Raw genomic sequence first — 115,343 nt, 5'->3', positions numbered from 1 at the left:
AACTTTTAAGAGTTTAGTTACTGATGCTATTTTTGGTAGTTGTCAGTTCCCTGATGATATGATTGATATATACCTTGCTTTTGTTGCTCCAGACGGTGTATGCGATGTTGCAGATGCTCTAAATGATATAGATATAGATGAATATCTTGAAAACTTCGATATGAAAGAATTCGCTAAAAACAATGTATATCCAGATATTTGGGAGTATGAAGATGAGGAAGAATTTATAAAAGCTGATTTAAAAGCTGCTTTTGAAACTCTTAAAGAATTCTATATTGAAACTGCAAATAATGGAAATTGTGTATTGGTATTTATAGGATAATAAATTTATTAAATAGAAAGCATAGAACAGAAAAGGGGCTGTTACATTAACTAGCGTTAAATGCGACAACCCCTTAATTAATTTTTTGACTGTTTATCTTATAAAATTAGTAGCAACTTTTGCTTCTTTTTCAGGTAATCCATATTTTTCTTTACCTAAAGCTATACTTTTCACTAAGAATGCCATATTTTTTCCTAAAGTTCTCATAACCTGAAGCCCTTCTTCATCTTTTAATACTTCTTCTGGTGTATTTCCATGCACGCTATTCCAATACTGGCTTGAAACTACTGGCATTCCTGCTATTGTAAAGTATTTATTTAATTCATCAAATGTAGCTGAACATCCACCTCTTCTTGCAGATACTACTGCTGCTCCTACCTTCATAGTCTTATCACAACTGCTACTATAGAATAGTCTATCTAAGAATGATATTAAATTCCCATTAGCAGATGCATAATATACAGGAGAACCAACAACTATTCCATCACATTCGGCAAATTTAGGAGCTACTTCATTTACCATGTCGTCAAACACACATCTTCCAACCTGTCTACAAGTCCCACAAGCGACACATCCTCTTATGTCCTTGTTTCCAACGTGGATTATTTCTGTTTCTATGTCATTTTTGTTTAGTTCTTTTTCCACTTCACAAAGAGCAGTGTATGTGCATCCATTTGCGTGTGGGCTACCGTTGATTAATAATACTTTCATATTAACACCCCTTTTATAAGTTTCTAACTATATTATAATTATAAGTCTATATACCTTTTTTATATAGTTTATTTATTGTTTTTATTTATATTATTACTAATTTTACTTATTTTCATTATTTACTTTTATATTTATTTTTTTCAAATCTATGTATATACATTCTAGAAGGTTTTTCTTCTCCATCTCCATAAGCTTCACAGAAGTATTCCCATCCATATCTTTCATAAAATGAGTCATGATCTGTAAGAAGATACAATGTATCTACCCCTCTTTTTTTCATATCTTCGCATACATAATTTAATAATTCACCTGCAATTCCATTGCAACGTTTATCTTCCTCAACAAATACAGCACATACATTTGGAGCAAGGTCTTTTCTATTGTGGAAGTCATTTTCTATAACTCCCAATCCACCAATTATCCTTCCTTCTTCAATTGCAACATACCACTGAGGAACTGAATTTTCTCCTTTAAAACACTCTTCCATACTTTCTAAATAGGCCTCTTTTGGAACACTCCACTTAGAGCTAAACCAATTCGCCGCCTCTTCTTTTAAATCTTGTCTATCTATTAGATTTATTATTTCGTATTTTATCGAACTCATAATTATTCACCTTTTATTTTGTAAAACTCATAGCTACTTCATTATTTTAAACTATTACAGTTTGTTCCTTTTGCAGTATTCTAGGAATGCACTACATCCTTCCATTACATCGTCGTAAGTAACATCAAAGTTTCCTGTGTACCAAGGATCTGCTATATCCCTTTCGCTTCCTGCAAAATGAAGTAGTTTGTACACTTTGTTGTCGACATCCTCTCCAACTACTCTTTTTAAATTTCTTCTGTTCATATCATCCATTATCAGTATGTAGTCAAATTCTTTGTAGTCTTTTTTAGTTATCTGTCTTGCGTATTTTCCAGCAGTTGATATTACAACTTCTACTAGTTTTTTTCTTGTTCCATGGTGTACTGGGTTTCCGATTTCTTCTCTGCTTGTCGCTGAAGATTCTATGTGGAATTTGTCTGCCAACCCTTCTTTTTCTACCATGTCCTTTAAAACGAATTCTGCCATAGTTGAACGACATATATTCCCATGGCAAACCATCATTACATTTATCATTTAACTTCTCCATTCAAATTATTTCATCTTCTTTAAATCAATATAAATATCTAGCTGCGGAATAAATAAAAAGTTTTCATCCTTTATATGTGTATTTCCAAACTCTTTCAGCTCTTTCCCAGCCTCATCAGCAGTCACCTTATACTTCACTATCTCGCTGTTTTCATCTATAGTAGCATGGAAAAATTTTCCTTCATACTGTTTAAACTTATAATCAAAAGTATCTCTTGTCAGTTTTATTACTATCTCTTTCAAAATAATCCTCCTTCTCTATCAGCTAAATATGCTAATAGCTCATATATAACTACTATTTCCTTAACTTCGGATGTTTACTAGATTTTATATTTATTCTAATTATAAACTTTATAAAATAAAATCATATTAAATACATCCTATATTTTTATTATATCAATAAATTCTTTCATTTAATAGTTTTTAAGATTCAATTCAATAAAAAATAAGGGCTTAACTGAATGCTATGAAAACTCTCTAGCCTTAAGGAGGTCTGTTAGCCCTTATTTTTAGTGAAAACTATGTTAAAATTTTATCTTTTGAAGATATAGTTATTTTCTATTTTGATTCTTTTCTAGCTTTTAATTCTTTGAAGTTATGCCATAACATGAATAATATCAATACTGCACCAACATATCCATTTAAAACATAAATCACATTTACTAAAACACGGAAAGGAAGGAATAATCCTACTAAAAGTCCTACTACACCTAAAACAACTGTTAATATTTTAAATCTAGGTGTACCTTCTTCAGCAAATCTTGATACTGGGTTATATAATAGAGGTACTGCTGTTGTGTAAATACCAGCAAATACAACTATTGCAAATATTGCTGAGAAAGGCTTCCATATTCTAGTTGCTAATATTAAGTTAGGTATATCTGCATTCCATACAAATGTTTTTCCATCGCCTAGTCCTGTATTTATATTTGCTATCTGAGCAAATGCAATAAGTACTATTGCTATACAAACTGCTAATGTTCCGCCTATTATACCATAGTTAAGATCTTTTTTATTATTTTTAGCTCCAAGTGCTGATGTAAAACTAGCAAACCACAATAATACAAATCCTGCATAAGAAAGACCTGATATTAACCAGTTTGCACCAGCATTTTTAATTGGTTCATCTGTCATTCCTGCAAATGCTTGTGTTCTTATAACTTCTAATCCTTCAGAAATATTTCCTCCATCTCTAACACAAGTTATAAGTCCAATTGCTATACAAAGAATAACTATTATTGGTCCAACTATACCTATAGCATCAACCAATGAGTTTAATCCTCCTACAACTGTTATGATTGCAAGAATTGTAAGGATTACAGCACCTATCCAAGGAGCTATTCCATACTCTTGACTTAATGTTGATGCTGCTCCACCAACCATAACAAAGAAAGACATGTAGCAGAATAATGTTGAATAGTAATCACAGAATGTACCTACATATTTTCCACAGAAATATTTATATACATCATTACCTTTTTCAAATTTTTGTTCTGCTCCAGCTTTTGCAAAATTAAAATTATAGTATAAGAAAGCTATTGCAAATACTAAAACTACAAGTATAGATTTCATTCCGTATGCTGTGTAGTATTGGATTATTTCTTGTCCAGTTGCAAATCCAGATCCTATAGTAAAAGCAATAACTGCTCCTGCAAGTATTAAAACTCGTTTCCAGTTTACTTTTTCGTTGCCCATATAAAACACTTCCATTCTATAATAAATTTATGTTTTGGCTATTATTTTGGCTCCCTACAAATTTACTTGTAAGGAGCCAAATTTTGAATCTTATTTAGCTTTCTATTATTTTAATTACTTTTATTGCACAAGCTTTTATTCAGTTTTATATTATATATTTACTTATATTGTATATTTAAAAATCATCAGTTTCGAATACAGTCTGTCCATCAACTGGAGTCTGAAGAACTTTAAGAGCTCTCTTAACCATATTCATTCTTATTTTCTTAGAATCAACTTCTCCCTGAGTTGGATCTCCTAAAGGATATGGTATACCAACACCTGGTATTATTCTATTTGCACCTATTGTTAATGAAATAGGAACAACTGTAGCCATATGTACTACTGGGATTCCGTATTTTTCTATACCTTTAACCATTGTTGCACCGCAACGAGTACAAGTACCTCAAGTAGAAACTAGTATAACAGCGTCTACACCATCAGCTATAAGTTTTTTACCTATTTCATCACCGAATTTAGCAGCACTTCCTGTTGCTGTACCAGTACCAGTAGTTGTAAAGAATGAATCGTATAATTTTCCGAATGCACCCTCTTTTTCTAATTCTCTTAAAACATCAAGAGGAACAACTAGGTTAGGATTTTCCATAACAAACTGTCTGTCATATCCACCATGTATAGTAGTGAAATCGTCTTTGCTCATAGATTCCATTCCTGCTATACTATATTCACCGTATTTAGTTGCATTTGAAGATTCTATGTGGTCTGGATTTCCTGTTGGAACTACACCACCTGATGTAACTATTGCTATTGTAGCATTTTTTATATCTTTAACTGGTTCCGCTGGGTCTACTCTATCGAATACTGGCATTTCATATTCTGTTACATATTCTTCACCATTTATCTTTTTAAGTAGCATATCTATCGCTCTGTCAGATCCTCTCTTTTCAGCGAAGTAGTTTACTCTTATTCCTCTTTCTATATATCCTTCTTCTTTAGGTCCTAAAACTTCTTCACCTTCAACAACTTTTTTAACTAAATTAGCTATCTTAGGAAGAACTTTTCTCATACCTGCTGCTGAGTTTGGAGTTTCAACTATTAATAAATCTTTTCTAAACATATCTACACCAGGGTTTTCTACATACATTCCTGTAACTGTAGGTATATTTAATTCTTCTTCTATTGCTTTACAAGCTGTACCACATGCAACACCGTATCTACCTGCATTGAATGCTGGTCCTGCAACTACTGCATCAGCTTCACATTTTTTAACCATGTCTAAAACAATTCCAGTTGCTTCATCAAGATTTTCACCGAAATAGTTATCACCACATATTATAGTACCAACTATTTCATAATCATCTCCAAGTAAATCATTTAATTTAAGTCCTGGTCCTATTGCTCCTTCTCTAAGCTCTGGCTTATAATCTGCCATATCTTCTCCACCTACATTGGCAAAGAACTGATTTATATAATGAACTATTTTATATTTTGCCATCTTGATATATCCCCTTTCCGGTAAATTTAATATCTCAACATTTCTCGATTACTATTAAAAAATAATCTTCTTTAAAATAAGTTTAATTTCTTCTATTATTAATATCCTTTTGCCGCAAGTTTGTTGAATCCATTTGCTATTGTAGATGCTATTATTATCTGAAGTTCTGCATCAAAGCTTCCGTCTTCATTCATACATCCAGACCATCCACCTATCTGATTTTCTATGTAGTCAGTCATTCCTATTATTCTATCCATTGCTGGGAAGTGAAGTACTGCATTACCCTGTCCGCAAGATACCATCGCATCTGCTTCTTTACAAGTATCTGCTAATGACTGAGATTTTCCGTCTTTTCCTGGGAATTCATCTGTTATTATTGCTACTTTTATACCTTTGTTTGCTACTTTTCTGCAGTTCATCATTAAGTCTGTATCAGGGTTACCATAACCTTCTTCAGTTATTAATAATCCATCAAGTCCCATCCAATCTGCTAATTTAGCAACCATATCTGAATGTCTTTCTTTATCTGCTAAGAATACATTTTCATTTGTTAATATAACACCCATGAAGTTTAATTCTTTTCCGTGGCGTTTAAATAAATCTTCTATTACCGGATTGTGGAAATGATGATATGTTGTAACCTTATCACAAGGTGCAACACAGTTTCCAGATACTATAGCTCCATCCATTATTTCTTCTGGATACATAAATGTTGGAACTATCTGTTTAGCATCTACTCCATAGTAATATGTATCATGAAGTAATCCCTGTGACTGAAGCATGTGTACATATCCTATCTTTGGTAAATCTGGATATTCTGCAGCCTGTTCAAATAAAGGTTTTGTTTCAAAAGTTTCTATACTATCTGGTTCTATATCTTTTCCTGCTTTTCCTATATGTGCAGCTACTTTAAGTCCAGCTAATCTAGCTGCTCTTTCATATACATGAGTTTCTAAACCTTCTTGTGGTTCAACTACTACACATATATTGTTAGTTTTAGAGAATGGGCAATAGTCTGCAGCTGGTCCACTCATGTCTATTACACCTTCCTGGAAACCAACTATCTTACCTACTGTTATAACACAAGCACCATCAAGTGCATGAGTTCTACCATTTCCAACTGTTGGATTAACTTTTCCTATAACACCTGGGAAAATTTCTCCTCCACCACTTACTTTAACTCTAGGTTCGATTACGTCTTTTACAGGAGTTATTCTTGTAGATTCTCCTGGTTTAGCTAGTTCGATTTTACATTCTTTTATCTTATCGTCTTCTAAGACAAGGTCGATAATTTCCTGCTTATTAATGAAAAGTGTGTGATTTTTTACACAAATTTCTTCACCGAACTGAATGTCATCGATACGTATTTTGCCTAATTCTAGTTTCATGTAGCTACCTCCTTTAATTCTGTTACCGTGATAACATAAAGTTTTAAAAAATGATTGGTTTATAATTTTTATTAAAAACCAACCTTAGACAAGTTTTATTTGTTTTGTCTTTTGTTTGGGTATAGATTTTTTCTATACCTAAATATTACCATATAGGAAAATGTTTGTCTATATTTTATCATTAAATTTTCAGAATTATTTTTATAAATAAAATTTTTACTCTTCTTATATCCAAATTTTATTTTCTACTTATTTTTTTCTATATTCTAAAAAAATTATTTATTAGAATATAGAATTCTTGTCTTTTTTCATTTAAACGAATATATAAATGGTTTTTTATATATTTTATTTTTGTTAATTAAAGCAAAAAAATATACTATTGCAATTTAATTTACAATAGTATATTTTTATTTTATTTATTTTTACTAGATTTACTTTTATATTATATTACTGTATTTTGGGCATTACATTATCTATCATAGATAAATCAATAGTTTTATAATCATTAGCTATCTTTTCTTCATATTTTGGAGTTTCTTTTATTTCTTTAAATTTATTAAATGTCTCAATAGCTTTTTCTATCATCATAACATCATCCAGATTGCTATTATTATCTGCTGGATATACAATTATAGATCTATATGGAGTCTGATTTGGTTTTAAGCTGCCAGCTTGTGGATGAGTTAAAAGTCTATGTCTATCATAAACTAAGTCTCTAGCCTTTATAAGAACATCCTCATATGAATCTAACAACTCTATCTTCATAACATCCTTATATTTCTCTGCAACTCTATCATTATTAGTTACTATTATACATTTTTCTTTTTCAAACATTGTTATTCCTCCAATCAGCTCTATACCCAATTTCATAATAACATAAAATATTTATTAAATAAAGTCTCCTGTATATTCAAATTTATCTGCATAAAAATTAGCTATATCTCTAACTTCTCTAACAAAATTTTTAACCCTATTCTCTATCTGACTTTCTTCAATCCCATTATTTAAAATATCCTTTAAATATCCCATATAAAGAGTACATACCATGTGATTCATCTTTTTTGCATTTTCCAAGCTTATTTGCCCCTCATTTACACATTGCATACACATTTCAAAGTCTCTATCATAAAAACCAGGAGTTTCAAGCATCTTCTTTAAATGATCCTTAAATCCACTTAAATTTTCTGGAAACATATTATAATACTCTACAACTGCTGTATCTAATTTCTTACTATTTTCATGTAAAAATATCATATCAAAAGCTTCTGGGTATCTAAATGCAGCTCTTGTATAACATTCCCAAACACCTAGGTGCTGATCCCATACAGTTTTCCATTTTTTCTCAGATTTTTCTAAATCTTCTAGGTAACAATTTAAAAATCCCATCTGTGCATAAAAAAGCAACTCATCTAAATTTTTAAAATATCTATATAAACAAGTAGAGCTACATCCCATTTCTCTAGCAATTCTTCTTATGGAAATAGCCTTTATACCTTCTTTTCTTATTATTTCATATGCCTTTTCTATATAATCTTTTCTATTTAAATCTTTAAAATAATTTTTATCAACATTATTTTTCATACTTAAATCACTTCCCTTCTCACAATATTATCTTACCATATTAATTGCTTTATATGTTCATTCTTTTTTTATGCCATATATAATAATTATAGTTAAAATATATTTTAAATTTTATTGTTATAGAAACTTTCAATAATAGTGTTTACATGGTAAAATATATTTTGGAATAATTAAAGATGAGGGAAAAAGATGAAATATAAAACATTTAGTAGGAAAAATTTTTTTGAAACTACAATTCTCTTTGGATTAATAACAGTATTAGCTGCACAGTTTAATATGAATTTATTTTTAAATAATTTCAAAATATCAATAGGTATAATAACCTTCCCTGTGTTCTTATTTTTAATTGAAGATTTTCCGATTTTATCGGTAAGTATCTTCTCATCATTAGGAGTTTTTATAACTAGATTTGGAGCAATCTGGCTTCAACAGGGATTCCAAGAACAAGCTGCAATAAACTGTCTTCCAGAGTCGTTTTTCTACATCGCTTATGGATTTCTTATTTATATATATTCAAGAAAAAAAAGCGGAGTTTTAGAAAACGATTCCGACATAATTTGGTTTATAATAATGGACTATTTAGCAAATCTAGTAGAACTTATACTTAGATTTAGCTTAGATACATTTGAAATTAAAACTCAACTTTGCATAATATTTGTTGCAATATCTAGATCTTTTATAATTTGGGCATTAATTACTTTCCTTAAAAAGTATCATCTTACTTTTATGAGAGAGGAACATGCAACTAGATATAAAAAACTTATGTTGCTTATATCAAAGTTAAATGGCGAAGTTATTTGGATGAAGAAGAATACATCTTTAATCGAGGAAACAATGAATTCTTCTTATAAATTATTTAATGATATGAAAAAACAGGGAGTAGATGAAGAAATTTCAAAGGCTGCCCTTAATGTTGCTAAGGATATACACGAAATAAAGAAGGAATATATCCTAATACTTAGAGGAATTTCCGAGGCTATGGATTTAAATCTTGAAAATAACGGTATGTATATATCTGATATAGTAAATCTTTTAGAAACATCAGCCTCTGATGAGGCCACTGAAAACGGTAAAACAGTTATTTTTAATAATAGTTTTGATAGAAATTTATACACAGATAAAGAGTATTTCTTTATGTCTATATTTAGAAACTTATTTACTAACTCTATTGAAGCAGCTGCAGATGATACGATTGTAATAGATTTTAAAGTAGAATTAAAATCTAAGCAGGATGACTCTTCTTGTAAAGATTATTACTCTATTTTGATTAGAGATAACGGACCTGGTATAGATTATGAAGATATTTTAGAAATATTTGAACCAGGCTTTTCTACAAAGATAAATTTTGAAACTGGAGAAATAAACAGAGGTTTAGGGCTTAATTTAGTTAAAGATATAGTAGAAAATCAGTTTAATGGAAATATAAGTGTTACATCTGAACCTGGAAACACTTCCTTTGTGATAGACATTCCAAAAAATGAATTGAAGGTGATTTAAAAGAATGAAATTTTATTTAGTTGATGATGATAGGAATATAAGAAAAATATTAAAGTTAATTATAGAAGAAAGAGGAATTGGTGAAGTTGTCGGTTCTTACGGAAATCCCGACGATGCAATAGAGGATTTAAGTGTTAGTAGCGTTGATATCGTGATTGTAGATTTATTGATGCCTAACATGGACGGAATTACATTTATAAAAAAAGCTTCTGAAATAAACCCTTCACTTACATTTGTAATGATTTCTCAAGTTTCTTCAAAGGATATGATTTCTGAGGCTTATGAAAACGGTATTGAATTCTATATTCAAAAGCCTATTAACAGTATCGAAGTTGAGTCAGTTCTAAAAAAGGTAACTGATTCTTTAAATCTTAAAAGAACTGTAGCAAAAGTTCAGAATCTGTTCAACAATAGTTTAGGTAGCAAGGATACTTCTGTTCCTGCAGAAAAAACTTGGCTTCCAAAATTAAAAACTGTACTACAAAAGTTAGGTATAATCGGTGAAATAGGAAGCAAGGATATTATAACTTTAATAGAATATATAATAGAAAAAAATCGGAATATAGAAAATGTTACTTTAAATGAACTTTGTTCTAAGTTTACAGATAACCCTAAGTCTATGGAGCAAAGAATTAGACGTGCTGCAAATACTGGTATGATAAATTTAGCAAACTTAGGAATTGAAGATTATTCAAATGATATATTCCTTGAATTTGCTACAAACCTTTATAACTTTGAACAGGTAAGAAAAGAAATGGACTATATAAGAGGCAAAAGTTCTAAACATGGCAATGTAAAAATAAGAAACTTTTTAAATTCTCTAGTCCTTTATGTACAAAATTAAGTTTTTCAAAAAAATATATGGATTATAAGGCATGATTCTCTTCAAGCAAAAATCATGCCTTTTTTCATGCCAATTTTTAGTATATATTGCTAATAACTATAAACTTCTTAATATTTTTATAATTTTTTCAAGAAATTTTTTATTTCCATTCCTAAAATTAAGATTTTTTATCCAATTTAAGGCTCCTTTTTTATAATTACTTGTTAAAAATATTAACAAGTTTAATATCATTTCAATCTTATTTTTTTGCTGTAATTTAATTTTATTAGTTTTGAAAATGTTTACCATAAAATTTTATTTTGTTTTTTTACTTTAAAAATTATTTTTTAAAGTGCTATATAATTTTTTTATCTCACAAAATAATTTTTTTTATTAATTTTTAAATTTTTTGAATTTTTTTGTTAATTTTTTTTCATCTTTTCTGTAACTTCTTGAAACTTTTTAAAACTCATATATTATATTGATTTTAACGATAAGAAAACCCTTTCTTATAAATACAATCTATTAATATTATGAGGTGAAAGCTTATGATGACAATTTTATCTGGACTTGGTCTATTATTACTTGTACTTGCTGGGTTCTCATTCTTTAGCTTCAAGATGCCAAAAGGATCTGTAGCTATGGGTGGTATGGCCGATGCAGCAGTTGCTACTTTCCTAGTAGAAGCAATACACAAATACATCTCTGGGGATTTATTTGGAATTAGCTTCCTAGCTGATGTTGGTAGTATTTCAGGAGGAATGGGTGGAGTTGCTTCTGCAATCGCTGTTCCTATAGCAATGGGTGCTAACCCAGTTCTTGCAATCGTTGCCGGTGTTGCTTGTGGCGGTTGTGGTATACTTCCTGGATTTATAGCAGGTTATATAGTTGGTTTCATAATACCGATAATAGAAAAGAAATTACCAGAAGGATTAAACTTAATAGTTGGTACTTTACTAATAGCTCCTTTAGCTAGATTTATAGCATTAGGTGCAACTCCATTAGTAGATGCTACTCTAGTACAGATAGGTGGAACAATATCTGCAGCAGCAGAACAGTCACCACTTGTAATGGGATTCCTTTTAGGTGGAATAATGAAAATGATATGTACATCTCCTCTAAGTTCAATGGCTTTAACTGCTATGCTTGGACTTAAAGGTTTAGCAATGGGTATCGCAGCAATAGCTTGCTTCGGTGGATCATTCACTAACGGATTTATATTCCATGGATTAAAATTAGGAGATAAGAGTAACGTAATCGCAGTTATGCTTGAACCTCTTACTCAGGCACCACTTGTTACTTCAAACCCAATACCAATATTCTGCTCTAACTTCTTTGGTGGAGGTTTCGCAGGAATGGGTGCAGCAGCATTAGGTATAATAAATAACGCACCTGGTACAGCTTCTCCAATACCTGGATTATTAGCTCCATTCGCATTCAACGATCCTATGAAAGTTGTAATGGCTCTTGTTATAGCAGCAATCGGTGGTTCTATAGCAGGATTTGTAGGTGCTAAAATATTCAAAAATTATAAAGTTGTAACAAAAGCTGATCTTGAAAGAAGAGCTGGCGTTATAGCTGAATAAAAAATCGCAAGTTTTTTTAACTTAAATTTACTTTATACACAACTCACAGAAAAGGGGCTATCACATTAACATTAGATGTGATAGCCCCTTCTTCATTAAAAAAATAGATACAATAAAAAGGTGCCGTAACAGAATATTTAAAAACATTCTTGCAACAACACCTTTTTAGATATCTATATTATACTGTTGCTACTTTAAGTTCTTTTTTGTGTTCCATGTTTGGACTTTTTAATACTAAGCTTATGCTTGATAGTATTACCTGTATTGCTGGGTATGCCATCCATACACCAGATAATCCGAATAATTCTGTGAATATCCAAAGCATAGCAGGTGCTATAACTATTGGCTCTATGTATATTAATAAGTTACTAAATTTCGTATGATTAGTTGCATAGAAGTAAGCACTTGTTACTCTTGTCACTCCAAAGAATGCATAAGCAAATGCTGTTGTTTTTAATGCTAGTGCTGTTTCATTCATAAGTTCTGGTGATATGTTGAAGTATTTAGCTAACTGTACGCTGAATACCATTGTAAGAACCATTAAAAATACAGAGAACACTGAGCATAAGAAAAATGCTTTATTGTACACATAGTGTAATTCTCTTTCTTTATTTGCTCCAAAGTAGTAGCTGAATAATGGCTGAACACCATCGCCTATTCCCTGTATTAAAAGCTGTGCACATGCAAGTACATAACTTATTACTGAATATATTGCAACTGCTCCATCTCCACCGTATTCGATACATTTCCAGTTTGTAAGTATTATTATTATTGAAGGAACTATTGTCTGTCCAAATGGAGATATTGCTATTTTCATTATCTTTTTAATCTTAGCTATGTTTGGTAGTATGTAGTCTAGCTTGAAGTTTTTATGATTTAATTTTATAACATATATAACGTTCATTGTAGCAACTACACCCTGTGCAGTTATTGTAGCTAATGCCGCACCAAACATCCCTAAATTCATTTTGTATATAAATACATAGTCAAGCACGATATTAGTAACAAGACCTGCTACCATGTTCTGAGTAGCTATAATTGGTTTACCCTGATTTCTAACTATTGGATTTAATCCGTTTCCTAAAACAGGAAGCATCCCACCTATTAATATAGTTGTTATATAATCGTCCGCTCCCTTATATATTGCACCTTCTGCTCCTAAGAAATTAAGTATGATTCCTTTTGTACCTAAGAAGAAAACAGGAAGTATTGCTCCAAATATTAGAAGAAGTATTATTGTCTGCATGGCACTGTGCTCCATATCTCTGTCCTTACCTTCTCCTCTGTATATAGAAACAAGAACAGATCCTCCTATACCAACACCTGTAGCCGTTGCATTAAGTACAACCTGTATTGGATAAACTAGGTTTATCGCAGCAAGCCCCACGTTTCCTATACTGTTTCCTACAAATAATCCATCGACTATTGAATAAAATCCACTAAATAGCATTGCTATCATTGATGGAATTACATAATGCATAAACTGTCTATTAATTCTTTTTTTATCTATTGTTAAGTCTTTATTCATAATTTAAACACCTTCCTTTCACCAAAGAAGAGTTTAAACTATGGTCTAAGACCAAGGTCAACACTTTTTCAAAAGAATTTTTTACTTTTTTCAAAAATCAACTTACAACTTCTTTATTATCCTCTGAATTTTAATGTTTCTTGCTTGCATTCAGAATATAATTATTTCTTTATCTTTGCTTTATTTTTATGTATATTTCCTTGTATTCATGCTGCTTATCTGCATAAGCTGTTGTATTTATCTCATGAGTTAGTATATAATTTTCTAACTCTATTTGATTTTCCTCAGCATAATCTTTTATTTTTTCTATATATTTTTTATTTAGCTTACTTCCCTCAGATGGCACAACCATACTCAAAGCATCAAATCCGTTTATTATTTTGTCATTCTTTTTATTTTCCTCGTAAATACTTTCCTTACTCAAGCTACTCTCTTTTCTATTTATGTCATTTTCAAAAAGATCTTCTACTATCTGTCTTTCAATCGTATAATATGTAGCCTTTTCAGTTAAATCAGAATTGTACTCCTTTATTACCGCACCTAGTACAAATTCCTCATTACTTATACTCGGAATATTTTTAAGGACTAATTTCTGTGCACTACTCTCTTCTTCTGTCTCTTCAAAGAGAATATATGAAGTTTCAAAATGTTTCTTTTTAATACTCATATTTCCAGAGATTGCAGGTCCCATTGTAGAGCATAGATAATCTAATTTCTTTAAAAGCTGCTGTTCATATCTTATCCTATTTCTGCAGTCTATTCTCTTTTTTTCAAATAGCTCAAGTGCCTTTTTCTCGTCATTTTCGTTCATTATTGAGTACATATCAGATACAGATATATCTAAATTTCTGTAAAAAATTATATCTAGTATCTCTAAAATATTGTACATATCGTACATTCTGTACTTGTTATTTGGGTTTATTTTTGGATGAATCATATCCTTTTTTTCGTAAAATCTCAGTGTATCTACTGTTATGTTGAGAAGTTTTGAAACTTCAGATATGCTGTATGTCTTTTTCAAAATGTATCTTCCTTTCTGTTTTTATAATTATATTCTTTTTTTATAATTATATTCTTTATTTTATTAATTATAAATTACTGTATTTTAAATATATAATTATATTTAATAAATAATTTTATATATTATTTATTATATCAGTAGGAGACATCTTTTTCATCTTATTGCATACATATTTCGTTCCTATCTTTACACTCAAAACAGCTGTTATTATTATAAATAAGTATAATATCCATGGTGTAGATATATTCAACTTAATTGTAGAGACCTCTATCAAGACTTTCGACATTAAAAATACGAATATACTTCCTAGAACTACTCCTAATATAGCTGGAAGAGCCACTCTATCTTCTATTTTCTTTGAAATAATCTCTTCTAATTGTTTATCACTTATTCCTATTGCCATAAGCACACCAAAATCAGCACTTTGAGACATAATTTCGTATATGGATCCGTTAATTGAGTTGAATATAGTTAGAATAATTGCAAATCCAGCTATTATGCTAAATATTATATTTATAGCACTTATATATGCCTCATTTTTATCTAATTCTTCTACACAATCCACAAATTCTACATTCCCACTCTTTGACTCTAACATTCTTTCAATTTCAATATTAATGCTTTTTTTCTTATCCTCGCTGCATTTTATATTTATAGAGTTTATATTTTTTGCAAGTCCTTTATCAAAAGCTGATTGGTAAATAAACGCAAAATCTGGAGTTATTTGGGATATATTTATAACTTCAAAAGTATTTTTCTTTTGAATTCCATTTTCTAAAACCTCTAGTTCAATCTTATCTCCTACATCTATTCCCATTTCTTTTGCATACATACTATGTACACAAATTGAATTTCCACTTTTAAATTTTTCCACATCAAAATTATCGTATCTTGCAGATTTGATTAGATTATCTAATTCCTCATCATCTATTCCATATAATCCGTATATATATGCAGAGCTATTATTTTCATAATATTTTACAGGAGTAGTGTAATTTTTTTCAATATATGTTACTCCCGATATTTTAGAAATATTTTCTTCCATACCCTCTGTAATAGCTACATTAGAGAAAATTTTTTCTAGAGGTAGATTACTTTTATTTTCGCTGTACATATCTATATTTCTAACTATGTAATCTACATCATTTTTATATAAAGATTCACTTCCAGAATCTATACTTTTTACAATAGATGCAGTAAATGCAAGGATTACAAAGATTATTACTATAGATGCCTTACCAGTATTATTATATTTTTTATCATACTTGTTTTTATACTTACCTTTATTTTTATATTTTCTACTTATCTTTGCTTTACAAGTACCTTTTCCTTTATCCCTTTTAACTTCACTATAAACTTTATTTTCCATATAAACTGCATACGGATTGTTTATTGACGATGGAATATCCATATTAAGCATAGTTTTCACTGTTTTTCTTGAAGATAAAATATATGATAAAAATACAAGCAATTCTATAAAAATAAATATAAAGAATATATCTAAAAATCGTATATTTTCACTAGTTGCCTCCATTAAAGAAAATAACCCACTTGTATTAGATAAATTCGCTTTGTTTAAACATATTATCTTTAAAATTAATATAAATAATAAATTTATTCCTACTCCAATAGATACAGAAAGGATAGATAAAATAAATGCTTGAATATTAACTATATTTTTTATCTGTGCTGATGATGCTCCTATCGCCTCTAAAATTGCCATGTCTTTAATATTTCTATGAAGCCTAGCTCTATTTATATTTTTTAAAATTATGTGTGATACAAGTAGTATAGCCAATGATAAAGATACAGTAACACAAAAATTATCTAAAAATATAAATTTAATATAATCTATTCTAGACACTAATTTTATTCCAGATTGATCAAATCCTACATCAGAAGCTAATTTTTTTAAGCTATTCTGTATTTTTATTACGTTGCATCTACCTACATCTTTAAATTTTATAATTTCCGATTTTTTATATCCTACATTATCCGCATAACTTTTTGAAACGTAGATATTTTTCTCCCAGTTTTCATTATAATACCTTTCATTTATAGCTCCTGTAACAACAAATACCTTATCTTTTTTATTTCCGTTTTTATCTATTACAGGAATTTTTATAGAATATGGATCAGCATTTTTAACATCTTTTGAGCTATCTTCTGATTCAGAATAATTTCTTATTAAATTCTCTGACTTCTTTTCAACAGCTATTTCATTTTCTTTAATAGGATATTTTCCAGCAGCAAGCTCTAACCCAAGCATATTTGATGAGTTTTTATCGTAATTTTTTAAATATCCTAATTCAGAAAAAATATCCGTAGTTTCTTCAGTATCTAGTACTTCCCCTGTTTTACCTACAGATATATGATTTTTTACATTTTCAATCTGATCTTCATCTAACTTTGAAATCTCCGCATCATAATCTCCAAAGTATATTTTTTCGTATTTTAAGTTGTATCTAAGAGAACTCACAGATATTATCAAAATCAACGAAACAATAAAAGATATTGTTGCAGTTATTATAAATGGAAGTATATATGATTTTTTATTATTTTTAATATTTTTTATGATAAATTGAGATTTCTTCAACTAAATCACCCCATTCATAATTTTCCCGTCCCTTATATATATCACTCTATCTGCAAGCTGGGCTATACTCTCATCATGTGTAACGACAATCAAAGTTTGAGAATACTTCTCAGAAATAACCTTAAGCATATTCATAAATACTGTTAATCCGTCTAATAGCATGAAATCCTGGAATACAAACCCTAATTTTTCATTTCTTACAATTGCTAATTCATCTTCTGTAAGTTTTTCCATATTTTCTCCGTTTAATATTACCTCTCCACTTTCATAAGGTATGAAGTTTGAGATACAGTTTAGAAGTGTTGTCTTTCCACTTCCTGAAGGGCCCATAACAGATACAAATTCTCCTTTTTGTATGTTTACATCTACTCCCTGTAATACGGGATAATTCTTGCTTCCTACTTTGTATGATTTATAAAGATTTTTAACTTCTAGCATTTTTATTCCCCCTTTATATTGCTGACTTTCGATAAACTATTTTTCTATACTTTTATAATAAATGGGGAAACTTACAACTAACTTTAAGTATTCTTACAAAAATGTAAGAAAAAGCTGTTGCAAATTTTTGCAACAGCTTTTTCTTAGTGTCCGCTTGGTTTTTTATGAAGTTTATCTTTTTCTATTGTTAAGTCAGCGTGTAATAAGTCAAAGAATATTATACTAAGAGGTATTACTGCTGCCCAGATTGCTCTACCTGTAAAGAAGTTCACTAGTATTGTGGCAACTGTACCTCCAAGTACAAACATTACTATCATCGCAATGTGAGAATTCATTCTTTTTACATACTTCTGTTCTCCATGATTTCTTATCGCTTTTGTAAGTGCAACCCCAATCTGTCTAACGTGGTTTGTGCAGAATGTTGTTGCCATTGGTATTTTGTAAGCCTGTCTAAATGTATTGTACTGCATTGAGCATAGGAAGTTTATCGAAATCTGAGCAATTTGGTATGGAGCACTATCTGGTACAAATCCAAGTATTATAACAACTATAATTTCTATTAATATCAACATCGTATCCCATCTTATGAAGTGGAATTTTTTTATTGAAAGTGCCCATGCTTCAGAAAGCATAGTTCCTGCAAGATATGCAGTAAGTGGTACTAAATAGTATGCTGCTTTTCCAAAGTTTTTGCTTCCTATAGCCATACCCATCATTACAAGGTTGGCCGTCTGTGCATTACAGAAGATTCCTCCCCTTGCTGTGTATGTATACGCACCATAAAATCCACCTACAAACATTAGAACTGCAAAGATCCACCATTTTTCACACTCTAAAAATTCTTCCTGTTCTTCTTTTAAATCCGTCGCTATACGTACGGCATTTTTACATTCCAAAATATATAACCTCCCTTCGATTTATAGGAAATGATTCTAATTATAAGTCCTGTTATATTTATAATTTTATTCATTTAATATTGTATATAAATTTATAGCAATATAGCCGACAAGATTTTTCTGCTGTCGGCTATTTACTAATATAAATCCAAGGATTATTATACTCTCATTTATTTTATTTTTCAAATTTTGTTAAATTATGCTTACTTTTAAATATTTAAATTGTGTTTTATACTTATTTCATATTTTTTTAATTTAATATTTATATTTATTTTGATATTTTATTTTTAATTTATATTTTTTCTATATTTACAACTCAATAGTTTCTAAATCATTAGGAATAACTAAATTTCCACTAAAGAATTCTTTTCCTTCATTATAGTACATATTTTTTCTATTTTTTATGTTTTTATCCTCAGTGTGATATAGAAGCAAGTTCTTTACTTCAAGTTCTGTTGCAAGCTCACAAGCATCTTTAACTGTTGAATGATGTTTTTCATAAGGTTTAAATCTATCTGCTTCTGAGTATAGACAAAATGCTTCATGAAGTAACCAATAGCTGTTTTTCGCATATTTTTCTTCTTTTTCATTGTATGGCTCATCACCACAGCAAGTAAGTTTTTTGTTTTCATCATAAATCATACTAAATCCAAACTGTTTTGCTTTAGTTGAATGTATATCGAAAAATACAGTTTTGTTTCCTATTATTTCTCTCTCTTCCCCATCTTCAACAGGTATTATATGTACTCTTTCTCCTATAAAATCTGTTTCTTTTTTATTAAGAAGCATGTGTGATATGCTGCGTATTATCTCGCAAAGTTCATTATGTGCGTATATATTCACCTCTCCTACATACTCACCTTTTTTCATTGACCGGCAAATTTTTCTAATCATCCATATTACGCCGATAACATGGTCTACGTGCTTATGAGTTACAAATATTTCTTTGATATTTTTCCAGTCTATTCCTGCATCTTCCAACTGGTTGAATATTTTATTTCCACCACCACCATCTACCAGTAGTTGTTTTTCTCCATTTGTTAGCACAAAAGTTGTGTTGTAACATTTAGTTACCATTGCATTTCCTGTTCCTAGCATTGTTATTTTCATAAAATTTCTCCTTTTTATCAATAGTTTTTTATTAATAGCTTTTTAATTTTTATTATTATATTTATTTTTTATCCATTTTTTATCCTTATATTTCTTTTTTCTTTTTATCTCCTTTTATTATAATACCCAAAAGTATTTTTGTATTAACTTATTTTTTTATTAATAACTTTTAAAAACCTTTTCATTTCTTTATTTAAGTTTAATCTAATTGTTTTAAAGCATCTTGTATTGATTTTATCCATCCTTAAAATTATAGCTATTTCAACGAATTGATGATAAAATTATTGTATATAAAGTATTTTTTGAGGAAATTTTTGTGAGGTGAGGTATTTGAGTTTTAAAAATATTTTTACGCAGGTTTCGGTTTTATTCATTATAATTTTGGTGGGATATTTTGTCAGAAAGAAAGGGCTTTTAGACGAGTCTTCAACTTCTAAGCTTTCTTCTTTAGTTATGAATATTTTTCTTCCTGCCATGATAATTACTGCTATGCAGATTCAATTTGATAAAGAGATGATTCCAAAGATTCTTTCTCTTCTTTTTGTGTCTATGGTGATGTTTGGGGTATCTACTATAGTCGCATTTTGTTTAAAGATTTTTATCAAGTCAGATTCAAAGTTAGGAATTTTTCAATATGCGTTAGTTTTTTCTAATTCTGGATTCATGGGATATCCTGTTGTAGAGGCTGTTTTAGGGAAGGGTGCAATATTTTATGCAGCTATTTTCAATCTTCCTTTTAACTTCCTTTGCTTTACACTTGGAGTGTATTTCTTGTCAAAAGGAAATAGCAATGCTAAATTTTCAATAAAATCTATGATAAATCCTTCAATGATTGCAGTATTTATAGGGCTTGCTCTATTCGTTACAGGTACTGAGCTTCCTGTATTTATCAATCAACCATTGGAGCTTTTAGGAGATGTTACTACTCCTATTTCAATGATTGTTATAGGCTCTATGCTTGCAGGATCTTCTGCAATGGAGTGTTTTAAAAGATTTGATATGTATATGTTAGCAGTTTTAAGACTTGTGGCTATTCCTGTGCTTGTGTTCTTGGTTCTTAAACCATTTAGTTTTGATTCGGTTGTTATGGCAATTCCGGTTGTTATCGCTGCTATGCCATCAGCTGCAAATACCGCAATTATGGCAAATGAGTATGGAGCGGATGTGGCGTTGGCTTCCCAGGCGGTGTTCTTTACGACACTGTTCTCGGTGGTGTCGATTCCGTTGATTAGTGTGTTGCTATTAGGATAAAATATTTCTAGGGGATTGAAGTCATAGACAAACTCCTCTCCAGGCAATCAAGTTGCATTGTCGAGTTCGTTTTGTCTATTAACTTCAATCCACCAAGTTAGTTATTATCCCTATAAATTTTGATTTATCCAACTAATTTATTTGTCTTTTTAAGATATTTCGCAGGAATCCTTTTATCCAGCTTCCATATAATATTCATTGGTTTTGATCCAGTATGGTTTACATACTCTGCAGTTCCCAAGAATGTATATGGCATAGTTTTTCCGTATTTATCATTTTTAAATTCACGAACAAATAGTACAACTTTACTTCCTTCCTTGACGTGATTTCTGTATCTCCTACCTGTTTTACTATCCTCACCGGTTGTACTCTGACTCTGCCAATGGAATAATTCGTCGTTTATAGAATAGTCTTCGTACATAGTTGTAGGTGAATAATCTTTATCTGATTTGTTAAGAGTTATTAATAATATATCTGTATTTTTTTCTTCAATCCACTTAACGCCTTCTCTCATACTAGAAAATTTATCATAATCAAATCCTAGTAATAGCTGATCTCTTGTATATGTACAATGAAGGTCTAATGGACACTCAAAACCTAAATTAACTTTTTCATCTAGGAAATCTATTTTGCTATAATTATATTCAAGTAACGATATGAGTTCTTTTCTCATATATTTACTATTTTTTAATAACATTAGATTATTTACTACTTCCTCATCGTTCCAATTATTTACATATTTTTTCCACAATGTAGCATAAAACATCTTAAGCATTCTTTCCTCAGTTTTAGAAAGCTTATCAAAATTTATACTATCTATATCTTTTAAAAATCCTATTAAAAATTCTATCCATCTCCTTGAATCAGCAGATGTAAACGAATACAATGCATTACTCATCTCTTTTTCTAATTCATCTTCAAAATCATATATAACACCTGCAGCTACACATAGTCTGCTAAATGATAAATCTTTATATTTATAAATTATTTTAGGATCTAAATGATAATATTCTAAGAAATTCGCTAAATTTAACTCTAAACCTGTATCCTCTTCAAAGGTAGCCACTTTATTTACTAATGCTGCTCTATTTCCATAAGATGCTTTTATATTAGCTAGTATATGCTCTTTTGCTTTTTTCTCAAGCTGAATATAGCATCCCTTAGGAACACCTACAAATCCTCTCTTTATCTCACTTTCAACACTCTTATTAGTATTTGAAAGAAGTGCTGCAAATTTATCTTCAAAATTATATCTTTTGTTGGCCTGTCCTATAAAATCAAGTACAGTTAAACAATCTTTTCCCTCAGACAATCTAAGCCCTCTACCTAACTGCTGTAAAAATACAGTTAAAGATTCTGTTGGACGCAAGAATAATACTGTATTTATTTCAGGAATATCTACCCCTTCCATTAGGATAGCAATATTGATACAATCCCACGATACTATCTTAATGGGGTTCATTTGAACCCTACTTTTTACGTAGATAGGGTTCACTAATAAACCGATTTATGCTTATACAGTAACTCAAAATGCATCTTGCCGTCAATCTATTTACAGTAAAAAAAGAAAGACGAAAATATCGCCTTTCATCATCCGATTTATAAAATACCATTATTAGATCGTTACTTCTGTTCCATCCATAAATTTGAATATAGTCGTCTCTTTACTTTTCACTATAATTTCTTCAACAAGAATCCCGAACACTCCTTCATCAAAGTCTTCGATAGGGCCTTCTAGACTTTTGATTTCTTTTATGAAACTATCGAAAAGAGCTTGTCTTGCATTTATATTTTGTATTTCCTCTTCTATCGAATCATACTTAGCTTTTAATCTCTCATAAACTGATACTTCTTTGTCGTACTTAGCTTGGTATACTTCCTGGTTTTGTACTCTTCTTGCATTCTCCGCTACAAGTTCCTGAACAATTTCCACTTGAAGCGTCAATTCGGACACTATATTTTCTTGCCGCTTTTTTAATTCATCTGTCTTACAAAACTCTGCTAAGCAATTTTCTATATTTTCAATAATCTCATCCTTCTCTTCTAATAGAAGATTGATTGCTTTAACAGACATTTGTTTTAACTCATCTTCTGAATAATGTGGTGTCGTACATTTATGCCCATCTTGGTATTTATGATTACATCTAAATACTACTTTGCGGTATTTATCATTAGAATGCCACACCTTAGGTCCATACCAGTTTCCACAATCTCCGCATCTTACTTTTGACGAGAAGATACTTACTCCTGAAAACTTATTTTCAGATTTCGATCTCCTTACAATTTCGATCTGAACCCTATCAAATACTTCTGGACTAATAATTGCTTCGTGATCATCCTCTATATAATATTGTGGGACCTCTCCATTATTAACCTTAAGTTTTTTAGTTAAATAATCCGAAGTGTATTTTTTCTGTAACAGAGCATCTCCTTTGTACTTCTCATTTGAAAGGATACTTCTTACGGTATTCCAGTGCCACTTATCACCGCCGCCTGGAGCCTTGATTCCTTTTTCCATTAGTTTCTTTGCGATTGCAACAGTTGATAATCCAGAAAGATACGATTTGTAAATAAATCTCACAACCTTAGCTTGCTCTTCATTAACGACAATCCCTCCATCTGGTCCTTTATCATAACCAAGAAATCTGCTGTAATTCATGTGGTATCTGCCATCAGAAAACATTTTTCTTTTTCCCCATGTTGTGTTCTCTGAAATATTTCTTGCTTCCTCCTGAGCTAATGAACTCATTATGGTAAGAAGTAATTCGCCTTTTGCATCTAAAGTCCAAATATTCTCTTTTTCAAAATATACTTCAATACCTTTTTCTTTTAGCTTTCGTATTGTTGTAAGACTATCAACCGTATTTCTTGCAAAACGACTAACTGACTTTGTAATAATTAGGTCAATTTTACCAGCAAGTGCATCTTTTATCATTCTATTAAATCCTTCACGCTTCTTTGTGTTTGTAGCACTAATTCCTTCATCAGTGTAAATATCTACATATTCCCAATCATCACGCCCTTTGATGTAGGAAGTGTAATAGTCTACTTGAGCAGCGTAACTTGAAGCCTGATCCTCATGATCCGTAGACACCCTAGCATATCCTGCAACACGTCTTTTCTTAATCGTATTAATGGGCGCTGCTGTAAATTTACTAATTGTTGCCGGTATTGCTGTAACTTTTTTAGCCATGTTTCTTTCCCTCCGCTCTTAACTTTCTTCTTCTAGGATAGTAATGTATAAATTCTTGCCCATCCTTAAGATAAAAATGTAAATAATCCTGATCATTTACCGTTATTTTTTCTACTTTACTTTCAAAAGCTTCCTCTGTGAATTCATCAAGATTTAATAGGTCTACACATATCTGTTTTAGATCTTCTTCCAATACAGTTACCACAGCGCATTTTCCCGTATCCTTTGCTCGCTTTTTACATTCCCACGCAGGATGTTTTATCCCTTTAGCCATCTTCAGAGAGCAACGCCCAAAGAACTTACCACAACATTCGCAGACAATCTTTTTTGAAAAACAATTCCTTGTACCGCTTCTATACGCACCGTATTCTGAGTTATATTTAAACTTTTCTTTTACCTTATTGAAAGTATCCATATCTATAATTGCTTCATGATTTTCTTCAGAATAGTACATAGGACGTTCCCCTCTGTTTTTTGTGTGCTTTTGCGTTAATGGTCCATCGCTATAAAATTTTCCAAACAACATATTTCCTGTATAATTAATGTTTTCAAGAATTCTTTTTACAGTATTGGGAAGCCAATTTGTACCTCTTGGTGATGGAATTCCGGCTTCATTAAGCTTCTTTGCAATTTGATAAACGCTCATATCATTTATATAATCCGAATAAATCTCTTTAACTATCATAGCTTCATTTTCTTCTATGATTGGTGATCGCGTTTCAGGATTATATCTATATCCATAAGGAACAACTGTATTACTCATGATTCCTTTTTCATATTGTTTTCTCTTAGCCCAAATAATATTCTGGCTCATTGACACACTTTCCTCTTGCGCAAACGAAGCTAAGATTGTAAGCATCAATTCTCCATCACCACTCAGTGTACTGATATTCTGTTCCTCAAAATAGATCTCGATTCCAAGTTCTTTCAAATGTCGTACTATTTCCAAAAGATCTACAGTGTTTCTAGCAAATCTACTAACAGACTTTGTAAGAATTAAATCAATTTTACCTACTTCACAGTCTTCCAACATTTTCTGAAACTCATCACGTTTTTCCATGCTGGTTCCAGTAATTCCTTCGTCCGCATAAACACCTACATACTCCCAGTTTGGATTCTTCTGAATCAAGTTATTGTAATAGCTAATCTGTGCTGAAACAGAGTGCATTAATTTTTCAGTATCTCTTGATACTCTAGCATATGCCGCTACTTTTTTTCGGCATTCAAATGGCTGGTATTTGTTCGGTTCAATTCGTATTATTTTCGCCATTCTATCCCTCCTTCCACGTCACATATTCGCTCTACATCCCACTTATATCAAGTCATTTTGTGATAATAATGTACCAAATATCGGTTTATATTTTTCATTCATTTTCACATCTATTTCTTGATATTCCTCTATAGAAATTATTCCATTTTTAAGCATTTTTTTAGCAACGAGCATAGTAGCTTGATAAAGTTTTTCTCTTTTAAATTCATTCTTATCCACGACCACTACCTCCAAATCTATCTTCTATATAACATTCATGACTACAATATTTACGTTCTTTATTTCCATATGAAATGAATTGTTTGCCACAATTAGCACAGACACAATCATAGTTCGCTTTTCTTTTTACTAATTCCATATGTGAATTCCACCATTCATTTCTACATTTATCGGAACAGAAACGCTTTTTCTTTCGTCCTGGATTTTGTTTTACAGGTATCCCACAGTTCTCACATATGCAAACCTCTATTTTATCTGTGACTTTATAAGCTCTGACACCACCAAGTCCATGTCTCTTACAATATGTCTTTACGGTATTGATAGAAAGATTCATCTTCTTTGAAATCACCGCATAACTTAAACCTTGCTCTCTATAAACTTCTATTTGCTTTTTTTCTTTATCCGTCATAATGATATCCCTCCTTATCGTTTGAAAGTTCTGCCTTCTAACTTCCTAAGGGAATTTCTCATCGACAATTCCGGGTTCACTAAAAAAAGGTAAAAAAAATATGCCTACTAAGGATTTAACCCTAGTAGGCACTTTATTTTTACAACATCTCATTTACTTTTTTCTGTACGGCAGAATAGTTATATCCTGCCGCAGTAAGACGATTCTTTCTATCCTGACCATTCCCCCAATCGCCACGAATGACCTCTCTTGCGATTACATCAATGGATTTTGATGGAGCTGAAGTATGACTTCCTCCAAGAATTGCATTCACTCTTTCTTGAACTGCACTATAGCTATATCCTGCTTTTTCTAATCTTGCTTTTCTATCAGCACCATTACCCCAGTCACCACGGAGCACTTCTCTTGCAATCGCATCAACTGACTTTGAAGGAGAAGGTGATGGAGCATTACTTCCATACAAAAGTTCATTAACCCTTTCCTGAACTGCACTATAGTTATATCCTGCTGACTCTAGTCTTGCTTTTCTATCAGCACCGTTTCCCCAGTTGCCACGAATGACTTCTCTTGCAATCGCATCAATGGATTTTGATGGAGAAGGTGATGGTTTAACAGGAACTCCCTGTAAATTCGCTGTGACCTTATTTGCTAAATCACCTAGACGAGCATAAAGCCAGTTTCCTGGGCAGCTTTTATTGGCAAACCATCTATGTACAGTAAGCACCATTTCATTCGATTTTGGAGAATAGTTAAGGGTTCTATTCTTATCTCCAAGCCATAAAAGTTTGTTCTTCCCATTTCTTCTGCAGATATCTGTGCAAAGATTTACAAGCGAGTTATATACCTTGGAGTTCATGACATAAGGCTCGTATGTATCACTTGCACATTCAATGGTAACAGCTCGCTGGTCATTAGCATTGGATGAAGAACACCAACTACGGTTCTTTTCTTCTACATACATTCCAATTCTCCCATCAACACCAATCCCATAGTTACAACTTGCTTCTCTTGATGCAGGAGCAAAGATATTACCTAAGGTTTCAACACTGCACTGGCCGACCACACAGTGTGGTGTAATACGATCAATGGCATGAGTTCTATGTCCTGAATGATTAGGACTAAGCTTTGTATAAGATACTAATTTACTGTTTGACATGTTACTTTTCCTCCGTTTCTTCTGATCGTTCATGTAACTGCTGTAAGACATCCTTTATTTTTTCCGGCACCGGAAGTCCTAAGTGGGTTGCATTTTCAAGAAATGATACTCCTTCATTGGAGATATAAAAGAAAATGACCGCTGTTCGAAGAACACTTCCTGTTCCAATCACATTCACATCAAGGATCTGTGCGATTCCTACAAGCATGAAAATAAGGACTTTTCTACAGATTCCTTTAAAGCCAACTGCACTGGATAGCGTCTTATCATTGATGGCGCACATGACTCCTGTCACATAATCAACAACTACAAACGCTACAAGTGCATATAAAAGACCATCCCAACCACCTAAAAAGTAGCCAAGCCATCCTCCAATGCCTGTAAAAATAAGCTGAATTGTGTTCCAAAATTCTTTCATATTGAATTCCTCCTTTTTGATTTTGAGTATAAAAAAAGCAACTGCCATATTAAGCAATCGCTGATCTATTAAGATATTCTTTTCCATATATATACTGCCACGTAGGGTGGCATATTGTTGTGAGCCTTACTGCCACCTGTATAAGCTGTGGGATATTTATATCCATCGTTATATCCGGTCTTACTGTTCACTCCTTGATGACAATAATCCATAGTTCCATTCCCTTGATTTGACATCGACATGCTATGTCTGTGTTTTGGCATTTCATCAATAGTAAGCTTATGCGTTTTTTCACCACCAGAACTGTTTACAGGATATGCTCCACCAGCACCAAGTAAGAACTTATCCGTTATTGCTCTCCAATCACCACCAAATAATAGGTTAGGACTTGTGGCATTTACACTCATATAGATACTACCGACAGGGTAAATCAAGTCAATCAATTTTTTCCCATAAACTTCAAGATCCCAACTTTGATCTATTTCTACTGTTTTATCTTTTTCCGATACCTTCCCAATGGCTATACCTTTACCACCGGCTTTAAAGTCCATCAAAACTGCAGCGGTAGAAACTGTATCCATAATTGTTATTTCAGAAAAAGTATCGGCAATAACATATTTCACATCATAAGAAGATTCAGTGGATATTTGCCCGTTACCGAAAGTAAAGGTAATACTGGATGCAAAGCTTTTATTAGCATTTGTCCACTGTGTATCTACTGATCTTTTGTAATAAGTGCTACATGTTACACTATTGTTCCCATTACATGATGAATAGGAAAAGATTACGAAGCCTTTAATATATGTTCCATCATCATTTAAAGTTCCATCACTTAGTGACCTTTGTGCCATATATCCTGTATGTGATGGAGCTTCATATGGTACTATCGTAATTGATACAGTTTTTGCATCAGATGTTCTACCACGAGAATCTGTTATTTTTGCAGTAAAAGTTACTGTTCCTGATTCGTTCAAAAAGCCTGTAGTAAAACTGGATTCTGTGCTTGAATAGCCACCACCGGTAATAGAATAGGACGATATGGTTGAGCCATAGGTACCTGCAGGAGAATTAATCGTTAATTTAGCTTTTGATTTTGTCTGAATATAACTATTCCAAGAAGAGGGTACATCTCCATCAATTCTTGTGGCAATTAAACTTCCAATAGTCGGTTTCACAGAAGCAGGAACTGTCAGTTTCAAGGTACAGCTTTTTGTTCCTATCTTTGATGATCCGCTATATGTATCACACGTAATTCTACAAGTACCAGATATAGCGTTTGGAATTTGTGATGCTAGGGATAATGGCGGTTTCCAAGACACAGACGTTGAGGTGGTTTTACTTATAATTGTTCCACTTGTATTCCCAAACGAATATGTCAATGTATGGGTAAATGATGATGACGCTCTGCTAATAGATATGGTTGAAGTACCATTCATCTCTGCATTTGTAGCAGATACTCCGGAGGCACGAGGAATCGTATTTAATGTATGTGTTCCATTTGCTCTTACAGAAACGGCATATGTATATACACCTGCTTCACAACTTAAACTAAAAGATTTTGTACCGTCTGAATTATGAGTAATTGTTGTGGTCCCTGATGAAATAACCTGATCTTTCTTTAACTGAATACGAGTATCGCTAGAATAAACGGTTTTTCCATTAATCACTGCCTTAAAAGCACCTGCCATGACCCAGCTACTCCCACCAGAAGATCCAGAGCCTTTTAGCGTCCATTTAATTGTTGATGTATTATTAGCCACACTTTGACTTGATAACGTCCATGATAATGTTATGGAACGACCCTCTTTTTCATTTGTTGTAATACTTCCACTTGAAGCCATATTTTTTCACCTCTTTACTTTACCGGATTTCTCCATTTGATAGAAAGATTACCGTTGGTTCTTGGTATAAAGTCAAACCAACCTCTTGATTCATTTCCAAGAGATAGCTTATTCCTTATTTCTGCATTTGTAATAACCAAACTGTTATTTGATATATAAGCTATCTTTTGGCCATTTTCTTTGAAGGCCAGTTCTTCATTGGAAAGCTCGGCAGTAAAAGCATTCCCTAACTTACCGAGCTCAATCAACGCACCTTTAAAGCGAATATATTCTTTAAACAGCTCTTGATTATGTGCAACATTTCCTTTGATTTCATCAGTGATTGCTGTAAAATCCATACGAATTTCACTGCTATTTTGCGTAATGCTAGTTTGAAAGTCTTTCTGTATCGTAGCAAGCTGAGATTTTTCAATATAGGTGTCATGAACAGTACTCGTGATCTTATCAGCAGTTTTTGCAATCTCCGAATAACATTCATGGATTTGTGTCTTTACAAGTTCTAAGTCTTCTAAAGCATCTTCATATCCTGCTACGTTTTGGAAAGTATGCTGACATACCGTCAAAAGCGCCATTCACGTCACCTCCCACTAATTTGAAACATCACACTGTAATGTAAGTAGACTCACAATATCTTCAGCAGAAAGATAAATAACTTTACCTGTTTTAGAAAAACTGACAGCTTTACCATCCTTATCCTGCGCATACCAAGTATATGTAAGTTTTTGCTTTTCTGTAGCATTTACCCAAGTTGTACCGTTATACTTCATCAGAGTGACGACTTTAGCTGAATGGTCGACCTTATACCAGAAATCATTGCTTTTTGGTGAAGATGGAGCTGTTTCACTGATACTTCCGAGTAGAGGATCTACTTCCTTTTGATTGGTTCTAACAATCACATAAGGAACAAGGCCACCAATATTGTTTTTAACCGTAAACCCACCGATGGAAAGCATCTCCGATACATAGGGGTCTGATTTATCTTCTATAGTAATTACATCAACATAGGATTTTCCAAGATAAGTCATTGTGCAACGATAAGATTGAATGTTGATAATATCTGTTCCCGCTACTGATAATGTAGACGATGTTGCGTTCGTTATATTTTTCCAAGAGCCACCAGTAAATTTTGCCCATTGGTAAGTCCCATTTGTTATAGGAGTTGTTCCAATATACGCAGAAGTTGCAAGTGTTAATGAACCAGACTGGTTATGTACAATGGTTCCATTTGGCGCATAAACAGAAAATACCACTGCAGATTGTCCGTTATTTCCTGCCTTTGATTTTGTCCATGTGAATATTTTTGTTACGTTCTTTCCTGAAATAGTAAAGGTTAAAATAATATTTCCTGTAAGTACACCCACACCACCAAGATCAGAAGCGGCGGCAACAGAAAACTCAATTTTTCCAGATGAAGACGTTGTAGCTGCTGTATTTGTTTTGAGCGTAATTCCAGTAGGTAGGGAACCCACACTACATGTGGTAGCAGTTTGTGTAATACCAACATAACCAGTAAATGGAATTAAAATTGTTGTAGCTGATGCTGTTTTTCCTTCCGGTGTACAAACAATCGCTTGTGTTTCATTTCCAAGTACAACAGAGATACCACCAGTACCAGATGCTCCAGGTTTTCCTGCTTCACCTTTTGCGCCATCATAAATTTTGCTAATAGTAATCGTATCATAGACATCCGAATCGGAAGTAGTTACCCTAATCTGTGCTACATTATTATTAAAAATAGCATGTGTTGGTTTTACAACAAGCGTTCCGCCAGTAATTGTTGCATTATCCTGTGTGTTAGGATAATCGGCCCAAGTACCTCCACTATTTTTATATTCCCATTTAGAGATTGTCACTCCTTGCACCTGCGCATTTAAAGTTGCCTGCGCACTACCCACAAGTGCAGATGAAGTATCATACTTAAAAACATAGGTATCACTTGTTACATAGCAAAGTTTTGCATTGGCAGCATTCTTTACTAATGTAAAAGTGATATCCGATGTAATATTGATCGTATTTTTTGTTTCGGTGTCGTAATAGCTGATATAGCAAATATATGTAATCATCCCTGAAGTTGATTTTTCCAGTTTATTCGCAGACACACTCAGAACACCATTTTTTACAGTTTCTCCTGTAACTAACGCTGTTTCTGAAGCAACGCCATCTTTTCTTTTCCATGAAATTGTCACTCCACTTGCAGTAACAGATACACTCGTTTGGTCTAGAAATAAGACCGGTGTTAAAACAAGATTGTTACTTGTCCAGTCTGGTGCATATTTATGTGGCAGAACATTTGGATCTTCACTTTGTGTCTTTGGAAGGTTGGATGTGATATACGCAGACAGCTTTCTTTGGTCTGTAATATCTACAAATGTCTGCTGACTTGAAGTTAAAATTGTAGCCATTAAAATTCCTCCTATAAATTTACTTCACAATAAAAGGACGCATTGTCATATACGTCCGCTGTTGTGATCGTTATTTGTTTCATTCCTTTGTGAGAACTATCCCACAATTTATCAGCCTCCTCATCAGAGGACTTGCGATGCCATAGAAAGCTATCTGCAGAAAGTGTATTGGTAATATCCTTATCCCAAGAATAGACCTTACATTGCATAATACTTCTCTGACCTTTGTTTCTGAAAATACTAACTCCATCAACCACAAGTTCTGTTCTATACATTTTCTGTGAGTTGATGGTATTTAGTTCTCCAGTAATAGAATCTATCTTATTTGTCTGACCTAGAATATCGTCTTCTAGAGCTGATATATTTTTATCTTGATTAACGGTCGCTTGTGATAGAGAAACGCCACTCGCACCAATGGTGATGGTATTACCGGCCGGATTGAGATAATCCCTTGTTCTACTCACACAAAGGTATGTGCCATTGATACCATGTGGATTTGAGATACATTCTACATACATTCTGGCATGAATATCACCAATATCAGCACCAGTATCGGATTCATCAACAATCGTAAGCTGAATACTAGTAACACCTTTGACTAAGTCGCCAAGTCTACTTTTTGCTTTTTTAAGTAGATTTCCTGGTATTGTTACATCATCCCATACTTCTGTTGTCCAGATCCAACCGATATTTTTAACTTCCTTCTCATCATGAACATAATTAAGTCCATTATTTACAGAGGAAATATCCACTCGTTCTTCCGACTGAACTTCATTTCCGTCTTCATCTTGAATTGTTTTCCTTGCTCCTAATGGGATAAGTGCCGTTACTCGCTCCGTATGATCTTTGGTGATTTTAACATCTGTGATATTCTTTCCAAACTCCACCTTTTGAAGTGACCTTAGTTTAAAATCTTCAAGATAATCAAGATACTTTTCATCTTTTTCATAGCGTACTTGTAGGTAGCCGCCATGTGTATTGATGAGCTTATTTTTTATAGCATCTATGGTTTTTGTATATTCTGAACTACTGTAAGAAATATAGTCATTGTTGTCTGTAACCGTAATATTTCCAAGTTTGAATTGTTTCTGCTTTTCCACCTTAGAGTTATGAACAGAAATAAACTGTTCTAGCAATCCTTTCAGCGGACCTTTATATGAAAATGGTGGTTGCACAGTATCCTTTAAATAGGCAAGAGCTGACTCACATGTCCAAGAGTGGGTGTTATAAAAGTCACTTCCATCATCTAAAGCTCTACCTTCAAAGACTACTTCTTCTCCTTTTTTACATACAATCACAGATGCCATTGGTTTAATCGAATCAATGTACGGGTGAGAGAAGGGCGCTGATAAATTTAAACTATCTATGTTTACAGCATCTTCACTGATTTTTGCTTCTGTGATTACAAGTTTTGAAAGGTTGGGATGATAAAATAGTGCTCCATCCACATAAACTCTAAAAAGGCTCATAGACAACCCTCCCTGTACTTGAAGATAGTCGTACCTGTACTGGTAATACTTATGCTGTTTTCACCATGCGATAGTTGCAGTTCTGGAATTTCCCATGTACCGCTACTGAGTGTTTTCTTAAAAGAATCTGTACCAACCTTCCAAGAAAGCAGAGTTTCTGCGGTTGTAACAACTGTAGGTACTACAGGCATATAATCATTTAAAAGGGTAATGGTACCATTTCCTGATATCATCACTTCTGTCACATCTACATGATACCTATAGGAATCCGCATCCACGCATTCAATTACAAGTTCTCCTCGTCCAGTAAGGGGATCATAGGATGGCTTTAACTCTAATGTTCCAACACAGTAAAGGGAAGGCTCTTCAGAGCAAATCACTTTTGCAAGCCTTCCACTAAACTGATTACTACATTCTTTTACAAGTTCATTATATTTTGCTCTTGTACCAAGCATGGAAAGAAGAATCGTAAAGGTTCTGGGCTCATAGGATACTAAACCAAGAGCCTCCGTAAAACGAATCGGAGAATTGCGCCCCGGTATAATGACGGTTTCCGATTGGGATTTTGGTGTTGGAAAATCAATATTTTCTCGAATCCATCCCATCTTTAACATGGATATATCATTGATGAAAATATCAGGTATCATAACGCAAGCCTCCTTGTTAATTTCTGTTTATTTCCTAGTCCTTCATCAATTGCAGGAAGCAAATGTCCTACAAGCGTACCATCTTCAAGATAGATTCCTTTACTGCTGTTATCTGCAATAATCGACAAGTATTTTTCCATACTTCTCATATTTAATTTGCTATCAAGCATTGCTTCAAGCTGTTTATAAAAAGAAGAAAGAGGTAAGATTGCTTCTGCACCTGCTTCTCCACCAGCCATCAAAGAACTTCCATTCATACCAAAAGCTGTCGGTCTTGTCATGATACCACCTTCCTTGTACCAGTCGATAGATAGTTTTGGTACAGATGGTGGCATAATTGATAGTTTTCCTGAAACTCTAAAATGCGGTAGTTTAATATGAGGAAGAGACAGTTTCATACCAGAGAAAAATCCCTTGATCGCATCAACAACAGCCTTTACCTTATTTTTAGCAGCTTCAATTGGTGTGACGATGGCGTTTTTAATTCCATTCCATACAGAAGTTGCCGTACTTTTTATGCTATTAAATATGGATGATACAGTACTTTTTACAGAATTAAATACTGTAGAAACTGTAGATTTAATCGCACTAACTGGAACCGTAACTGCTGTTTTGATGGCATTCCATACTGCCACAGTTGTATTTTTTATGGCATTAAATACTGTTGTAATTACAGTCTTTATGGAATTAACAACTGTTGTTACTGTCGTTTTGATACTGTTCCAAATTGTAGAAAATACCGTTTTTATACTATTTAGTACTGTTGAAATGACAGAGGATACTGCATTAATTACAGTAGTAACCTTACTCTTAATAGAATCCCATACAGAGATAATAATTTCTTTGCAGTTTTCCCAGATAAACTGAAATGGCAAAGTAATAAGATCAAAGGCTGTACTAAGGAAGGATGCAATAAACATCACTGCTGTCGTTACCACATTTTTTATACCTTCCCAAATACCGGTAAAGAATGTAGAAATACCGGTCCACATATTTACAAAGAAATCTTTAATAGAAGTCCAAACTTCTGTCCAGCTTGTACCAAACCATCCAAGAACTACATTAGCAATATTCTGGATAGCCATAATGCACGTTGTAAAAGTATTCTTTATAAACTCCCATACAGAAGTGAAAGTGCCTTTGACACCTTCCCAGACTTGCGACCAGTTTCCTGTAAAAATACCGATAAAGATATCAAGAAATCCAGTAATAGCACTAAGTGCTCCTTCTAAAACATTGACAATTTGCGTAAATACGCCTTCAAACACAGGCGCTAGAAAATTACAAAATCCATTCCACACTGTTTTTATTACTTCTGTAATACTACTGAAATTGAAACCTAGTGCGTTTAACCTTTCTACAATTCCTTGTGCAAAGCCATCAAATACAGCTTTCACTCGATTCCAAATAGCAATCACATTATTCTTAAACTCTTCATTTGTTTTCCAAAGATGAGTAAATGCACCAACAAGTACACCAATTGCAGCAACAACAGCTATTACAATTGGATTGATTCCCATAATAGCAGCACCCATTTTAGAAAAGACCGCAGACATACCTCCTGCCTTTGTGATTGCTGCGGATATTTTAAGTCCTAGCTTAGAGAAAGACTGAATTGCAATTCCTACTTTAGATATAACAGTTCCAAGTATGACAAGCAAGGGTCCTAAAGCAGCTACAAATAATCCTACCTTGACAATAACTTGTCTTGTTCCTTCATCAAGATTATTTAGCCAGTCTACAAAAGACTGTAGTTTAGCCACAATATTTTTAATCATTGGCATAAGGGCTTCACCTATAGAAATGGCAAAACCTTCTACCGCTGATTTTAAAATCGTAAGCTGACCATTTAGATTATCAAGCTGTGTATCTGCCATCTTTTGTGCTGCACCACCGCTGCTTTCAATGGCACTTTGAAGTCCGTCCCATGTTTCACCGGTATTGGCAAGCAGAGCATTTACAGAAGATAAATCTGTCTTATTAAAAATCTTACTGATAATATTTGATTTTTCTTCAGATGTCATCCCATCCATACTTTTATTTAAGTCACCCAGTATATCATTAAGGCTTCGCATATTTCCTTCCGAGTCAAATACAGATACACCTAGTTTCTTTAGTGACTTTGCCGCCACATCCGTAGGGCTCTGCAAAGAAAGAATGACGTTTCGTAAATGGGTACCGCCTTCAGCACCTTTGATACCATTGTTTGCTAAGATACCAAGTGCTGTATTTAATTCGGCAGTTCCACCTTTGACGGTTTTAGCAGTTGCACCAATAGTTAAAATACCTTCACCAAGCTGTCCAACAGATGTATTTGTAGTAGAAGCAGTCTTTGCCATCTGGTCTACCATCTTATCTGCATCGGCTGTTTCCATTCCTAGAGCAGACATTGCATCGGTAACCATATCCGATGCCGATGCAAGATCAATGTTACCAGCTGCAGCTAGGTTTAAAACTGTAGGAAGTGTATCTGCCATTTCCTGCGTGTTATATCCTGCAAGTGCTAGGTAATTTAAAGCTTCAGCACACTCACTTGCAGAAAAGGCAGTTTTTGATCCCATCTCTTTAGCCAAATCCGATAATGCATCCATTGTATTAACAGATTTACCATTTAGATTGGACATAGAATCAGAAGTGATTCCCATTGTAGCCTGTACCTGACTCATGGAACTTTCAAAATCAGCTGCTGTTTTTACAGCTACTCCTCCCATAGCCGTTACAGCTGCAGATGCTACAGATGTCTTTTTCCCAACATCTGTGATTTTATTTCCTGCGCTTTCAAACTTAGAACCAACCTCTGATGCTTTTCCTAGTACCTGATTTACTTTAGATGCCTGTGACTCTAACTTCTTTAATTGTTCTTCCGTTTCTATGATTTCTCTTTGAAGGGCATCATACTGCTCTTTAGAAATTTCTCCATTTTGCAATTGTTCATTTGCTTGCTGTGCCGCAAGCTTTAATGTTTCCAGCTTTTCTTTTGTTTCACCAATTGCCTGTGTTAATAGTTTCTGCTTTTGAGCAAGCAGAGTTGTATTGGATGGATCTAGTTTTAAAAGTCTTTCTACATCCTTTAATGCAGATTGCGTATTTTTAATTTGACCATTAACGCCTTTTAAGGCTGTTTGTAGTTTCGTGGTATCTCCGCCAATTTCAACGGTTATACCTTTAATTCGATTTGCCATTGGCTGATACCTCCTTCAACAAAAAAGGACCTCTACCATAAAAGTAAAAGTCCTCATTTTTTAAAATTTATCAAAATCCTCCTGCGTTGCAAGATTATCATAAGTCACGCTGTCATTTCCTTTTTCAGTCCAGATATCCATCACCATTCCGATGGTAAGATCATCTAAGTCTTTAATCGAAAGGCCGATTTCTAAACATCGAAGAAGGAAAAGCGGCGTTGTCATTTCGCGGCTACTTCGTTTAAGTTTTTTTTAGATTCAATATCTGTTATAAGATTTGTTCCCCAAAGAGCAAGAATTTCTGGTAGCACTTCATAAATCGAGAACATCTCAAACTGATCAAGCCAGTCATCAATATTATCTGGAATCGTATGGTCTGCATGATAGGCCATAATGTATGCCACATTTTCAAAAATCTCTAAGTCATCAATAGCAAATCCATCACCATCTTCTTTGTTTCCTTTATATGAACTTTCAAGTTTTGCTAAGTCTTTAAAAATATCACGCTTAAACTTTGCTCGATATAGTCTTGGTACAGTGGCAGAGGAGCGAAATGCTACCTCTTTACCACCAACATTGATTACTTTCTTTAACATAGATGTTCCTCCTTAGGCCAATACTTCTTTAGGGGTAGGTACATAAACATTTTTATACCAGTCTTTATAAGTAGTTTCCGTTGTTGTATCTCCAGTTCTACTTTTTACAAGACCATCTTCTCTAGGGTCTGCAGTAAGAGAAAGCTTCTCTGTTCCTGGTTCAATCGTATCTTCCTTTGTTTCTGATTCAATAGAAGGACGAGATGCACTGCAGTTATATAAAACATGACGGATTGCATTGGCATCTCCATCAAATTCAAATAAAAGTGCAAATTTCTCTGTTTCTGCAATTGCAGCATTTTCTACAAGAACACCATTCTTATCAAGTTCTTCTTTTAAAATATCTGTCCTAAACCATTCTGGAATTAAAGCAATTTCAAGATCACCTGAATATCCGTTATTAGATGTTGAACGAAAATACACAATCCCATCAGCATAGAACGGACTAGAATCACCTTCCGCATCAAGGCTGATACTTACTGCTCCTGGAATGGCCTTTGGCACTTCATATTTGTATGCACCATCAGGACCTTTCGTCAGTTTTGCAGCGTGTACATTCTTAAGATTGTACTTAATTTTATTTGCCATTTTGTTATACCTCCATTTCAAATGAATATAGGACTTCATACAGTTTTTCACTTTCAATCCAAGTTTCCAGCTTGTCATAAAAAATGCCATGCTTATCAAGCACAGCCTCCACTTTCTGTTCTACCGATAAGTCCTTACAATCGGTATACAGTTCCAAATGAATGATATTTATCTTGTGATATACCTTTCCATCTGCAGCAAAGTTATCACTGCCTGGAGTAAGATAACAGATAAATGGTGGGTTAGGACTTTCTCCTTCTGCAAAATGATCATAAGCAAAAGGAAGTCCTATTTCCTTTATTATATTTACGATTTTTAACATCACATACCTCCCAGAGCCTTTAAGATTTCTTGTTCAAGTGTATCGATTGCATTTTCTTCCGCTTTGGCAATATGTGGTCTAGCAGCAACACGGCCACCACCACGTTTTGCATGACCATGCTCTAGTAGATGTGCAAGCTGATATCTATTTTTTGAATGAACCGTTACTTCTAACGAGTTTGATGTTTCTTTTGTCTTTTTGACTGACCAGCTTTTTGCATAAGCACCGGTATCTTTTGGTGCAGATTGAGATATTTCTTTTCTTACAGAATTTCCAGATTTACGAACTGCCTTTTTCATATCATCTGTAGCCAAGTCTGCATACTCTTTCAAACCTTTTGTGATTTCATCAGCAAGCTTATCAATTTTTACATTTGCCATATCTAATTCCTTACCTTTTCACCTTTTAATTTGATACACTTTTTCTTAAAGTTCATGTGATCGATAGCTACGATGTTATACAGTTCTCCCATAAATAAAATTCTATGCTTTGTTGTATCGAGCTTTTCTACTGCTTTGCAATAGCGAATCGTAAAAGAAATATCGGAATCTTCCACGATAAGACCCGCTACACTCTTTTCAGAACCACCTTCACCACTTACTGTAGCAAAGCAGGAATAATATTCTTTCCATGTATTTTTATGATTTCCAATCTCATCTACTACAATTTCATTTTGCTGAATCTGAATTTTTACATTTAATAGCGAAACCTCCATCAGAACACGCTCCTTCTTACACCTTCTAAAAGGGAACGAAGAGAAATAGAAAGCTGATGATGGTCTGCATCTTCTCTATGTTCATATAGGTACGCTACGGCATACATCACTGCAATTTTTGATGTCGGCATCATGCTAAGTTCAGACACAGAAAGTCTTGCAATATCTGCACATAGATTTTCAGATGCTGCTATAAGATGCTTAATCAGCTGGTCATCATCATTAAAGTCAACACGAAGGTATCCTTTCATTTCATCAAGACTTAAAATCATTGTCATATCACCCCAAATGCAAATGGTGACAGGCTACAAACTCATAGCCCACCACCATCTTGAATTAAATCTTATTCTGCTTTAAGTTTTAAAATCTTAACAGCCTCTGGAAGAATCAGCTTTCCATCGACTCTTTCCTTTGCAACAAATCCAACCATTCCATTTCCTGCAAAAAGTTCACGAAGATCTGCAAAGGAACGAGAACCACGATCACCGATGTTGTAATAACTGTAGTCACCGAAAGCAATCGCATTCTTAGGTGCAAAGGCAGAAGTATGTACCGGATAACCAAGTACTCTATCTGGTTCTCCTTCTTTATAGGAAGGCTGCCAGATATATGCACCATTGTTGTCTTTCAGTTTTCTAAGAGTTGCAAGTGTAGCGTCATTCATGATGAAAGATGCCTTTTTACGATATGGTCTTTTCAATCCATATACAAGGTCGATCATATCATCAGACTTAATTGCAGCCGTTAGTGTGTTTGCTACTTCACCGCCACCAGTTGCAGCAAAGATACCTGTAGGTTTACTTTTACCATCACCATTTAGAAAAGCATCTTCTTCTGCATTAGCAAGTGCCTTACCAAACTGTGTGATGATGTAGTTTTCAAGTCCGAATGCATTATCATATAAAAGTTCTTCCGTTACTTTAATTGCAACATGAAGCTTATATGCATCAAGGTAAATCTGACTGAACTTTGCATCACCAAAAGTTAATGCAGCACCTTCTTCAATCCATGCTGCCGCAGGTTTTGTAGCTGCGATATTAATCTTATGCTGACCAGCAGTTGTAATAGTTGTGGCAAGAGAACGCATAATATTTTCTTCTTCTAACACATCAATTAATCTGCTGTCATATTCATCCGGTACTAAATAACCACCATCGGCATCTACCTTTTCCTGCAGGATGTTACTTACATTACGGAAGTTAGAACGCATAGCAGAAAGCATCGCATTCTTATACTCATTTGATGCAGTACCTGTCTTTTCTTTTCCATCTTCCATATCACCATTTGATGGTTTTACAACAATTGGAGAATTTACAGGTTTAGAAAGCTCTGCCTCTCTTCTTTCTGCTCTATGCTGACGGTCGATTACATTCGTCAAATCTTCAATTTCTTTTTCCATTTTGTTATAGGTTTCTGTATCTTCCTTAGAAAGCACTCCATTTTCATCCTGGTGTGTTTCTACAAAGCTTTTTGCTGTATCCCACAACTTCGCTCTTTTTTCAATTAATTCTTTCATAGTCATATTCGTATCCTCCTAAACTAATCTCTTTATGACTTCAAGGCGCTCCATGATTGCTTTTGCTGGAGTGCCTTCATTAACAGGCTCTTTGATTTCCACCTGTTTTGTTGCTGTTACCTTTGGCTTTTCATAATGCTTTTCCAGCTTATTAAAAAGCGCATTATTTACTGCCTTGCGTGAAAAAAGCATCGAATCAGAAAGAATATCCTTCTTATCGGTGCTTTTCTCGTCTTCTATATTTTCTGTTTTTTGAATCACATCATCTGCAAATCCAAGTTCCACTGCTTTATTTGCATCCATCCATGTTTCTGAATCCATCAAATGCGATAACTTTGCTCTCGATAAACCCGTCTTTATTACATATGCATTGATGATAGATTCTTTTACTTCCATAAGCATATCCATTACTTTTTGAAGTTCCACATGATCTCCAAAAGCATAGGTTGCTGGATTATGAATCATCAGCATGGATACAGGTGACATTAAAATCCTATCTCCTGCCATTGCAATAACTGATGCCGCAGAAGCTGCAATGCCATCAATCTTTACTGTCACGTTTCCTTTATATTCGGTAAGCATGTTATAGATTTGCGCTGCTGCAATACAGTCACCACCAGGTGAATTAATCCATACAGTGATATTGCCACTTCCGGCATTTAATTCATCTTTAAAAAGCTGCGGTGTGATATCATCATCAAACCAACTATCTTCCGCAATGGTTCCGTATAACTCAAGAATTCGTTCTGTTACTTCTTCGATTTCTTGATTTACTGTTTTGTGATTCTTCCAGTTCCAGAACTTCTTGTTCTTCATCATCTTCCTCCTCTCCCTTTGATGTATTTGAACTAGCTGCAAAGATTCCCGCATCTTCAAGCTTTGTCATATTACCATTGATTAGATATAAATCTCCACCAAGTTCAGCTGGAATCCTATCTAGGTTTTCAAGCTCCCTAATGTCATTAGCAGACATCCAGCCGTTTTGTCTTGCTGTAGCATATCCATTCATACGACTTTGGTAATCTCCTCGTAGTAGTCCATCTACATTAAACTTAATAAAGTATTTCTTTTTCTCCTCCTCAGAAAGAAGCGAACGCATCATATTCTGCTCCCATCTTGAAACCCAAGGATCAAGTGTATATTTCACAAACTCTAAGGACTGCTGCTCAATATTAGAAAAGCTCGACTTCTCAAGGTCACCTACCATATGAGGCGGAACTCTGAAAATTCGAGCGATCTCATCAATCTGAAATTTTCTTGTTTCTAAAAACTGAGCTTCATTTGGAGAAATAGAAATCGGAGTGTATTTCATTCCTTCTTCTAGCACTGCCACTTTATGTGAATTTGCACTTCCTCCAAAGGTCTGTGACCAACTATCTCTTACCTTTGATGGATCCTTTAGAGTTCCAGGATGCTCTAATACACCACTTGGTGCAGCACCATTTGCATAAAATTTACTTCCATACTCTTCAGCTGCGATTGCAAGACCTATCGCATTCTTGGCCATAGCAATAGGTGAATAACCTACAAGTCCATCAAATCCTAAACCTGGAATATGCATTACCTCATCGGGAGTAAGTTTTACTGATGAACCTTTATTCGTTGGTGGATCGTCCTTGCTTACTTGATACTCATAATACAATCTTCCATGTTCATCTCGATCCACCTTCATTCGATCTGGCATAAGTGGATAAAGTGCTACTACTTCTCCTTTTCCATTTCGAATCACCTGTGCATAAGCATTTCCCCAAAGCAGAAGATGCGTCATAAGTGTTTCCCTGAAGACAAAGCTGGTCATTTCAGGATTTGGCTCATCATGAAGAAGTCTATATAGCGGATGGTCTATTGCCTTTATCTTGCTTCCGTTTTCTACATATTCATAAAAATGTAACGGAAGGCTTGCTACTGCTTCAGATAAAATACGAACGCAGCTATATACAGCTGTCATTTGCATGGAAGAACGCTCATTTACACGTTTACCACTTGTACTGTTTCCCATGAAAAAGCTGTAGGAGCTTCCACTTGTTCTATTTTGTGGGGCATCTCTCATTCGAAATAAACCTTTTAAAACTCCCAATATAATCACCTTGCCTTTCTAAAATACTAAAAGTCCTCTTGTATCATAAACGGATTCCGTCACTTCATTTCCACAACGAATGGCCCTATCTAGCGCCATAATGGTTGCAATTGCACCATCAATTTTTTCTGTAGATTTTTCCTTATCTGCTTTGATGTTTCCTGCAGGGTCAGTTCGTATGAAAATATTATCCATATTCCATCTAAGAACAGGATGCCCACCATGCGCAATCTTTTTCTCAAGCACTAATTTCATCAGTTCTTTTGTCGGTGGACTCATATCCTTAAATCCTTGTCCAAATGGAATGACTGTAAATCCCATGCCTTCCAGGTTTTGGACCATCTGCACTGCTCCCCATCTATCAAATGCAATTTCTCTGATATTAAAACGCTCACCAAGACTTTCGATAAAAGTTTCAATGTATCCGTAATGCACCACATTTCCTTCTGTTGTTTGAAGATATCCTTTTCTTTCCCATAGGTCGTAAGGCACATGATCACGTCTAACTCTTAAATCAAGCGTATCTTCCGGCACCCAAAAATACGGAAGAACAATGTATTTATCATCTTCATCCGTTGGTGGAAAGACTAAAACAAAAGCTGTCATATCCGTTGTGCTAGAAAGGTCAAGGCCCCCATAACATACACGACCTTCTAGGTCATCTTCATTTATAGGGAAATTGCATGCATCCCATTTATCCATAGGCATCCATCTGACAGACTGCTTTACCCACTGATTTAACCTAAGTTGCCTAAAAGAGTTCTCTTCCCCAGGGTTTTGCTTTGCAGATTCACATGCTGCTTGAACCTTATCAATTCCAACAGTAATCCCAAGGGACGGATTGGCTTTTGCCCACACTTTTGGGTCTGTCCAATCTTCCGATTCATCTGCACCATAGATTACAGAATAAAAGGTAGGATCAATCTTTCTTCCTGCTTGAATATCCAAAGCCTTCTGGTGTATCTCATAGCAGATGGAGTTCGTATCATTACCGGCTGTTGTAATAAGAAAATACAGTGGCTGCATACGTGCATCACCAGACCCTTGTGTCATAACATCATAGAGTTTTCTGTTTGGCTGGGTATGAAGTTCATCAAAGATAACCCCATGCGTATTAAAGCCATGTTTGTTTGCTACATCAGCGGATAGCACTTGATAAAAGCTATTTGTTGGTTTATATATAATCTTTTTCTGTGATTCCAGTATCTTTACTCGTTTCATAAGCGCCGGGCAGAAACGAATCATATCAACAGCAACATCAAATACGATTTTTGCCTGGTTTCTATCTGCTGCACATCCGTAAACTTCTGCTCTTTCTTCTCCGTCTCCACATAAAAGTAGGAGCGCTACGGCAGCTGCAAGTTCACTCTTTCCTTGTTTCTTAGGAATTTCGATATATGCAGTATTAAACTGTCTATATCCATTTGGTTTTAAAACACCAAACAGATCTCTGATGATCTGCTCCTGCCAATCGATAAGCTCAAATTTCTTACCCGCCCATGTTCCTTTTGTATGACACAGTTCCTCAATAAAACTGACTGCAAAGTCTGCCATCTGCTTATCATAATGCGAGGACTTTGCCATGAGCTTTGTCGGTGTATATTTCTTTAGTTTTCTCAAATGACTTACCTCCACGAAAAAAGGACCCCATCGGAGTCCTTTAAAATATTGTACTATTTTTCTTTTCTTTGAATCCTATCAATAAATTCCAATAACTCATCTTCGCTTAGCTCGGATAGTTTTTTATAGAGCATTGCTTCCTCTTCTGATTTCGCAATTGGAAATGGGTATTTTATCAACCCTAAAAAATATTCACTTGAAACATTATATGCTCGTGATATAGTAGCAAGTTCATCTAGTTCAAGCATGCTTTCTTCATGTAATATGCTTTCCAATCTTTCTTTAGATAGACTGCACTTTTCTGCAAATTCTGCAACATCTATATTTTGATGTTTCATAAATGCATTTAAATTTTTGCTAATTTCTTTATTTAGATCCACCACATCAACCTCCTACAAGACACCATAACGCATATTTATAAGGTTATCAATAGTAAATTTATATCCTTTTATGTTCTGTATGACTATGAATTGTGGCAAGTATTTCTTCCTGCTCTTTTTCATCAACACCGATACTTTCAAGTGCTTCTCTCGTTCCACAATCAGGACAAATATACGTTTTATTATCTGTCCTAGAAAGTGCTGGCCTTCCTGTATATTTCTTTCCACATCTAGGGCAAATGGCTGTTCTTTTTCCTTCAATCTTCATGTAAATTCCTCCTACTAATAGCTAGTGCATCATACAGGTACTTGTCATCAAATCCAAATGTCTGGTATCCATCAAGGCAGGTTCTAATATAATAGCTACTTGGACTTCCCAGTTTTCTTTCTTCATGCATGATGTACACGAATGCTTCTTTTTTTCTGATTTTTCCTGTCCTGATTCCTTTGACATCAAGTATCATGTTTTTCTTATAATAGAAGTTTGGGTATCCTTCATATCTATCAAGTGATTTTTCATCACTTTCTGATACTTCCCAAACGACTACAGGAACTTTCTCGCCTTCCTTTGGTTCAATGGTTAGGTAAGAACCCGTCTTACTTCCTTTAAACAAAAGCTGATAATCATACACAAATGATATTCCTATAATTCTTGCGTTTGGACATCTCATTCTCATTTGAGGTAGATTCAAGTTACTGCCATAGGCAATGTAATACTTTTTATTCATTTGGTTTTCCATCCTTTCCGAAGGGAATACCCTTCTACCACCTTAAGACCACCGAAGTGGTCAGCTGTTTCTGTTAAGGTGACAGAAGGCTATCTCCTTGCAGTTCGAAATGCTGTATCTCCTGCAAGTCTCTTAGTCAAGATTTCTCTTGCAGTTTTAAATTCGTCTCCAATGAACCCGAGTCTAAGTAGCCAAGTTCTCATTGCGTACTTTGGATTTTCTGTTTGCTGTGGTTTTGGACTTGCCGTTTTTACCTCCTTTGCCATCTGGCTAAGTGCCATACAAAGCTGAATGTAACTTTTAAGCTGTCCGGCATGAAGTCCGTTTAGTTTTCCATTTGCAGGTTCATCAAACTGGAAGAGTCGAAATTCAATAGTTCCTTTTGTAAAGGTTGCGTGGAAGTTTAGCATATGGTATCGGCTGTCATTGTAATGGTGGTCTCTTCCGTAATCACAATTCTGTGCGTTATACCAAATGTCTGCAAATCTGCTCATGGTCTTTGGCTTTTTCTTATTCAGCTGCTGTAAAAATTCAGGATTCACCATTCTGCAATATCTTCTAATTCTTCCTCTATCCAAGTCCAAAGCGTCTGCTAAAAGTTCTTCATGGCTTGCCATAATGTTTGCAAGGTTTCTCATGGTCTGTGGTGTATGTCCGTTTGCTCCGATATGAATATGTACTCCGCATCCTCTTGATGCATCACTTTTTGCTCCGGCTTTTCTAAGCCTTCTGATTAATTCCTGTAATCTTTCCATATCTTCGTAAGTAAGGATTGGACTAACCAATTCGCATTTATGTGCATCGTCTCCTGCAATGCTTACATCCTTTTGAAATTTCCATTCTCTGCCTTGACTGTCCCAAGCTGACCAAGTCATGTAGCCGTTTCTTGATGCTGTGTTTTTATAATTTCCTGTTCCAAAGAAGTCTGCTGCAATCTTTGCTGCCTGATTTCTTGTAATGCAGTTCATTTCAACTTCAACGCCTATTGTCTGCTTTTTCATTTCTTCAATCTGATGTGCTATTTTTTCGTTCATTTTCTGTACCTCCGTTTTGTGTATCTCTCTTTTGGTAGTACTATATATCACTCTAAAAGCACATAATATCAAGTCAATTTTCGATAATAACTACACTATTTTTCACTAATTCTGCCGCATCTATGAGCATCTTTGAAGGCAGAAGACCCTTCAAGATTTTTAAGAAGTAGTTTTCTATCTCCCTTAAACTCTGGTCCAATGAATCCAAGCCTTAAAAGAAAACAACGAAATGCATATTTTTCATTATCGACTTCTTTCTTCTTTGCCTGAATTCTTTTCTGAGTAACGCTCATCTTGCAAAGTGCTGCAATAAACCTTGTGTATGTCTGGAGGCTTTCTTCATCTAAGTTTTCTTTAAACCAAGGGAATGATACCTTTTCTGTATCAGCTATGATTGGAAGATTATTAATGTCCAACGCCTTTTTAATAAGATCTACTTTTGAAGAAATAATTGCTGTAAGGTTTTCTATGTGCACCCGTTCAAGCGGGATTACCACTGTTAGCCCCAAACTTTCATTCTGTGGTGCTTTTACTTCCTCAGTGGCATTATCCTCCCACTCTTCAGGGCGTTTGCCTGTTGCCAAAATGCAAGCGTCAATGATATTTGATGCAGATTCTTCCTCCTTAAAATCCAGTTCTCCATTCTTACCAACCTTGTAGCTTCCTACCTGGTATGCACAGCTTGGAACTTTCAAATATACTGCCCTAATTCCTGTTACTTTTTCAATGGCTTTTACCATTTTCTTTCTCGTTTCTCCAATTACATTGAAATGTAAAATCATGCTATATACCTCCTTTGTTTTGGTACTACCATATATCACTCTAAAAGGTACATATATCAAGCACTAATTGCGACATAATGTGAAGATTTTTTACCTGCATTAAAGCGGATACATAATAATTGGAGCACCATCAGCCATATAGGAGATAGCACGTAGCGTATTGTAGCTAATCCAGTCTACCGCTTCTTCCTCAGAAAACTCTTCAGTTTTCATTAACCACTGAACCATTTTTTCATAATCATATACTGCACGCTGATCTTCTGATACACCAACTAAAGCGTCATCATAAGAATAATCTTCTAAAAACATTACACCTTCATAACCATGTTCTAGTAATTTTTCTTCTGCTTTACTCACCAAGATCAACCTCCTTTACTAAGTCCGTATACATACGCTTTTCACCATTTCGAATTACATACACCCGATCCGCATTTCCCGTATCTTCTACATATCTACGCAGAATAACAGATGCGTATTTTTCATCTAACTCCATTGTGTAACAAATACGATTTGTTTGCTCACAAGTCATAAGTGTAGAACCGCTACCTCCAAAAGTATCAAGTACAATGGCATTTTCCTGACTTGAGTTTCCGATCGGGTATGCCAAAAGATCTAGTGGTTTTGAGGTAGGATGATTCTTATTTTTCTTTGGTTTATCAAAATTCCAGATTGTTGTCTGGCTTCTTCCTGCAGTTTTGCTCCAATAATGCTTTCCGTTTTGAAGGAATCCATAAAGGACTGGCTCATGTTGCCACTGATAATCGCTTCTTCCAAGAACCAATGAATTTTTCACCCAGATACAACAACCAGATAAATGAAATCCCGCATCTATGAAAGCTTTTCTAAAGTTCAATCCTTCTGTATCTGCATGGAACACATAAGCAGAGCCTCCTTTTTCTAAATGAGTCGCCATGTTTTTAAATGCAGCAAGCAGGAATTCATAAAACTTTTCTCCTGCCATTTTGTCATTCTTAATAGAAAGTCCATCGGAACTTTCAAATGCTACATTGTATGGTGGATCTGTTACAACCAAGTTCGCTTTCTTACCATCCATTAGAGCAGCAACATCATCTTCACTTGTTGCATCCCCACACATCAAACGGTGACATCCAACCACCCAGATGTCACCACGCTCTACAAATGAAGCCTTTTCAAGTGCTGATGATAAATCATAGTCATCGTCTTTTACACCAGATGTATCATCAGAACTAAATAAGTCTGCGATCTCACTTTCGTCAAACCCTGTTAGACCTATATCAAAATCTTCTCCCTGCAAAGATTCTATCTCGATACGAAGAAGTTCTTCATCCCATCCAGCGTCCATTGCCATTCGATTGTCTGCTAGGATATATGCTTTCTTTTGAGCCTCTGTAAGATAGTCCACAAACACACATGGTACTTCTAAGATTCCTTCTTCTTTTGCTGCCATGATTCTTCCATGACCTGCAATAACGTTAAACTCTCTGTCGATAATAACTGGATTGATAAAGCCAAATTCACGTAATGATGAACGAAGCTTCATAACCTGTTCAGGTGAATGGGTCCTTGCATTATTTACATATGGTATTAATTTTGATACAGCAACTAGCTGCATCTCAGTTATTGTCTTTCCCATAATCTCCTCCAATTAAAAAAGACCCCACTCAGCGAATTTCTCAAATCCACCGATAGAGTCTATATATTCTTTTGCTATTTGTACAATCTCGCTGTAAGGTTTACCATCAATTTCTTCATCACCAATTGCACAGCTAAGTTCTACTAGCTTTCCAGTTTCCTGCGCTTTAAGAAAAGCATAAATATTTACACTTACATCTGCTTTTGATAAGTCCTTACCATGAAGTCCTCCACCAGTTACAGAGTCAGCCATATCAGAACCAAGCTTTCTATTCGTTGCTCCAGTATCTACATCTGTGCCACCAGTCCAATCACCAAGTGGATTTACTTCTGCATTAGGATATGTACTTTTTAAAAGTGTAGTGTTTACATTGCTTTGACAGATAATAAGTCTTGCCTGATCTAAAATATACTTTCCATCATATGGATGTTCTTTATAAATGTCTCTTGCAATCTTAGATAATGCTTTATGTTCATCAGTAACTGGCATCCCTTTAAAGATTCCATTATCACCACATCTGATACAACCTTTCTGGTTATTTGCAAGATGTGTATCTTGCGGCACAATCACAATATCACACTTTACATTTCCGGCAATTCTCTTGATTGCGCTTTTAATTTTGTTTTTACTTAAGTCTGCTGTTGTTTCGATAATCACATGACATTTGCCATGCCCTAGCAAAACTTCTACAGCAACCTTTGGATTTTCCTCTGTCAAATATGCCATATCAACAATAGCACCTGCGATGCGATCACAGATTTTATCCGGATGTTTTGGATTTACTTTTTCAATCATTCTATCTTCCTTCCCTTGCTCTTAAGAGTCTTTCCATCAAATCGTTTTGTGGAGCAGCATCCGAATAGTCGGTACTGCAGTTTTCCTTTACGATTTGAAATATTTCATTCCAAAGCCTTACAGCTTGGTTCATATAGTTAATACCAATGTTAATAAACGGTGATGGTATTGGCTTTTGTGTTGTCGGATGCTTGGAAAGAAATCCTAGTTTATTGGTCATCTCTTCACACTGAATCCATCTAGCTGAGCACATTGCGTATCTCTCTAATAGCTGCGGTGATACTTTAGCAGCACAGCCGATTTTTTGTAGCCACTCCCATGTTTCTGTATATATTTCATGCGCCTGCAATTCACTTCCATCACGCTGCTCTGCTGACAAGAAGTCATGAGGCTTTGGCATTTCCACACCTTCTACTTCTGGAATATCCAGAACTCCTATTTTTCTTCCACCTGGATTTCCAGCCTTTGCTTTCTCGGAGGCTGCAGTTTTCTTACGACCTGCACCAGGTCTTTTGCCACCACGCCCGCCGATATTATTTGATTTTGTTGGCACGTTTTTTTAGACCTCCTTTATTACCCTTTTGATTTTGCATTTTTTGCACACGAGACCCCACGCCGTTCCCCGGCAAGGCACATTTTTTAAGATTTTGGCCGCCCCTGGGGATTTGTGCTACTTGTGACAGTCATTTTCGTATGAATAAACACGATGTTTCTTGCTTCCTTGATAATCTCCTCGCTCTGCATGTATTTTTGCGTGGCACGACTTACACAATCCAATCAAGTTACTTCTGTCATGTGTTCCACCTTCGGCAAGTGGTTTGATATGATGTACCTCATCAACCGGCACAACGATACCATTTTTTAAACACTTCTCACAAAATGGATGCTCAGATACATATTTGTCACGAATTCTTTTCCATGCTCTGCCATACTTACGGCGTACAGTTTGGTCTCTACCATACTTCTCGTAAGTTTGGTTTGCTTCTTTTTCATGCTCCTTACAATATCTACCTTCTGTTAGATTTGGACAGCCCGGATATTTGCATGGTTTCTTTGGTAGTCTTGGCACTTCGGTTCCTCCTTTCTAAGTTCAGGTACAAGAAAAGCCCCGATGGATTTTCCCAACGAGGCCTTGTGGCTGTATCTATATTCTTTTTTTCTGATTATAATATAACATAAACTCTAACCGGCAATCTAGGACATTTCCGGCGCATTTATGTTATTTGGAACACAAATATGAGACAATGCACGATTATGCCATCTACGTACAGTTCTTTCATCTGCATGCATTTCATCTGCAATGCGAGACCACGTGTAATTATATAGATAACGGTAACGAAGTACTAACTTTTCATCCTGGTCATTTAACTCCATAATCACACGATTAATTTCATCTTTCAGTTGGAGTAATCGATTCATTTCGTTGCTTAGTTTCTCCTGCATTTCCATAATTTTATATAATGCTTTTACAAATGGCGCATCTGTATTTCTTGTTGCATTATAACGTTCTTCAAATCCTGGTGAAGACACGCAGCAAGATAATTCTTGCAGCTCTTCTATTTCCATCTTTGCAAGCTTGATTCTTTGCTCCAAACGATAAGCCTGATTTAAATATTCTTTTGCGGTCATGTTTCTACCTCCGATTATTTTCATCCCTCGGATTGACTCTGATTTACTTCGATTTACAAGTGTGCCTTTACTGCATTGATAAGAGCTTTTTGGCTGGCATCTTTATTGGATAATGCTTCTAAAATATCCTCATCGATAGTACCCGCTGTTACAATATGTTGTACCACCACCGTTTTTTCACTTTGTCCTTGTCTCCAAAGTCTCGCATTCGTCTGCTGATACAACTCCAAAGACCAGGTAAGGCCAAACCAGACAATTGTGTTTCCACCCTGCTGTAAATTCAATCCATGACCTGCTGATGCGGGATGAATTAGCCCTACTTGATATTTTCCTTCATTCCACTTACGAATATTTTCTTCCGTCTTAATTCTTGAAAAAGAGACCTTAAGCTCTTTTAACTTTTTTTCTATTCGCTCCAGATCATGTTTAAACCAATAACATAACAGAATTGGACTTTGTGCAGCCTCAATGATATCTTCTAGTGCTTCTAGCTTTCTATCATGAATATGTATAGATTCTCCTGCTTCTGAATAAACAGCTCCATTTGCCATCTGGCAAAGTTTTCCTGATAACGATGCTGCATTTGCCGCGGTAATTACTTCATCCTCTTTGTAAGAAAGAATCAAATCTTTTTTCATTCCTTCATACAAAGCAGTTTCCTTTTCATTCATGTAGACTGGATATTTATTTTTTATCAGTTCTGGCATTTTTAAATGATCCAGTGCTTTCATGGAAATCGTAATATCGGAAATCTTATCATAGATTTGCTGATCAGCTCCTGGTCTTAAACGATAGGAATATACAATCTGTCCATTCATGCGATCAGGTATAAAATAATTATTTCTGTACTGAGTAATGAATCTACCAAGTCTTGCTCCCATATCTAAGCACTTAAACTGTGCAAATAAATCCATCAGACCGTTGGGAGATGGTGTGCCTGTTAGACCAACTACTCTCTTGATGCGAGGTCTTACTTTCATAAAAGATTTAAAACGTTTTGAATTCCAATTCTTGAAAGAAGAAAGCTCATCAATAACTACCATGTCAAACTCAAATGGTACTTTGCTTTTTTCTACCAACCACTGAAGATTTTCTCGATTGATAATATAAATATCTGCATCTGCGTTTAAAGCTGCTACTCTTTCTTTTTCTGTTCCAACTACAATACTGTATCTTAAGTGACTAAGATTATCCCACTTCTTAATCTCATCAGACCACGTAACCTTCGCTACTCTAAGCGGCGCAATAACAAGCACCTTTCGAATTTCAAAGCTATCGTACATTAGCTGATTAATTGCATCTAATGTACAAACTGTTTTTCCAAGTCCCATTTGTAATATCACTGCCGCAACTGGATGTGTCAAAATAAACTCAGTCGCATATTTTTGATAATTATGTGGTTTGTATTCCATCAAGGATACCTCCAATCTGTATTTCTGAATCTAAGACATAAACCTTAAATCCAAGAGTTTGTAATTGTTTATGTCTATGAAGTTGCAGAGGTCGTGGCTCTTTTCCTGGTGCTTTCACTTCTACAAATCCAATTTTTCCATCAGGCAGAATCACGATGCGGTCTGGCCATCCAGCAGTTCCGGATATCCATTTCTCACATAAGCCACCACGCTTTTTAACTTCCTGTATTAATTTCTTTTCAATAAAACTCTCTCGCTTATTCAAAGAGTTCATCACTCGCTTTCTTTGCTAGCTGAAGGATTTCTTCATCCAATGGATTGCGAGGTTTGTCTCCAACATTGCCGTAGAACACATTTACATACTCGCTTCCTAAACCTGGGAAGTCAGAAAACATATTGTCTTCTGCACGACTGCACACTTCATCAATACGATGTAATGCACTCTCTAAAATTTTATAATCAGAAGCAGATATCACTTTTGAAATATCCACTGCTAGTTTTGCGCCGACATTCTTAAACAGTCGCATCTTGGCTCCGGCTTTCTTATATTCATCAATCGTTCTATTCTTTTTTGCTAACATAACTGAATCCTCCAATTCTTCATCAATGAAATTTAGGTGTGTCACATGTGCCTGTTATTTCATAACCTTTCTATATAAAAATATTTATTTTTCTATATAGGCACCTTTCCGAAAAGACAAGCACAAGTGACACATTTATATAAAAATCTATTTTTTCTTTAAAACTATTTATAGTTTTGAGTGGCACCACCGTCACAACTGTAATTCTGTTTTACATTTCTATGAAAATGACTGACATCAGTGCCACTCAATTTTCAAGTTTTTATATTCAATTTTTAAAAACACTCAGCAAATGACTGACACAAATGTTAATCCATAAAATCCTGTCCCGCCTTAAGACGAAGTCCCTGAATCAATCTTCCGTCTCTAGTCCTGCGTCTTGTAAAGCCTGCTTTCTCAAGAGAACCATAAAAATCAGTAGTGCTGCGGATATATTCTCCATTCAACATACAGCTTGCTCGATACGCCTGATAAAGCTCGCTGGATTTTACTTCGTATCCCGTTGCTACATCACAATGGTCCTCTAGAAACTGTCCTAACCAATCGTTCTCTTCGCGATACAGATTAATGGCATCTTTAACCATTTGTGGTTCTTCAAACTTATATCCTTTATCAATTGCCTTTTTTGCACCTTCGATAATCCATGTCATGATGGATGGACCTGCGTGTTCAAAGAGATAGTCTGCGTAGTTTTTGATGTCTGATTTTCCAGTAATCTTTGCGTTAAATGGAATAACCACTAAACGTCTCCAAGTACCATCATCATTAGCGGATACCTTCGGAAGATGGTTTGTGTAAAGTACCAAAGTGTGTGATGGATCAAAATGGAATGGATCTTTAAACTTCTTCTCTGCCTCAATCGGGTCAATGGAACACAGCTGTTTTACCATTCCTGTGTTCAGTCTAGTTCCTTCCTCCAGTTCCGATGCAATGATGAGACGTTTTCCCTTAAGCTCTGCCATTTCCGGTTTCACATTTCGTTTGCAGTTCATGGTAAGAGCTTCTGCTGATAATTTTCCTGAATAGTTACCAAGTACTCTGGCGATGGTGTTCCAAAAAGTTGACTTTCCATTGGCACCGCCGCCATAAGCGATAATCATATGCTCGGCATACACCTTACCTACTGCAGCCATGCCTACAAATTCCTGCACATAATCGATGAGTTCTTTGTCTCCACAAAAGAATAATTCCAATGACTCTTCCCAGAGATTTCTACCCTTATCGCCTGGAGCAACTGCAGTGACCTTCGTAATCAAATCATCTGGATCATGGTCATGCATACCATCAAGACCTTTTGTCAAATCATAAGTGCCACCTGGCGTATTTAAGTATTCTGGATCATAGTCAAGTTCCGATACATCAATTGCTAACATAGGTTTTGCAGCGTTTTGAGTATTAACGATATTCTTGTAATTGCGATATTTCATGACGAACTTTTTATAGGTATCAGCACCAAGAAGTGCATAGAGCATACCCATCTTATCTAACGGTACCTTTTTCGGAAGATCCTTTGTACGTCCTTTGACATCCGCCTCGCTAATTCCAATAGAAATAAGTGCTTCTTCTGCAATACGGATTGCTTCAGTTGCATCTATAAGCTGCATATCCATAAATTCTTCAACAGTTCCTAAAGCTTTCTGCTTATCTTCGTGCCAGTGAGTGCCCTGAAATGTGATGTAATCCGTAGCACTTGTGAAACGAAGTCTACCGATACACTCTTTTGCTAGAACCTTTGCTTCACCGATATCTGAGTAATCTTCCGGTTTTAAGAAACTGCTTCCAAACTCATCGTTGTACTCATCTGGCGCAACATACCCTTCCTGAGAAGATATTTTTTCATAGAATTTAATTGCACTGTTCCAGATAAGATTAAGTTCCTCTGGTGGTAATGGTGGTTCACATTTCGAAGCTCTTTCAAGATATGCTTCTTTTGCTTTCTCACATACACCAATCTTTTTTAAGATGCGTCCAGCAAAATGACTCATCGTATTGTTACGGCTTCCTTCTAAGATTGGACCAGTTGATGTCGTAAGATCAAACTCATCGTCCAGATCTTCTACCAGGTCTCCGTCGCTAATTTCATCCATAATAGAAAGCCAGCCTTCATGCCAAACAACCTCTGATACCGTACATCCATATAAGAATCTTGCCGCATCGAGCGCGTTCTCATCAAAGAATGGATACATCTTATATAGAAGTTCTTTTGATTTTGTATATGCTGCTGCACTCTTTATTTCATCTACAGGAAACATTACATGAAATCTTGGCGCAGCAGGATGTGTTCCTTTTGGGAGCATATGATGACGACTCGGTACCAGACAGTAACTAATATCTGGAAACAATTCGTCCATTTTATCTGCTGTTATAAACTCATCAGGTTTTTCTGTGTGATCGTTATCTACATCCATCACAATCACATCCGATGAAATAAAATTGTCATTGCTTCTATAGTTATTTTTGTAGGAAGCGCAGACGTGATCTTTTTTAACTGCTTCTATGAGTGTCTGTTCATCATTGATTACTACCTTATTTGGATAATCACAATTTGCAGCATTGCCAGTACAGTTTGCTGTGTAAATTACAAATTTCATTTTGATTTCCTCCTACTTCATATCCCGTTTGTTATCCAAAGCTTTTTTTATTGCCCTGAATGAATTATCTAAAATCGAATCAGAGGAACAATTTTGAATGAATTCATACTTTCCCATTATCTTCACCCGCCTTTCGTTAAAAGATAGAAGATTTCCTTCTTCATCTTCCTAAGGGGATTCCCTTTGTCGGATTCCGGGATTTTTATGAAAAATTTCAAAAAAAATATGTCAGACCTAATCGCTTCCTTATATAAAGCAAAAATGGTCTGACATTTTTATTACAAAATTCCGGAATTAGATATCTAAATTTCCCTTAGTAAGTTAGAAGGAGAAAAACACTCGGTTTCCTAAAAAAATTTTTAAAAAAACTTTTCGAAAAAACCGGAATTTGCTTCTTCAAATCCCCTTAGTAAGTTAGAAAGGCACAAAGCCAATCGGAAAGAGAGGTTAAGACAATGACTATCACAAAAGATCTTGCCAGTGCTACAAACGATACAGATGAAGAACTTATCGATACACTCATCGCTATTAGTGTTGTAGCAAAAAAACTGGCAGCCAAACTAAGACAAACATCAGAAAACGAAAGAGAGGTTCAATCAAATGAGCAAAATGTCAAATCTAGATCAGATTCTTGATGAAATGATTACAGCCGGACAGAAAATGATTGAAGCAGCAAACGCCCTAAGAGATGTATTCTCTAATACGTCAGAAGCTGAAAAGCCTGAACCTGAGGAAATCGTTAAAAAGGATGACCTCAAAAATGAAGAAAAGAAATACTCTTTCCAGGAAGTACGTGGAATCATGGCAACACTTGCTGGCAAAGGAAAGAAAGCTGAAGCAAAAGCACTTTTAACTAAGTTCGGAGCTAACCGTCTTAGCGAAGTAAAAGAAAATGACTACACTGCTTTAGTAGCTGCAGCTGAGGAACTCATCAATGGCTAAGCATGCATTTCTTTCAGCATCTGCTTCGCACCGATGGATCAATTGTCCACCATCTGCAAAGCTATGCGAAGGAATCAAAGATGAATCCTCAACATACGCTCAAGAAGGCACTGATTGCCATGAACTATGTGCCTACTTAGTAGAAAAAGCTCTAGGACTAAATGTAGAAGATCCAACAGAAAACTTAACTTATTACAATACTGAAATGCAAAGCTGTGCGGAAGAATACACCAACTATGTACTCGAGCAATATGAAAAATCAAAAGAATACTGCAGTGATCCGATGGTTTTCATCGAACAGCGCTTAGATTTCTCTCGCTGGGTCGAAAATGGATTCGGTACTGGTGACTGCGTCATCATCGCTGACGAAATGTTACATATCATTGACTATAAACACGGTCTTGGAGTCCTCGTTGAAAGTGAAGGAAATTCACAGATGATGTGCTATGCATTAGGTGCATTGGAGGCTTTCGAGGACTTATACGATGTAAATAAGATCGAAATGACTATTTTCCAGCCGCGTCGTAACAATGTATCTTCTAGCACAATCACAAAAGAAGATCTTCTTACCTGGGCAGATGAGATATTAAAGCCTACTGCTGCTCTTGCATACGAAGGAAAAGGTGAATTCAAAGCAGGTGATCATTGCCAGTTTTGTAAAGTTAAAGCCACTTGTAGAAAACGTGCTGAGACAAATCTTGAGCTTGCAAAATACGACTTTGAAATGCCAGCGACCTTAGATGATTTTGAAATTGCTGCGATTCTTCCACGAATTGATCAGCTAATCAGCTGGGGAAATGACATCAAAGATTATGCGCTAACCCAAGCACAAACGGGTACGCACTTTGAAGGTTATAAAGTTGTAGAAGGTAGAAGTACTCGCAAATATATCGATGAGGCTGCTGTTGCAGATACAGTAACAAAAGCCGGATACGATCCATATGAAAAGAAGCTACTTGGTATTACTGCCATGAGCTCACTTCTTGGTAAAAAGCAATTTGAAGAATTATTAGGTGGACTTATCTTTAAGTCACAAGGTAAACCAACGCTTGTTCCTGAATCGGATAAAAGACCGGCCATGAACACTGCAATAGATGATTTTAATGACAATTAATAGGAGGAAAAAATTATGTCTAGAATTGTAAACCCAACTAAAGTTATTACAGGAGTAAACACAAGATGGTCTTATGCTAATGTGTGGGATCCAAAGTCAATCAACGGTGGAACACCAAAATACAGCGTATCTCTTATTATTCCAAAAAGTGATACCGTAACTGTGAATAAAATCAAAGCCGCTATCCAGGCTGCTTACGAAGAAGGTCAGTCAAAATTAAAAGGAAACGCAAAAGTATGTCCTGCGCTTGATGTAATCAAAACACCTCTTCGCGATGGCGATAAGGAAAGACCTGGAGATGAAGCTTATGCTAACAGCTACTTCATTAACGCTAACTCTGCTACTGCTCCAGGTATTGTGGATGCAGATCGTCAGCCTATCTTAGAACGTTCCGAAGTATATAGCGGTGTATACGGTAGAGCATCTATCAACCTTTATGCTTTTAACTCCAACGGGAATCGTGGAATTGCCTGCGGACTTAACAATTTGCAGAAGATTCGCGACGGTGAGCCACTTGGAGGTAAATCAAGAGCTGAAGATGATTTTGCTACTGAAGAAGATGACGATTTCCTTAGTTAACAACAATACTAATCAAGCTGGCAGTGGCATAGCTGCTGCCAGTTATTTATGAAAAGCGAGGTAATAAAATGACAAACTATGAACAACTAATGCTATATACATGTTTCGGTGCGATGATAGGATGGCTTATTCCAAGTCTAGTATTTATTATTACGGATCTTATCCGTTTCGTAAAAAAGAAAGTCAAATTACATCGTGAAAAGAAACAGTTAGAGTCAACTGAAAAAGCTGATTATAAATAAAAAAATGTGGCAGGGAATAGACTCTCTGCCACTTGTTTTATTAGGAGGTTCTCATGATAATTCATGAAATATCAATAGACTTAGAAACCTATAGTGATATAGATATAAAGAAAAGTGGCGTATACAAATACGCAGAATCAGATGATTTTGAAATACTACTATTTGCAATATCCATCGATGGCGGTCCTGTTACAGTTTATGATCTTGCATCAGGAGATGTCCTTCCAGACATTATCATCGATGCACTAGTTGATGAGAATGTAATCAAATGGGCTTTCAATGCTGTATTTGAGAGAATCTGCATCTCTTACTGGCTTCAGAAAAACTACCCAGATAAGTTCAAAGGATACGGTCCAGACACAGATACAACTAGTAATTACCTAAATCCGGTATCCTGGCGCTGTACAATGATCTGGAGCGCTTATATGGGATTGCCACTATCCTTAGAAGGTGTTGGTTCTGTGCTCGACCTTAAGGACCAGAAAATGAAAGAAGGTAAAGACTTGATCCGCTACTTCTGTGTCCCTTGCAAGCCAACAAAGACTAATGGTGGCAGAACAAGAAATCTTCCTTATCACGCGCATGATAAATGGGATACTTTTAAATTGTATAATAAAAGGGACGTAGAAGTGGAAATGGGAATCAAAGACAAACTACACAAATTTCCTGTACCAGATTTTATCTGGGATGAATATCATATGGATCAGCAAATTAATGACAGAGGTATTCTAATTGACATGCAGCTTGTAGAAAATGCAATTGCTTTTGATGAGCGTTCAAAAGCTGATATCTCATCACAAATGAAGGTCTTAACAAGTCTCGAAAATCCAAATAGCGTTGTACAGATGAAATCGTGGTTATCAAATCATGGAATTAAAACAAACACACTCGGTAAGAAAGCTGTCGCTGAGCTTATTAAAGATGCTCCAGATGATCTGACTCATGTGTTGTCACTTCGTCAACAGCTAGCCAAAAGCTCTGTAAAAAAATATCAGGCAATGCAAAATGCAGCTTGCAACGACCATCGTGCAAGAGGCATGTTCCAATTTTATGGTGCGAATAGAACTGGGCGCTGGGCAGGACGATTAATCCAATTGCAAAATCTGCCACAAAACCATATGAAGGACCTTACTGAAGCTAGAGAACTTGTTCGTCAAGGCGACTATGAATCACTAGAATTGTTGTATGATGATATACCTGATACACTCTCGCAGCTTATCCGTACTGCTTTTATTGCAAAGCCTGGTTATACTTTCTACGTTGCAGACTTTGCCGCAATAGAAGCTCGAGTAATTGCTACAATAGCAAACGAAAAATGGCGTCAGGATGCATTTGGCAATGGTAAAGACATCTATTGTGAATCAGCATCTAAAATGTTTCATTGTCCTGTCGAAAAACATGGAATAAATGGACATCTCCGTCAGAAAGGTAAGATCGCAGAATTGGCATTAGGATATGGTGGTTCAGTTGGTGCTCTAAAAGCTATGGGAGCTCTGGATATGGGACTTACAGAAGAAGAACTTCAACCACTTGTTGATGCATGGCGTGCTTCAAATCCTAATATTGTATCTCTTTGGTGGGACGTGGATAATGCTGTAAAGAACGCAATAAAAATGCACACAAGTACAGAGACTCACGGTATCAAATTTACCTGGCGTAGTGGTATGCTTTTCATCACTCTCCCTTCTGGACGTAAGCTAACATACGTTAAACCTCGCATTGGAGAGAATAAATTCGGAGGTGAATCGGTTACTTATGAAGGTATCGGATCCACGAAGAAATGGGAACGCCTCGAAAGTTACGGTCCAAAATTTGTGGAAAATATCGTGCAAGCCATCAGCCGAGATCTACTTATGAATGCAATAAAAAATCTACCTGGTTTCCTGATTGCAGGACATGTACATGACGAACTTCTCATTGAATGCAAAGAAGAAATTTCACTCGAAGATGTGTGCATGGCAATGGCACATAACCCAGAATGGTTTCCTGACATCTTACTTCGAGCAGACGGTTATATGACAAAATTTTATAAAAAGGATTAAATGCAAATAGCAGCATCGGTAGAATCTCCATACCAATGCTGCTATTATTATTTTTACATTTTAATTTCTAAATTTCTCATTATAGATTTTAAGAGCTGTCTTTTGAGTTTTCTCAATAAAAACGTATCCTTGTGTTTTACCTTTTCCAAGATCAATTTTTTCCAAGATTTCTTTCTTTTGAAAACCCTCCGAAAGTAAGCGGATTATTTTAGCCATGCTAGAATCTTGTTTTTCGAGTTCTTCGATAAGAAGTTCGAAAATCATCATTAAAAGTGCATTATCCTCATTTTCTGTTGTCCCTGTTGGATCAAATCCGTTACCATCTTCATCGTCGATATCTTCTAAAAACTTGTCTAATGAAAGATCATCTGATAATTCTTCCTCTTTATGTTTTAAAAATCTTTCAACTTCTTCATTAAAAAATTTCATGTATACGTCAATAAGCCCTATCTTATTAGGGATAAATGCAACTGGAACCCTTTTCCCGTTGGGAAATTTCCATGTTTCAACATTTTTATAATCAAGCCCCATTGGTTTTAATGTAACTTTCATTTCTTTTGTTAGAACAACTGGAACAAGCTCTTCATCAGCTTCTAGTGATTTGTTATTAAATGATTTTCTGTTACTAAAGTTTCTGTAAAATTCGTTCTTAGCCATATGCTATTTCCTCCTGTGATTGACGCGGAGGAAACCGCATTGCTATATTTGTCGAAAAAAGATATTTCGTGACCACACATCATATGGATTCCTCCGTTTGATTTACGTGGTCAACAAGTCCTACTCTTGTCGACATCACTAAGTTGTATGATATTGATGAAGTTAGGAAATCCCTTGATCAGAGGGACGACATCAATACCCTTTGTGAGGCTTTATGCTTCACTACATTCAATATAATTCACTTCAGCAATTAAAAACACGAATCCGGACTTCCTGTTTTAATGACTATTTGGCTGAAAAAAAGCAAAAAAAATAGGCCTCATAGCAAAATTAATTGCTATAAAGCCTTATTTCCTGGAGGAACTCCGAGTTCCTGATTTAATAAAATATTTTTAAACATCTCGTTTTCTATTGTCCGGCAGTTGTTGCTTTATGCCAAAATCAGATAAAGTATCATTCCAAGAGGTTAGATTCTCATCTGTATGATTATCTATGAGAAATCTATATACCATATGTTCCTCTGTAGCCTTCAGTGAATAGCCCGCTTTATCTATTAACGAATAGCAATACTCCGGTTTTAAATTCAATCCAATGCATAATGCAAGAACCGTAGGTAATTGAATATTCTTATCCATTCTATGATAATCACCAACAGCACGAACACTTAGTCCAGATCTTTGAGCAAGTTGCTCCTCTGTAATACCTCGTCTTTTCATGTGATATTCTAAGCACTCATAAAATTCCATTCCTGCAATGTCCTTTTGGATTTTTATAGACTCCTTCAATAGAGCCTTCGATTTTCTTATCTCTTCAGCACGTTCTACAACATTCTGATTATTTTTATAATCTTTATCGTATGTTGCTTCCACAATATTATCCGATTTTATATCTCTACATAGGAAGCAAACTCTATAATAAGAATCATCATATTTACTACTAACACGGATCTTCCTATCAAATACTAGACAACACTCATCCACATGTTCTAATGCATAATCAGTTAAAATTGGTATACCATCTTTACTTCTAGTAACATATTTCTCGTCGTTAATGCAATACATACCATTTGCATAGATAATCGATCCTGAATGCGCTAACTCACCTAACTCTTGATTAAAAGTAGTCTCAATTACAGCGCTTTTTACATCAATGATAAAAGTCTGATTCTTTTTCAGACTGCCTATCTTAAACGAATATGGTGGGTAGTATTTACCATCCAAATATACACAGGTTCCTTCTACGAAATCAAAACCAAGTTCCACAAGTCGAATCTTTGCTGATACAACTGATACATCAAAAAAATCAGCAAGTGATTGGATCGCAAATTCTGCAATAATAGCTGATCGAGTGGCAGGGTAAGCACGCCTAGTATTAGATAAAATTTCTTTAAATTTTACCTTTGTCATTTCTGCTGGCATCAATATATGTGGAGTAAGTGCATTCGCTTGCCATTCCATCCATTTTAATGCATCATTAATTCCTTTTGTTTCAGATCCATACTCTTCAACTACTTCACAGCTAATATGGCTAATCTCATTATTTAACAATCTTTGTAGCTCAAAAAAATTGCTATGTCTATCCCAATGCACACATTCATGAACCACAGTGTTATTCATTGAACCGACATTTCTCATAAAATATATACCTGGATTAACCAAAATTGTTCCAGCTTCAATATGTTCTCTACGAACATTCTTCTTGTTGATATCGCAAATCTCTACATCCGCATCAGTGAAATAAGTTTTTCCAAAAATATTATCCTCTAGAGGTGCATATTTAATTTCCAGACACATATTCTCTAAAAGTTCTTCCATCTTAATAGGCATTGGCGTTTTAAGTGCCTTTTTATAATACTTTTCCAAAAATTTAGTAGCCTCTGCATCTAAATTCTTTGCATATAAATATGGCACTAGAAACTTGCTCAAAGAGTCTTCTTCATTAAATCTGTCTTTACTATATAAATCAACGCCTCTGATAGTAACCAAATTCAATCCAGCTAACAAATAACCTGTAAAATCGACAGTAAACCATACTGATTGTTGATCTGCTTCATAATCACGAGTTCCAATGCCTTTTAAAATAACGTCGGCTTGAACTGATGCGCTGAAATTTAAAAGATTCCCTTCGTCCTGGTGAAAGCAAACACTTTTCACATGGATATCATCCAATTCAATGTAAGACATATCAAGTACAACGTACGAATACACACCTAGAGAATTCTTGTGCTCTTTCATATATGTCTTGATTGCTTCAAATATATTATTGTAGTAATTTTTCTCGAGATAGGTCTCAAAATTATTAATTTTTTGCAATCTTGCTTCCTCCTTTTATTTTGATTTATCGCTCTGTCTTTGAAGATCAATAAAGTCTCTTTGTTGCTCATCCGATGGTATTGGTATCATTAAATCGTTAATATGTTCATTTCTAAGATTATTAATATTACTACCTTGTGCCAAATCAGAAATAGTATTTCTATATGCATCTGTTCTCATATATCCAGCAATATATTCTGAATATAATTTTCCTATCGGACGAATTAATTTGCAAAACGCACCAAAGGTATACTCCATATCCGGCATACATAAAGCTGCTTTACCAACATGTTCAAGGCTTCCACTTGATGCACAGATCAATATATCGCCTTCACGTATAATCTGATCATCTGATACTCTTCCTTCTGATACAAACTGCACGTCTTCAAAATTCAGTACATTATTCGCGATATTGTTAGCTCGCAATAATGTAACAAAGCCTTCTTTAAGACCCTCGCTCAGATCCTTTGGTTTATATGAAACACCACGAACTTGCAAAATATAATCTCCAAGCTTCTCTCTGTTACACTTCTTAAACATCTCGATAAATTGCGATTAAATTTTTCTTACCCAATATACTTTCTGTGAGATTCCTTAACATTGTTCTGATTCACCATCGCGTATTGAAGTGTTGTATCGATACTTTGATGTCCCAATAACTGTTGAACTTGCTCTATAGGCATACCTTTATCAATCGCTGTAGTGGCTAAGGTTCTACGGAATTTGTGCGGATGAACCTTATGTAAATTAAGTCTTGTTCCTAATTCACGAAGTCGAATTTCAACCCCGCTTATTAGTAATCGATTATGAGGTTTTTGCAAAGACACAAATAATGCTTCATTATTATCTGATCTACTACTCAAATACTTTTGTAGATGCAGCTTAGTACGTGCATCAAAATAAACCTTTCTTTGCTTGTTTCCTTTTCCTAATACAATACATTCTCTATTTTGAAAATCTATATCAGACTTATTCAGTTTAACTAATTCTCCAACTCGCATACCTGTTGACGCGAGTAAATCAATAATTGCTAAATCTCTTATTCCATCACATTCATCACGCATTATTTCAAGCGCTTCGTCAGTATAAGTTTCTTTTACAGTTTTACAAGTTTTTACTTTATGAATTCTCCTAACAGGACTTTTTACTATATAATCTTCGTCTTCTAACCATGCATAAAAACTAGATAAAATCCTTCTGATATTATCGATAGTTACTTTACTTATGTTATTTTCCTCTTGATATTGGTCAAGATAAATGCGCAAGTCATCTGTCTCAATAGATGTTATTTCTTTCTTTATTTTACCTATTGCATTTCGAATTGTAGATTCATAATATTTAACTGTTTTTCCGGAACATCCTTCTACTCTTTTTGCGGCTAAAAATAACTGTAATAAATCCTTTTCATTATCTTTTTGTTGCTCTGTACTGATGAGGCAGCTTTCCAACACTTGGTGTAGCTGCCCCATTTGTTCCATACTTAAATGTGCTTGCATCTTTTCTTCAATTTGTTTTATTAATGATACTTTCATATTGGTCTCCTTCGTACCAACATCCTGCTCCACTAATAAATTGATTTAAACGACAGTATTAATAATACTGTTCTATATAGCTATAAGCTTTGTCAAATACTTCTTTGTCTTTGATTTTATATTTAATCCAAATTACACTTCTTAGTGCTTTCTTAACTTCATTTTTTCCTGTTGTAGTCTTTTGCCAACCATCAAATCTTACAATTTTTACGATGTCATCAATATCGGTAACAATTCTTTCTACAATAACAGGTGTTTTATCTGTTTTTAATCCGTTAAATAATTCTGTAAGGGCCGCTTTACCACGATCTATTTCTTCCTCAGGTACAACTTCTTTTTCAGCACTTGCAGCCTCTCTTGCAAGTTCTAACAATAATTTAAGGAATTCAATGCTGGTAATTAATCCCTGTTCATGCTTATCGCGCAATTCTTCTAGCTTTTCACCAAGTTTTTTGAATTTAGGATCCTTACTATGCTTTTGAATTTTAGCAACAAGATCAATTTCAACTTTCATAGTTGTCTTCTTGATGTCTTTCTGTTTTGAGATAAACTCATCTATAAGAGCTGCATCCAAAGTAAGAATATCAACATCATCATGCACTTCACCAACTTCAATGTGTTGATGGACTAATTCCAGTGTTTTAGGACCAAGTGCAGCCCACACTAACTGTCCTCTGTTATCAGTTGGTTTTACTGATTCATATACTTTACTAAGCCATACGTAATCATATTTAAATGGTTCCAGAAATGGATCTGGAGATAAAGCATTCCATGCTCTGTTAAGAACACGATAATCCGCAGCAAATTCATCTTTTACTTTGTTGTTCGGTAAACATTCTTGTGCTGCCAGCAATCCTTCCCAGCCTTCAATAGTACGATCTACTCCCATAAAGTAACTTAAGCATTTACGCATTAAAGCTGGAACCTGTTTTTTTACTTCCTCAATATTTGTAACAACTTTTTTCATTCCGGCTTCATCAAAATTAAGCGCCTTAGCAACATTATCAAAGATACCTATATAATCTACAATAAGTCCGCTAGTTTTTCCTTCGTCATATGTACGATTAACTCTACATATAGCCTGAAGTAAATTATGGTCTTTCATTGGCTTATCCAAATACATTACTTGAAGAATTGGAGCATCAAATCCTGTAAGAAGCTTATTTGTGACAATAACAAATTTTAATGGGCTATTTGGTTCTCTGAAACGATCAAGAACTTTAGCTTCTTCATCACGATTTCTTTTATATTTTTTATAACGTCCAGCCTTATCATCACCTGTAGTCATTACGATTGTTGACTGCTCAGGAGGTACAAGCTTATCTAACTCTTCCTTATATAATAAACAGCATTCACGGTCATAAACAACAATTTGAGCTTTATATCCATTCGGCTCAATCTTTGTTTGGTAATGCTTAACAATATGCTCTACAACCTTTTTGATACGTTTTTTATCATACATGATAGAACGCATTGTAACATTTTTCGAAAGTTCTGCTCTATCCTCATCTGATAAACCTTCTGTCAATTCTTCAAATTCTTTGTTAAGAGCATCCTTATCGACATGAAGATCAATTGGTACGGGCTCAAAATTAAGTGGTAATGTTGCTTTATCCCTAATAGAATCTGAGAAAGAATACTTACTCAAATATCCACTCTTGTCTTCAAGCGCTCCAAATGTTTTGAATGTATTTTTATCTAAACGATTAATAGGTGTTCCTGTTAAACCAAAGAAGAATGCATTAGGAAGCGCTCGACGCATCTTTTCTCCTAGATCTCCTTCTTGAGTTCTGTGTGCTTCATCTACCATGATGATGATATTGTCTCTCATATTTAACGCTTTTTCTACATCACCAAAACGATAAATGGTTGTAATTGCAATCTTACGCATATCCTGTTCAAAGAAGTTCATTAAATCTTCTTTTGATGATAATGACTGTAAATTAGGAATATCTGCTGCATTAAAATCACCAGTTATTTGTGTTTCTAAATCTATACGGTCATCAACAATTACAACTGTTGGGTTCTGTAATTCTGGCATCATACGAAGTTTCTGAGCTGCAAATAACATAAGTAATGATTTACCCGAACCCTGGAAATGCCATATAAGACCTTGTTTAGGATAACCAGATTTTACACGTTCAACCATAAGATTTGCTGCTTCATATTGCTGATATCTACAGATAACTTTGATTTTACGATGCTTTTTATCTGTAGAAAATAGCGTGAAGAATTGCATAATATCCATTACTTTTTCCGGAGTAATCATATCTGTGATGCTTATTTTTACATCAGCAAGATTACCTTCAGACCTGTGATCTGGTGTGTGCCAAGGGCCCCACTTTGTAAGAGGCATATTTATAGATCCATAGCGGAAACATTTGCCTTCAGATGCAAAATTAAATACATTTGGAACAAACATTTCTGGAACCGATTTTTCATAATCACTAATATCCTGAGCTCCGTCAAGCCAAGAAATAGCATTACGAACTGGAGTCTTAAGTTCTCCAATAGCTACAGGAAAACCATTTACTAATAAGACGACATCAAAACGCTTACCATTCTCAACAGTAGGGTATACCCACTGATTTGTTACCACATATTCATTTTGAGCAAGTGATTCTTTTGTAATGGTTCCAAAGTATTTAATAGGTATTGATCTTCCATCTTTTCCAAATGGAAATGAATTTTCTTCAAATAACTTTTTCTTAAACGCTTCGTTTTGTGCAACCAAATTATCACTAGGGAAGGGTTGCAACATTGCACGTAGTTTGTAAATGACTTCATCAGCTCTTGCTGGATCTTCTGCAATCTCAGGATTTAAACGAATTAACGCATCTTTTACCATAGGTTCAACAATAACATCTGTATAATCTCTTGGTAATTCCTCGGCTGGAATGTACTTCCAGCCATTTTTCTTTAAGGTATCGATAAACAATTTTTCTACTGTATTATCTTCGTTAAACTGTGACATTTTTACTCCTTTCCTTCAGATACAAGATTTTCTGCTATTATCTTTTTACTTAATGCATCTAAATTTTTAATTGATTCTTGTAAAGCAAATTTTGATTTATCGCTACGTCTAACAAATACATCAAACTCCTCCATTAATTCATACGGAGCATTCGGAACTGACATTTCAGCAAACTGTCCTAATTGTATTGATGGATAACCTGCATCTTTAATTAAACTTTGAACACCTGTAACTATAAAGAATATTTTTATATAATTCGAAGGTACATTTTTATTAGGTTTTATACATGCAAGATGAGAAACAACATACGCTTCTTCTTTCAAAACATAAACATGTCCTGAATTACATGACATGCCGCTTTTAGCAACGAGAATTGTTCCTGTTTCGTGTATTTTAAGTTTTTTCTTTCCTGCTATTTCAGGTGATACTAGATTACAATTATATTCCTCATACTGATGTAATTTTAAGCCTTCTAAATTACCAGCTTTAATAAATGGAGTTCCTTCTTCAGAAAATTCATCTTCTTTAGGGGAACTTTGTCCTGCACTTATCTTCGCAATTTTATCTAATCGAATGGTATCATAGTTGCCAAACATCTCGATAAATTGCGATTTCACCAATTCATCAATGGATTTTATCATTTTTTTATAGGTTTCTTTAGTTTCATATATAGACCACAACACCTTTGCAAGCTTTCTTTGTTCAGAAAGACTTGGCAAATCAAATTTTAATTCTTTTAAATCTCTCCAGTTAATTGTAGGGGATAAAGAACCTACTGATATTTTTATTGCTGCGTCTAAAAAGTAATCCGATTTTATAAAAAGCGGAAAGAAATCTTTATCAATCACATCTTCATTAGGCCTTAAAACCATGCCATGAGCCGAAAAAATACCATCAAAGGGAGCAATTGCCACTTTCTTTTGATAAGCTCTTCTCTTTCCAAATAAGACATCGCCTTTTTTCATTAGTAATTTTTCACCTTTTGGTGCCACATCAGAACCATAACGTGTAACATATATGCTATCTGGATCTAGATGCTCCAACCCTAAGTACGTGTATTTATCTTCTTCAACCGGTTTTTTCTTTGCGGTACTGTTAATTGCAATATCTTGAAATCTATATGTCGCCATTAAGCACACCTCCTAATAAATTGTGAATTGCACTTAAATCGACTTATTACTGGCCCGATAAATTGCGATTTCACCAATTCATCTATTTCATTAATCAATTTTTTATATGCATTTTTTGTTTCGTTTATAGCCCATAATGTATTTGCCAACTGTATTTGTTTGCCATGTTCAGGTAAAACGAACTCATATCTTTTTAAGTGCTCCCATTTTACTCTTGGAGACAAGGATCCTGCAGACTTTCCTACAGCATAATCAAATAAATAATCATTCTGAATTACAAATGGTAACAGTTTTGGGTATATTTTATCTTCCTTTGGTCGAATTACCGTTATATCTCCTGAACATATGCCAGAAAACGGTGCGTATGCTGCTTTTTTTAAATAGGCTCTTCTCCTACCAAATAAGACATCACCTTTAGCAAACTCTTTTGTGAATGTATTATTTGTATCTTCACTCCAATTACTAAGCGTTACATCAGAAGGAGTTAGATGTTCTAAACCAACTATCCTGCAGCCGCTTTTATCACCTTTGTTATTTGATTTTACTTCTTCCGTAACATCAGCTAATTTAACAATCATTGTTGTCTCCACCTCCAATCATTTTATTAATTATTTCAAAATGTTCTTGTGCTTGTTCAGACATTATTTTCCAATCATCAAAACATTCTTGTACACTTCTCTCATCTACTTGCTCTTCACTTTTATTACTCTGAATATAAAGAGGTATACTTAATGAAAAATCATTTTTTTCAATATCTTTTATTGTTACCTTCACAGCAATATTATTATCAGTTTCATATTTATCGTACGCATCCGCAATTTTTTTAATATGTGACTCTTCAAGGTAACTCTGAGCATTTTTACGAGTCACTTCATTAACCGCATTAATAAATAAAACTTGTCCCTTCCTATCATTGGACTTTGTTGTTCTACATACTATGATGCATGCTTCCATAGGAGAGTTATAGAATAAATTAGGGCCTAGTCCAATTACGCATTCCACTAAATCAGATCTAACTAATTTTTCTCTCATATCTTTTTCTTCATTTCTGAATAAAACTCCATGAGGATACAATATTGCACATCTACCTGTTTTTTCATCTAGGCTTTTTAAAATGTGCTGGAAGAATGCATAGTCAGCTCTTCCTTGAGGAGGCGTTCCTAAAAAATTACGCCCGTATTTATCTGATTCAAAAGCAGTTCTATCCCATTGACTAATGGAATAAGGTGGATTAGCTAGAATCAAATCAAACTGCTTCAGTTTTGAATTGTCTGTAAAAGCAGGTGTCTTTAACGTATCAGCATTGACAATATTAAAGTCCTGTACTCCATGAAGAAGAAGATTCATTCTGGCAATCGCTGATGTAAGAGTTACAATCTCTTGTCCATAGATTGAAAGGTTTCTCCATTCCTTATTATGATGTTTTAAGTACGCTACTGCTGAAATAAGCATACCTGCACTTCCACAAGTAGGGTCATAGATTGATTCTCCTGGTTGTGGTTTTAACATTTCAGTCATCAAATTCACAACTGTTCTATTTGTATAAAACTCCTGTGCTGTATGACCACTGTCATCTGCAAATTTCTTGATAAGATATTCATATCCTTGTCCAAGTTCATCTGCTGGGCAGTTTTCTATACTAAGAGTTTTTGAGCTGAAATGCTCCATTAAATCTTTTAATAATCTATCTGGTAAACGGTTTTTATTTGTCCATGATGCATCTCCGAAAATACCTTGTAATTTTTCAGGATTTGCTGCTTCTATTTTATGGAAGGCTTCTGTTATAGCCTTACCTACATCTTGAGAAACATTTCTTACATCATTCCAATGTGCACCGTCAGGAATTTTAAATTGGTGACTTTCGTCCCATTCTAGAGCTTCTTCACCAAACTCTTCTCTTGCTTTTACACATTCTTCGTCGTATACGTCACTTAAACGTTTGAAAAATAATAGTGGAAAAATATACTGCTTATAAGCTCCAGCATCCACGTGGGTACGAAGCAATACTGCAGATCCCCAGAGATATTTTTCCAGTTCATCAATCGTAATTTTTTTACTCATTTACGTACCCTCCTTCAATCAATAATGCTTTCATCTTAGCTTCAGCTTTCTTCACATTTTCTAATGCTTCAAAATACTGCGCTCTTACAACTTCTGGTGGAATAATTTCTTGTTTCTTTTTCTCTATATAAGTATTAACAGCAAGTGTGTTTCCTGCCTCATCTAACTCGTCGATTGTTACGATCTTGCATTTTTCAACTTCATCTTTGTAGTCCTGATATAATTTAAATACTTCTTCAATATCTTTCTCTGACATCTCATTTTGAGCACGTTTTGGTGTATAGATATTTGTAGCATCAATTAAGCAAACCTTTCCTTTGTGTTCAGGTTTTTTATGATTGTTCAAGAATATGATGCAGGCTGATACTCCAGTACCATAGAATACTCCTCCTGCAAGAGCTACAACAGCTTCAATCAAATCACTTTTTATTAACTGTTCTCTAATATCGCCTTCTTTACCACCGTGGAATAAAACACCCTGTGGCAATACCACTGCTAATTTTCCTTCTGTTGGTTTCATAGATTTGATCATATGTTGTAACCATGCATAATCGGCGTTAGAGTCAGATGGACATCCCCACATGTTTCTTCCATATTTATCAGATTCAAAACTATCTGCTCCCCATTTTTCTTGACCAAATGGAGGATTTGCTAAAACACAATTAAACTTCATAAGCTGGTTATGTTCGATAAATTTTGGATTTCTCAATGTATCTCCTTGAGCAACCTTAAAATCACTTGCACCATGTAAGAATAAGTTCATTCTGGCAATCGCTGATGTTGATAAATTATTCTCCTGGCCATAAATCTTTCCGTATGTCATTTGACGATTATTGATGTGTCTGATTGCTTCAATCAACATACCACCAGTTCCACAAGCAGGGTCATATACTGTATCTCCTGGCTTCGGATCAAGAAGCATTACCATCAATTTAACAATTGTTCTTGGAGTATAATATTCCCCCGCATTCTTCTTCGATAGATCCGCAAACTTTTTGATTAGGTATTCATAAGCATCGCCCATAACGTCTGCGCTATAGTTTTTATTTCCAACCTTAAGGCTAGACATATGTTCAATCAAGTTTTTAAGACGTTCATCGTTAAGTTTTGACTTATCTGTCCATGTTACGCCATCGAAACTTGAGAATACACCGCTAAGTGTTTCTGGATTCGCTCTCTCGATACCGTTCATAGCTTTTACAATACTTAATCCTACGTTCTCACTTGTATTTCTAATATCAATCCAATGACAACCATCTGGAATCACAAAACTATGATTCTCATCAAATGCTGCAAACTCTTCATCGCCACCTGATTCATCTAATGCTTGCTGTGTTTCTTCATCATACACGTCGCTCACTCTCTTTAAGAACAAGATAGGAGTGACATAATCTTTGAATTCATCCTGGTTGATTGGACCTCTTAAAATGTTACATGCTTCATATAGATGGGCAAATAACTGTTTCTTTTTCGTTTCTTCTATTTCTGTTTCAGATTCTTTTAATTCCTGATCTGCAACTTTTGAAGCTGACTGAATCATTTTTTCACGTCCTCCTGTCTTTACTTTTTTCTTTTCTGAGCGCTTAATACTTACACTCATATCTTCTCTTTTTTTCTCCATGATAGGAGGATATTTATTTTCAAACAGAATCAATAACTGCATAAGATTCTGGTCTAAGAATGTTAATACATGTTTTCTAATATCTGTTGGTATACCATAATACGCCTCAGCTATACCTCCACAAATTGCAGCAATTGTGTCACTGTCTCCACCGATTGATATTGCATTTCGAATTGCATCTTCAAATCCTGTAGATTCAAAAAATGCTTGTAACGCCTGTGGAACTGTACCTTGACAACTTTCATCAAATTTATATGTATCCCTAATTTCATCAAGAGAGAAATTCATTGGATAATATTTTTCGTTAATATAATCTCTTATTTCTAAAATGCTGCTACCAGATTTTGCCATATAAATAGCAACCGCTATAGCTTCTGCTCCTTTTATTCCTTCTGGATGATTATGTGATACTTCCGTAATCATCTTAGAAAGCTCTTTTGCTTCATCTAATGAGTTTGCCGCAAAACCTGCCGCACTCACTCTCATAGCTGCGCCGTTCCCATAACTATTGTATGGTTTTGGATCACTTGAAAAAATCCAATCTTTAAATGCTGTTCCATATCCACAATTCGGATAATTTCTCCCAACACGCTGCATGCATTCAATTGCATTTTCTGAAAGATCACTATGGTCTTTTTTGCTTACCATGATTGCCTGTGCAATCGCAAGACTCATAATGCTATCATCTGTTGGAAAGCACTTATATGTAAGGAACTCAAAGTCCTTGTCTTTATGATTATTCCATTCAAAACGTGACCCTACAATGTCACCGATAATTGCTCCTAACATTTATTCACCTACTTATAATAATTTAATAACTGTTCGAAAGTTAAATCTAATCCTACATTTCTAAGCGCTGCAATTCTTTCGTTATACAATTTTTGCAACACAGTTTTTTTATCCTCTAATCTTCCGTAATGAAGTAAATTATGACAATGGCTACAAAGTGAAACGATGTTTTCCATCGCATCAACTGAATATTTAAAATCACGATATTTACTAATCGGAATCAAATGATGAGGTTCTGTATATCCTTTTCCGTTTTTACGAAGGAACACTCTATCACTTTCATCGAACTCACATTTATACTCCGCATGGGCCAGCGCATCGGCTGCCACTTTAGGGTCTCTCTTTGGCTTTTCTCGACCTGTTGATTGTGATTTAGTCATTGCCTGTTTTTCTTTTTTTCCTGGCCATTCCGGTTTGTCGCCAGAACTACTATCAACCAAACTATCTATTTCGTCTTTTTCAAGCTGGTCATATTCAGATTCCTTTTCATCTACAATATCGGATAATGCAGCTTTTAGCATTTTGATAGTATTTTCATCTGACTGCAGTTTTATTGCATTTTCCAGTAAATAAACAGCTTGCTCATCATCGATTGAACACATATATTGCTGTTTTCCTGTTCCTTTAACTGTAAAAGCACTGCCTTCCTTATAGTGGTCAGCAAGCCACTGTTTATGATTTGTTACCTGAAGCGGAACGTCCATATCATAGTATTCTGTATCAATTCGATATCCATCATTATCCCAGGATATGGTTGTATTTGCGTCAGCAAGTTCTTTAGGTTGCTTTCCATCTTTACAATCAGCTTTTGCAATACTTACAGCCATTATTTTTCCATTTGAATTATGCAGGATAAAATCACCTTTTTTTACATTGGTCATCATTGTATATCCAGCATTTTTCTTACCGTTTTTTGTTAACTTAGGCGACCAAACATAGCCTCCGGATCTTTCTTCATCAAATGTCTCACCCTGATACACATAATAAACACTCATGATAAAATCCTCCTATATTCTTTCTTGAAGTTCTGACAATACTGAACCCCATCTACTTTCCGCTTCTTGAATTGCTTTTTTGTATACTTCAAGTTCTTTTGTATAAGTTTCTGCTATTTGCTTCTGCTCTTCGATTGATGGAAGTGGAATTTCAATATTGTTCAATTCCCTATAACTGATATTCATTACTGAAGTTCCTTGCTGTCTTGTGATAAGCATTTTTCTTCCAAGAGGACTATCTAAGAACAGCTTAAGATATGTTGTTGAAAGGCTCTCATCCGATGCTCTAATAACAATGACATTAGATGATGCAATACATGGATAAGATTGCTTTTCAAAAATAGCTACTCTTATTACTGTCCCTCTCGCAGGGATTAGCAAATCTCCATCCTCTAATATATATTTTTCAACTTTGCGCTCTTCCTCTTCCAAATAATCAAGGCTTGAATAGTCGACTTCGTATTCACCAATATTTGAAATATTTACAACACCTATATTTCCTGTAGGATCTTTACGACTTACTGCTTTACCTCTAAATATAGTTGCAACGGTTCCAAGTTCTTGCTTCTTAACATTTGATTCCTGGAATTTAATCCAATCTTCATCCTGTGACTCAAAAATTCGATCTACATTCCAATCACCTGTATCTACAAGTTCATCTTCATATACAAAAGTATCATCCTGAACGATCAGTTTGTTAATTTCTCTTTTACGCTGATTTTCTGAATCTGCCACATATCTTTTAACAGTAACTTCATCTGTTCGTCCAGTTGTTATTGTTAATAAGAATGTCTTAACACCAGTATTTTCAAATATCCCTGTAGGAAGCTCCGCAAGTTCCTTTAAACAATACATTGATTGAAGAAATTCACGTAGTTCTTTCACTCTTCCACCACCATATGTAATCTTCGCTGGTAAAACAATAGATAAGATACCTTCACTTTTTAAGTGTAATGCAAGATTTTCTGCTGCAATCATGTCATATTCTCGACAGATGAAAGGGGAAAGCTCGTCTGCTTTATCTCTGATACCGAATACCGGTACGGCTAAGATAAGATCGAACTTCTCAGATGTAAACTCATATGCGTAGATACTTGTCTGTTTAACATCTACCTTATCATTGCCAGCAAACATCTCTACTAAAACCTTAAAATAGAAAGAATCCATCGTTGTTAATGTAAAATGCACATCTTCATGCGACTTTACGATTCTTTCTAAACATGGAGAGAACTTTTCGGCTTCTGGAATTAATACATCCTGAACTTTTGCTGTGAAATTATTTTCCATCACATCAATAAGCGCTTCTGGAACTCTAAACTTACTTCGGCGATCTATACATTCCATAATATCTACCCAAGTTACTTCTTCTAAATTCCCAATATTTCTATACACATCGAAAAATTGTTTTTCGTCTGAGAAAGGATTGTCGATGCCAAATTCATTAGCCACCTCCAACATAAGCTCGTATACTTCTTCATCATTCAATTTGCGAGGTTCAAAATTATCATCAACTGATTCCTTTTCCAACTCTAACGTCTTTTTTAAAACTGCCAGTGTTCTTTGTTGCTGTACTGGTGTGTTATTTCCTCTTACTGCAGTGAAGTAAGAATATATTTTATTGATTGTGCTATCGCTGTTTTTCATAACATCATCTCCTTGGTAATGTTCTACTTGTAACATTGTAACGATAGTATATCATGTAGGTTGTTACTCGTCAATAGTATTTGGTATTTTAATACCAAAATATTAAAATCGATAAAAAAGAGGCTCATCTACATATGATGAAACCTCTTCAAAATCACATATCTACCAATATTATATGTTTCAAACTTGTTTTTATAATTTGTCCATTCCCATATTTACAAAATAATCATATGTCTCGTCAAGCATTTTATCCTTTGGTATAAGAATAATCATTTCCCTACGTGCTCTAGTTAACAAGACTCTGTAATTATTCTCAACAATGGTATCCACATCATTATAATGTTTTTCTTGCTTAGCCTTAGCATATTTGTATCCTCTAGCTATCCACTTATCCCCTTGACGGATATAATCACCACCAAACAAAACAATCGGACAATCTATCTCTAGTCCCTGGTTTCCATAAACAGAGCATGCCTTCTCTAATTTTTTGCACTCACCTGTAAACCATCGACCATACTCACCATTATGAACTTCATTGTATCCCTTATAACCAATACTCCATCCGGGCATCACTTTACGAACAACACTCTGCTCAGCAAAGTTAGAAATCATAATTCCATATTTCCATTTTGAGCAATTTACATCAATACGCTCTACATGCTCCTTAACTTTATCGAAATCGCGAGTGACATAAATCCTCATAGATGTTTTTTGCAATTTATCAAGTTCTTTATTAACATTGTTTACCGTGCCATAGCATCTGCTGATAGCTTGCTCAACCCACTTACTACAGTCAATAAAATCAGCTCTTAATGAAACTGGTAAAAACATATCGTTATCAACAATCTTTCTTTTTCCTATTTCACTAATCTGTGATGCTAGCTCTTCCGGCGTAATCACGTACCAATCATCATGTTTTTTAAGAGCTTTATCCCACAATGAAATTCCTTCTTCTTCACCCTTATAAATCACTTGCCCATTTCCATACAAACCTATAATAACAGCACATTCTCTATGTTTATATATTTTTTCTCCAACTCTAAACAAACCTTCTGGTTCAGAATAATCTTTCCCAAGCTGATTTTCATCCCATGCTCTTTGCGCTTCATCAAAAATAAGAATAGACTGCTCAGGAACTGCTGTATTTTTATAAAAGAAAGCCTTTTTGAAGTTCACCATAGCTTGAATGGCATTTTCCGACATATGCTTATTATTTCCGATCTTATCAATCTGATACTGAAGCACCTCAACAAGTGGTCCATTTCCAGAAAGATATACCGCATTTGCTTTTCCATTTTTATTTTCTTCGTAAACAACACTCTGCCCAACAGCGGTCTTCCCAGCTCCTGGTACACCGTTTATAAGAATAAGAATTTTCTTCTTTTTCTTTTTCGCGCCATTTATGTACCAAAGTACTTTGCTTAGACATTTTTCGTTAACATCCGAAATATATGGAATTTTCCCTTCGCGATACATGATTTCAATCGCCTTAAGCATATCAGGCATTTCAGTCTTTGAAGAAGAAAGCCATTCTTCGATGAATGAGCACAACATTTCTCCATTAAGTTCTTCTTCTATAACCTCGCAAAAATTTTCTGTAGAGAGAATATCAACATCTCTTAGCTTACCAGCTTTTGCATCTTTGTTCGTACAAATCAGATAGCTTTTAACATCTAGTTTTTTATCTATAGTTACTTTATGGTGATTCATCAGCCATTCTTTATATCTAATGGCCTGTGCTACATCATTCCTGTCATCATCATCCTGAGGCGCTTTTTTTCGTTTAAATTCTAAAGAAATAACCTTTGTATCAGTAAGTAATAAAACATCTGGTCTTTCATGAACTGTCCCAGGCAAACTATATTCAAAAATCAACTCATATTCTTTATCTTTTGCAGGCAAATCGACAAGCGTTTCTGCGACAAACTCAAAACAATCCATCCACGCTAATTCCTGACTTTTACTTACAGTATCATTTACGTGTGATGCATTTTCTTCTGTCATCACTTCATTAACATAATCACGAAGGATACTCACCCATGTTTCTAATTGCGTTCTATCAGCTTGTATAATATCTTTTATTTTCAACTTGAAAGCATAATCTATTATTGACAGATTTTCATTTATATCTTTCACGACAGCACGAGTTTCTTTATTATTAGGACCATGCCATATTTTACGAACAGGATTCCACCATATCCTAGCTGCTTTCATTTTACTTCTTATTGCTGTATCTGGTATATTACCATCAAAATTTATTTCAATTTCATTATTCGATGTTATAGAGTACGTTTTCATTATAATTCACCCCAACTCTTTCTTTATACTCTCTAACGATACTTACTTTTTAACGTTTGCTCACAAGTAGCTATCGTTACAAAATATAAAAATTCAGTTACTACTTCTTCTATATTAACAATAGACCAATATTCAAATAAATATACGGGATTTTGTTTTTAAGATATTTTTAGAAAATCGCCTTATTACGGGCTTTGTACGCAGAACACATTATCGTGAGTTGTATCAAACTTAAAATCCACACGTCATTATATATATCGACAACAAAAATAAATCTGACTTCTCCTTTTACAAGTCTATCCTTAGCAGTTTTTCTCTCTTCATCAGGAGATTTTCCTGTTAAATACATTGAAGGAATTCCTCTTTCATTGAAAAACTCACTCATAAACTTAGCGTGCTCTATAGATACACAGAATCCTATCCCCTTAACTTCATCTATATCAGCTACATATTTAAATATTGAGTTTACAACTAAATTAGCTCTTTTTTCGGCTATCTTTCTATCCAAAGCATAAACATTAGATAATTCGTGTTTGTCGTATCCACCTGCACTCCACTTCAAATCATCTAAATCTACATTATCTGTAACTCCAAAATATTGGAATGGACAAAGTAGCTTTCTATCAATTGCTTCTGGAAGTCTAATTTCTGCAGCAATTCTATTATCAAAGTATTTTAAAATACTCTTTCCATCCATTCTCTCTGGAGTTGCAGTAAGTCCAAGAAGAATATTTGGCTCATAGTATGTCAATAAACTCTGATATGTAGGCGCTGCTGCATGGTGAAACTCATCGACAATTATATAGTCATAAAAATCTTTATCTGTTTTCTCTATAAATTTCTGAGAATTAAATGTCTGAATAGATATGAATAAATTATCCAAACTATCTGGTTTGTAGTTACCAACAAACATATCTCCAAAGTTTGCATCTTTCAATACAGCCCTAAATGTGTACATACTCTGTTTTAAAATTTCTTCTCTATGTGCTACAAATAGAAGCCTACAAGGTTTATCTGGATTCTCTTTTCTAAACCTTTTATAGTCTAGTGCAGATATTACAGTTTTTCCAGTACCTGTAGCTGCAACAACCAAGTTTTTGAAATGTCCTCTGACTTTTCTCTCTGCATCAAGTTTATCCAAAATTTCTTGCTGATATGAATACGGTGCAATATCCATAGTATACATCTCTTCATTATTAGACTCATAATACTTCTCAGCTTTTAAAGCTCTTGCTAATTTTTCCTTTTCTTCCTCTTTATAGTATTCAAATTCACTAGAGTTCCAATAACTTTCAAATGTAGCTTCTATTTTTGATATTGTTTCAGGTAAATCCTTTTGAGTTACCTTAACATTCCACTCTAATCCGCTTGATAATGCAGCATTTGATATGTTTGATGATCCTACATAGGCAGTTGTAAATCCTGTGTTTCTGTAAAATACATAGGTCTTTGCATGAAGCCTAGTTCTTTTTGTATCGTAGCTTATCTTTATTTTAGTGTTTTTAAGTTTTCTAAGCTCTTCAATAGCTTTAATATCAGTTGCTCCCATATATGATGTAGTGATAATTCTAAGCTCTCCACCTCTATCAGTGAAGTTTCTTAAATCTTCAATTATTAACCTCAATCCACTCCATCTTATAAAAGATACAAGCATATCTATCCTATCACTAGATGCTATTTCTTTTTTAAGCTCAGTAAACATCTGTGGCTCATGAACTGCTCCTGTAAATAAGCTACTTTGAGCAATTGAAGTTTCTGGCCTAGTTATTTTCTTGTTGCCATCTAGTGAAAGTATTGTATTTTTCTTGTCGTAAAGTGCAAGTAACTGCTCTCCATCATCGGTTACAGACATTTTTTCATAATCTTCGTCATTAGTTTCTTCTTTTATTATATTCACTATTTTATTTATTAAAGATATTTGCTTTAATCGAGCATTTTTCTCTTTTTCGTCTTTTTTACCTTTTGTAGCTTTTTCTTCCTCTTCTTTTACAATATCTAATCCTTTTTCTACTATTTCAGATACGTATTTTGCGAATACTTTTGATGATTCTGCATAATCTACACTTTCTTTTTCTATGTGTTTTTCTATATTTTTGTCTATTAGCTCTTGATTTATTTCTTCATTTATTATTTGTTCATAGATACCATTTTTAAGCATGATTTTTCTCCTTTTGATTATTAACTTTATTGTATCATTTTAATCATTCGCGATCAATCATCACTATATTTCAAAATACTAAGATTTACAAAAAAAGGCTGACACTTTCGTACCAACCTTTTTCAAAAACTTACTCTACTTAAAAAGTAATCTCTATTAAATTCTACACATGTAAAACATCCAGAATATCTTTCTTCAACTTAAACGAATACTCGACATCCCCTATCCTATCTCGATCCACAACAATCTCCATACTAACACTCGATGGCTTATTAGAAATAACATAAATCCTATCAGAAAGCAAAATCGCCTCCTCAATATCATGCGTAATCAACAAAATAGTCGATGTAACTTTCTTCCTAATACCCAAAAGCCATTTCTGCATAGAAGACTTTGTAATCGAATCTAATGCTCCAAATGGTTCATCTAGCAACATAATATCATTTGAATTAACATAAGTTCTCATAAAATTCGCCCTCTGTCTCATACCACCAGAAAGCTCCTTAGGATACTTGTCCTCATAACCATCAAGCCCAAATACCTTAAAATACTGTCTGACTTCTTCTCTAGCCTGAGATTTCTTTTCTTTTCTAAGAACAAGAGGAAGCGAAACATTGTCTATTATTGTCTTGTATGGAAGAAGAAGGTCTTTCTGATACATATAGCTAAGCTTTCCATTTACATCAACTGTACCACTGTCCTGCTTCAAAAGGCCTGCTATCATATTGAAAATTGTACTCTTACCACATCCACTTGGACCTAGTATTGATACAAGCTCTCCTTCTCTAACATCAATAGAAATATTATCAATTATCTTATCTCCATCAAATGATTTGCTAATATTTTCAATTCTTATCTTAGAATCTAATCTATTATCAGAATCTAAACTACTACCAAACTCTAATATATCCTTAGACTCTAAATCTTTAATTTTATTATCTTCTCTATTCATATTCTCTCGATTTCTTTATTATCTATTAAGATTTTATTCTCTACTGAGGTAAGAATTCGTTTGTATAAGCATCTTCTGGTTTTAAGTCTTTATTTATTAAACCGTATTCTTTTAAGAATGCTGTATAATTATTCCAAACTTCATCCTTCATTTCTCCCCATCTAGGTGCATCATCTTTATATTTTGATGCTAAGAATTTCTGGCTTTCTATAGCTAATTCTTCATCTATTTCTGGAGCATGTTTAACTAATATCTTAGCTGCTTCTTCTGGATTATCTATAGCGAACTGATATCCTTCTGTAGTAGCTTTCATAAATTTCTTAGCAAGTTCTGGATTATCATTTAATAAAGTTTCATTAGATATTATTACTGGAGTGTAATAGTCTAATCTCTTATCGAACTGATTAAGTGGTATAAAGTTTAAATCAAAGTTCTTTAATTTAGCCTGAACAACATCCCATCCTTCATATATCCAAGCGAAATCAACGCTATTAGTTGTCGCTGTAAAGAAGTCGTCCTGTCCTATATCAGCTATTGTAACTTTATCAAAGTCTGCTCCAGTTTTTTCCATAACTGCTTTTATAGCTGCTGTTTCTGATTCAGAACCCCATCCTCCGTAGATTTTTCCTTCAAAATCTTTTGGTGTTTTTATATTTTTATCTTTTGGTGATGCAAATCCTGATGAATTGTGCTGAATTACAGCTGCTATTGCTTTTATTGGAAGCGGATCATCAGAAGTTTTAGCGTATGTAACTTCTTCCTGATATGATACACCAAAGTCTGCTTTTCCTGATGCAACTAGACTCGCTGCTCCTCCTTCAGGTGGCTGAACTATTTCAACATCTAGTCCCTGATCTTTGTAGTATCCATTTTCTAAAGCAGTATAAAGTCCTGTGTGATTAGTATTTGGAGTCCAGTCTAATACTACAGTTACTTTTTCTCCTTTATTTGCTGATTTTTCTTCTTTTTTAGAGCATCCCGAAAGAGTTGTAAGCATCAGGACTCCAGCAAGGGCTATCGATATATATTTTTTTATTTTCATAAATTATCTCCTTAAACATTCCTATTTTTTAAAACTTTTTTTCTTATAATTTGCACTACTCCAACAAATATTAAACTAAATATTACTATAAGTATTGTAGATGCAAATACTTTATCTAATGCATAAGCCTTTTTAGATCTAACCATATACACACCAAGTCCAACAGTTCCACCTAACCATTCAGCTACAGTTGCAGCCATAACAGCATACGTTGCAGAAATTTTAAGTCCAGAGAAAAGCTTTTCTATAGACATAGGGAATTTTAAATGTATAAATGTATCTAATTTGCTAGCATTCATCGTTTTGAATAGGTTTAAATAGTCCTTATCCACATTCTCCAAACCATCTACAAAACTAACCAATATTGGGAAGAAACACGTTAGTATTACCATTAAAGTCTTTGGAAGTATTCCAAATCCAAACCAAATCACAAGAAGTGGCGCTATTGTTATTGTAGGTATCATCTGTGTTATAAGCATTAATGGATATAAACATTTTCTAATAATATCTACAAAATCCATCAATATTCCCATTAAAAGTGCTATTAATACAGCCAGCATAAACCCAGATATAGACTCAAATATAGTAATAATACTATGATTAATTAAGTTTTCATAATCTGTAAAGAAAACTTCTATTATATCTGTAGGTGCTGGTAAAAGGTACTGTGGTATATCAAACTGTACCACAGCAAATTGCCAAACAGCTATTATAACCAAAAAAGTAATAATTGGATAAGAGGCTTTTTTTATACTATCTGTGGTTTCTAAGTTTGTCCTCAATAGTTAAACCTCCAGCCTTTTCATCTACTCTAGCTACAGTTATTACTCTTTCACAATTTAATTCAAAAGGTAATTTGTGCATTTTTTTGATAAGCTCGAATACTTCATCGAATTCTCCTTCAAAAGTAGTACTCATTGCACCTATTTCATATTTTAATCCACTTTTTTCTACTAACTCTATGCATGCATCTACTATTTTATACATCTGATCTTCGTTTGCATAAGGGCGTAGAGGCATTACTGCTACGTCAGCTATTACCATAATTATCATTCCTTTCAATTTATATTCTCTCTTTTTATTATACTATCGCTCTTTTTTTTAATCAAATATTCTTTATACTAAATTAAGATTTATTTTTTAAAGTAATCGATTGTATAACTATAAAACATTACAAATGATATTGAAAGTATAATTCCTCCAATTATATCTGTAAACCAATGTACTCCAGATAATAATCTCCCTACTACAATTAAAATCATTACTAGAGTTAATACAAAGTCCACACATTTTTTTATCTTCTCATTATGTATTCTTTTATTTGCCTGTATGATTGAAGTACCTATTATACAAATAGCTAAAATAGTATGAGATGATGGATATGATGCTTCTAAAACACCATCTACAAGAATTGGTCTATAGTTTATAACTACAACTTCAAAAATTAAATAACTAATCGCCACAAATATATAAAATACTCCCAACATAAGTATATCTCTATCTATTTTGAAAATACTTTTTCTTTTTATAAACTGATATACACCTACTCCAGCAAAAAATACAGCTATAATAATAGGAACTACTCCCAAAAATTCTGTAATATTGTACCAAGATTTATTTACCCCTAAAAAACTGTGTATAAACACATTTAAAGTTGCAAATCCTATCTCTGTATTATTTACACCTACTGCCTTTACATCTATAATTTTTACACTTAGCGTAAAAATTGCAAATAAAAATAATAAACTTATAGAAATTTTTTTCTTCATCTTTCGATCCTCCATTAACCTGTTTTTAGATTTTTTCATACTGTTATTTTTAATACTGCTTCGTATCAAATTTAGAATTCTTTTATTTGTCGACAGTTAAAACTTTAATCTAAAAACTAAATTTAATGAAGAATCTATCTATCACATATCGATACCTATAGTATCAAATGGCTATTTTTCAATATGTTACTTAGAGTATCATTGACGTTCTTGTTTATTTATTTTGCTTAATATACACAACTACTTTAATTAAGAATATACAAAATTCTATAAATGCTATATACGGCTCTCTAGTTGCTATAAATGTAATTATAGCTATACTTGTAAGCCCTAGTGAAATAATACTGTTTATTTTATCTACAGACTTATTTTCAAACTTAGATATAATTAACTCGGCTACCCCGTATAATATCGTAACACCTATTATTATCAAATAAAAATATTTTCCTACTTGTTCTATGGAAAAAAGTGTTACTAAATATATATATCCGTTAATCTCTTTCCCAAATAATGGTATAAATAAAAAGATTATACTCATTAAATCCATAATTCCAAATATAATATTTTTAAACGATTTCATATTTTCTTTATTTTCTTTTTCCGCAACCTCTATAATTTCCTCTGAAGATAATAGTTCATCTATCGAAACATTAAAAACTTCTGATATTGCTTTAAGTGAACTTATGCTCGGCATTCCTCTTCCTGATTCCCATTTTGAAATTGCAGTCCTAGATACAAATAACTTTTCAGCTAATTCTTCTTGTGTCAAATTCGATTTTTTTCTAAAATATTGTAATTTTTCATTAAACTCCATATCAATACCAACTTTCTTTTATTATTATTTAATTTATTTTAAATATTTAATTGTACACTTTTCATTTATTATAACATTATTACATATATTCATAAAATCACTTTAGTTTTAATATAATTTATTCTATAATAAAAAGTATATAACTTCACTACAAGGAGCGTTGAAATGTTTAATAAACAGAAAGTTTTAGATAGACTTACAAATCATAAGCCCTATATAAATGGCGCTGAATTTATGCGTAAATCTGCTGTTTTTATTCCTCTAGTTAGAAAGGACGGAGAAATTCATATACTATTTGAAGTTAGAGCAAGTAGTCTTAAACACCGGCCATCTGAGATATCTTTCCCTGGTGGTGGCATAGAAGAAGGTGAAACTCCTCTACAAGCAGCTATAAGAGAAACTCAGGAAGAAATAGGCTCTTATCCTGAAGATATTAAAATAATTTCAGAACTAGATTTACTTATAACACCTGTAAAATATATAATTCATCCATTTGTTGGATATTTGGATAATATAGAACATATAAAGTTGAATAAGGATGAAGTAGACCATGTTTTTATGGTACCTCTAAGTTATCTTTTAGAAAATCAACCTAAAAGATATTTTAATACTGTTCAGGTTTTACCAGATCAAAATCTTCCTTTTGATTTGATTCCTGGGGAGAAAAATTATAAGTTTGAAAATGGAAAATCTCAGGTTCTATTCTATAAATATAAGGACTATGTTATTTGGGGTATAACTGCAAAAATTTTATATAATTTTTTAGAATTTTTCAAAGACTAAAAAAAGGGATTATCACACTTAATTTCTGTGATAATCCCTTTTTATTTCGTTTTTTATGCAACTAAATGTTTTTCTACTGTTTTTTCATAGTTTATTCCAGCAAGTAAGAATGATACTGCTGATACTGAAAGTGAAAGACCTATTGCAAGGTATATTACAACTAGTGGTACTCCACTTATAAGGTTGAAAGCTCTTAATGATATACCCATAGTCATCATAAATGCCATTATCATATATCCTTTTTTATCAAAGAATGCGAATAAACAAGGTTCTTCATTTTCCATATTAACTATTCTTTTAGAATGTTTGTTGAACATTTTGTAGAACACTTTTGAGAAGAATATTGTAAATCCTATAAGCCCAAGTATTATAGCTATCTCTTTTAAGCTACTCATTACAGCAAATTCCTCTGCTGCTATTTTTAATATATTAAATCCTGCTATAGCCCAAACTACCCCAGCTATGAAGAATAATGTTCTTTTACTTGCTTTTGGTTTGAATTTTTCTATCATTGTCATAATTTTTCCTCCTAAGTTTTAAAAACCTTTATTATAAGTTTTTATTTATGTTTTCTTTATGTTGATTATTATACCCGATATTTTTATCTTTAATCATTAGAAGCTAAAATTATTTTATCACCCAAATATATTTTAATCAAGCATTAAGTTGTAATCTATGTCGGAAAAATATCAGAAGTTTTATTATTTTATACTTTTTATCTACACTCCAAAAATATTTCAACACCAAAAAAAGGTAAAAAAATAAGCAGTACCAAGACTGCCAGAAAAATTAGAACTATTATAATCATACTCAATCCCCATAATGTGGAGTTACGAGGACTATTATGAACATACTTTTTACTTGTTAATTTAATAATACACTCATAATTTATAATAGTCCAATTGTTAAAATCTATCATGCTATAGATAACTATAGATAGTATTTTAAAAATCATATTTTCATCTATAATACTTAATATAAAACTTTTTCTAACTGGAATATTTTTATATTACTCTGCTATTTCATTCAATATACTCTGAATATCAGTTGAATTTAATTCTGCTTTGTTAGTAAAAATAACTATATTATCTCTTTCTGCTAATAATACAGTTTCCTCATCCATAGAAAATCCTTCTACTTTTAAATAATCTATTGTAGCTACTCTATCATCTTGAAGTATAGCATTCATTATTGTATCATTTTCTGTAGCTATAAATTCTAATATAGACATAGAAATACCTGTTAGTGTATTATATGTTAGAACATTAACCATATCATTAGAATTTATTGTATGTATAATCTCTAACACCTGATCTTTTTCGCTTAAATTTTGAAATTCTACTGTTTCCATTTTAAAACCTCCACTTATAAAAAATTATATTTACAAACTATTTTTTCTTTGATTTTTTACTTACTCTATATGTAAATCCATTACCTAAATTTGCAGAGATACCCCTTTTTGTATTGTAAGTAACATTACCAACTTTTACTGAAGTACTTACTCCTTTTTTTCCTATATTTACCTTAACATGTTTTCCTAAATTTATTGTTTTTCTAAAACTTAATCCCATAGCACTCTCTCCTCTCTTTAAATATAATTATATACTTTTATCCAAAATAGTCCACAATAAAAAATACCTATCTGCATAAAAAGATTAACTCTTTTACACAAATAGGTATTATATTCTTATATTTAATACATATTGTATTTAATTACATGCTAAGAAGTTTTTCTTCTATGTATTCTTTTATTGGTTTGTCAGCTATTGTAGCTGGTCCATCACCAAAGAAGTCTATTACTATGCTGAAGAAGTTTATTATTAATTTATTACCATCTATATAGTATTCGTCCATATGTCCTGGTATAAATACTACTTCATATTCATCTTTAGGTAGCTTATCTTCTAAGTCAGTTAAGTTAAGCTGTTTAACTGGTTCTACCATCATATTTGTGAATCCTAAATCTTCAAGCATCCACATATTTTTACTCCAGAATCTACTTTCTTTTTTAGTAGGTTTGTTTAATAATTCTCTGTTTGATATTGCAGAAAGTACTTTTCTTACAGATTCAGTTGTAAATTCTTCACCATCATATAGATATTTCATATTTAGATTATCTGCTATTTCTAAGAAGAATGAATCCGCTATTTTTTCTTTCTGATGCACTGAATCCCAAATGTAAAGCATCATTTCTAGAATTTCGTTTTTTATAACGATTTTTGCCATGTTAACTACCCCTTTTCCATTAAAAAATTTTGCCCGTGAATTTAACTTCACTTAAATTAACCTTGTCTGTATTCCGGTTTATTTTGGAATTTAGTTAAATATTTTCATATTGAAAATACAACTTACATTACTAGTATAACATAAAATCGTTTTTTTAACATTAAATCATTACTTTAACACATTATTGTTTATTAATTAAAATCTAGCAAATATATGATACTTATTTAGCTTCTCCATACATTTCTTTTAATTTAGCCTGTATTTCTTTATTTTCTATATATTCATCAAATTCCATTTTTCTATCCATTATTCCACCAGGAGTTATTTCTATTATTCTGTTTGCTAAAGTTTCTATCATCTGGTGGTCATGAGAAGTAAATAGTATTACTCCTGGGAATTTTTCAAGTCCCTGGTTGACAGATGTTATAGATTCTAGGTCAAGGTGGTTAGTTGGATCATCTAAAACAAGTACGTTAGCGTTAGAAAGCATCATTTTAGAGAACATACATCTAACTTTTTCTCCCCCTGATAATACTTTAGCTTCTTTTAAAGCTTCATCTCCTGAGAATAACATTCTTCCTAAGAATCCTCTTACGAAACTTTCACTTTTTTCTTCTGAGAACTGTCTTAACCAGTCAACTAATGAATATTCACATCCATCGAAGAATTTATTGTGGTTTTTAGGAAGATAATCCTGAGTAGTAGTTACTCCCCATTTGTATGAACCGCTGTCTGGCTCCATTTCTCCCATTATTATGTTGAATAATGTAGTAGTAGCTATTTCATCACCCATAAATACTATTTTTTCGTCGTTTTCAAGTCTGAATGATACATCATCAAGAACTTTTACACCATCTATAGTTTTTGTTAGGTTGTGAACTTCAAGTACTTCATTACCTATTTCTCTAGCTGGAGTAAATCCAACGTATGGGTATCTTCTGCTTGAAGGTTTTATGTCTTCAACCTGTAATTTATCTAACTGTTTCTTTCTTGAAGTAGCCTGTTTAGCTTTAGAAGCATTTGAGCTGAATCTTGCTATGAACTCTTTTAGCTGAGCTATTTTTTCTTCCATTTTTTTGTTCTGGTCTTTCTGTAGCTGTAATGCTAACTGACTTGATTCATACCAGAAGTCGTAGTTACCAACGTACATCTGTATTTTACCGAAGTCTACGTCTACTATGTTTGTACATATCTGATTTAGGAAATGTCTATCGTGTGATACAACTATTACTATAGAATTTTCTAAATCCATTATGAAGTTGTTTAACCAGCTTATTGACTGGAAATCAAGGTGGTTGGTAGGCTCGTCAAGTAATAGTATTTCTGGCTCACCAAATAATGCCTGAGCAAGAAGAACCTTAACCTTTTCAGCACCTGTAAGCTCTTTCATTAGTTTGTGGTGCATATCTTTTTCTATGCTAAGTCCCATAAGGATTTTTTCTGCATTAGTTTCAGCATCCCATCCATTTAACTCTGCAAATTCTGCTTCAAGATCTGCTGCTTTTATACCATCTTCTTCTGTAAAGTCTTCTTTCATGTATAAAGCATCTTTTTCCTGCATTATATTCCAAAGTCTTTCATGACCTCTTATTACAACGTTTAGTACTTCTTCTTCTTCGTATTCGAAGTGGTCCTGTTTAAGTACTGACATTCTTTCTTTTTCTGTTATTGAAACACTACCTGTATTAGGCTCTATTTCTCCTGATAATATCTTTAAAAATGTAGATTTACCAGCTCCATTTGCTCCTATTATTCCGTAGCAGTTTCCTTTTGTAAACTTAAGGTTTACATCTTTGTATAATTCTTTATCGCCAAATCTAAGTCCGACATTCGTTACCTGTAGCATAAATTTAATCTCCCTTTCTTTTTTATTTTTATATTTGATAAATTTATTATTTTCGTTTCAACTTTAAATAATTCTAATCAACACAATCCCTTATATAATATCTTATATTTCTGTTTCAGTCAACAAATTAAGTTAACAAAAAAGCAGCTACTAACTTTAGTAACTGCTTTACAATCTAATTTATATTAATTTAATAATAATAAAATTTAGTAAAGAATGCTTAAATTAATTACAATAATATCCATCTTTTAATTGAATAAAACACAAACTTTAACCTGTTTTGCTTCTGGTTTAACTAAGTTTGCAAATATTACAGAGCTTTTATCTCCTGTACATCTCTCTTCAAATTCTAACATTAACTCAGAAATATACTCAAAAGTAACTCTTTCATCGCCCTCAAGTATCATTATACATTTCTTAGATATAAACTCGTCTCCTGTACTTTCAATATCTTCCATTATTTTTTCTACTGCAGCTCTTGATTCTGTGCCGTATTCAATCTGAGTACAGATATATTTTATATCTTTATCTGTTATCATTATATCTCTTAAATCAGTTATATCTAGATTAAGTATTGGCTCTTCTGTTATAGACTCAGCCATCATATCCATAAGATCTGCTACCTCAGATAATTTTTCTTCTTCAACCTGTATATATCTATCTATTTCTTCTATATTCATTGGTTTATCTGTTGAAAAATCGAATCCTATACAAAGAGTTTTTCTTTCTGCAGCCATAAATCCTATAGCCTTAACTATCTCAACAGCTCTCTTATCTGTAGAGTCAAATACAAGATAAAGTATCTCTATTTCATCAAGAAGCTTTCTTACAAAATCTTTGTCTACATCCTTGTTTTTATCTATTCTCTCTATAAATGTATGGCTTATGTCCATTTTTGAAATTTTATCCACAAGCTCAATTCCTTTTTCAGATATTCCTATCGCCTTTGATATTTTTCCTTCCATTTTATTTCCTCCAAAAATAACCTCTAAATTTTATCATATTTTATTTTTCTATCTAGGATAAGTATCTTCTTCTCTGCTAATTTTTTCAAGCTCTCCTTTACTTTCAAGCTTATTCATATAATAATGCGAAATCCAAGTGCACACTCCACATACTAATAATATAAAATAGTATACTAAAAAACTATACATTATAACAGCATATCCTATGTATTTTCTTGGAAATACTCCTCTAAAAATACCAAAGAATGTAAGCTCATTAGCTCCTACATTTCCCGGAGTAGGGATAGGAGATATTGCCATATATAGTAGTACCTGTAGTGAAAATAGCAGATAAAAACTTGCTCCTGCTAGCTTTGATGCCTTGTATATGCAAAATACTATACTAAAATACACAAAAAGTTGTAAAAACGTTAAAATCAACGTAATCATCAATGATTTAATGTCTGTTATATACATTAATATAGACTTATTAAAGTCATCAATGTAATTATAACATCTTTCATTTTTTCCTCTTAAAAACTTAAATAATCTAAATCTTCCAAGTCCATTTATTACTATGTCTGCAAATTTTTTCATAAACTTAGGACTTAAAACTATCATAATTCCACCCAGTATAGTTACTAGATTCATAATCATACCTACTGCCAATAACATTATTATATGTCTGTGATCTGATACAATCATTCCTCTATTTAGATATATTATAACACCACATATTATTGTAACAACTGTCTGGAATAATACCGTTTTATTTGTAACTATTGCAACTGCTTTACTAAGCCCTATTCCATATCTATTCATAACATATATCTGCATAGGTTGGCTTCCAGATGCAAAAGGTGTTACTAGATTATAATAAAGTCCCATTGTTCCCATTTGGAGACCTATAGTCCTCTTCTTTTTATCTTTTTCTACTGAATTTATAATAAATTGGAAAACAAGTGTTTCTAACACTATATAAATTAAAACTAATCCCATTCCCATAAATAAGAATTTCTTATCTACAAAATTAATTACATCAGGTATCCTTCTATAATCAACCGTTGTAGATATTATATAAAATGTAAATCCAATTAGGAAAAGAAGAAATCCGTACTGCGCTATCTTCTTTTCTTTGCTTGTTAATTTTCTCATAACCTTTAGTCCCCTTTATTTAGTCCCACAATATATTAGTATACATTTTTAAAATGCTTTTGAAAACATTTTATTCAATTTTATTATTTCTACTACTATTATTATATTTTATTTTTCTAAAGAAAATCTAAAAGTAATCAAAAATTCATCTAATAATCACAAATAAACTTTTAATATTTTAATTTATAATCTAAACACAATAACATCTTGCTTACTTGTAATTAAAAAAGGACGAGATTTTATCTCGTCCTGATTATCTTATTAAATAAATTTTATTACATAAATATAAGCTTAAGTGCGAATAATATAGCTAGTACTATTATTACTGCTGATATTTTCTTTCTATCTTCTTTTTTAGCTATTATGTTGTATATTACATTTACTAAAACATAAGATAAAACACCTAATGTTAAACCATCACCTATGCTGTATGTTAATGGCATACCTGCTATTGTTATGAAAGCTGGTAAACCTTCTGTTATATTGCTGAAATCTATATCAACTACAGAAGATAACATTAAGTATCCAACATATATTAAAGCTGGTGCAGTTGCACAACTTGGTATAGCTATAAATATTGGTGAGAAGAACATTGCTATTAGGAATAATACACCAGCTGTTATAGCTGTCCATCCAGTTCTTCCTCCTTCAAGTACACCTGTTGAACTTTCAACGAATGTAGTAACTGTAGAAACACCCATTAAAGCCCCTGCTGTTGTAGCAAGTGAGTCAGCTAATAATGCTCTACCAACATTTGGAACATTACCTTCTTCATCAAGCATACCAGCTTTTGAAGAAACACCAACTAATGTACCAACTGTATCGAAGAAGTCAACGAATAAGAATGTACAAACTATTCCTATGAAAGCCCCTAAGTTAGCAGGATGAGTCATGTAGCTGAAATCTACTTTACCAGCTATTGGAGCCATACTTTCAAATTTAAATAATCCTTCTGGAAGGAATATACCTAATTCCCGTGCATGAGCAGGGTTTATCATTGCATATCCCCAAGCTAAAAGTGAACTTACAACTATTCCTATAAGTATTGCACCTTTAACTCCTCTTTTATCAAGAACTGCTATAAGTACTAAACCAACACAAGCCACAATTGCTGCTGGAGTGAATTCTCCTAAAGCAACTAATGTAGATTCATTGGCAACTATTATACCACTACCTGATAAACCTATCATTGCTATAAATAGACCTATACCACCAGTAACTGCTAATTTCATGTTAACTGGTATAGAATTTACTACTGCTTCTCTAACTTTGAATAAAGTTAATATTATAAATATGATACCTTCTACAAATACAGCTGTTAAAGCTATTTCCCAAGGTACTTTCATACCTATAACTACTGTGAATGCAAAGAATGCATTTAATCCCATTCCTGATGCTAGTGCGAATGGTAAGTCAGCTATAAGTCCCATTATGAAACATCCTAAAGCTGCTGATAAACAAGTTGCTGTAACTAATGCTCCTGCAGGCATTCCTGTCGCAGATAGTATATTAGGGTTGACAGCTATTATATAAGCCATCGTTAAGAATGTAGTAACACCGGCTAATATTTCTCTCTTCATATTTACAGGTCTGTTACTGAAAAGTGGAAATAATCTCGTTAATGGACTATTTACCTGTTCTGTTGTCTTCATTATAAACAACACCTCCTATTAAATTTTAAAAAATCGACATAGCTATCCTGCTTGTCGTCATATAATCTGGAGTACTTAATTCAGTATCATAGTCAGCCTTTTTACGGTGGCTGGTAGAAACTTATGACCCATATTGTCAAAATTATATGATTACATTAATTAATTTTTATCTAATTTTCCTTCTCCACATTTAAATATTTTATTTTATTTTCTATTTCTTGTCAATATTATTCGTTCTCATTATTCGTCCTTTTTGAAATATTTTGTTATAATTTGCAAATAATATTCACATTACTTAAAAAATCTATCTTGTAAAGTAATGTTATTATAATTTTTTTATATTTTTTATTTTCTAACAATATTTTCTATTCTCATCTTAAATTTCCAAATTTATTTCAATTATAATTTTATTTTTATATCTATAAAAGATTGTTTAAATTTTATTTATTTTTTGCAAAACACTCTATCACTTTAAAAAATATGTGTTATAATTGTAGCTAGGGAAACTTTTTCTTAAGGAGGATTTTTACAATGAAAATATCAGAAAGAATAGAACAGCTTCGTGTTCTAATGAAAGAAAAAAATATCGATGCTTATGTTGTTCCTACAGCAGATTTCCATCAGAGTGAATATGTTGGAGAACACTTCAAAGCAAGAAAATTTATAACAGGATTCTCAGGTAGTGCTGGTACTGCTGTTATAACAGCTGATGAAGCTAGATTATGGACAGATGGTAGATACTTCATACAGGCAGCTAAACAGATAGAAGGAACTGGTGTTGAACTAATGAAAATGGGTGAACCAGGATTCCCTACTTTAACAGAATATTTAGCTGATACACTTCCTGAAAACGGTATCTTAGGATTCGATGGTAGAGTTGTAGCTACAGGTGAGGGAGAAGAATATGAAGCTATAGTTAATGCCAAAAACGGATCAATAGTTTACGAATATGACCTAATAGACCAGGTTTGGACAGAGAGACCAGCTCTTTCTGAAAAACCTGTTTTCGAACTAGGTGTTGAATATACTGGTGAAACAGTTGCTTCTAAATTATCAAGAATAAGAGAAGAAATGAAAAAATGTGGAGCTACTGTTCACATACTTACTACATTAGATGATATATGCTGGACATTAAATATGCGTGGAGACGATATAGACTTCTTCCCACTAGTATTATCTTATGCAGTAATAGAAATGGATAAAGCTGTATTATACATAAATGAAGCTAAATTATCAGACGAAATAAAAGAACATTTCGCAGCTGATGGTATAGAAATAAGACCATACAATGATATATACGAAGATGTTAAATCTATATGTGAAAAAGAAGTATTATTAATAGACCCAGCTAAATTAAACTACTCTTTATTCAACAATCTTCCAGAAGGATGCAAAAAAGTATCTGCTCCTAACCCAGAAATAATATTCAAAGCTATGAAAAATGAAGTAGAAGTTGAAAACATGAAAAAAGCAAACTTAAAAGACTCTGTTGCTCATGTTAAATTTATGAAATGGGTTAAAGAAAATGTTAATAAAGAAGTTATAACTGAAATGAGTGCTTCTGATAAACTTGACGAATTCAGAAAAGAAATGGGTAACTTCATAAGACCAAGTTTTGAACCAATAAGCTCTTATGGACCACACGCAGCTATGTGCCACTACACTTCTTCTCCAGAAACTGATGTTCAGTTAAAAGAAGGAGATATATTCTTAACAGATACAGGTGCTGGATTCTGGGAAGGATCAACTGATATAACTAGAACTTACGCTTTAGGTGAAATACCAGCTAAAACAAAAGAAAACTTCACACTAGTTGCTATAGCTAACTTACAGTTAGGTTCTGCTAGATTCCTTCATGGAACAACTGGTTTAGTTCTTGATATATTAGCTAGAAAACCATTCTGGGATAGAGACCTTAACTTCAACCATGGTACAGGACACGGTGTTGGATACCTTCTAAACATACACGAAGGACCAGCTGGATTCAGATGGAAATATAGACCAAACGAAACTCATACATTAGAAAAAGGTATGATAATAACTAATGAACCAGGTATATACTTCGAAGGCGAATTTGGTATAAGATTAGAAAATGAATTATTATGCTGCGAAGGAACTAACAACGAATACGGACAGTTCATGCACTTTGAATCAATAACATTCGTACCATTCGACCTTGATGCTATAGAACCATCTATAATGACAGAACAGGACAAAAAACTTCTTAACGATTATCATAAAGAAGTATTCGAAAAAGTATCTCCATTCCTTAACGATGAAGAAAAAGCTTGGTTAGAAAAATACACTAGAGCTATATAATATCTTGTGTTTTTTAACTAGGATGCCCTACTTTATGTAGAATATAAATTAATATTAGATTTTAAGAAGCTGAAACAAATTTTATTTTGTTCAGCTTCTTTTTATATAAATTTTTATAATGCAAAACATAACTTTTATAAAATTTTTTTAACTTTTTCTCTTGTATAAAACGGTTTTTTTCTAATTTCGCTTCATTTTATATTCACAAAAAATTCAACTCATTATTATTTTGGGCATACCCTACAATTCCTCAAATTTAGCCATTTATTTTTATAGTAAAATCATTTTTGTACAATTATAATATTACCTATTACAAACCATCAATTGAAAACAATAATCTATTGATTCCTTTTTATCCTTGAAATTCCAACACTATTGTTCATTTTTAGGATTTGCCCAATTCACACTCTGTTCACTCTTTCTTCGTTTGACTTTTAGTATCAATAATCGTAACCTATATTCATGAATAATTATATTCGTATAATTTAAATAAATTTACAACTAAATACGAGGAGGATGATTACAGGTGTTTAAAGAAGAATGGAAATCAATCTTCAAAAATAAATTCCTTATTGTTGTACTAATTGCTGTTGCATTTATACCGGCATTATACAATATTATATTCTTAAGTTCTATGTGGGATCCATACGGCAAAGTAGATAATCTACCGGTTGCTGTGGTAAACCAAGATAAATCTGTAGAATACGAAGGAAAGACTTTAAAAGTCGGTGACGAGTTAGTAGATAACCTTAAAGAGGATAAAAGTATGGACTTCCACTTTGTTTCTCAAAAAGATGCCGATAAAGGTATAAAAGATGGTAAATACTACATGGTCGTAACAATACCTGAAAATTTCTCTAAAAATGCATCTACTCTTATATCTGATAATCCTAGAAAAGTAACTATAGATTATCAGACAACAGAAGGAAGAAACTTCATAGCAGCAAAAATGTCTAAGACTGCGGTAACTGAAATGAAAACTCAGCTATCTTCTCAGATAACTGATATGTACGTTACAGCGGCTTTAGAACAGTTTGAAAAGGTCGGCGAAGGAATGACTACTGCTGCTGATGGAAGTGGCAAATTAAAAGATGGTAATGATAAGATAATAAAAGGTAATAAAACTATTACTACTAATCTTGATAAACTTGCTAAAAGCTCTATAACTTTCGCAAACGGTGCTGAAACTTTATCAGTAGGTTTAGACCAGTATGTAGCGGGTGCTGTTGAATTAAATAATGGTGCAAATCAGCTTAACACTGGTATACAGACTTTAGCTAAAAAAGTTCCAGTATTAGCACAGGGAGTTGAGGCACTTTCTAATGGTGCTACAAAACTTGGAAATGGTGTTATGCAGTTTGTAGCTGGTATTACACAGCTAGATAATGGGGCTAAACAGTTAAACTCTGGACTTAATCAGTTAGATGAAAAAACAGCTAATCTTCCAAATCAGACTGCTCAGTTAAACAATGGAGCTCAGCAGCTTGCATCAGGACTACAGAGCGCAGGTTCAATGTCTGAAGCTCAGAAAGATGGAATGATAAGTTATGTAAATAATGTTGAAGAGTACCTTAATAAAGTTGATACTGCTTTAAATAATTTACCTTCTGGTTCAAAAACTCCTGATGTAAGTGGTATAGAAAAATCATTAAAGGATATTGGCTCTGATTTAGCTATAATTAAAAATGGACTTTCTAATTCTGGAGGAAGTTCATCAAATTCTGGTACTTCTTCATCTGATATAAAAGCGGCATACAATTCTGATACTAATGAACATGCAGAAGCCGCTATTTCTGCAGCAGAATCAATTGGTGATGGTCTTACAGATGAACAGAAATCAGCTATAAGATCTGCTGTTAAAAACAGCGGTGGAGAAACTTTATCTGAAGCAGATAATATTTCTTCTGGCTCAAATACTTCTAATACTGTAGATTCTTCAGTGATTTCAGCTCTTGAAAATGCTCAATCTAATTTAGTTTCTGTAAGTAAAGAGTTATCTGAATTAAGTGGTGGTTCTTCTAATCCTCTTGAAGGTTTAGGAGCATTAAAAGAATCTACAGCTAAACTTAAAGCTCGGAGCAACGTAGCAACTCCAGGTATAATAAGCTCTATAAATGGACTTTATACTATAGGAACTTCTGCAGCTTCTGGTTCTGCAGAGCTTGCAAATGGTACTTCACAGCTTGCTGCTAATATGCCAGTTCTTTCTAGCTCAATAAAAGCATTATCAGACGGAAGTGCTCAGTTAGTAAATGGTACAGGTCAGTTAGCTGCTAATGCACCTCTTTTAAATGCAGGTGCTCAACAAGTAGCAAATGGTGGTAAAGAATTATCAGCAGCTGTTCCAACACTTTCTAGTGGTATATCAAGATTATCAAGCGGTTCTGCTGCACTTGCTGGAGGTACTTCAAAACTAGCTGCAAACGGACCAAAACTTACTTCTGGTGCAGGACAGCTTAAAAATGGTGCTCTACGGATTTCATCTGGTAGTGGACAGTTAGCTGCAGGAAGTAATAAATTAGATAGTGCCCTTCATCAGGTTAAAGATGGATTAGTAACTCTTACTGATTCATTAAAATCAGGTGCAGATAAGATAAAAGATACTAATACTGGAGATAGCGCTGCAAATGCAATAGCAAGACCTGTTAAGACTAGCCATACTGATGTCGATAAAGTACCTAACAATGGTACTGCTATGGCTCCTTACATGCTATCAGTTGCGTTATTCATAGCTCCTATAACAATAAACATGCTTTACGATACATTCAATCCTAAGAAGAGACCTTCTTCTGGTGTTGCATGGTGGGCAAGTAAAATGTCTGTTTTAGGACTTGTAGCTATACTATCTGCTTCAATAGTATTCTTTGCATTAACAGGACTTCTTGGATTAAAACCATTGTATCCTGCTAAAACACTAGCATTCTTAATGTTAACGTCCTTGACCTTTACGTCACTCGTTACTTTATTCAATTTATTGCTAGGAAAAATAGGAGCATTCTTAATGTTAATCTTCATGATTTTACAGCTAGGTGGTTCTGCAGGTACTTATGCTATACAGCTTTCAAACAAATTCTTTATGAGTATAAGCCCATACCTTCCTATGACTTATACAGTAAGTGGTTTAAGACAGTTAATATCTATTAGAGGCGATGTAACTGTTCAGGTTACGGTTCTTGTCGGAATTTTAATAGTAACAAACCTACTTATGATTTTATTCTTCCATATGAAGAAAAAATCTTACCCATCTAAAGTATTTGATGGAAATGTGTTAGCTGACGAAAAATAAATTTTGATAATATATAATTTAATAAATGTAAATATTTAAAGAGATGAATAGATGATTTAGAGAAAAAAAAGGCTGTTGAAATAATTTGCAATAGCCTTTTTAAATGAGTAATCACAATTATTTGCTCTCCAGTCCTCAGCGCCCCAATTATTATTGGAAAACATTTAAATGTATGGGGCGCTTGCGGAATTGTCGATGCAAATTAATTTGTGATTACTCATTTAATATCTATTGTAAAAACTTACAACAGCAATTATTTCTATACGATTCTTTTTCTTTTATAGGCAATAATAGCAACCTCATATGATCCTAAAAGTAGTATTAAAGATCCAACTAAAAGTGCTACAGAGAAAGAAACAGTATTAAGGCTAGCAAAATCGGGTATATAGAATTTTTTCTGTAAATAAGCCCTCTATGGCTTAAACTACCGTTAGGTAGTATAATAGACTTAAAATAATTTATGAGTAAATGGCTAACGCCTTTGAAAACATAATATTATTTATTTTGTTGCATGTCAAGAAAACCAGCTAAAAAGCGGTTTTCTTGACTTTTTTAATTATTACAATCTATCTTCATACATTATAGAAAGTTCTCCGTAAATATAACCCCAGTTTCTAATAGGCATACTCCATTTTTTGCTTATTTTTTCAACTGATAGGTATAGTGATTTTTCTAGAGAAATCTTATTTGGAAAAACAGTTCTTTTTTTATTTATTTTTCTTAGCTGCGAATTTACACTTTCAATAGCATTTGTAGTATAAATTACTTTTCTAGTCTCTGGTGAAAATTTAAATATCGGTATAATTGAATCCCAGTTACTAAACCAAGATTTCATAGAATTTGGATATTTTTCATTCCATTTTTCTGAAGTACGTTCTAAATTAGCTAGAGCCTGTTCTTCATTAATGGCATGATATATTGTTTTTAAATCATTAGCAAATTCCTTTCTATCTTTGTATGATACATATTTTAATGTATTTCTAACTTGATGAACAATACATCTTTGATATTCAGTATTTGGAAAAGCAGAGCTTATCGCTTCTTTTATTCCTGATAGTCCATCAGCACAAACGATTAAAATATCTCTTACACCTCTATTTTTTAATTCATTTAGCACAGAAAACCAATACTTAGAGCTTTCAGTATCTCCAATATACAATCCTAGAATTTCTTTGCATCCTTCGGAACTTATACCAAGAATTACATAGACAGCTTTTTTCTTAACAGAACCATTTTCTTTAACAGAGAAATGGATAGCATCTATATATACAACAGGATACACACTTTCAAGAGGTCTATATTTCCATTCTTCGATTTTAGGTATTATTTTATCAGTTACATCTGAAATCATTCCTTCAGATAGTTCAAATCCATAAATATCCTCTATTTGAGAAGTTATATCTCTATTACTCATGCCTAAAGCATACATATTTATTATCTTTTGCTCTATTTCAGAAATATCCTTTTGTCTTTTTTTGACAATTTGAGGTTCGAAAGAAGAATCTCTATCTTGAGGAACATCAATTTCATATTCTCCCATTCCAGATCTTACTCTTTTTGTTTTATATCCATTTCTTGAGTTGGTATTTTCACCACGTTCATATTTTTCATATCCAAGATGCTCATTCATTTCAGATTCAAGCATTTCTTGAATAGTATCCCCCAAAAGATCTTTAAGTGCATCCTGAATGTCTTGAGCGGTTTTAATTTCATATGTTTTAATTAGCTCCGCTATTATATTTTTCTTTTCTGGATTCAATGGTTCTCTTTTCTTTCTGCCCATAAAAAATCGCCTCCTATGATTAATTTGATATTACCATAGAAGGCGATTAAATTTACAGACTTTTTTTCATATACTCGCAAAATCACTTACATTTGCAATCGCTGCTCCTGCAAACATTGGTGCCATGAATCCAATTATAGCTATTAATCTTCCTTTAGTTCCTCCAAATCCTATATGAGAAGGAATTATTATTGAAATTGTAAGTATTGCACAGAATATACCCATTCCTGCCAATTCAAGTATCCCATTCATTCCCATACTTCCTACTATACTACCTGTTTTAACCATATTTCTGGCAAATATCACTACAAAGAATAGAACAACTCCTAATAAAACCCCAGCAAGTCCAAGTAAATATCTAGATTTTATATATTCTTTCTTTTCGACTGGAAGGTATCCAATCAAAATATCTATATTGCTCATTTCTTCATACGCCATAACCATATATGTAAAAATATACGCCATAAGATTTATTATCATTAATAAGTATATGCTGTTTGCCTCTGCTCCGTTCACATTCTTAGTCCCTTCACTTACAAAGAAAACTGCCACTACTACAGCAAAAATACTTATTATAGCAAACTTTTTAATTGCATTTAAGTTTTTTAAACTCATTTTAGTAAGGTTTATAATATTTTTCATCTCATTACCCCCTTATATAGAATTTTAAAATATCTTCTATCTTTGGTCTTGAGTAAATTGCCTCTTCACCTAATAACTCAAATAATCCATTATAATCATTAGTAAGTGCCTCAAATCCAAAGTCATTTTTATTTATACTTACAAAGTACTTCTCTGTTTCTTCAGTTAATAAGTCTAATCTTCCTTTGACAATTTTATGAGATTCTATTACATCCTCTCTATATCCTTTTAAGAAAATCTTTCCGTCATCTATAAATGCTATGCTGTCACACACATCTTCAAGGTCTGAAGTTATATGAGTTGATTAAAACACTGTTAATTCGTACTGCTCCATCATCTCCTGTATTATATCCATGACCTCATCTCTTACAACAGGATCTAGATTTGCAGTTGGCTCGTCCATTATAAGAATCTCTGGTCTGTGAGATAATGCCATAACAATCTCAAACTTCTTCTGCTGACCTTTTGAGCAGTCTTTGTATGTCTTTGTTTCTGTTAGTTCTAATCTATTCATCAAATTCTTATATAAATCTTCATCCCAAGCATTATAAAAATTAGATATGCTACTTTTGATAGATTTTAATGTAGCCTCAGCCATAAAACCAGACTTATCTCCCACATATCCAATTTTTTCCTTTATATCTAACTCTTTTCCACTAAATTCTCTGCCAAATATCTTTATACTTCCACTATTTTTTTCAATAAAATTCATTATAAGATTTATTGTTGTAGTCTTTCCTGCTCCATTTTTTCCAACAAACCCTGTTATCAATCCTTTTTCTATTTTAAAATCGTCTATATCTAACTTAAAATCTCCTAGATTCTTTTTAAGACCTTTTAATTCTACTGCATTCATAAATTACACCTCCTCATAGATACTTTTAAATATCTCTATTCCTTCATCTAATGTAAGCCCTATAGCCTTTGCCTGCCTTATTATATCTTCAAGCTTGTTTTCAATTTCATACATAGTTATTTCTTTTATCCTATCTTGATTTTTTTCAGATACAAATGTACCTTTTCCCTGTACAGTTTCCAAAAATCCTTCTTTTTCTAATTCTTCATAAGCTCTTTTTGTGGTGATTATGCTAACTTTAATCTCTTTTGCTAGTGTTCTTATCGACGGAAGCATTTCTCCAGGTTTTATATCCCCACTCAAAATCTGAGCTTTTATCTGACTTTGTATTTGTTCGTACAGGGATAGCTTTGATTTATCATCTATTATAATATTCAACATTATCCCTCCTTGTTTATCTGTGTATATACTGTATATACTATCTATATACACATAATAACACTGTATATAAATCCTGTCAACTGTATATACAGTATATATACAATTTTTCTAAATTTTATACATTTTTTATACATTACACATGTAATAAATTCTCTTTTTTATAAATCCATATAAAAAATGGACTACCACAAAATATGCAATAGTCCATTTTAAATTTATATAATTTTTATACTCTATAAATCTCCAAGCTTTGTAACTTTTAAAAACTCTCTTGTTCTATCTGACTTAGGTTTTGATAATAATTCTTCTGGAATTCCCTCTTCTTCTATTATGCCACCGTCCATAAATACTATCCTATCTGCAACATCTCTTGCAAATTTCATTTCATGAGTCACTATAAGCATAGTATGGTGTTTTTCTGCCAACTTTTTTATTACCTCTAATACTTCTTGTACCCATTCTGGATCTAAGGCAGATGTCGGCTCATCAAATAAGAGTATATCCGGTTTAGTTGCCATTGACCTAGCTATAGCAACCCTCTGCTGCTGACCTCCAGATAAAGTTATGGGATATTGGTGTATTTTATCAGACATTCCAACTTTTTCTAGCTGATTTATAGCTTCTTTTTCAGCATCCTGTTTTTTCATTCCCTTTCCAACTATCAATGCCTCTGTTACATTTTGAAGAACATTTTTATTTTGAAATAAATTATAATTTTGAAAAATCATAGCTGTATGTTTTCTTAAATCATGTATTTCTGATTTATTATGATTTTCTGCATCTACAGAAACATTTCCGACCGTTATAACACCTTTATCTGGAACTTCTAAATAATTTATACATCTTAACAAAGTAGATTTTCCAGTTCCAGAAGGTCCTATTATTGCAACAACTTCTCCTTTTTTAACTTCTAAGTCTATTCCCTTCAATACCTCAGTATCTCCAAATTTTTTATGTAAATTTTCTATTTTAATCATTGAGCCACCTCTTATCGTACATATCCTTTAGACATCTTACTTTCTAATTTCTTTTCAACTTGTTCAAGCCCTACAATTATAATCCAATACATAATCATCAATATCATATACGCCTCAAAGTAATTAAATGTAACTGATGCCCTTAGATTTGCCGTCGCAGTTATCTCTATAACACCTATAGCAAATGCCATAGATGTACCTTTTACAATGTCAACAAGGTTGTTAAATAAAGATGGTATGGCAACTCTAGCTGCTTGAGGTAATATTATTCTAGTCATAGTTTGCATAGATGTCATTCCATGGGCAAGTGCAGCCTCCTTTTGTCCTTCTGGAACTGAAAGAATTGAACCTCTTATAACCTCTTTCATATAGGCAGCTGCATTTAGGGTAAGACCTATTATACAAATAATATACGCTGGAACACTTCTAAGAGGCTTTATAAATGTAGGTATACCAAAATATAAAAGAAATAACTGTGGCAATAAAGGCGTTCCCCTAAAAAATGAAACATATACATCAAATATTTGTTTTATTAATGGTATTTTGAAATAATCAACTATAGCTATTATTATAGCTATAACCAAAGCAGCTATAAACGAAAAAATAGTCAGTGAAATTGTAACAGGTAAAACCCCCATCATATCTTTAAATACCTGTATTGAAAAACTTAAATTCATAATTATACCCCTTATTTTTTATTGTAATTCTTTTGCTCCTTTAGGTCTTTCTGATATATCTGTTCCAAACCATTTTTCTGAAATTTTCTTTAATGTTCCGTCTTTATGCATATCTTTTATAGCTTCACTTACTTCTTTTGAAAGTTTTTCTCCCCTTTTAGTTTTAGCAAATGGGTATGCATTTATTTCTAGTATGTCTGTCTTACCAAGTATTTTTAAATCATTTATTTCTTTTATTGTAGCTATGCAAGAAGTTTCTGCTCTTGGCCATAAATCACATCTTCCAAGTGCAACATCTTGTACTGACATTCCATCGTAATAAGTCTTTTTAAGTTTTACATTATATTCCTTATCTATTGCATTTACTATATTTTCGTCGCTAGTATTTGTTTCGCATGATATTGTCATTCCAGATTTTAAATCGTTCATTGTTTTTAACTCTTTGTTATTTTTAGCAGCTAATAAACAGTAAACATTGTAGGCATAAGGTTCTGAGAAATCATATTTTTCTTTTCTCTCTGGAGATATAGATATCTGCTCACCAACTGAGTCTATTCTCCCTTGGTCTAGCATACTCCACATACCATCCCATTCCATAACTTTATATTTTATTTTGTAACCAGTTCTTTTACCTATTTCCTGCCAAACATCATAATCATATCCTGCAAGATCCCCATTTTCAGATGCTTGAATCCAACCGGGTGTAGTTGCTTCACAACCAACAGTTATAGTTTTTTCTTTAGAATTTGATTCTTCTGATTTTTTTATTTCTTTTTTTCCTCCACATGCAGTAAGTGTCATCATAGCTATAACACCACATATTATTACTTTCGATAGTTTCTTATTCATTTGTTAACCCCCTGTTTTATTAATTAAGTTTAATTATAAGAAATATTAAAAATAACTAAATAAATTAAAATAAATATTCATATTCGCTTTTTATTTTATATTTTTATTATCAAAACATCAAATCGAAAATAACAATTGTTCTATAGTTTTATTCTATTCACTGTGTTTTTGGCATGATTTTAATATTTTATATTTAAAACAAAAAATACCCCAGTTCATTGTTTATCCAACAAACTGGGGTTTCTATTTATGGGGGTTATTCGCCAAGTAATACTTTTGTCCACTCAGCTTCTTTAAATCCTACTAATACGTCCTTACCTGTATCAAGTATAGGTCTTTTTATAAGCATTCCATCTGTTACCAGAAGATCAAGAAGTTTATCTTCAGGTTCAACCTTTACAACATCTTTCAATTTAAGCTCTCTATACTTCACTCCACTAGTATTAAAGAACTTTTTAATATCAAGACCACTTCTTCTATACATTTCTTCTAATTCTTCTCTTGATGGTGTATTCTGTACCATATCTATATCTTCAAATTCTATTCCATTATCTACAAGCCATTTTTTAGCTTTTTTAACTGTAGAACATTTTGTATATCCATATAATTTCATATTGTTTCCTCCTAAAAAATCTTCCCGTTTTAATATACTATTTTTAATATACTATATATCTACCCGATTAAATTTAGATTAAACATAAATTAGAAACTATCTATTACTTACAAGTTCTTCTACAGTATTTTTAACATCATTACTTTTCATAATTAAAGACATAACCGCAATATCATCACAGTATTTTAGTGTTTCTGCTGCATTTGAAGAATCTATTCCTCCGAGAGCTACAACCTTGACTTTTGTTAATTTTCCGCCCTTCTTCAAAAGTTCAAGTCCCCTTGGTTTTAACCCTTCCTTACATTTTGTTTCGTATATATGTGAAAGAGTAATATATGAAACTTTTACACCGTATTTACTGCAAAGTTCTTCCATTTCGCTTACTTCTTCCGCACTATGTAGAGAAAGTCCTATTTGTTTGCCTATATTAAAATCATATCCCTCTTGCAATCTCTCCTTAAATAACCAAAATGGAAGATGGATTCCATCACAGTCTGTCTCTTCATATACTTTAAATTTGCTATTTACCAGAATAGAAGTTTTTTTTCTAACTTCAACTGGAAGAGACGAAGATATCTTATCATATATCATCTTTACCTCTTCATCAGTTAAATCTTTTTCTCTAATAATTATATTATCTACTCCATTTATGCAAGCCTCTTTGATTCTTTCAAAGTACTCTTGCTCGCTGCATAAATTTCTATTTGTAATAAGATACAAATTTATCACTACCTTTATTTCTGGCTTCTAGCTGTATAATCAAATCTTTCCCAGTCTTTAAATACGTGCTGATAGCCTATTTCTTTTAACATTGCTGTAACTTCAGGTACTTCACAGTCGTGGTTAGGCTCGAACTGTGCTGTGTCATGTTCATTCTGAGAATGTCCACCTACATCAGTTGATACTCCTGCACTTAGTTTAGTTACACCAAATGGTATTATATGTTTTCTTGTTTCTAAGTTTTCTCTAGTAGATACGTTTAATCCTGCATGAGGGTCAAATAGTCTCATAACTAACATAGCCTGAACCATATTAGTATCAGTTACTTCCATTAATCCTTCAAAGCATCCTTTGAAAGGTCTTATTCTAGGTGCAGAATAAGATAGTTCAATATATGGATAATGATCTTTTAAATATTCTCCATGAAGTATAGTAAAGAATGCATCTGTTCTCCATTTATAAAGTCCTAAAAGAGCTCCAAGTGTAAGAGTTCTCATACCTGCTTTTGCTCCTCTTTCAGGTGCATCTAATCTCCATTTGTAGTTAGCTTTTGGCCCTTTTAGATGTACTTTTTTGTACATTTCTTCATTATATGTTTCCTGATATACAGTAAGACCTTCTGCTCCATTTTCTACTAAGTGTTTGTATCCTTCAACACTCATTGGATAAACTTCTATTCCTATTGAAGGGAAATATTTAGTAGATAGATTTACAGCTTCTCCTATATATTCAACACTTGACATATTTTCACTTTCTCCAGTAAGTATTAATATATGTTTGAATCCCTGTTCAGCGATTGCCTGACATTCTTTATCTATTTCTTCCATGTTTAATTTTTTTCTTTTGATTCCACTGTGACAGTTGTATCCGCAGTATACGCAGTGGTTTTCGCAGTAGTTTGCTATATACATAGGAGTGTATAAAGTTAATGCTCTACCAAAATTCTGTATACTTATTCTATGAGCTTTCTGTGCCATAGCTTCTAGATGTTTTTCAGCTGTTGGAGATAATAAGTTTAAAACATCATTGTGGTCTAATTTATCTTTTTCTAAACTTCTTAAAACATCATAGTCTGTTACATTTTCCCAATATTTATCAAAATCAAAATCCTTATACTGTTCTATTACTTCATAGAAACTCATTTCTTATCGCCTGCTTTCTTATTCTTAATTTCCCTATTTATTTAAGTTTCCTAAAAATCCTGTTAATGGTGAAGATGCATTAGCATATTCTGAAACTGCACCTGTTTTAGCTAAGTATGCAGCTCTTCCTCCCTCAACTGCTAATTTGAATGCTTTTGCCATTTCAACTGGATCTCCTGCAGATGCTATAGCAGTATTTACTAGAACCGCATCAGCTCCCATTTCCATAGCTTCCATAGCCTGAGATGGTTTACCTATACCAGCATCTACTATTATAGGTATATCTAATTCTTCTATCATTATTCTTATCATTTCTTTCATCTGAAGACCTCTATTAGATCCTATTGGTGCTCCAAGTGGCATAACAGCTGCTGCACCTGCTTCTATTAATCTTCTTCCTGCATAAAGGTCTGGAGTCATGTATGGTAATACAATAAATCCTTCATCAGCTAATACTTTAGTAGCTTTTATTGTTTCTTCGTTGTCTGGAAGTAAGTATCTCATATCTGATATAACTTCTATTTTTATAAAATCTCCACATCCCATTTTTCTAGAAATTCTAGCTATTCTTATTGCTTCTTCTGCATTTGTAGCACCTGAAGTGTTTGGAAGTATTGTCATATCTTTTGGTATGTAAGTAAGTATATTTTCTTCTTTGTTTCTTTCATCTAGGTCTACTCTTCTAAGTGCCATAGTTATTATTTCACTTCCACTAGCTTCTATAACTTTTGGAAGCATATCATTTGAGCCGTATTTTCCTGTTCCTATTAGAAGTCTACTATCAAATTCATGTCCTTTTAATACTAATTTATCCATTTTTTATTCCCCCTATTTTCAGATTACTTTAACTAATCTATTTTTATAATAAATAATAAAATTATTCGCCATCTACTAGTATCTGTACTACTTTATTTGCCATGTGATTTGCACAAATCGAAACTCTAGGAGCCATTAATCCATCTCCTTCTTTAGCTTCATTTACAAAATCTCCGCAAATATAAAACTTATTTCTTATTTTTTTAGTCTGAATTATATTTGAATCATAGTATCCAGCCATTCCTGATGAAGCAACTAAATACTTATCTCTCATATGTATTAATACATAATTGCTTATTTCTGCCTTACAATTTGGATTGTCAAAGGCCTCTACAATAATATCTGCCTCAGAAAATAACTCCATATTTTCTTTGCTTATTCTTTCATTCACCAAAGTTATATCTACAAAAGGGTTTATTCTTTCAATATTCTCTTTTGTAGCCTCAGTTTTGAGTTTGCCAATATCATTTATAAAATAATTCTGTCTATTTAGATTTGAAGGCTCTACAACATCAAAGTCTGCAAGTATTAATTTCCCTACTCCAATTCTTGCAAGGGAACTGGCTATATTAGAGCCAAGCCCCCCTAATCCAAGAATTGCAACTTTTCCTTTTTTCAAAGCCTTATGAACATTTGGTGTATGTCTCGCAGTTAAAAGAGCTTCAAATTCCTCAAAAGTTGGTTTCTTTCCCTTTTGAATAAGTACTACTCTATCATTCTCTTTTAACACTTTATCCTCAATTGGATATCCATTTACAATTATTACATCACAAAGTTTGTTGTATTCATCTCTTACTTCTTTGGCAGTTATACCTTCTTTAGCAGATATTTTCTTTTCATTTAGAAAAATATCCATTATTTTTAACCGCCTCCAACGAAAGCTATTAATTCCACCATAGCTTCTTTATCTGGTATATAAGTATCGTATTCAGATTCATCTACTATTTTCATATCTATCTCAACAACTACTCTATTCCTATCTATTTTGTAGTTATCTAATATCTGGGAAACAGTAGTCCCTTCTGGAAACTGTACTTCTTTTCCATTAACTTTCATATATTGCACCTCCATTTCGTTGCAATATTTATTAATTTATCTTAATAATTATATATTTTATCTTTAATAAATAATTCTAAATATACAATATCATTTAATTACTTACATAAATATTAGTCAAATACTAAATCCACTTCTTCACCATTGAATATTTTATTAACTGTTCTAAGTGCACACATTTTTCCGCACATAGTACAGCTATCTTCGTGTTCTGGTTTAGAAGAATCTCTGTATTTTCTTGGTTTTTCTGGATCTAATGCTAATTCGAACATTGTAGCCCAATCTAATTCTGCTCTAGCTTTAGACATAGCGTTGTCCCATTCTCTAGCACCTTTTATTCCTTTTGCTATATCTCCTGCATGTGCTGCTATTTTTGTTGCAACTATACCTTCTTTCATGTCATTTAAATCAGGTAATCTTAAGTGTTCTGCTGGAGTAACGTAGCATAAGAAGTCTACACCTTTAGATGCTGCAAGTGCACCACCTATTGCACTAGTTATATGGTCATATCCTGGAGCAACATCTGTTACTAGAGGTCCAAGTACATAGAATGGAGCTTCATGACATAATTTCTTTTCTAACATTACGTTAGCTTCTATTTCGTTTATTGCCATGTGTCCTGGCCCTTCTATCATAACCTGTACATTTCTTTCCCAAGCTCTCTTAGTAAGTTCTCCTAAGTTTATAAGTTCCTGTATCTGAGCGTAGTCAGTAGCATCTGCTATAGAACCTGGTCTACAAGCATCTCCTAAGCTTAGAGTAACGTCGTATTTTTCGCATATATCAAGTATTTTATCGAAGTTAGTTAGCATAGGGTTTTCTTTATTATTCATGTACATCCATCCAAATAATAGAGAACCTCCTCTTGATACTATATGAGTTAATCTCTTATCTTTAGCTATTCTATCTCCTATTTCTTTAGTAAGACCTGCGTGTATTGTCATAAAGTCTACACCATCTTTTGCATGCTGTTCTATAACCTGTAAGAACTGTTCTTCTGTTATTTTTACTAATGCAGTTTCAGTAAATCCAACAGCATCATACATAGGAACAGAACCTATCATTGCTGGAGATATTTCTACTACTTTTTCTCTGAATTCTCTTGTTTTACCATAGTTACTAAGGTCCATTATAGCTTCTGCTTTCATTTCTATAGCAGTTTTAACTTTTTCTAATTCCCGGTCTATATCTTTACAGTCTCTTGATATACCAAGGTTTACGTTTATTTTAGTTTTTAATCCTTTACCTATACCTTCTGGGCTAAGTGATTTATGATTTTTGTTAGCTGGGATAACTACTTTCCCCTGAGCAATTAATTCTCTTAATTCCTCTACGTCCATCATTTCTTTATCAGCAACTATTTCCATTTCTTTAGTTATTATACCTTTTCTAGCTGCATCAAGCTGTGTAGTGTAAGTCATACAAATACCTCCATTTTTTGTATATTGAAAGCAATTTTTGCTCTCTTATCTGATTTTTTGCAAATAAAAAAGTGCTTCCCTTACTTAGGAAAGCACTTTCATCTTCTATATTAGTTTTGTACTTTTTATTTGTTGTACTCAAACTTTTACTCTATTGAAAATTATTCTACCAGCTTCCCTTCGCAAGCATTATCTTGATCAGGTGTTTAGGGTTTGTAAGTTTTTGGCTTTCTCTCTCAGCTGACCTTATTTCAGCGCCCCTAGCGTCGATATTATGTTTTTAACACTTCACTTAATAAATGGTGAAGACTTTTTCATTTGATTTGAGTATATCATAACAAATTAATTTGTTCAAACATTTTATTTTTTGATTTATAAAACTTTAGTATAAAATACTAAAAATCTATTTATAAAAAATATCAAATATCTAGCTCTAATTAAATATATCTATTAGTTAGCTTTATATTATATTAGTTGGTTTTATGTTATATTAATTGGCTTTATCTTCTTTATGCCAGTATTCAACATTTTCTAATCCTTCTATTCCATCAACATAGAATTCAGGGTCTTTTATACCTGCTTTTTTCTGTTTAGTATAATCTTCTAATGCTATATATGCATATTTTCCTAATTTAGCTATAACTATCATGTTGATGATTGCCATAAATGCCATAAATAAGTCAGCTAAATCCCAAACAACCTGAAGTTTTGCTATTGAACCGAAGAATACCATACCACAAACTAAAACTCTGTATACATTTAAAGCACCTTTGCTTTCAGTTACGAACTGTATATTAGATTCTCCATAGTAGTAGTTACCAACTATTGAACTAAATGCAAATAGGAATATACATAATGCTAAGAATATACCACCTATTGGTCCTATATGTGCAGTAAGAGCTTCCTGAGCTAAAGCTATACCTTCATTTCCACTTGTTGCATATCCATTGTAAAGTAATACCATAAATGCTGTACAAGAACATATTATTATAGTATCTGTAAATACACCTAATGTCTGTATTAATCCCTGTTTAACTGGATGAGAAACTTCTGCTGTTGCAGCTGCATTAGGAGCAGAACCCATACCAGCTTCATTAGAGAATAGACCTCTCTTAACACCAGTTAAAAGAACTGTCATAAATCCTGCACTTGTTCCTGCTATCATCTGTCTTGGTTTAAAAGCATCTGCAACTATTGTAGATATAAGTTCTGGGAATTTTCCTATGTTTAAAACAACTATTCCTATAGCAACTAATATGTACAGACCTGCGAATACAGGAACTATTACTTCTGAAACTTTAGCAACTCTGTGCACTCCACCGAATATTACAAGTGCTGTAAGAACTGCTAACACTATACCTATTACCATATATTCAACATGGAATACATTGTTGAAAGCTAATGATAAAGTATTTGACTGAACAGAGTTAAATACGAATCCGTAAGTTATACTTATTAATATTGTAAATATTATTCCTAACCATCTCATATTAAGTCCCTGTTCAATATAATAAGCTGGACCACCTTTGTAAGCTGTTCCATTTTTAACTTTGTATATCTGAGCTAATGTACTTTCAACAAAGCTTGATGCAGATCCTATTAAAGCCATTATCCACATCCAGAATATTGCACCTGGCCCACCACCTGCTATTGCAAGTGCTATACCAGCTATGTTACCTGTACCAACTCTTGATGATGTACTTATACAAAATGCCTGGAATGAAGATATTTTACCTTCTTTTTTAGCATTTTTATTAGCATTACCATCTGTTAATAGTCTAAACATTTCTTTGAAATATCTAAACTGCACGAATTTTGTTCTAAATGTAAAGTAAATTCCTAAAACTACAAGCATTATTATTAAAACATAAGACCATAAATAGTTATTAAGAACTCCTACCATAGAATAGAAAGAATCAAATATCGCCTGCATAAACTACCTCCCTTTAGATACCTTAAAATTATTTCTATTATTAAAATTTTGTTTTTAACCTAATTTTAAAATAATTGAAAGATATTTTTTAAATCATTCATTTATTATGATTATAAACAACTTTTATGCAATTTACAATACTTTTTATGAAATATTCGATATTTATTTATTCAATTTTCCAATTTACAAGTAAATTGCATTATTGTATACTAATTATTCAATTCAGATAACGTTATCTCTTTACTTAATAAAGTTTTAACAGGAAATTGCTTTCTTTGTTTAAAAAATATTTATCTAAAAAAACTATTGAATTATCATTTGAAAAGTACTATGATAGATTCTGTTCTTGCGTAAGTTTTAAACAATAACTTTAAATGTAAATAGTTAACCAGATTCACACTATTTACTAAACAAAATAAATTTTTTAATTAGCATTAATAAAAAATAGTTTTTACACAGGAGGATTTAAAAATGAATTTTCAGCAGATAATTTCAATCCTTATCTTTGTATGTGTAATGGCAGCAATAATATCAGAAAAAATAAATAGAACAGTAGCGGCTCTTTCAGGAGCTATATTAATGGTATTAACTGGTATTCTTACATTAGATAAAGGACTTGAACACGTTGATTTCAACACTATAGGTGTTCTTATCGGTATGATGCTTTTCGTGTCAGTTATAAAAAACTCTGGATTATTCGAGTATATAGCAATTTGGACGGCAAAGAAAACCAAGGGTGATCCTTGGAAAATAATGATTTATTTCATGATTGTTACAGCAGTTCTTTCAGCTGTATTAGACAACGTTACAACAGTATTACTTATCGGTCCTATGACAATAGTTGTAACTCAGTTATTAGGAGTAAATCCTATACCTTTCTTGATGACTCAGATATTAGCTTCTAATATCGGTGGTACTTCTACTCTTATCGGGGACCCACCAAACATTATGATTGGTAGTGCAGCAGGTCTTAGTTTTGTAGACTTCTTAACTCACTTAGGTCCTGTAGTTTTAGTTATACTAGCAGTTACTATAATCTGCTTCAAATTTATTTATGGAAATAAACTTGTAGTAGATGAAGCAGCTAAAGAAACTATAATGAATCTTGATGAGAAAAAATCAATTCAGGATAGAGCTCTTCTTAAAAAGAGTATCGTAATGATAATATTTACATTAGTTGGATTTGTTTTCCACTCTAATTTAGGAATAGAATCTTGTGTTGTAGCTATTACAAGTGCAGTTATAATGCTTTTAATAGGAAAACAGGATGTAGATGAAATATTTGCAAGTATAGAATGGTCTACTATCTTCTTCTTTGTAGGTTTATTTATAGTAGTTGGAG

At 33.4% G+C, this 115,343-nt stretch carries 109 protein-coding genes, 1 pseudogene and 2 riboswitches (2 of these 112 cut by a window edge); of the genes and pseudogenes, 14 read left to right on the top strand and 96 right to left on the bottom strand.

Going from position 1 to position 115,343, the window contains the following annotated elements; all coding sequences use genetic code 11:
* A protein-coding gene (locus tag ACK2WO_RS07650; RefSeq protein WP_414697310.1) for a YfbM family protein crosses the window boundary here: on the top strand, positions 1–322 show its 3' portion. Its footprint begins 200 nt before the window's first position; 322 of the gene's 522 nt are visible here — the last part of the coding sequence; its start codon lies off the left edge, out of view; it ends in the stop codon at positions 320–322.
* 93 nt (positions 323–415) lie between these two features.
* Here the strand turns inward: ACK2WO_RS07650 and ACK2WO_RS07645 are convergent, their stop codons facing one another.
* The 9 genes from ACK2WO_RS07645 to ACK2WO_RS07605 form a co-directional block, all read right to left on the bottom strand.
* Positions 416–1,033, bottom strand: a complete 618-nt coding sequence (locus tag ACK2WO_RS07645) for a flavodoxin family protein (RefSeq protein ID WP_414697309.1) — start codon at positions 1,031–1,033, stop codon at positions 416–418.
* Between the two features lie 115 nt (positions 1,034–1,148).
* The gene (locus ACK2WO_RS07640) at positions 1,149–1,637 is read right to left on the bottom strand and encodes a GNAT family N-acetyltransferase (protein ID WP_414697308.1); all 489 of its coding nucleotides are present in this window, start codon (positions 1,635–1,637) and stop codon (positions 1,149–1,151) included.
* Positions 1,638–1,691: 54 nt separating this feature from the next.
* A complete protein-coding gene (locus tag ACK2WO_RS07635; protein ID WP_414697307.1) occupies positions 1,692–2,153 on the bottom strand; it encodes a low molecular weight protein-tyrosine-phosphatase in 462 nt (153 codons plus the stop codon).
* Between the two features lie 18 nt (positions 2,154–2,171).
* Positions 2,172–2,408: a hypothetical protein gene (locus tag ACK2WO_RS07630; RefSeq protein WP_414697306.1), complete on the bottom strand. Its 237-nt coding sequence runs from the start codon at positions 2,406–2,408 to the stop codon at positions 2,172–2,174.
* A gap of 315 nt (positions 2,409–2,723) precedes the next feature.
* Positions 2,724–3,860 (bottom strand): hypothetical protein, encoded by a 1,137-nt coding sequence (locus tag ACK2WO_RS07625; RefSeq protein WP_178411820.1) that lies wholly within the window; start codon positions 3,858–3,860, stop codon positions 2,724–2,726.
* A 175-nt stretch (positions 3,861–4,035) separates the two neighbouring features.
* Complete coding sequence (gene grdF, locus ACK2WO_RS07620; protein WP_414697305.1) at positions 4,036–5,355, bottom strand: sarcosine reductase complex component B subunit beta; 1,320 nt, start codon at positions 5,353–5,355, stop codon at positions 4,036–4,038.
* 98 nt (positions 5,356–5,453) lie between these two features.
* Positions 5,454–6,743 (bottom strand): sarcosine reductase complex component B subunit alpha, encoded by a 1,290-nt coding sequence (gene grdG, locus ACK2WO_RS07615; protein WP_414697304.1) that lies wholly within the window; start codon positions 6,741–6,743, stop codon positions 5,454–5,456.
* Between the two features lie 447 nt (positions 6,744–7,190).
* Entirely contained in the window at positions 7,191–7,577 is a 387-nt protein-coding gene (locus ACK2WO_RS07610) for a GrdX family protein (RefSeq protein ID WP_414697303.1), read from the bottom strand.
* Between the two features lie 54 nt (positions 7,578–7,631).
* Complete coding sequence (locus ACK2WO_RS07605; protein ID WP_414697302.1) at positions 7,632–8,324, bottom strand: TetR/AcrR family transcriptional regulator; 693 nt, start codon at positions 8,322–8,324, stop codon at positions 7,632–7,634.
* Positions 8,325–8,513: 189 nt separating this feature from the next.
* Here ACK2WO_RS07605 and ACK2WO_RS07600 point away from each other — a divergent pair, with 189 nt between their 5' ends.
* The 3 genes from ACK2WO_RS07600 (at position 8,514) to ACK2WO_RS07590 (ending at position 12,230) form a co-directional block, all read left to right on the top strand.
* Positions 8,514–9,821, top strand: coding sequence for an ATP-binding protein (locus tag ACK2WO_RS07600; RefSeq protein WP_414697301.1), 1,308 nt, complete (start codon positions 8,514–8,516; stop codon positions 9,819–9,821).
* Between the two features lie 4 nt (positions 9,822–9,825).
* Entirely contained in the window at positions 9,826–10,665 is an 840-nt protein-coding gene (locus ACK2WO_RS07595; RefSeq protein WP_414697300.1) for a response regulator, read from the top strand.
* Positions 10,666–11,192: 527 nt separating this feature from the next.
* Positions 11,193–12,230 (top strand): PTS sugar transporter subunit IIC, encoded by a 1,038-nt coding sequence (locus tag ACK2WO_RS07590; RefSeq protein WP_178412752.1) that lies wholly within the window; start codon positions 11,193–11,195, stop codon positions 12,228–12,230.
* Positions 12,231–12,408: 178 nt separating this feature from the next.
* Here ACK2WO_RS07590 and ACK2WO_RS07585 read toward each other — a convergent pair whose 3' ends face one another.
* From ACK2WO_RS07585 to ACK2WO_RS07560, 6 genes are all read right to left on the bottom strand, one after another.
* The gene (locus tag ACK2WO_RS07585; RefSeq protein ID WP_178412753.1) at positions 12,409–13,758 is read right to left on the bottom strand and encodes an MATE family efflux transporter; all 1,350 of its coding nucleotides are present in this window, start codon (positions 13,756–13,758) and stop codon (positions 12,409–12,411) included.
* 169 nt (positions 13,759–13,927) lie between these two features.
* On the bottom strand, positions 13,928–14,779 hold the full coding sequence (locus ACK2WO_RS07580) for a MerR family transcriptional regulator (protein WP_414697299.1): 852 nt from the start codon (positions 14,777–14,779) through the stop codon (positions 13,928–13,930).
* Between the two features lie 115 nt (positions 14,780–14,894).
* Complete coding sequence (locus ACK2WO_RS07575) at positions 14,895–17,375, bottom strand: FtsX-like permease family protein (protein WP_414697298.1); 2,481 nt, start codon at positions 17,373–17,375, stop codon at positions 14,895–14,897.
* A complete protein-coding gene (locus tag ACK2WO_RS07570) occupies positions 17,376–17,813 on the bottom strand; it encodes an ABC transporter ATP-binding protein (protein WP_414697297.1) in 438 nt (145 codons plus the stop codon).
* A gap of 143 nt (positions 17,814–17,956) precedes the next feature.
* Positions 17,957–18,709: a YoaK family protein gene (locus ACK2WO_RS07565; RefSeq protein WP_414697296.1), complete on the bottom strand. Its 753-nt coding sequence runs from the start codon at positions 18,707–18,709 to the stop codon at positions 17,957–17,959.
* Between the two features lie 309 nt (positions 18,710–19,018).
* Entirely contained in the window at positions 19,019–19,819 is an 801-nt protein-coding gene (locus tag ACK2WO_RS07560) for an MBL fold metallo-hydrolase (protein WP_414697295.1), read from the bottom strand.
* 321 nt (positions 19,820–20,140) lie between these two features.
* Between ACK2WO_RS07560 and ACK2WO_RS07555 the strand changes: the two genes are divergently transcribed.
* Positions 20,141–21,070 carry an AEC family transporter gene (locus ACK2WO_RS07555; RefSeq protein WP_414697294.1) on the top strand — a complete coding sequence of 310 codons (930 nt, stop codon included), beginning with the start codon at positions 20,141–20,143 and terminating at the stop codon, positions 21,068–21,070.
* Positions 21,071–21,194: 124 nt separating this feature from the next.
* Here ACK2WO_RS07555 and ACK2WO_RS07550 read toward each other — a convergent pair whose 3' ends face one another.
* The 38 genes from ACK2WO_RS07550 to ACK2WO_RS07365 form a co-directional block, all read right to left on the bottom strand.
* Positions 21,195–22,532, bottom strand: a complete 1,338-nt coding sequence (locus ACK2WO_RS07550) for a DUF3427 domain-containing protein (protein ID WP_414697293.1) — start codon at positions 22,530–22,532, stop codon at positions 21,195–21,197.
* A 153-nt stretch (positions 22,533–22,685) separates the two neighbouring features.
* Positions 22,686–24,263 carry a recombinase family protein gene (locus ACK2WO_RS07545; protein WP_414697292.1) on the bottom strand — a complete coding sequence of 526 codons (1,578 nt, stop codon included), beginning with the start codon at positions 24,261–24,263 and terminating at the stop codon, positions 22,686–22,688.
* Entirely contained in the window at positions 24,256–25,533 is a 1,278-nt protein-coding gene (locus ACK2WO_RS07540) for a recombinase family protein (RefSeq protein ID WP_414697291.1), read from the bottom strand. The genes ACK2WO_RS07545 and ACK2WO_RS07540 overlap by 8 nt, the downstream gene beginning before the upstream one ends.
* A gap of 42 nt (positions 25,534–25,575) precedes the next feature.
* A complete protein-coding gene (locus ACK2WO_RS07535) occupies positions 25,576–25,752 on the bottom strand; it encodes an SHOCT domain-containing protein (RefSeq protein ID WP_414697290.1) in 177 nt (58 codons plus the stop codon).
* Positions 25,745–26,161, bottom strand: coding sequence for an RNA polymerase subunit sigma-70 (locus ACK2WO_RS07530; protein WP_414697289.1), 417 nt, complete (start codon positions 26,159–26,161; stop codon positions 25,745–25,747). The genes ACK2WO_RS07535 and ACK2WO_RS07530 overlap by 8 nt, the downstream gene beginning before the upstream one ends.
* Before the next feature lie 139 nt (positions 26,162–26,300).
* Positions 26,301–27,317 carry an N-acetylmuramoyl-L-alanine amidase gene (locus ACK2WO_RS07525; protein ID WP_414697288.1) on the bottom strand — a complete coding sequence of 339 codons (1,017 nt, stop codon included), beginning with the start codon at positions 27,315–27,317 and terminating at the stop codon, positions 26,301–26,303.
* Between the two features lies 1 nt (position 27,318).
* Positions 27,319–27,735, bottom strand: a complete 417-nt coding sequence (locus ACK2WO_RS07520; RefSeq protein WP_414697287.1) for a holin family protein — start codon at positions 27,733–27,735, stop codon at positions 27,319–27,321.
* Between the two features lie 68 nt (positions 27,736–27,803).
* The gene (locus ACK2WO_RS07515) at positions 27,804–29,576 is read right to left on the bottom strand and encodes a DUF859 family phage minor structural protein (protein ID WP_414697286.1); all 1,773 of its coding nucleotides are present in this window, start codon (positions 29,574–29,576) and stop codon (positions 27,804–27,806) included.
* 14 nt (positions 29,577–29,590) lie between these two features.
* Positions 29,591–30,148: a hypothetical protein gene (locus tag ACK2WO_RS07510; protein ID WP_414697285.1), complete on the bottom strand. Its 558-nt coding sequence runs from the start codon at positions 30,146–30,148 to the stop codon at positions 29,591–29,593.
* Between the two features lie 15 nt (positions 30,149–30,163).
* Positions 30,164–31,978, bottom strand: a complete 1,815-nt coding sequence (locus tag ACK2WO_RS07505) for a hypothetical protein (protein WP_414697284.1) — start codon at positions 31,976–31,978, stop codon at positions 30,164–30,166.
* A gap of 11 nt (positions 31,979–31,989) precedes the next feature.
* Positions 31,990–33,447: a phage tail spike protein gene (locus ACK2WO_RS07500; RefSeq protein WP_414697283.1), complete on the bottom strand. Its 1,458-nt coding sequence runs from the start codon at positions 33,445–33,447 to the stop codon at positions 31,990–31,992.
* On the bottom strand, positions 33,444–34,094 hold the full coding sequence (locus tag ACK2WO_RS07495) for a hypothetical protein (protein WP_414697282.1): 651 nt from the start codon (positions 34,092–34,094) through the stop codon (positions 33,444–33,446). The genes ACK2WO_RS07500 and ACK2WO_RS07495 overlap by 4 nt, the downstream gene beginning before the upstream one ends.
* Complete coding sequence (locus ACK2WO_RS07490) at positions 34,091–37,276, bottom strand: phage tail tape measure protein (protein WP_414697281.1); 3,186 nt, start codon at positions 37,274–37,276, stop codon at positions 34,091–34,093. Before ACK2WO_RS07490 ends, ACK2WO_RS07495 begins: the two co-directional genes overlap by 4 nt.
* A gap of 221 nt (positions 37,277–37,497) precedes the next feature.
* Positions 37,498–37,872 (bottom strand): hypothetical protein, encoded by a 375-nt coding sequence (locus ACK2WO_RS07485; protein ID WP_414697280.1) that lies wholly within the window; start codon positions 37,870–37,872, stop codon positions 37,498–37,500.
* A gap of 12 nt (positions 37,873–37,884) precedes the next feature.
* Entirely contained in the window at positions 37,885–38,460 is a 576-nt protein-coding gene (locus ACK2WO_RS07480) for a major tail protein (RefSeq protein ID WP_101695406.1), read from the bottom strand.
* Positions 38,461–38,464: 4 nt separating this feature from the next.
* Positions 38,465–38,782 carry a hypothetical protein gene (locus tag ACK2WO_RS07475; protein WP_414697279.1) on the bottom strand — a complete coding sequence of 106 codons (318 nt, stop codon included), beginning with the start codon at positions 38,780–38,782 and terminating at the stop codon, positions 38,465–38,467.
* Positions 38,782–39,162 carry an HK97 gp10 family phage protein gene (locus tag ACK2WO_RS07470; RefSeq protein WP_414697278.1) on the bottom strand — a complete coding sequence of 127 codons (381 nt, stop codon included), beginning with the start codon at positions 39,160–39,162 and terminating at the stop codon, positions 38,782–38,784. Before ACK2WO_RS07470 ends, ACK2WO_RS07475 begins: the two co-directional genes overlap by 1 nt.
* A gap of 2 nt (positions 39,163–39,164) precedes the next feature.
* Positions 39,165–39,497 carry a phage head closure protein gene (locus tag ACK2WO_RS07465; protein WP_414697277.1) on the bottom strand — a complete coding sequence of 111 codons (333 nt, stop codon included), beginning with the start codon at positions 39,495–39,497 and terminating at the stop codon, positions 39,165–39,167.
* Positions 39,497–39,769, bottom strand: a complete 273-nt coding sequence (locus ACK2WO_RS07460; RefSeq protein ID WP_414697276.1) for a head-tail connector protein — start codon at positions 39,767–39,769, stop codon at positions 39,497–39,499. Before ACK2WO_RS07460 ends, ACK2WO_RS07465 begins: the two co-directional genes overlap by 1 nt.
* A gap of 71 nt (positions 39,770–39,840) precedes the next feature.
* Positions 39,841–41,019 carry a phage major capsid protein gene (locus ACK2WO_RS07455; protein ID WP_414697275.1) on the bottom strand — a complete coding sequence of 393 codons (1,179 nt, stop codon included), beginning with the start codon at positions 41,017–41,019 and terminating at the stop codon, positions 39,841–39,843.
* A gap of 12 nt (positions 41,020–41,031) precedes the next feature.
* The gene (locus tag ACK2WO_RS07450; RefSeq protein ID WP_414697274.1) at positions 41,032–41,832 is read right to left on the bottom strand and encodes a head maturation protease, ClpP-related; all 801 of its coding nucleotides are present in this window, start codon (positions 41,830–41,832) and stop codon (positions 41,032–41,034) included.
* Entirely contained in the window at positions 41,747–43,090 is a 1,344-nt protein-coding gene (locus tag ACK2WO_RS07445; protein WP_414697273.1) for a phage portal protein, read from the bottom strand. The genes ACK2WO_RS07450 and ACK2WO_RS07445 overlap by 86 nt, the downstream gene beginning before the upstream one ends.
* Before the next feature lie 18 nt (positions 43,091–43,108).
* Positions 43,109–44,710: a terminase large subunit gene (locus tag ACK2WO_RS07440; RefSeq protein ID WP_414697272.1), complete on the bottom strand. Its 1,602-nt coding sequence runs from the start codon at positions 44,708–44,710 to the stop codon at positions 43,109–43,111.
* A gap of 53 nt (positions 44,711–44,763) precedes the next feature.
* Positions 44,764–45,090: a helix-turn-helix domain-containing protein gene (locus tag ACK2WO_RS07435; RefSeq protein ID WP_414697271.1), complete on the bottom strand. Its 327-nt coding sequence runs from the start codon at positions 45,088–45,090 to the stop codon at positions 44,764–44,766.
* Positions 45,091–45,148: 58 nt separating this feature from the next.
* Positions 45,149–45,358, bottom strand: a complete 210-nt coding sequence (locus tag ACK2WO_RS07430) for a hypothetical protein (protein WP_414697270.1) — start codon at positions 45,356–45,358, stop codon at positions 45,149–45,151.
* Complete coding sequence (locus ACK2WO_RS07425; RefSeq protein ID WP_414697269.1) at positions 45,348–45,818, bottom strand: gamma-glutamylcyclotransferase family protein; 471 nt, start codon at positions 45,816–45,818, stop codon at positions 45,348–45,350. Before ACK2WO_RS07425 ends, ACK2WO_RS07430 begins: the two co-directional genes overlap by 11 nt.
* 89 nt (positions 45,819–45,907) lie before the next feature.
* Positions 45,908–46,852 carry an amidoligase family protein gene (locus tag ACK2WO_RS07420; protein WP_414697268.1) on the bottom strand — a complete coding sequence of 315 codons (945 nt, stop codon included), beginning with the start codon at positions 46,850–46,852 and terminating at the stop codon, positions 45,908–45,910.
* A 95-nt stretch (positions 46,853–46,947) separates the two neighbouring features.
* Entirely contained in the window at positions 46,948–47,634 is a 687-nt protein-coding gene (locus ACK2WO_RS07415) for a virulence protein (RefSeq protein ID WP_414697267.1), read from the bottom strand.
* A gap of 99 nt (positions 47,635–47,733) precedes the next feature.
* A complete protein-coding gene (locus tag ACK2WO_RS07410; RefSeq protein WP_414698742.1) occupies positions 47,734–47,991 on the bottom strand; it encodes a hypothetical protein in 258 nt (85 codons plus the stop codon).
* Positions 47,984–49,249, bottom strand: coding sequence for a site-specific DNA-methyltransferase (locus ACK2WO_RS07405; protein ID WP_414697266.1), 1,266 nt, complete (start codon positions 49,247–49,249; stop codon positions 47,984–47,986). Before ACK2WO_RS07405 ends, ACK2WO_RS07410 begins: the two co-directional genes overlap by 8 nt.
* Before the next feature lie 12 nt (positions 49,250–49,261).
* A complete protein-coding gene (locus ACK2WO_RS07400; RefSeq protein WP_414697265.1) occupies positions 49,262–50,044 on the bottom strand; it encodes an S-adenosylmethionine synthetase N-terminal domain-containing protein in 783 nt (260 codons plus the stop codon).
* A gap of 1 nt (position 50,045) precedes the next feature.
* Positions 50,046–50,597 carry a terminase gene (locus ACK2WO_RS07395; RefSeq protein WP_414697264.1) on the bottom strand — a complete coding sequence of 184 codons (552 nt, stop codon included), beginning with the start codon at positions 50,595–50,597 and terminating at the stop codon, positions 50,046–50,048.
* Between the two features lie 117 nt (positions 50,598–50,714).
* On the bottom strand, positions 50,715–51,113 hold the full coding sequence (locus ACK2WO_RS07390; protein WP_414697263.1) for an HNH endonuclease: 399 nt from the start codon (positions 51,111–51,113) through the stop codon (positions 50,715–50,717).
* A 125-nt stretch (positions 51,114–51,238) separates the two neighbouring features.
* Positions 51,239–51,673, bottom strand: coding sequence for a sigma factor-like helix-turn-helix DNA-binding protein (locus tag ACK2WO_RS07385; protein WP_414697262.1), 435 nt, complete (start codon positions 51,671–51,673; stop codon positions 51,239–51,241).
* A 53-nt stretch (positions 51,674–51,726) separates the two neighbouring features.
* Positions 51,727–53,085, bottom strand: coding sequence for an SNF2-related protein (locus ACK2WO_RS07380; RefSeq protein WP_414697261.1), 1,359 nt, complete (start codon positions 53,083–53,085; stop codon positions 51,727–51,729).
* Positions 53,066–53,350 carry a VRR-NUC domain-containing protein gene (locus tag ACK2WO_RS07375; protein WP_414697260.1) on the bottom strand — a complete coding sequence of 95 codons (285 nt, stop codon included), beginning with the start codon at positions 53,348–53,350 and terminating at the stop codon, positions 53,066–53,068. The genes ACK2WO_RS07380 and ACK2WO_RS07375 overlap by 20 nt, the downstream gene beginning before the upstream one ends.
* Positions 53,343–53,666 carry a hypothetical protein gene (locus tag ACK2WO_RS07370; protein ID WP_414697259.1) on the bottom strand — a complete coding sequence of 108 codons (324 nt, stop codon included), beginning with the start codon at positions 53,664–53,666 and terminating at the stop codon, positions 53,343–53,345. Before ACK2WO_RS07370 ends, ACK2WO_RS07375 begins: the two co-directional genes overlap by 8 nt.
* Before the next feature lie 308 nt (positions 53,667–53,974).
* On the bottom strand, positions 53,975–56,257 hold the full coding sequence (locus tag ACK2WO_RS07365; protein WP_414697258.1) for a phage/plasmid primase, P4 family: 2,283 nt from the start codon (positions 56,255–56,257) through the stop codon (positions 53,975–53,977).
* Positions 56,258–56,712: 455 nt separating this feature from the next.
* Between ACK2WO_RS07365 and ACK2WO_RS07360 the strand changes: the two genes are divergently transcribed.
* From ACK2WO_RS07360 to ACK2WO_RS07340, 5 genes are all read left to right on the top strand, one after another.
* The gene (locus ACK2WO_RS07360; protein WP_414697257.1) at positions 56,713–56,892 is read left to right on the top strand and encodes a hypothetical protein; all 180 of its coding nucleotides are present in this window, start codon (positions 56,713–56,715) and stop codon (positions 56,890–56,892) included.
* Positions 56,858–57,199 (top strand): hypothetical protein, encoded by a 342-nt coding sequence (locus ACK2WO_RS07355; RefSeq protein WP_414697256.1) that lies wholly within the window; start codon positions 56,858–56,860, stop codon positions 57,197–57,199. The genes ACK2WO_RS07360 and ACK2WO_RS07355 overlap by 35 nt, the downstream gene beginning before the upstream one ends.
* A complete protein-coding gene (locus tag ACK2WO_RS07350) occupies positions 57,192–58,313 on the top strand; it encodes a DUF2800 domain-containing protein (protein ID WP_414697255.1) in 1,122 nt (373 codons plus the stop codon). Before ACK2WO_RS07355 ends, ACK2WO_RS07350 begins: the two co-directional genes overlap by 8 nt.
* A gap of 15 nt (positions 58,314–58,328) precedes the next feature.
* A complete protein-coding gene (locus tag ACK2WO_RS07345) occupies positions 58,329–58,892 on the top strand; it encodes a DUF2815 family protein (protein WP_414697254.1) in 564 nt (187 codons plus the stop codon).
* Between the two features lie 295 nt (positions 58,893–59,187).
* Positions 59,188–61,176, top strand: a complete 1,989-nt coding sequence (locus ACK2WO_RS07340) for a DNA polymerase (protein ID WP_414697253.1) — start codon at positions 59,188–59,190, stop codon at positions 61,174–61,176.
* Positions 61,177–61,236: 60 nt separating this feature from the next.
* Here the strand turns inward: ACK2WO_RS07340 and ACK2WO_RS07335 are convergent, their stop codons facing one another.
* From ACK2WO_RS07335 to ACK2WO_RS07245, 19 genes and pseudogenes are all read right to left on the bottom strand, one after another.
* A complete protein-coding gene (locus ACK2WO_RS07335) occupies positions 61,237–61,833 on the bottom strand; it encodes a hypothetical protein (protein WP_414697252.1) in 597 nt (198 codons plus the stop codon).
* Positions 61,834–62,225: 392 nt separating this feature from the next.
* Complete coding sequence (locus tag ACK2WO_RS07330; RefSeq protein ID WP_414697251.1) at positions 62,226–64,145, bottom strand: hypothetical protein; 1,920 nt, start codon at positions 64,143–64,145, stop codon at positions 62,226–62,228.
* Positions 64,146–64,160: 15 nt separating this feature from the next.
* On the bottom strand, positions 64,161–64,643 hold the full coding sequence (locus ACK2WO_RS07325) for a restriction endonuclease subunit S (RefSeq protein ID WP_414697250.1): 483 nt from the start codon (positions 64,641–64,643) through the stop codon (positions 64,161–64,163).
* Positions 64,644–64,711: 68 nt separating this feature from the next.
* On the bottom strand, positions 64,712–65,677 hold the full coding sequence (gene xerA, locus ACK2WO_RS07320; protein WP_414697249.1) for a site-specific tyrosine recombinase/integron integrase: 966 nt from the start codon (positions 65,675–65,677) through the stop codon (positions 64,712–64,714).
* A 58-nt stretch (positions 65,678–65,735) separates the two neighbouring features.
* A complete protein-coding gene (locus tag ACK2WO_RS07315) occupies positions 65,736–68,651 on the bottom strand; it encodes a type I restriction endonuclease subunit R (protein ID WP_414697248.1) in 2,916 nt (971 codons plus the stop codon).
* A 2-nt stretch (positions 68,652–68,653) separates the two neighbouring features.
* Complete coding sequence (locus tag ACK2WO_RS07310) at positions 68,654–69,781, bottom strand: restriction endonuclease subunit S (protein ID WP_414697247.1); 1,128 nt, start codon at positions 69,779–69,781, stop codon at positions 68,654–68,656.
* Positions 69,781–70,359: a restriction endonuclease subunit S gene (locus ACK2WO_RS07305; RefSeq protein WP_414697246.1), complete on the bottom strand. Its 579-nt coding sequence runs from the start codon at positions 70,357–70,359 to the stop codon at positions 69,781–69,783. The genes ACK2WO_RS07310 and ACK2WO_RS07305 overlap by 1 nt, the downstream gene beginning before the upstream one ends.
* Positions 70,349–71,842, bottom strand: coding sequence for a type I restriction-modification system subunit M (locus ACK2WO_RS07300; protein ID WP_414697245.1), 1,494 nt, complete (start codon positions 71,840–71,842; stop codon positions 70,349–70,351). Before ACK2WO_RS07300 ends, ACK2WO_RS07305 begins: the two co-directional genes overlap by 11 nt.
* Positions 71,835–74,252: an N-6 DNA methylase gene (locus ACK2WO_RS07295; protein ID WP_414697244.1), complete on the bottom strand. Its 2,418-nt coding sequence runs from the start codon at positions 74,250–74,252 to the stop codon at positions 71,835–71,837. The genes ACK2WO_RS07300 and ACK2WO_RS07295 overlap by 8 nt, the downstream gene beginning before the upstream one ends.
* Before the next feature lie 8 nt (positions 74,253–74,260).
* Positions 74,261–75,247, bottom strand: a complete 987-nt coding sequence (locus ACK2WO_RS07290) for an HNH endonuclease (protein WP_414697243.1) — start codon at positions 75,245–75,247, stop codon at positions 74,261–74,263.
* 12 nt (positions 75,248–75,259) lie between these two features.
* A complete protein-coding gene (locus ACK2WO_RS07285; protein WP_414697242.1) occupies positions 75,260–76,891 on the bottom strand; it encodes a restriction endonuclease subunit S in 1,632 nt (543 codons plus the stop codon).
* A 192-nt stretch (positions 76,892–77,083) separates the two neighbouring features.
* Positions 77,084–79,189 carry a DNA/RNA helicase domain-containing protein gene (locus ACK2WO_RS07280; RefSeq protein ID WP_414697241.1) on the bottom strand — a complete coding sequence of 702 codons (2,106 nt, stop codon included), beginning with the start codon at positions 79,187–79,189 and terminating at the stop codon, positions 77,084–77,086.
* A 244-nt stretch (positions 79,190–79,433) separates the two neighbouring features.
* Positions 79,434–81,347: pseudogene (locus tag ACK2WO_RS07275) on the bottom strand (DEAD/DEAH box helicase family protein); the annotation flags it as partial.
* Positions 81,348–81,510: 163 nt separating this feature from the next.
* Entirely contained in the window at positions 81,511–82,299 is a 789-nt protein-coding gene (locus ACK2WO_RS07270) for an ABC transporter ATP-binding protein (protein ID WP_414697240.1), read from the bottom strand.
* Positions 82,300–82,339: 40 nt separating this feature from the next.
* Entirely contained in the window at positions 82,340–83,341 is a 1,002-nt protein-coding gene (locus ACK2WO_RS07265) for an ABC transporter substrate-binding protein (RefSeq protein WP_414697239.1), read from the bottom strand.
* Between the two features lie 11 nt (positions 83,342–83,352).
* Positions 83,353–84,123 (bottom strand): ABC transporter permease, encoded by a 771-nt coding sequence (locus ACK2WO_RS07260; protein WP_040410239.1) that lies wholly within the window; start codon positions 84,121–84,123, stop codon positions 83,353–83,355.
* On the bottom strand, positions 84,095–84,385 hold the full coding sequence (locus tag ACK2WO_RS07255; protein ID WP_118549148.1) for an MTH1187 family thiamine-binding protein: 291 nt from the start codon (positions 84,383–84,385) through the stop codon (positions 84,095–84,097). Before ACK2WO_RS07255 ends, ACK2WO_RS07260 begins: the two co-directional genes overlap by 29 nt.
* A gap of 89 nt (positions 84,386–84,474) precedes the next feature.
* Positions 84,475–85,110 carry a phosphatase PAP2 family protein gene (locus ACK2WO_RS07250; protein ID WP_414697238.1) on the bottom strand — a complete coding sequence of 212 codons (636 nt, stop codon included), beginning with the start codon at positions 85,108–85,110 and terminating at the stop codon, positions 84,475–84,477.
* A 214-nt stretch (positions 85,111–85,324) separates the two neighbouring features.
* The gene (locus tag ACK2WO_RS07245; protein WP_414697237.1) at positions 85,325–85,924 is read right to left on the bottom strand and encodes a helix-turn-helix domain-containing protein; all 600 of its coding nucleotides are present in this window, start codon (positions 85,922–85,924) and stop codon (positions 85,325–85,327) included.
* Positions 85,925–86,089: 165 nt separating this feature from the next.
* Here ACK2WO_RS07245 and ACK2WO_RS07240 point away from each other — a divergent pair, with 165 nt between their 5' ends.
* Complete coding sequence (locus ACK2WO_RS07240) at positions 86,090–86,707, top strand: NUDIX hydrolase (RefSeq protein WP_300531007.1); 618 nt, start codon at positions 86,090–86,092, stop codon at positions 86,705–86,707.
* A gap of 53 nt (positions 86,708–86,760) precedes the next feature.
* Here ACK2WO_RS07240 and ACK2WO_RS07235 read toward each other — a convergent pair whose 3' ends face one another.
* The 8 genes from ACK2WO_RS07235 to ACK2WO_RS07200 all read right to left on the bottom strand — a co-directional run bounded on the left by ACK2WO_RS07235 (position 86,761) and on the right by ACK2WO_RS07200 (position 94,530).
* On the bottom strand, positions 86,761–87,225 hold the full coding sequence (locus ACK2WO_RS07235; RefSeq protein WP_414697236.1) for a hypothetical protein: 465 nt from the start codon (positions 87,223–87,225) through the stop codon (positions 86,761–86,763).
* A 491-nt stretch (positions 87,226–87,716) separates the two neighbouring features.
* The gene (locus tag ACK2WO_RS07230) at positions 87,717–88,058 is read right to left on the bottom strand and encodes a hypothetical protein (protein WP_414697235.1); all 342 of its coding nucleotides are present in this window, start codon (positions 88,056–88,058) and stop codon (positions 87,717–87,719) included.
* Positions 88,059–88,095: 37 nt separating this feature from the next.
* Positions 88,096–88,278, bottom strand: a complete 183-nt coding sequence (locus tag ACK2WO_RS07225; protein WP_178411475.1) for a DUF4236 domain-containing protein — start codon at positions 88,276–88,278, stop codon at positions 88,096–88,098.
* Between the two features lie 142 nt (positions 88,279–88,420).
* Complete coding sequence (locus tag ACK2WO_RS07220) at positions 88,421–88,933, bottom strand: hypothetical protein (protein ID WP_414697234.1); 513 nt, start codon at positions 88,931–88,933, stop codon at positions 88,421–88,423.
* Between the two features lie 220 nt (positions 88,934–89,153).
* Positions 89,154–90,779, bottom strand: coding sequence for an ATP-binding cassette domain-containing protein (locus ACK2WO_RS07215; protein WP_178411473.1), 1,626 nt, complete (start codon positions 90,777–90,779; stop codon positions 89,154–89,156).
* Positions 90,780–91,027: 248 nt separating this feature from the next.
* The gene (locus tag ACK2WO_RS07210) at positions 91,028–91,744 is read right to left on the bottom strand and encodes a hypothetical protein (protein WP_414697233.1); all 717 of its coding nucleotides are present in this window, start codon (positions 91,742–91,744) and stop codon (positions 91,028–91,030) included.
* 48 nt (positions 91,745–91,792) lie between these two features.
* Positions 91,793–92,878: a lysylphosphatidylglycerol synthase transmembrane domain-containing protein gene (locus ACK2WO_RS07205; protein WP_414697232.1), complete on the bottom strand. Its 1,086-nt coding sequence runs from the start codon at positions 92,876–92,878 to the stop codon at positions 91,793–91,795.
* A 275-nt stretch (positions 92,879–93,153) separates the two neighbouring features.
* Complete coding sequence (locus ACK2WO_RS07200) at positions 93,154–94,530, bottom strand: NCS2 family permease (RefSeq protein WP_414697231.1); 1,377 nt, start codon at positions 94,528–94,530, stop codon at positions 93,154–93,156.
* Positions 94,531–94,599: 69 nt separating this feature from the next.
* A riboswitch (purine riboswitch) is annotated at positions 94,600–94,700 on the bottom strand.
* A 361-nt stretch (positions 94,701–95,061) separates the two neighbouring features.
* On the opposite strand from ACK2WO_RS07200, the gene ACK2WO_RS07195 reads away from it, so the two are divergent.
* Positions 95,062–96,849 (top strand): aminopeptidase P family N-terminal domain-containing protein, encoded by a 1,788-nt coding sequence (locus ACK2WO_RS07195; protein ID WP_414697230.1) that lies wholly within the window; start codon positions 95,062–95,064, stop codon positions 96,847–96,849.
* 526 nt (positions 96,850–97,375) lie between these two features.
* Positions 97,376–100,135 (top strand): YhgE/Pip family protein, encoded by a 2,760-nt coding sequence (locus tag ACK2WO_RS07190; protein ID WP_414697229.1) that lies wholly within the window; start codon positions 97,376–97,378, stop codon positions 100,133–100,135.
* 559 nt (positions 100,136–100,694) lie between these two features.
* Here the strand turns inward: ACK2WO_RS07190 and ACK2WO_RS07185 are convergent.
* The 16 genes from ACK2WO_RS07185 to ACK2WO_RS07110 all read right to left on the bottom strand — a co-directional run bounded on the left by ACK2WO_RS07185 (position 100,695) and on the right by ACK2WO_RS07110 (position 114,001).
* Entirely contained in the window at positions 100,695–101,918 is a 1,224-nt protein-coding gene (locus ACK2WO_RS07185) for an IS256 family transposase (RefSeq protein ID WP_414697228.1), read from the bottom strand.
* 66 nt (positions 101,919–101,984) lie between these two features.
* Positions 101,985–102,560: an ABC-2 transporter permease gene (locus ACK2WO_RS07180; RefSeq protein ID WP_414697227.1), complete on the bottom strand. Its 576-nt coding sequence runs from the start codon at positions 102,558–102,560 to the stop codon at positions 101,985–101,987.
* A 4-nt stretch (positions 102,561–102,564) separates the two neighbouring features.
* Positions 102,565–102,834 carry a hypothetical protein gene (locus ACK2WO_RS07175; RefSeq protein WP_414697226.1) on the bottom strand — a complete coding sequence of 90 codons (270 nt, stop codon included), beginning with the start codon at positions 102,832–102,834 and terminating at the stop codon, positions 102,565–102,567.
* 30 nt (positions 102,835–102,864) lie between these two features.
* Positions 102,865–103,416 (bottom strand): ATP-binding cassette domain-containing protein, encoded by a 552-nt coding sequence (locus ACK2WO_RS07170; protein ID WP_414697225.1) that lies wholly within the window; start codon positions 103,414–103,416, stop codon positions 102,865–102,867.
* A gap of 3 nt (positions 103,417–103,419) precedes the next feature.
* Positions 103,420–103,797, bottom strand: coding sequence for a GntR family transcriptional regulator (locus ACK2WO_RS07165; RefSeq protein WP_414697224.1), 378 nt, complete (start codon positions 103,795–103,797; stop codon positions 103,420–103,422).
* A 233-nt stretch (positions 103,798–104,030) separates the two neighbouring features.
* On the bottom strand, positions 104,031–104,774 hold the full coding sequence (locus ACK2WO_RS07160) for an amino acid ABC transporter ATP-binding protein (RefSeq protein ID WP_414697223.1): 744 nt from the start codon (positions 104,772–104,774) through the stop codon (positions 104,031–104,033).
* A gap of 11 nt (positions 104,775–104,785) precedes the next feature.
* A complete protein-coding gene (locus tag ACK2WO_RS07155) occupies positions 104,786–105,451 on the bottom strand; it encodes an amino acid ABC transporter permease (protein WP_414697222.1) in 666 nt (221 codons plus the stop codon).
* An 18-nt stretch (positions 105,452–105,469) separates the two neighbouring features.
* Positions 105,470–106,300, bottom strand: coding sequence for a transporter substrate-binding domain-containing protein (locus tag ACK2WO_RS07150; RefSeq protein WP_414697221.1), 831 nt, complete (start codon positions 106,298–106,300; stop codon positions 105,470–105,472).
* Positions 106,301–106,556: 256 nt separating this feature from the next.
* A complete protein-coding gene (locus ACK2WO_RS07145) occupies positions 106,557–106,913 on the bottom strand; it encodes an arsenate reductase family protein (RefSeq protein WP_178412675.1) in 357 nt (118 codons plus the stop codon).
* A 96-nt stretch (positions 106,914–107,009) separates the two neighbouring features.
* The gene (locus ACK2WO_RS07140; protein ID WP_414697220.1) at positions 107,010–107,642 is read right to left on the bottom strand and encodes a thiamine phosphate synthase; all 633 of its coding nucleotides are present in this window, start codon (positions 107,640–107,642) and stop codon (positions 107,010–107,012) included.
* 5 nt (positions 107,643–107,647) lie between these two features.
* Complete coding sequence (gene thiH / locus ACK2WO_RS07135; RefSeq protein ID WP_178412673.1) at positions 107,648–108,775, bottom strand: 2-iminoacetate synthase ThiH; 1,128 nt, start codon at positions 108,773–108,775, stop codon at positions 107,648–107,650.
* A gap of 33 nt (positions 108,776–108,808) precedes the next feature.
* On the bottom strand, positions 108,809–109,591 hold the full coding sequence (locus ACK2WO_RS07130) for a thiazole synthase (protein ID WP_414697219.1): 783 nt from the start codon (positions 109,589–109,591) through the stop codon (positions 108,809–108,811).
* A 61-nt stretch (positions 109,592–109,652) separates the two neighbouring features.
* Positions 109,653–110,447: a sulfur carrier protein ThiS adenylyltransferase ThiF gene (gene thiF, locus ACK2WO_RS07125; protein ID WP_414697218.1), complete on the bottom strand. Its 795-nt coding sequence runs from the start codon at positions 110,445–110,447 to the stop codon at positions 109,653–109,655.
* A gap of 5 nt (positions 110,448–110,452) precedes the next feature.
* On the bottom strand, positions 110,453–110,647 hold the full coding sequence (gene thiS, locus ACK2WO_RS07120) for a sulfur carrier protein ThiS (protein ID WP_040410236.1): 195 nt from the start codon (positions 110,645–110,647) through the stop codon (positions 110,453–110,455).
* Positions 110,648–110,760: 113 nt separating this feature from the next.
* Positions 110,761–112,068, bottom strand: coding sequence for a phosphomethylpyrimidine synthase ThiC (gene thiC / locus ACK2WO_RS07115; protein WP_178411930.1), 1,308 nt, complete (start codon positions 112,066–112,068; stop codon positions 110,761–110,763).
* Positions 112,069–112,226: 158 nt separating this feature from the next.
* Positions 112,227–112,340, bottom strand: a riboswitch (TPP riboswitch).
* A 218-nt stretch (positions 112,341–112,558) separates the two neighbouring features.
* Entirely contained in the window at positions 112,559–114,001 is a 1,443-nt protein-coding gene (locus ACK2WO_RS07110; protein WP_414697217.1) for an alanine/glycine:cation symporter family protein, read from the bottom strand.
* 471 nt (positions 114,002–114,472) lie between these two features.
* On the opposite strand from ACK2WO_RS07110, the gene ACK2WO_RS07105 reads away from it, so the two are divergent.
* Positions 114,473–115,343, top strand: partial view of an SLC13 family permease gene (locus ACK2WO_RS07105; RefSeq protein ID WP_414697216.1) — the 5' portion only. 395 nt of this gene lie beyond the right edge of the window; the window shows 871 of its 1,266 coding nt (coding positions 1–871); the start codon lies at positions 114,473–114,475; the stop codon falls past the right edge of the window.

Source organism: Peptacetobacter sp. AB845, from assembly GCF_047528295.1.
Classification (GTDB): domain Bacteria; phylum Bacillota; class Clostridia; order Peptostreptococcales; family Peptostreptococcaceae; genus Peptacetobacter.
Note: the sequence above shows the minus strand (reverse complement) of the source record. Positions and strands in the feature narration are given on the sequence as shown.

Bases quoted from the DNA above. Each gene is read 5' to 3' on its own strand.
- ACK2WO_RS07645 (WP_414697309.1), bottom strand. From the start codon at position 1,033: ATGAAAGTATTATTAATCAACGGTAGCCCACACGCAAATGGATGCACA.
- ACK2WO_RS07640 (WP_414697308.1), bottom strand. From the start codon at position 1,637: ATGAGTTCGATAAAATACGAAATAATAAATCTAATAGATAGACAAGAT.
- ACK2WO_RS07635 (WP_414697307.1), bottom strand. From the start codon at position 2,153: ATGATAAATGTAATGATGGTTTGCCATGGGAATATATGTCGTTCAACT.
- ACK2WO_RS07625 (WP_178411820.1), bottom strand. From the start codon at position 3,860: ATGGGCAACGAAAAAGTAAACTGGAAACGAGTTTTAATACTTGCAGGA.
- grdG (WP_414697304.1), bottom strand. From the start codon at position 6,743: ATGAAACTAGAATTAGGCAAAATACGTATCGATGACATTCAGTTCGGT.
- ACK2WO_RS07610 (WP_414697303.1), bottom strand. From the start codon at position 7,577: ATGTTTGAAAAAGAAAAATGTATAATAGTAACTAATAATGATAGAGTT.
- ACK2WO_RS07605 (WP_414697302.1), bottom strand. From the start codon at position 8,324: ATGAAAAATAATGTTGATAAAAATTATTTTAAAGATTTAAATAGAAAA.
- ACK2WO_RS07600 (WP_414697301.1), top strand. From the start codon at position 8,514: ATGAAATATAAAACATTTAGTAGGAAAAATTTTTTTGAAACTACAATT.
- ACK2WO_RS07595 (WP_414697300.1), top strand. From the start codon at position 9,826: ATGAAATTTTATTTAGTTGATGATGATAGGAATATAAGAAAAATATTA.
- ACK2WO_RS07590 (WP_178412752.1), top strand. From the start codon at position 11,193: ATGATGACAATTTTATCTGGACTTGGTCTATTATTACTTGTACTTGCT.
- ACK2WO_RS07585 (WP_178412753.1), bottom strand. From the start codon at position 13,758: ATGAATAAAGACTTAACAATAGATAAAAAAAGAATTAATAGACAGTTT.
- ACK2WO_RS07570 (WP_414697297.1), bottom strand. From the start codon at position 17,813: ATGCTAGAAGTTAAAAATCTTTATAAATCATACAAAGTAGGAAGCAAG.
- ACK2WO_RS07560 (WP_414697295.1), bottom strand. From the start codon at position 19,819: ATGAAAATAACAATGCTAGGAACAGGAAATGCAATGGTAACTAAATGT.
- ACK2WO_RS07550 (WP_414697293.1), bottom strand. From the start codon at position 22,532: ATGAACCCCATTAAGATAGTATCGTGGGATTGTATCAATATTGCTATC.
- ACK2WO_RS07545 (WP_414697292.1), bottom strand. From the start codon at position 24,263: ATGGCTAAAAAAGTTACAGCAATACCGGCAACAATTAGTAAATTTACA.
- ACK2WO_RS07540 (WP_414697291.1), bottom strand. From the start codon at position 25,533: ATGGCGAAAATAATACGAATTGAACCGAACAAATACCAGCCATTTGAA.
- ACK2WO_RS07530 (WP_414697289.1), bottom strand. From the start codon at position 26,161: ATGACGGATAAAGAAAAAAAGCAAATAGAAGTTTATAGAGAGCAAGGT.
- ACK2WO_RS07525 (WP_414697288.1), bottom strand. From the start codon at position 27,317: ATGTCAAACAGTAAATTAGTATCTTATACAAAGCTTAGTCCTAATCAT.
- ACK2WO_RS07520 (WP_414697287.1), bottom strand. From the start codon at position 27,735: ATGAAAGAATTTTGGAACACAATTCAGCTTATTTTTACAGGCATTGGA.
- ACK2WO_RS07515 (WP_414697286.1), bottom strand. From the start codon at position 29,576: ATGGCTTCAAGTGGAAGTATTACAACAAATGAAAAAGAGGGTCGTTCC.
- ACK2WO_RS07510 (WP_414697285.1), bottom strand. From the start codon at position 30,148: ATGGCGCTTTTGACGGTATGTCAGCATACTTTCCAAAACGTAGCAGGA.
- ACK2WO_RS07505 (WP_414697284.1), bottom strand. From the start codon at position 31,978: ATGGCTACAATTTTAACTTCAAGTCAGCAGACATTTGTAGATATTACA.
- ACK2WO_RS07500 (WP_414697283.1), bottom strand. From the start codon at position 33,447: ATGAGCCTTTTTAGAGTTTATGTGGATGGAGCACTATTTTATCATCCC.
- ACK2WO_RS07495 (WP_414697282.1), bottom strand. From the start codon at position 34,094: ATGATACCTGATATTTTCATCAATGATATATCCATGTTAAAGATGGGA.
- ACK2WO_RS07490 (WP_414697281.1), bottom strand. From the start codon at position 37,276: ATGGCAAATCGAATTAAAGGTATAACCGTTGAAATTGGCGGAGATACC.
- ACK2WO_RS07485 (WP_414697280.1), bottom strand. From the start codon at position 37,872: ATGTTAAAGAAAGTAATCAATGTTGGTGGTAAAGAGGTAGCATTTCGC.
- ACK2WO_RS07480 (WP_101695406.1), bottom strand. From the start codon at position 38,460: ATGGCAAATAAAATTAAGTACAATCTTAAGAATGTACACGCTGCAAAA.
- ACK2WO_RS07475 (WP_414697279.1), bottom strand. From the start codon at position 38,782: ATGTTAAAAATCGTAAATATAATAAAGGAAATAGGACTTCCTTTTGCT.
- ACK2WO_RS07470 (WP_414697278.1), bottom strand. From the start codon at position 39,162: ATGGCAAATGTAAAAATTGATAAGCTTGCTGATGAAATCACAAAAGGT.
- ACK2WO_RS07465 (WP_414697277.1), bottom strand. From the start codon at position 39,497: ATGGAGGTTTCGCTATTAAATGTAAAAATTCAGATTCAGCAAAATGAA.
- ACK2WO_RS07460 (WP_414697276.1), bottom strand. From the start codon at position 39,769: ATGATTTTAAGTCTTGATGAAATGAAAGGATACCTTCGTGTTGACTTT.
- ACK2WO_RS07455 (WP_414697275.1), bottom strand. From the start codon at position 41,019: ATGACTATGAAAGAATTAATTGAAAAAAGAGCGAAGTTGTGGGATACA.
- ACK2WO_RS07450 (WP_414697274.1), bottom strand. From the start codon at position 41,832: ATGATGAAGAACAAGAAGTTCTGGAACTGGAAGAATCACAAAACAGTA.
- ACK2WO_RS07430 (WP_414697270.1), bottom strand. From the start codon at position 45,358: ATGAAGATTGAAGGAAAAAGAACAGCCATTTGCCCTAGATGTGGAAAG.
- ACK2WO_RS07425 (WP_414697269.1), bottom strand. From the start codon at position 45,818: ATGAATAAAAAGTATTACATTGCCTATGGCAGTAACTTGAATCTACCT.
- ACK2WO_RS07420 (WP_414697268.1), bottom strand. From the start codon at position 46,852: ATGAACGAAAAAATAGCACATCAGATTGAAGAAATGAAAAAGCAGACA.
- ACK2WO_RS07415 (WP_414697267.1), bottom strand. From the start codon at position 47,634: ATGATTTTACATTTCAATGTAATTGGAGAAACGAGAAAGAAAATGGTA.
- ACK2WO_RS07405 (WP_414697266.1), bottom strand. From the start codon at position 49,249: ATGGGAAAGACAATAACTGAGATGCAGCTAGTTGCTGTATCAAAATTA.
- ACK2WO_RS07400 (WP_414697265.1), bottom strand. From the start codon at position 50,044: ATGATTGAAAAAGTAAATCCAAAACATCCGGATAAAATCTGTGATCGC.
- ACK2WO_RS07385 (WP_414697262.1), bottom strand. From the start codon at position 51,673: ATGACCGCAAAAGAATATTTAAATCAGGCTTATCGTTTGGAGCAAAGA.
- ACK2WO_RS07380 (WP_414697261.1), bottom strand. From the start codon at position 53,085: ATGGAATACAAACCACATAATTATCAAAAATATGCGACTGAGTTTATT.
- ACK2WO_RS07370 (WP_414697259.1), bottom strand. From the start codon at position 53,666: ATGTTAGCAAAAAAGAATAGAACGATTGATGAATATAAGAAAGCCGGA.
- ACK2WO_RS07365 (WP_414697258.1), bottom strand. From the start codon at position 56,257: ATGAAATTTGTAATTTACACAGCAAACTGTACTGGCAATGCTGCAAAT.
- ACK2WO_RS07360 (WP_414697257.1), top strand. From the start codon at position 56,713: ATGACTATCACAAAAGATCTTGCCAGTGCTACAAACGATACAGATGAA.
- ACK2WO_RS07355 (WP_414697256.1), top strand. From the start codon at position 56,858: ATGAGCAAAATGTCAAATCTAGATCAGATTCTTGATGAAATGATTACA.
- ACK2WO_RS07350 (WP_414697255.1), top strand. From the start codon at position 57,192: ATGGCTAAGCATGCATTTCTTTCAGCATCTGCTTCGCACCGATGGATC.
- ACK2WO_RS07345 (WP_414697254.1), top strand. From the start codon at position 58,329: ATGTCTAGAATTGTAAACCCAACTAAAGTTATTACAGGAGTAAACACA.
- ACK2WO_RS07340 (WP_414697253.1), top strand. From the start codon at position 59,188: ATGATAATTCATGAAATATCAATAGACTTAGAAACCTATAGTGATATA.
- ACK2WO_RS07335 (WP_414697252.1), bottom strand. From the start codon at position 61,833: ATGGCTAAGAACGAATTTTACAGAAACTTTAGTAACAGAAAATCATTT.
- xerA (WP_414697249.1), bottom strand. From the start codon at position 65,677: ATGAAAGTATCATTAATAAAACAAATTGAAGAAAAGATGCAAGCACAT.
- ACK2WO_RS07315 (WP_414697248.1), bottom strand. From the start codon at position 68,651: ATGTCACAGTTTAACGAAGATAATACAGTAGAAAAATTGTTTATCGAT.
- ACK2WO_RS07310 (WP_414697247.1), bottom strand. From the start codon at position 69,781: ATGGCGACATATAGATTTCAAGATATTGCAATTAACAGTACCGCAAAG.
- ACK2WO_RS07305 (WP_414697246.1), bottom strand. From the start codon at position 70,359: ATGATTGTTAAATTAGCTGATGTTACGGAAGAAGTAAAATCAAATAAC.
- ACK2WO_RS07300 (WP_414697245.1), bottom strand. From the start codon at position 71,842: ATGAGTAAAAAAATTACGATTGATGAACTGGAAAAATATCTCTGGGGA.
- ACK2WO_RS07295 (WP_414697244.1), bottom strand. From the start codon at position 74,252: ATGTTAGGAGCAATTATCGGTGACATTGTAGGGTCACGTTTTGAATGG.
- ACK2WO_RS07290 (WP_414697243.1), bottom strand. From the start codon at position 75,247: ATGAGTGTTTATTATGTGTATCAGGGTGAGACATTTGATGAAGAAAGA.
- ACK2WO_RS07285 (WP_414697242.1), bottom strand. From the start codon at position 76,891: ATGAAAAACAGCGATAGCACAATCAATAAAATATATTCTTACTTCACT.
- ACK2WO_RS07280 (WP_414697241.1), bottom strand. From the start codon at position 79,189: ATGAAAACGTACTCTATAACATCGAATAATGAAATTGAAATAAATTTT.
- ACK2WO_RS07270 (WP_414697240.1), bottom strand. From the start codon at position 82,299: ATGAATAGAGAAGATAATAAAATTAAAGATTTAGAGTCTAAGGATATA.
- ACK2WO_RS07265 (WP_414697239.1), bottom strand. From the start codon at position 83,341: ATGAAAATAAAAAAATATATATCGATAGCCCTTGCTGGAGTCCTGATG.
- ACK2WO_RS07255 (WP_118549148.1), bottom strand. From the start codon at position 84,385: ATGGTAATAGCTGACGTAGCAGTAATGCCTCTACGCCCTTATGCAAAC.
- ACK2WO_RS07250 (WP_414697238.1), bottom strand. From the start codon at position 85,110: ATGAAGAAAAAAATTTCTATAAGTTTATTATTTTTATTTGCAATTTTT.
- ACK2WO_RS07245 (WP_414697237.1), bottom strand. From the start codon at position 85,924: ATGGAGTTTAATGAAAAATTACAATATTTTAGAAAAAAATCGAATTTG.
- ACK2WO_RS07240 (WP_300531007.1), top strand. From the start codon at position 86,090: ATGTTTAATAAACAGAAAGTTTTAGATAGACTTACAAATCATAAGCCC.
- ACK2WO_RS07235 (WP_414697236.1), bottom strand. From the start codon at position 87,225: ATGACAATGATAGAAAAATTCAAACCAAAAGCAAGTAAAAGAACATTA.
- ACK2WO_RS07230 (WP_414697235.1), bottom strand. From the start codon at position 88,058: ATGGAAACAGTAGAATTTCAAAATTTAAGCGAAAAAGATCAGGTGTTA.
- ACK2WO_RS07225 (WP_178411475.1), bottom strand. From the start codon at position 88,278: ATGGGATTAAGTTTTAGAAAAACAATAAATTTAGGAAAACATGTTAAG.
- ACK2WO_RS07220 (WP_414697234.1), bottom strand. From the start codon at position 88,933: ATGGCAAAAATCGTTATAAAAAACGAAATTCTAGAAATGATGCTTTAC.
- ACK2WO_RS07215 (WP_178411473.1), bottom strand. From the start codon at position 90,779: ATGCTACAGGTAACGAATGTCGGACTTAGATTTGGCGATAAAGAATTA.
- ACK2WO_RS07210 (WP_414697233.1), bottom strand. From the start codon at position 91,744: ATGGAAGGAAAAATATCAAAGGCGATAGGAATATCTGAAAAAGGAATT.
- ACK2WO_RS07205 (WP_414697232.1), bottom strand. From the start codon at position 92,878: ATGAGAAAATTAACAAGCAAAGAAAAGAAGATAGCGCAGTACGGATTT.
- ACK2WO_RS07200 (WP_414697231.1), bottom strand. From the start codon at position 94,530: ATGAAGACAACAGAACAGGTAAATAGTCCATTAACGAGATTATTTCCA.
- ACK2WO_RS07195 (WP_414697230.1), top strand. From the start codon at position 95,062: ATGAAAATATCAGAAAGAATAGAACAGCTTCGTGTTCTAATGAAAGAA.
- ACK2WO_RS07185 (WP_414697228.1), bottom strand. From the start codon at position 101,918: ATGGGCAGAAAGAAAAGAGAACCATTGAATCCAGAAAAGAAAAATATA.
- ACK2WO_RS07180 (WP_414697227.1), bottom strand. From the start codon at position 102,560: ATGAAAAATATTATAAACCTTACTAAAATGAGTTTAAAAAACTTAAAT.
- ACK2WO_RS07170 (WP_414697225.1), bottom strand. From the start codon at position 103,416: ATGAATGCAGTAGAATTAAAAGGTCTTAAAAAGAATCTAGGAGATTTT.
- ACK2WO_RS07165 (WP_414697224.1), bottom strand. From the start codon at position 103,797: ATGTTGAATATTATAATAGATGATAAATCAAAGCTATCCCTGTACGAA.
- ACK2WO_RS07160 (WP_414697223.1), bottom strand. From the start codon at position 104,774: ATGATTAAAATAGAAAATTTACATAAAAAATTTGGAGATACTGAGGTA.
- ACK2WO_RS07155 (WP_414697222.1), bottom strand. From the start codon at position 105,451: ATGAATTTAAGTTTTTCAATACAGGTATTTAAAGATATGATGGGGGTT.
- ACK2WO_RS07150 (WP_414697221.1), bottom strand. From the start codon at position 106,300: ATGAATAAGAAACTATCGAAAGTAATAATATGTGGTGTTATAGCTATG.
- ACK2WO_RS07145 (WP_178412675.1), bottom strand. From the start codon at position 106,913: ATGAAATTATATGGATATACAAAATGTTCTACAGTTAAAAAAGCTAAA.
- thiH (WP_178412673.1), bottom strand. From the start codon at position 108,775: ATGAGTTTCTATGAAGTAATAGAACAGTATAAGGATTTTGATTTTGAT.
- ACK2WO_RS07130 (WP_414697219.1), bottom strand. From the start codon at position 109,591: ATGGATAAATTAGTATTAAAAGGACATGAATTTGATAGTAGACTTCTA.
- thiF (WP_414697218.1), bottom strand. From the start codon at position 110,447: ATGGATATTTTTCTAAATGAAAAGAAAATATCTGCTAAAGAAGGTATA.
- thiS (WP_040410236.1), bottom strand. From the start codon at position 110,647: ATGAAAGTTAATGGAAAAGAAGTACAGTTTCCAGAAGGGACTACTGTT.
- thiC (WP_178411930.1), bottom strand. From the start codon at position 112,068: ATGACTTACACTACACAGCTTGATGCAGCTAGAAAAGGTATAATAACT.
- ACK2WO_RS07110 (WP_414697217.1), bottom strand. From the start codon at position 114,001: ATGCAGGCGATATTTGATTCTTTCTATTCTATGGTAGGAGTTCTTAAT.